108 protein-coding genes and 1 pseudogene (2 of these 109 only partly in view) are annotated in these 112,608 nt (G+C 70.2%); 47 read left to right on the forward strand and 62 right to left on the reverse strand.

Going from position 1 to position 112,608, the window contains the following annotated elements:
• The 4 genes in view from AB0H84_RS08095 to AB0H84_RS08110 are tightly spaced (at most 10 nt apart) and all read right to left on the reverse strand, a layout consistent with a single transcriptional unit that may run on beyond the window.
• On the reverse strand, positions 1-55 hold the beginning of the coding sequence (locus AB0H84_RS08095) for an ABC transporter permease (RefSeq protein ID WP_357599977.1). 707 nt of this gene lie to the left of the window's left edge; only the first 55 of its 762 coding nucleotides appear in the window; its start codon is at positions 53-55; its stop codon lies beyond the left edge, outside the window.
• Between the two features lie 10 nt (positions 56-65).
• Complete coding sequence (locus tag AB0H84_RS08100) at positions 66-830, reverse strand: ATP-binding cassette domain-containing protein (RefSeq protein ID WP_357599980.1); 765 nt, start codon at positions 828-830, stop codon at positions 66-68.
• Entirely contained in the window at positions 830-1,243 is a 414-nt protein-coding gene (locus AB0H84_RS08105) for a DUF1048 domain-containing protein (protein ID WP_357599983.1), read from the reverse strand. The genes AB0H84_RS08100 and AB0H84_RS08105 overlap by 1 nt, the downstream gene beginning before the upstream one ends.
• Before the next feature lie 2 nt (positions 1,244-1,245).
• On the reverse strand, positions 1,246-1,575 hold the full coding sequence (locus AB0H84_RS08110; RefSeq protein ID WP_357599986.1) for a PadR family transcriptional regulator: 330 nt from the start codon (positions 1,573-1,575) through the stop codon (positions 1,246-1,248).
• Positions 1,576-1,766: 191 nt separating this feature from the next.
• On the opposite strand from AB0H84_RS08110, the gene AB0H84_RS08115 reads away from it, so the two are divergent.
• Positions 1,767-2,219 (forward strand): sigma-70 family RNA polymerase sigma factor, encoded by a 453-nt coding sequence (locus tag AB0H84_RS08115; RefSeq protein WP_357600963.1) that lies wholly within the window; start codon positions 1,767-1,769, stop codon positions 2,217-2,219.
• A complete protein-coding gene (locus AB0H84_RS08120) occupies positions 2,216-3,163 on the forward strand; it encodes a hypothetical protein (RefSeq protein WP_357599989.1) in 948 nt (315 codons plus the stop codon). Before AB0H84_RS08115 ends, AB0H84_RS08120 begins: the two co-directional genes overlap by 4 nt.
• Before the next feature lie 20 nt (positions 3,164-3,183).
• Here the strand turns inward: AB0H84_RS08120 and AB0H84_RS08125 are convergent, their stop codons facing one another.
• The 3 genes from AB0H84_RS08125 to AB0H84_RS08135 all read right to left on the reverse strand — a co-directional run bounded on the left by AB0H84_RS08125 (position 3,184) and on the right by AB0H84_RS08135 (position 5,241).
• The gene (locus AB0H84_RS08125) at positions 3,184-4,206 is read right to left on the reverse strand and encodes a hypothetical protein (protein WP_357599992.1); all 1,023 of its coding nucleotides are present in this window, start codon (positions 4,204-4,206) and stop codon (positions 3,184-3,186) included.
• A 159-nt stretch (positions 4,207-4,365) separates the two neighbouring features.
• Complete coding sequence (locus AB0H84_RS08130; RefSeq protein ID WP_357599995.1) at positions 4,366-4,776, reverse strand: RidA family protein; 411 nt, start codon at positions 4,774-4,776, stop codon at positions 4,366-4,368.
• Positions 4,777-4,917: 141 nt separating this feature from the next.
• Positions 4,918-5,241 (reverse strand): hypothetical protein, encoded by a 324-nt coding sequence (locus AB0H84_RS08135; protein WP_357599998.1) that lies wholly within the window; start codon positions 5,239-5,241, stop codon positions 4,918-4,920.
• A 390-nt stretch (positions 5,242-5,631) separates the two neighbouring features.
• Here AB0H84_RS08135 and AB0H84_RS08140 point away from each other — a divergent pair, with 390 nt between their 5' ends.
• Positions 5,632-6,474: an alpha/beta hydrolase gene (locus AB0H84_RS08140; protein ID WP_357600966.1), complete on the forward strand. Its 843-nt coding sequence runs from the start codon at positions 5,632-5,634 to the stop codon at positions 6,472-6,474.
• Positions 6,475-6,503: 29 nt separating this feature from the next.
• Here AB0H84_RS08140 and AB0H84_RS08145 read toward each other — a convergent pair whose 3' ends face one another.
• Positions 6,504-6,962, reverse strand: a complete 459-nt coding sequence (locus AB0H84_RS08145; protein ID WP_357600001.1) for an ATP-binding protein — start codon at positions 6,960-6,962, stop codon at positions 6,504-6,506.
• A 238-nt stretch (positions 6,963-7,200) separates the two neighbouring features.
• Between AB0H84_RS08145 and AB0H84_RS08150 the strand changes: the two are divergent.
• Together AB0H84_RS08150 and AB0H84_RS08155 are read left to right on the forward strand one after the other, a co-directional pair.
• A pseudogene (locus AB0H84_RS08150) lies at positions 7,201-7,907 on the forward strand (Scr1 family TA system antitoxin-like transcriptional regulator).
• Positions 7,898-8,113 (forward strand): DUF397 domain-containing protein, encoded by a 216-nt coding sequence (locus tag AB0H84_RS08155; RefSeq protein WP_357600004.1) that lies wholly within the window; start codon positions 7,898-7,900, stop codon positions 8,111-8,113. Before AB0H84_RS08150 ends, AB0H84_RS08155 begins: the two are co-directional and overlap by 10 nt.
• Before the next feature lie 99 nt (positions 8,114-8,212).
• Here the strand turns inward: AB0H84_RS08155 and AB0H84_RS08160 are convergent, their stop codons facing one another.
• On the reverse strand, positions 8,213-8,704 hold the full coding sequence (locus AB0H84_RS08160) for a helix-turn-helix domain-containing protein (RefSeq protein WP_139578314.1): 492 nt from the start codon (positions 8,702-8,704) through the stop codon (positions 8,213-8,215).
• Between the two features lie 94 nt (positions 8,705-8,798).
• Between AB0H84_RS08160 and AB0H84_RS08165 the strand changes: the two genes are divergently transcribed.
• Complete coding sequence (locus AB0H84_RS08165) at positions 8,799-9,296, forward strand: hypothetical protein (RefSeq protein ID WP_357600006.1); 498 nt, start codon at positions 8,799-8,801, stop codon at positions 9,294-9,296.
• A gap of 389 nt (positions 9,297-9,685) precedes the next feature.
• Positions 9,686-10,087, forward strand: coding sequence for an NUDIX domain-containing protein (locus tag AB0H84_RS08170; protein WP_357600009.1), 402 nt, complete (start codon positions 9,686-9,688; stop codon positions 10,085-10,087).
• Positions 10,088-10,125: 38 nt separating this feature from the next.
• Here AB0H84_RS08170 and AB0H84_RS08175 read toward each other — a convergent pair whose 3' ends face one another.
• From AB0H84_RS08175 to AB0H84_RS08185, 3 genes are all read right to left on the reverse strand, one after another.
• A complete protein-coding gene (locus tag AB0H84_RS08175) occupies positions 10,126-10,950 on the reverse strand; it encodes an SAM-dependent methyltransferase (RefSeq protein ID WP_357600012.1) in 825 nt (274 codons plus the stop codon).
• Between the two features lie 89 nt (positions 10,951-11,039).
• Positions 11,040-11,441, reverse strand: coding sequence for an RNHCP domain-containing protein (locus tag AB0H84_RS08180; protein WP_357600015.1), 402 nt, complete (start codon positions 11,439-11,441; stop codon positions 11,040-11,042).
• Position 11,442: 1 nt separating this feature from the next.
• Positions 11,443-11,811, reverse strand: coding sequence for an RNHCP domain-containing protein (locus AB0H84_RS08185; RefSeq protein ID WP_357600018.1), 369 nt, complete (start codon positions 11,809-11,811; stop codon positions 11,443-11,445).
• Positions 11,812-12,111: 300 nt separating this feature from the next.
• On the opposite strand from AB0H84_RS08185, the gene AB0H84_RS08190 reads away from it, so the two are divergent.
• Positions 12,112-14,367: an acyl-CoA dehydrogenase gene (locus tag AB0H84_RS08190; protein ID WP_357600021.1), complete on the forward strand. Its 2,256-nt coding sequence runs from the start codon at positions 12,112-12,114 to the stop codon at positions 14,365-14,367.
• Here AB0H84_RS08190 and AB0H84_RS08195 read toward each other — a convergent pair whose 3' ends face one another.
• Positions 14,368-15,021, reverse strand: coding sequence for a class F sortase (locus AB0H84_RS08195; protein ID WP_357600023.1), 654 nt, complete (start codon positions 15,019-15,021; stop codon positions 14,368-14,370).
• On the reverse strand, positions 15,011-15,460 hold the full coding sequence (locus tag AB0H84_RS08200; RefSeq protein ID WP_357600025.1) for a hypothetical protein: 450 nt from the start codon (positions 15,458-15,460) through the stop codon (positions 15,011-15,013). The genes AB0H84_RS08195 and AB0H84_RS08200 overlap by 11 nt, the downstream gene beginning before the upstream one ends.
• 365 nt (positions 15,461-15,825) lie before the next feature.
• On the opposite strand from AB0H84_RS08200, the gene AB0H84_RS08205 reads away from it, so the two are divergent.
• Complete coding sequence (locus AB0H84_RS08205) at positions 15,826-16,635, forward strand: MBL fold metallo-hydrolase (protein WP_357600028.1); 810 nt, start codon at positions 15,826-15,828, stop codon at positions 16,633-16,635.
• Positions 16,636-16,649: 14 nt separating this feature from the next.
• On the opposite strand, the gene ligD is transcribed toward AB0H84_RS08205, so the two are convergent.
• Positions 16,650-17,651: a non-homologous end-joining DNA ligase gene (ligD, locus tag AB0H84_RS08210; RefSeq protein WP_357600031.1), complete on the reverse strand. Its 1,002-nt coding sequence runs from the start codon at positions 17,649-17,651 to the stop codon at positions 16,650-16,652.
• Positions 17,652-17,967: 316 nt separating this feature from the next.
• Between ligD and msrB the strand changes: the two genes are divergently transcribed.
• Positions 17,968-18,369, forward strand: a complete 402-nt coding sequence (gene msrB / locus AB0H84_RS08215; RefSeq protein WP_357600035.1) for a peptide-methionine (R)-S-oxide reductase MsrB — start codon at positions 17,968-17,970, stop codon at positions 18,367-18,369.
• 175 nt (positions 18,370-18,544) lie between these two features.
• Here the strand turns inward: msrB and AB0H84_RS08220 are convergent, their stop codons facing one another.
• The 3 genes from AB0H84_RS08220 to hemG all read right to left on the reverse strand — a co-directional run bounded on the left by AB0H84_RS08220 (position 18,545) and on the right by hemG (position 21,742).
• Positions 18,545-19,357 carry a hypothetical protein gene (locus AB0H84_RS08220; RefSeq protein ID WP_357600038.1) on the reverse strand — a complete coding sequence of 271 codons (813 nt, stop codon included), beginning with the start codon at positions 19,355-19,357 and terminating at the stop codon, positions 18,545-18,547.
• A gap of 274 nt (positions 19,358-19,631) precedes the next feature.
• Positions 19,632-20,333, reverse strand: coding sequence for a hydrogen peroxide-dependent heme synthase (gene hemQ, locus AB0H84_RS08225; protein WP_357600041.1), 702 nt, complete (start codon positions 20,331-20,333; stop codon positions 19,632-19,634).
• Between the two features lie 5 nt (positions 20,334-20,338).
• Positions 20,339-21,742: a protoporphyrinogen oxidase gene (gene hemG / locus AB0H84_RS08230; RefSeq protein ID WP_357600043.1), complete on the reverse strand. Its 1,404-nt coding sequence runs from the start codon at positions 21,740-21,742 to the stop codon at positions 20,339-20,341.
• A gap of 119 nt (positions 21,743-21,861) precedes the next feature.
• Here hemG and AB0H84_RS08235 point away from each other — a divergent pair, with 119 nt between their 5' ends.
• Positions 21,862-22,836, forward strand: a complete 975-nt coding sequence (locus tag AB0H84_RS08235) for a DUF4349 domain-containing protein (protein ID WP_357600046.1) — start codon at positions 21,862-21,864, stop codon at positions 22,834-22,836.
• 26 nt (positions 22,837-22,862) lie between these two features.
• Here AB0H84_RS08235 and hemE read toward each other — a convergent pair whose 3' ends face one another.
• A complete protein-coding gene (gene hemE / locus AB0H84_RS08240; RefSeq protein ID WP_357600048.1) occupies positions 22,863-23,915 on the reverse strand; it encodes a uroporphyrinogen decarboxylase in 1,053 nt (350 codons plus the stop codon).
• 565 nt (positions 23,916-24,480) lie between these two features.
• Between hemE and AB0H84_RS08245 the strand changes: the two genes are divergently transcribed.
• From AB0H84_RS08245 to AB0H84_RS08255, 3 genes are all read left to right on the forward strand, one after another.
• Positions 24,481-25,065, forward strand: a complete 585-nt coding sequence (locus AB0H84_RS08245) for a DUF3000 domain-containing protein (protein ID WP_357600051.1) — start codon at positions 24,481-24,483, stop codon at positions 25,063-25,065.
• Positions 25,066-25,123: 58 nt separating this feature from the next.
• A complete protein-coding gene (locus AB0H84_RS08250; protein WP_357600054.1) occupies positions 25,124-26,353 on the forward strand; it encodes a ribonuclease D in 1,230 nt (409 codons plus the stop codon).
• A 392-nt stretch (positions 26,354-26,745) separates the two neighbouring features.
• Positions 26,746-27,891: a Gfo/Idh/MocA family oxidoreductase gene (locus tag AB0H84_RS08255; protein ID WP_357600057.1), complete on the forward strand. Its 1,146-nt coding sequence runs from the start codon at positions 26,746-26,748 to the stop codon at positions 27,889-27,891.
• A 32-nt stretch (positions 27,892-27,923) separates the two neighbouring features.
• Here AB0H84_RS08255 and AB0H84_RS08260 read toward each other — a convergent pair whose 3' ends face one another.
• Complete coding sequence (locus AB0H84_RS08260) at positions 27,924-28,934, reverse strand: transposase (protein ID WP_357600060.1); 1,011 nt, start codon at positions 28,932-28,934, stop codon at positions 27,924-27,926.
• 398 nt (positions 28,935-29,332) lie between these two features.
• On the opposite strand from AB0H84_RS08260, the gene AB0H84_RS08265 reads away from it, so the two are divergent.
• Both AB0H84_RS08265 and AB0H84_RS08270 read left to right on the forward strand, forming a co-directional pair.
• A complete protein-coding gene (locus tag AB0H84_RS08265) occupies positions 29,333-30,430 on the forward strand; it encodes a dihydrodipicolinate synthase family protein (protein ID WP_357600968.1) in 1,098 nt (365 codons plus the stop codon).
• A gap of 64 nt (positions 30,431-30,494) precedes the next feature.
• On the forward strand, positions 30,495-31,361 hold the full coding sequence (locus AB0H84_RS08270; protein WP_357600063.1) for a sugar phosphate isomerase/epimerase: 867 nt from the start codon (positions 30,495-30,497) through the stop codon (positions 31,359-31,361).
• A 56-nt stretch (positions 31,362-31,417) separates the two neighbouring features.
• Here the strand turns inward: AB0H84_RS08270 and AB0H84_RS08275 are convergent, their stop codons facing one another.
• From AB0H84_RS08275 to AB0H84_RS08300, 6 genes are all read right to left on the reverse strand, one after another.
• Positions 31,418-34,000, reverse strand: coding sequence for a PEP/pyruvate-binding domain-containing protein (locus tag AB0H84_RS08275; protein ID WP_357600067.1), 2,583 nt, complete (start codon positions 33,998-34,000; stop codon positions 31,418-31,420).
• Positions 34,001-34,060: 60 nt separating this feature from the next.
• Positions 34,061-34,987, reverse strand: coding sequence for an alkaline phosphatase family protein (locus tag AB0H84_RS08280; protein WP_357600070.1), 927 nt, complete (start codon positions 34,985-34,987; stop codon positions 34,061-34,063).
• A 26-nt stretch (positions 34,988-35,013) separates the two neighbouring features.
• Positions 35,014-35,787, reverse strand: coding sequence for a TIM barrel protein (locus AB0H84_RS08285; RefSeq protein WP_357600072.1), 774 nt, complete (start codon positions 35,785-35,787; stop codon positions 35,014-35,016).
• The gene (locus AB0H84_RS08290; protein WP_357600075.1) at positions 35,784-36,776 is read right to left on the reverse strand and encodes a LacI family DNA-binding transcriptional regulator; all 993 of its coding nucleotides are present in this window, start codon (positions 36,774-36,776) and stop codon (positions 35,784-35,786) included. The genes AB0H84_RS08285 and AB0H84_RS08290 overlap by 4 nt, the downstream gene beginning before the upstream one ends.
• Positions 36,777-36,856: 80 nt before the next feature.
• Positions 36,857-37,981 (reverse strand): hypothetical protein, encoded by a 1,125-nt coding sequence (locus AB0H84_RS08295; RefSeq protein WP_357600078.1) that lies wholly within the window; start codon positions 37,979-37,981, stop codon positions 36,857-36,859.
• Between the two features lie 305 nt (positions 37,982-38,286).
• A complete protein-coding gene (locus tag AB0H84_RS08300) occupies positions 38,287-39,687 on the reverse strand; it encodes an LCP family protein (RefSeq protein WP_357600080.1) in 1,401 nt (466 codons plus the stop codon).
• A gap of 259 nt (positions 39,688-39,946) precedes the next feature.
• On the opposite strand from AB0H84_RS08300, the gene AB0H84_RS08305 reads away from it, so the two are divergent.
• The 4 genes from AB0H84_RS08305 (at position 39,947) to AB0H84_RS08320 (ending at position 44,461) form a co-directional block, all read left to right on the forward strand.
• Positions 39,947-40,675, forward strand: coding sequence for a hypothetical protein (locus tag AB0H84_RS08305; RefSeq protein WP_357600083.1), 729 nt, complete (start codon positions 39,947-39,949; stop codon positions 40,673-40,675).
• Between the two features lie 39 nt (positions 40,676-40,714).
• Positions 40,715-41,899: a thiolase family protein gene (locus tag AB0H84_RS08310; protein ID WP_357600086.1), complete on the forward strand. Its 1,185-nt coding sequence runs from the start codon at positions 40,715-40,717 to the stop codon at positions 41,897-41,899.
• The gene (locus AB0H84_RS08315) at positions 41,896-43,989 is read left to right on the forward strand and encodes a 3-hydroxyacyl-CoA dehydrogenase NAD-binding domain-containing protein (protein ID WP_357600089.1); all 2,094 of its coding nucleotides are present in this window, start codon (positions 41,896-41,898) and stop codon (positions 43,987-43,989) included. Before AB0H84_RS08310 ends, AB0H84_RS08315 begins: the two co-directional genes overlap by 4 nt.
• Positions 43,990-44,080: 91 nt before the next feature.
• Positions 44,081-44,461 carry an SSI family serine proteinase inhibitor gene (locus tag AB0H84_RS08320; protein ID WP_357600092.1) on the forward strand — a complete coding sequence of 127 codons (381 nt, stop codon included), beginning with the start codon at positions 44,081-44,083 and terminating at the stop codon, positions 44,459-44,461.
• Positions 44,462-44,495: 34 nt separating this feature from the next.
• On the opposite strand, the gene AB0H84_RS08325 is transcribed toward AB0H84_RS08320, so the two are convergent.
• Together AB0H84_RS08325 and dxs are read right to left on the reverse strand one after the other, a co-directional pair.
• Positions 44,496-45,968, reverse strand: a complete 1,473-nt coding sequence (locus AB0H84_RS08325; protein ID WP_357600094.1) for an amino acid permease — start codon at positions 45,966-45,968, stop codon at positions 44,496-44,498.
• Between the two features lie 506 nt (positions 45,969-46,474).
• Positions 46,475-48,355: a 1-deoxy-D-xylulose-5-phosphate synthase gene (gene dxs / locus AB0H84_RS08330; RefSeq protein ID WP_357600970.1), complete on the reverse strand. Its 1,881-nt coding sequence runs from the start codon at positions 48,353-48,355 to the stop codon at positions 46,475-46,477.
• Between the two features lie 132 nt (positions 48,356-48,487).
• Here dxs and AB0H84_RS08335 point away from each other — a divergent pair, with 132 nt between their 5' ends.
• Genes AB0H84_RS08335 through AB0H84_RS08345 form a run of 3 tightly spaced genes read left to right on the forward strand, consistent with a single transcriptional unit; the run spans position 48,488 to position 51,011 of the window.
• The gene (locus tag AB0H84_RS08335; protein WP_357600097.1) at positions 48,488-49,375 is read left to right on the forward strand and encodes a neutral zinc metallopeptidase; all 888 of its coding nucleotides are present in this window, start codon (positions 48,488-48,490) and stop codon (positions 49,373-49,375) included.
• Positions 49,376-49,418: 43 nt separating this feature from the next.
• Positions 49,419-50,231: a neutral zinc metallopeptidase gene (locus tag AB0H84_RS08340; RefSeq protein WP_357600099.1), complete on the forward strand. Its 813-nt coding sequence runs from the start codon at positions 49,419-49,421 to the stop codon at positions 50,229-50,231.
• A gap of 36 nt (positions 50,232-50,267) precedes the next feature.
• The gene (locus tag AB0H84_RS08345; RefSeq protein ID WP_357600100.1) at positions 50,268-51,011 is read left to right on the forward strand and encodes a neutral zinc metallopeptidase; all 744 of its coding nucleotides are present in this window, start codon (positions 50,268-50,270) and stop codon (positions 51,009-51,011) included.
• A gap of 9 nt (positions 51,012-51,020) precedes the next feature.
• On the opposite strand, the gene AB0H84_RS08350 is transcribed toward AB0H84_RS08345, so the two are convergent.
• From AB0H84_RS08350 to AB0H84_RS08380, 7 genes are all read right to left on the reverse strand, one after another.
• Positions 51,021-52,226: an ROK family transcriptional regulator gene (locus AB0H84_RS08350; protein WP_357600102.1), complete on the reverse strand. Its 1,206-nt coding sequence runs from the start codon at positions 52,224-52,226 to the stop codon at positions 51,021-51,023.
• Positions 52,227-52,261: 35 nt separating this feature from the next.
• Positions 52,262-53,524 carry an ABC transporter permease gene (locus tag AB0H84_RS08355; protein WP_357600105.1) on the reverse strand — a complete coding sequence of 421 codons (1,263 nt, stop codon included), beginning with the start codon at positions 53,522-53,524 and terminating at the stop codon, positions 52,262-52,264.
• Positions 53,521-54,285, reverse strand: a complete 765-nt coding sequence (locus AB0H84_RS08360) for an ATP-binding cassette domain-containing protein (RefSeq protein ID WP_357600108.1) — start codon at positions 54,283-54,285, stop codon at positions 53,521-53,523. The genes AB0H84_RS08355 and AB0H84_RS08360 overlap by 4 nt, the downstream gene beginning before the upstream one ends.
• 48 nt (positions 54,286-54,333) lie before the next feature.
• Positions 54,334-55,449 carry a substrate-binding domain-containing protein gene (locus tag AB0H84_RS08365; protein ID WP_357600111.1) on the reverse strand — a complete coding sequence of 372 codons (1,116 nt, stop codon included), beginning with the start codon at positions 55,447-55,449 and terminating at the stop codon, positions 54,334-54,336.
• A 246-nt stretch (positions 55,450-55,695) separates the two neighbouring features.
• Positions 55,696-56,430 (reverse strand): sulfite exporter TauE/SafE family protein, encoded by a 735-nt coding sequence (locus tag AB0H84_RS08370; protein WP_357600114.1) that lies wholly within the window; start codon positions 56,428-56,430, stop codon positions 55,696-55,698.
• A gap of 44 nt (positions 56,431-56,474) precedes the next feature.
• Positions 56,475-57,824 carry an ABC transporter permease gene (locus AB0H84_RS08375; protein WP_357600117.1) on the reverse strand — a complete coding sequence of 450 codons (1,350 nt, stop codon included), beginning with the start codon at positions 57,822-57,824 and terminating at the stop codon, positions 56,475-56,477.
• Entirely contained in the window at positions 57,821-58,609 is a 789-nt protein-coding gene (locus AB0H84_RS08380; protein WP_357600119.1) for an ABC transporter ATP-binding protein, read from the reverse strand. Before AB0H84_RS08380 ends, AB0H84_RS08375 begins: the two co-directional genes overlap by 4 nt.
• A gap of 68 nt (positions 58,610-58,677) precedes the next feature.
• Here AB0H84_RS08380 and AB0H84_RS08385 point away from each other — a divergent pair, with 68 nt between their 5' ends.
• The gene (locus tag AB0H84_RS08385) at positions 58,678-59,247 is read left to right on the forward strand and encodes a TetR/AcrR family transcriptional regulator (protein ID WP_357600122.1); all 570 of its coding nucleotides are present in this window, start codon (positions 58,678-58,680) and stop codon (positions 59,245-59,247) included.
• Positions 59,248-59,346: 99 nt separating this feature from the next.
• On the opposite strand, the gene AB0H84_RS08390 is transcribed toward AB0H84_RS08385, so the two are convergent.
• Positions 59,347-59,991 carry a TetR/AcrR family transcriptional regulator C-terminal domain-containing protein gene (locus AB0H84_RS08390; protein ID WP_357600124.1) on the reverse strand — a complete coding sequence of 215 codons (645 nt, stop codon included), beginning with the start codon at positions 59,989-59,991 and terminating at the stop codon, positions 59,347-59,349.
• Positions 59,992-60,062: 71 nt separating this feature from the next.
• Here AB0H84_RS08390 and AB0H84_RS08395 point away from each other — a divergent pair, with 71 nt between their 5' ends.
• A complete protein-coding gene (locus AB0H84_RS08395; protein ID WP_357600127.1) occupies positions 60,063-60,980 on the forward strand; it encodes an ATP-binding cassette domain-containing protein in 918 nt (305 codons plus the stop codon).
• 13 nt (positions 60,981-60,993) lie between these two features.
• On the forward strand, positions 60,994-61,794 hold the full coding sequence (locus AB0H84_RS08400) for an ABC transporter permease (protein WP_357600130.1): 801 nt from the start codon (positions 60,994-60,996) through the stop codon (positions 61,792-61,794).
• A 158-nt stretch (positions 61,795-61,952) separates the two neighbouring features.
• Here the strand turns inward: AB0H84_RS08400 and acnA are convergent, their stop codons facing one another.
• Both acnA and AB0H84_RS08410 read right to left on the reverse strand, forming a co-directional pair.
• Positions 61,953-64,703, reverse strand: coding sequence for an aconitate hydratase AcnA (gene acnA, locus AB0H84_RS08405; RefSeq protein ID WP_357600133.1), 2,751 nt, complete (start codon positions 64,701-64,703; stop codon positions 61,953-61,955).
• A 192-nt stretch (positions 64,704-64,895) separates the two neighbouring features.
• Positions 64,896-65,624: a metal-dependent hydrolase gene (locus AB0H84_RS08410; protein ID WP_357600136.1), complete on the reverse strand. Its 729-nt coding sequence runs from the start codon at positions 65,622-65,624 to the stop codon at positions 64,896-64,898.
• Between the two features lie 341 nt (positions 65,625-65,965).
• Here AB0H84_RS08410 and AB0H84_RS08415 point away from each other — a divergent pair, with 341 nt between their 5' ends.
• From AB0H84_RS08415 to AB0H84_RS08430, 4 genes are all read left to right on the forward strand, one after another.
• Entirely contained in the window at positions 65,966-66,718 is a 753-nt protein-coding gene (locus AB0H84_RS08415; RefSeq protein WP_357600138.1) for a PadR family transcriptional regulator, read from the forward strand.
• 26 nt (positions 66,719-66,744) lie between these two features.
• Positions 66,745-67,272, forward strand: coding sequence for a DUF1707 domain-containing protein (locus AB0H84_RS08420; protein WP_357600141.1), 528 nt, complete (start codon positions 66,745-66,747; stop codon positions 67,270-67,272).
• A 99-nt stretch (positions 67,273-67,371) separates the two neighbouring features.
• The gene (locus AB0H84_RS08425) at positions 67,372-68,052 is read left to right on the forward strand and encodes a DUF6879 family protein (protein WP_357600144.1); all 681 of its coding nucleotides are present in this window, start codon (positions 67,372-67,374) and stop codon (positions 68,050-68,052) included.
• Positions 68,053-68,435: 383 nt separating this feature from the next.
• A complete protein-coding gene (locus AB0H84_RS08430; protein ID WP_357600146.1) occupies positions 68,436-69,377 on the forward strand; it encodes a CAP domain-containing protein in 942 nt (313 codons plus the stop codon).
• Here the strand turns inward: AB0H84_RS08430 and mug are convergent.
• From mug to AB0H84_RS08455, 5 genes are read right to left on the reverse strand one after another with little or no spacing between them, the layout of a single operon-like run.
• The gene (mug, locus tag AB0H84_RS08435) at positions 69,347-69,862 is read right to left on the reverse strand and encodes a G/U mismatch-specific DNA glycosylase (protein ID WP_357600150.1); all 516 of its coding nucleotides are present in this window, start codon (positions 69,860-69,862) and stop codon (positions 69,347-69,349) included. The genes AB0H84_RS08430 and mug overlap by 31 nt on opposite strands.
• Before the next feature lie 30 nt (positions 69,863-69,892).
• Positions 69,893-71,293, reverse strand: a complete 1,401-nt coding sequence (locus AB0H84_RS08440) for a sugar porter family MFS transporter (RefSeq protein WP_357600152.1) — start codon at positions 71,291-71,293, stop codon at positions 69,893-69,895.
• Positions 71,294-71,340: 47 nt separating this feature from the next.
• The gene (locus AB0H84_RS08445; RefSeq protein WP_357600155.1) at positions 71,341-73,800 is read right to left on the reverse strand and encodes a polynucleotide kinase-phosphatase; all 2,460 of its coding nucleotides are present in this window, start codon (positions 73,798-73,800) and stop codon (positions 71,341-71,343) included.
• Positions 73,784-75,325, reverse strand: coding sequence for a 3' terminal RNA ribose 2'-O-methyltransferase Hen1 (locus tag AB0H84_RS08450; protein ID WP_357600158.1), 1,542 nt, complete (start codon positions 75,323-75,325; stop codon positions 73,784-73,786). Before AB0H84_RS08450 ends, AB0H84_RS08445 begins: the two co-directional genes overlap by 17 nt.
• A 41-nt stretch (positions 75,326-75,366) precedes the next feature.
• Positions 75,367-76,284, reverse strand: a complete 918-nt coding sequence (locus AB0H84_RS08455; protein WP_357600161.1) for an LLM class F420-dependent oxidoreductase — start codon at positions 76,282-76,284, stop codon at positions 75,367-75,369.
• A gap of 145 nt (positions 76,285-76,429) precedes the next feature.
• Between AB0H84_RS08455 and AB0H84_RS08460 the strand changes: the two genes are divergently transcribed.
• From AB0H84_RS08460 to AB0H84_RS08475, 4 genes are read left to right on the forward strand one after another with little or no spacing between them, the layout of a single operon-like run.
• Positions 76,430-77,416 carry a hypothetical protein gene (locus AB0H84_RS08460; protein ID WP_357600164.1) on the forward strand — a complete coding sequence of 329 codons (987 nt, stop codon included), beginning with the start codon at positions 76,430-76,432 and terminating at the stop codon, positions 77,414-77,416.
• Between the two features lie 50 nt (positions 77,417-77,466).
• On the forward strand, positions 77,467-78,588 hold the full coding sequence (locus AB0H84_RS08465) for a histidine kinase (RefSeq protein ID WP_357600167.1): 1,122 nt from the start codon (positions 77,467-77,469) through the stop codon (positions 78,586-78,588).
• Positions 78,588-79,676 (forward strand): histidine kinase, encoded by a 1,089-nt coding sequence (locus tag AB0H84_RS08470; RefSeq protein ID WP_357600170.1) that lies wholly within the window; start codon positions 78,588-78,590, stop codon positions 79,674-79,676. Before AB0H84_RS08465 ends, AB0H84_RS08470 begins: the two co-directional genes overlap by 1 nt.
• Complete coding sequence (locus tag AB0H84_RS08475) at positions 79,673-80,272, forward strand: response regulator transcription factor (protein ID WP_357600173.1); 600 nt, start codon at positions 79,673-79,675, stop codon at positions 80,270-80,272. Before AB0H84_RS08470 ends, AB0H84_RS08475 begins: the two co-directional genes overlap by 4 nt.
• Before the next feature lie 75 nt (positions 80,273-80,347).
• Here the strand turns inward: AB0H84_RS08475 and AB0H84_RS08480 are convergent, their stop codons facing one another.
• On the reverse strand, positions 80,348-80,887 hold the full coding sequence (locus AB0H84_RS08480) for a cupin domain-containing protein (protein ID WP_357600176.1): 540 nt from the start codon (positions 80,885-80,887) through the stop codon (positions 80,348-80,350).
• A 105-nt stretch (positions 80,888-80,992) separates the two neighbouring features.
• Between AB0H84_RS08480 and AB0H84_RS08485 the strand changes: the two genes are divergently transcribed.
• A complete protein-coding gene (locus tag AB0H84_RS08485) occupies positions 80,993-81,553 on the forward strand; it encodes a TetR/AcrR family transcriptional regulator (protein WP_357600179.1) in 561 nt (186 codons plus the stop codon).
• Between the two features lie 60 nt (positions 81,554-81,613).
• Here AB0H84_RS08485 and AB0H84_RS08490 read toward each other — a convergent pair whose 3' ends face one another.
• Positions 81,614-82,864: a class I SAM-dependent RNA methyltransferase gene (locus tag AB0H84_RS08490; RefSeq protein WP_357600182.1), complete on the reverse strand. Its 1,251-nt coding sequence runs from the start codon at positions 82,862-82,864 to the stop codon at positions 81,614-81,616.
• A 9-nt stretch (positions 82,865-82,873) separates the two neighbouring features.
• Positions 82,874-84,916 (reverse strand): APC family permease, encoded by a 2,043-nt coding sequence (locus tag AB0H84_RS08495; RefSeq protein WP_357600185.1) that lies wholly within the window; start codon positions 84,914-84,916, stop codon positions 82,874-82,876.
• 102 nt (positions 84,917-85,018) lie between these two features.
• Here AB0H84_RS08495 and AB0H84_RS08500 point away from each other — a divergent pair, with 102 nt between their 5' ends.
• A complete protein-coding gene (locus AB0H84_RS08500) occupies positions 85,019-85,684 on the forward strand; it encodes a TrkA family potassium uptake protein (protein ID WP_357600188.1) in 666 nt (221 codons plus the stop codon).
• Complete coding sequence (locus tag AB0H84_RS08505) at positions 85,684-86,343, forward strand: TrkA family potassium uptake protein (protein WP_345002424.1); 660 nt, start codon at positions 85,684-85,686, stop codon at positions 86,341-86,343. Before AB0H84_RS08500 ends, AB0H84_RS08505 begins: the two co-directional genes overlap by 1 nt.
• A 325-nt stretch (positions 86,344-86,668) precedes the next feature.
• On the opposite strand, the gene AB0H84_RS08510 is transcribed toward AB0H84_RS08505, so the two are convergent.
• Positions 86,669-87,553 carry a fructosamine kinase family protein gene (locus AB0H84_RS08510; protein ID WP_357600191.1) on the reverse strand — a complete coding sequence of 295 codons (885 nt, stop codon included), beginning with the start codon at positions 87,551-87,553 and terminating at the stop codon, positions 86,669-86,671.
• Between the two features lie 304 nt (positions 87,554-87,857).
• On the opposite strand from AB0H84_RS08510, the gene AB0H84_RS08515 reads away from it, so the two are divergent.
• The 7 genes from AB0H84_RS08515 to AB0H84_RS08545 all read left to right on the forward strand — a co-directional run bounded on the left by AB0H84_RS08515 (position 87,858) and on the right by AB0H84_RS08545 (position 94,172).
• Positions 87,858-88,511, forward strand: coding sequence for a DUF433 domain-containing protein (locus AB0H84_RS08515; protein ID WP_357600193.1), 654 nt, complete (start codon positions 87,858-87,860; stop codon positions 88,509-88,511).
• Positions 88,492-89,142 (forward strand): hypothetical protein, encoded by a 651-nt coding sequence (locus AB0H84_RS08520; protein WP_357600196.1) that lies wholly within the window; start codon positions 88,492-88,494, stop codon positions 89,140-89,142. Before AB0H84_RS08515 ends, AB0H84_RS08520 begins: the two co-directional genes overlap by 20 nt.
• Positions 89,143-89,291: 149 nt before the next feature.
• Complete coding sequence (locus tag AB0H84_RS08525; RefSeq protein WP_357600199.1) at positions 89,292-89,996, forward strand: GNAT family N-acetyltransferase; 705 nt, start codon at positions 89,292-89,294, stop codon at positions 89,994-89,996.
• A gap of 683 nt (positions 89,997-90,679) precedes the next feature.
• Positions 90,680-90,883 carry a hypothetical protein gene (locus AB0H84_RS08530; protein WP_357600202.1) on the forward strand — a complete coding sequence of 68 codons (204 nt, stop codon included), beginning with the start codon at positions 90,680-90,682 and terminating at the stop codon, positions 90,881-90,883.
• 375 nt (positions 90,884-91,258) lie between these two features.
• Positions 91,259-91,807: a TlpA disulfide reductase family protein gene (locus AB0H84_RS08535; protein ID WP_357600205.1), complete on the forward strand. Its 549-nt coding sequence runs from the start codon at positions 91,259-91,261 to the stop codon at positions 91,805-91,807.
• Complete coding sequence (locus tag AB0H84_RS08540; protein WP_357600208.1) at positions 91,804-93,732, forward strand: ABC transporter ATP-binding protein; 1,929 nt, start codon at positions 91,804-91,806, stop codon at positions 93,730-93,732. The genes AB0H84_RS08535 and AB0H84_RS08540 overlap by 4 nt, the downstream gene beginning before the upstream one ends.
• Positions 93,729-94,172, forward strand: a complete 444-nt coding sequence (locus AB0H84_RS08545) for a S26 family signal peptidase (protein ID WP_357600210.1) — start codon at positions 93,729-93,731, stop codon at positions 94,170-94,172. The genes AB0H84_RS08540 and AB0H84_RS08545 overlap by 4 nt, the downstream gene beginning before the upstream one ends.
• A 7-nt stretch (positions 94,173-94,179) precedes the next feature.
• Here AB0H84_RS08545 and AB0H84_RS08550 read toward each other — a convergent pair whose 3' ends face one another.
• From AB0H84_RS08550 to valS, 8 genes are all read right to left on the reverse strand, one after another.
• The gene (locus AB0H84_RS08550) at positions 94,180-94,422 is read right to left on the reverse strand and encodes a hypothetical protein (RefSeq protein ID WP_357600213.1); all 243 of its coding nucleotides are present in this window, start codon (positions 94,420-94,422) and stop codon (positions 94,180-94,182) included.
• Between the two features lie 127 nt (positions 94,423-94,549).
• Positions 94,550-95,818 (reverse strand): ATP-binding protein, encoded by a 1,269-nt coding sequence (locus AB0H84_RS08555; RefSeq protein ID WP_357600216.1) that lies wholly within the window; start codon positions 95,816-95,818, stop codon positions 94,550-94,552.
• 413 nt (positions 95,819-96,231) lie between these two features.
• Positions 96,232-96,900, reverse strand: a complete 669-nt coding sequence (locus AB0H84_RS08560; RefSeq protein WP_357600219.1) for a DUF3159 domain-containing protein — start codon at positions 96,898-96,900, stop codon at positions 96,232-96,234.
• A gap of 3 nt (positions 96,901-96,903) precedes the next feature.
• Positions 96,904-97,290, reverse strand: coding sequence for an OB-fold nucleic acid binding domain-containing protein (locus AB0H84_RS08565; RefSeq protein ID WP_345002411.1), 387 nt, complete (start codon positions 97,288-97,290; stop codon positions 96,904-96,906).
• Positions 97,291-97,329: 39 nt separating this feature from the next.
• Positions 97,330-97,968 (reverse strand): DUF3710 domain-containing protein, encoded by a 639-nt coding sequence (locus tag AB0H84_RS08570; RefSeq protein ID WP_357600222.1) that lies wholly within the window; start codon positions 97,966-97,968, stop codon positions 97,330-97,332.
• A 46-nt stretch (positions 97,969-98,014) separates the two neighbouring features.
• Positions 98,015-98,455, reverse strand: a complete 441-nt coding sequence (gene dut / locus AB0H84_RS08575) for a dUTP diphosphatase (protein ID WP_345002409.1) — start codon at positions 98,453-98,455, stop codon at positions 98,015-98,017.
• 163 nt (positions 98,456-98,618) lie between these two features.
• The gene (locus AB0H84_RS08580; protein WP_357600225.1) at positions 98,619-99,830 is read right to left on the reverse strand and encodes an AI-2E family transporter; all 1,212 of its coding nucleotides are present in this window, start codon (positions 99,828-99,830) and stop codon (positions 98,619-98,621) included.
• 172 nt (positions 99,831-100,002) lie between these two features.
• Positions 100,003-102,510, reverse strand: coding sequence for a valine--tRNA ligase (valS, locus tag AB0H84_RS08585; protein ID WP_357600228.1), 2,508 nt, complete (start codon positions 102,508-102,510; stop codon positions 100,003-100,005).
• Positions 102,511-102,588: 78 nt separating this feature from the next.
• On the opposite strand from valS, the gene AB0H84_RS08590 reads away from it, so the two are divergent.
• Entirely contained in the window at positions 102,589-102,873 is a 285-nt protein-coding gene (locus tag AB0H84_RS08590) for a DUF4235 domain-containing protein (RefSeq protein ID WP_357600231.1), read from the forward strand.
• Here the strand turns inward: AB0H84_RS08590 and AB0H84_RS08595 are convergent.
• The 4 genes from AB0H84_RS08595 to paaN all read right to left on the reverse strand — a co-directional run bounded on the left by AB0H84_RS08595 (position 102,806) and on the right by paaN (position 108,641).
• Positions 102,806-104,239, reverse strand: coding sequence for a trehalose-6-phosphate synthase (locus AB0H84_RS08595; RefSeq protein WP_357600234.1), 1,434 nt, complete (start codon positions 104,237-104,239; stop codon positions 102,806-102,808). The genes AB0H84_RS08590 and AB0H84_RS08595 overlap by 68 nt on opposite strands.
• Positions 104,236-105,762: an FAD-dependent monooxygenase gene (locus AB0H84_RS08600; protein ID WP_357600236.1), complete on the reverse strand. Its 1,527-nt coding sequence runs from the start codon at positions 105,760-105,762 to the stop codon at positions 104,236-104,238. The genes AB0H84_RS08595 and AB0H84_RS08600 overlap by 4 nt, the downstream gene beginning before the upstream one ends.
• A complete protein-coding gene (locus AB0H84_RS08605; protein ID WP_357600239.1) occupies positions 105,759-106,706 on the reverse strand; it encodes an MBL fold metallo-hydrolase in 948 nt (315 codons plus the stop codon). Before AB0H84_RS08605 ends, AB0H84_RS08600 begins: the two co-directional genes overlap by 4 nt.
• Before the next feature lie 288 nt (positions 106,707-106,994).
• Positions 106,995-108,641, reverse strand: a complete 1,647-nt coding sequence (paaN, locus tag AB0H84_RS08610) for a phenylacetic acid degradation protein PaaN (protein WP_357600241.1) — start codon at positions 108,639-108,641, stop codon at positions 106,995-106,997.
• Between the two features lie 81 nt (positions 108,642-108,722).
• On the opposite strand from paaN, the gene paaK reads away from it, so the two are divergent.
• Together paaK and AB0H84_RS08620 are read left to right on the forward strand one after the other, a co-directional pair.
• Entirely contained in the window at positions 108,723-110,018 is a 1,296-nt protein-coding gene (gene paaK / locus AB0H84_RS08615; protein ID WP_357600244.1) for a phenylacetate--CoA ligase PaaK, read from the forward strand.
• Between the two features lie 3 nt (positions 110,019-110,021).
• The gene (locus AB0H84_RS08620; RefSeq protein WP_357600247.1) at positions 110,022-110,618 is read left to right on the forward strand and encodes a TetR/AcrR family transcriptional regulator; all 597 of its coding nucleotides are present in this window, start codon (positions 110,022-110,024) and stop codon (positions 110,616-110,618) included.
• Here the strand turns inward: AB0H84_RS08620 and AB0H84_RS08625 are convergent.
• The 3 genes from AB0H84_RS08625 to AB0H84_RS08635 form a co-directional block, all read right to left on the reverse strand.
• On the reverse strand, positions 110,607-111,419 hold the full coding sequence (locus AB0H84_RS08625; protein ID WP_357600250.1) for a hypothetical protein: 813 nt from the start codon (positions 111,417-111,419) through the stop codon (positions 110,607-110,609). The two genes, AB0H84_RS08620 and AB0H84_RS08625, sit on opposite strands and share 12 nt — an antisense overlap.
• Before the next feature lie 77 nt (positions 111,420-111,496).
• Positions 111,497-111,796, reverse strand: coding sequence for a DUF4193 domain-containing protein (locus tag AB0H84_RS08630; protein ID WP_020542847.1), 300 nt, complete (start codon positions 111,794-111,796; stop codon positions 111,497-111,499).
• 309 nt (positions 111,797-112,105) lie between these two features.
• Positions 112,106-112,608 carry the 3' end of a HAMP domain-containing sensor histidine kinase gene (locus tag AB0H84_RS08635; protein ID WP_357600253.1) on the reverse strand. Its footprint extends 790 nt past the window's final position, so only the last 503 of its 1,293 coding nucleotides appear in the window; its start codon lies beyond the right edge, outside the window; its stop codon occupies positions 112,106-112,108.

The following is a 112,608-nucleotide window of genomic DNA, read 5'->3' on the forward strand; positions in this document are numbered from 1 at the left end:
GGCGCAGCGATCGTCCCAACAGAACGGCGGTGTCACCGAAGAAGTGCTTGCTCATCGTGGGTTCCTTATGCCTTCGTGCCGACGAGGGCGAGGAAGACGTCCTCGAGGGTCGGCTGCTTCTCGACGTATTCGACCTTGGCGGGCGGGAGCAGCTGCTTGAGCTCGGCCAGGGTGCCGTTGACGATGATCCGGCCCTCGTGGAGGATCGCGATCCGGTCGGCTAGGTGTTCGGCCTCGTCCAGATACTGCGTGGTGAGCAGCACCGTCGTGCCCTTCGCGGCGAGTTCCTTGACGGCCTGCCACACCTCGATGCGCGCCTGGGGGTCGAGCCCGGTCGTCGGCTCGTCCAGGAAGATGACCGGCGGATCGCCGATCAGGCTCATCGCGATGTCGAGGCGGCGGCGCATGCCACCCGAGTACGTCGCCACCTTCCGCGCGCCCGCCTCGGTCAGCGAGAAACGCGCCAGCAGGTCGTCGGCGATCCTGCCGGGCTCCTTCAGGTGCCGTAACCGGGCGACCAGCACGAGGTTCTCCCGCCCGGTGAGGATCTCGTCCACGGCGGCGAACTGCCCGGTGAGGCTGATGGACTCGCGTACGTCCGCGGCCTGCGTGGCGACGTCGAAGCCGTTGACGCGGGCCCTGCCCGCATCCGCCTTGAGCAGCGTGGACAGGATCTTCACGGCCGTGGTCTTGCCCGCCCCGTTCGAGCCGAGCAGGGCGAAGATGCTGCCCCGCGCCACGTCGAAGTCCACACCGCGCAGCACCCGCAGTTCCTTGTACGACTTCTCCAGGCCGTGCACCTGGATCGCCTGGGATTGCTGTGTCGTCATCAGACCGTCCTGCCTTCTTTCCCGGTGTCTTCGCCGGCGGCGCGCTCGACGGCGCTGGTGAAGCGGTTGCGCTCGCGGGCTATCCACTGGCCCACGGGGTAGTTGCGGATGAACGCCTCGACGAACTCCACGGGGTCCTCCCCGAAGATCTCGCGGATCGAGGTTCCGTTCGCCGCGCTCTGCTCGAACAGATCGGCAAGGTCCTCGAACATCGCCATCATGCTGCCGCCGTCCGACGGCCCGAAGATCAGCAGGTACCGCTCCAGCGCCTCGGCCGCCGTGCGATAGTTCTCGGGAAGCTGCTTGATGCGTGCCTTGTGCTCCCGGTAGCGCCTCTTGTCCTCGAGCGACCCTGTGACGATCTCCAGGTAATGCCGCAAGCGCTTCTTCTGCTCGGCCGACTCTGTGGCCATGTCTAATTACCTCCGTCGCGGAGCTGTTCGAGGCGTTCTGTGAGGAAGCTCCAGGTCCTCCAGAACTCTGCGAGGTACTCCCGCCCCTGAGCGTTCAGGGAGTACACCTTGCGCGGCGGCCCCTTCTCGGACGGGACCTTCTCCACGTCGACGAAACCGCGCTGCTCGATCCTGACGAGCAGCGCGTAGATGGTGCCTTCGGCGATCTCGGAGAAGCCCTGGTCCCGCAGCCATGCCGTGATCTCGTAGCCGTACGCGGGGCGGCCCGACAAGATCGCCAGGACGATGCCCTCCAGCACGCCCTTGAGCATCTCCGTCGCCTGCTTGCCCATGGAACACCCTCTCCAGCTACTCAATAATGCTAGCTACCGGTAGATAGTAACACTGAATAGCTGAAGCGCAAGGCGGAATCGCGGCGACCCGTACAGCGCCACGGATCCGGATGTGACCATGGGGCGGGTGGCTTCGTCTGAGGTGGTGTGAAGACGACATCCCCTTCGCGGAGGACGACATCGGCAGCCGGATCGAGCAGCTCTATCGCGACCACTGGCCCCTGGTCTGCGGATATCTCATGCGCCGGACGCGTGATCCGCACCTCGCCGAAGATCTTGCTCAGGAGACGTTCGTCAAGGCCACCCGCGCGATGCTCGGCTGGCGCGGCGAGTCCCCGGCCGCGTGGCTGCTCGCCATCGCCCGCAATGTCCTCCTCGACCATGCCCGGCGCAGCCGGATCTCCCTCCCGCTGCCCTCTCCCGACGCTCTGGGCGTCCCCGAGCTCACCGAGGACGCCGTCGCGGTCCGCGACGTGCTGGACCGCATGCCGGAGCGGCAGCGACAGCTGCTCGCGCTGGTCTACTTCGACGGGTTCTCCCTCGGGGAGGTGGCCGCGATGACCGGCCGCTCCGTCCCGTCCGTCAAAACCGCCCTGTGGCGCGCCCGTGCGGCCTTCGCCGAAAGCTATGGAGGACACCGATGACCGAGCAGGAAGCCATCCCTCCGATCCCGGACTTCGATCCAGGCAGGACGAGACGGGCCGTACGGCGAGGTGTGCTGCGCACCGCCCTCACTGCCACCGTGATATCGCTCGTCACCGTGCTGCTGCTCGACCTGGGAGCCCAGTGGATCCAGCGGCGCGGCGACCGGGAGGACCGCATGGTAAACGTGCTCAACACGGCCCTTGAGGTCGCCAACCCCGGCTACCACATCTACCCCGGGAGATGCTGCGACACCACAGCGTTCTCGCTCTCCTTCACCGTGCGGCTCACCCCACTCCGGGCCGGAGATGGCACCTCGAACTACTTCTCCGGCGGCGCCGTCTTCACCGTCAGCCAGAACCAGTTCGGGCGGGTCGAATGGCCGCCTCCGGGCTTCATCAAGGAGACGCCGCTGTTCACGGCGCTCGACTCGGTCGGCACGGATGCCCCTCCGAGCAGGGCGGACACCAAAAGGATCCTGGACCGGCTGCCCGAGTCGATGTACGCCCTGGCGGTGGTCGATTTCGCCAAGCCGTTGGGGGAGAGCGAGTTCTCGGCATTCGTCCAGCGGCACGCCGCCGTTCCCCCGGAGACGGCGATCTACGACGGGCGGATCGGCGGGACCCCGATCAGCTGGCGTCTGGACACCCCGCTGTCCGACGCGCCACAGGGTGACGCTCCGGAGCTCGCCCCCGGCGAGCTGCCCCGGAACGGGCTGGCCGGGTTCCGCCGCTGGGTGGGAGACCTGCGCGACCATGACGCGGCCAATCTGGACAAGTTCGGACTCGGTCTGAAGCTGCTGCGCAAGTCGGCCGCCGACGGGCTGGCGTACGCCTATGTCACCCAGCACGCCCGCGTCCGCGACCTCCGCACCCTGATCGACGACCCACAGGTCCGCGCGATCAGGGTGGCCGACGTCGCCTACGATCTCACCGGTCTGAACTGATCCCGGAAGCGCTCCGCGGCTCAGTGGAAGTCGGTGATGCGGAGCACCGCCATCATGTCCTGCGCCCGGGAGCCGCCGGTCGAGAAGGAGGCTTCCGCGCCGACCCAGCCACGGAAGGCTCCCTTGTCGTCGATGATCTGCATGAGCGGCTTGACGTGGGAGTTGCCGGTGTAGCAGAACTCCTTGCGCTCCATCGCCAGGCAGGTGCACCAGTGCCACAGCGTGTCGCGGCGGTCGGAGTTGGAGATCTTCGTGAGGTAGTACTGGATGGAGCTGATGTTGGCGCGCGTTCCCCCGCCGTAATGGGGGCAGCCGCCCTCCTTCTGGCAGGCGCTGTTCGAGGACGGCTGCAGGTAGGTCAGACACGAGGTGGTGGTGGAGCAGGCGCGGAAGGCGGACAGGCCGAACGGCTGGTTGGCGGCGGTGGTGATCCTGCCGCCCGCCCAGCTGGTCAGGTCCTGCCTGAGCGCGCCGGGGAACGCCTTCACCGAGCTCATCGCGCGCCGGGTGCCGAGCGCGGCGTTGCTGCCGTAGCCGTACCCGTGGGTGGCCAGCGTGCTGGACTTGAGGTCCAGGCGGGCCAGCTTCCCGTCGGGGGCAGGCCGCACGTACCACTGCTCCGTCCACGTCTGGGCGATCTTCCACCGGATGGTCAGCACGTCCCCTGACACGGTGTACGTCCCGGTGCGGCTCTCGTCGGGCGCGCCGGTGAAGCCACCGGCGGTGAGCACGTTGCACATACGGGGGCGCGACTGGGCACCGCCGGCCTTGGTGGTGCAGCCGGAGTCGGGGACCATGCCGGTGCGCTGCCTGGCCACGGGGTGACGCTGCCACCACAGGTAGAGGGCGGCGGTCACCGTGCCGTTCGCGGCGAAGCGGTAGCTGCCCAGCCGTACCCAGTTCTCGTTGGAGGCGGCCTTGAGATGACCCTGCGACACGACGTAGGTGGCCTTGCCACCGGGCAGCGACGTGGCGGCGGCCGGGAGGGAGGGCACGAGGATGACGGCGAGAACGAAGGAGAGGACTGCCGCTGCGGCACGCATAGAGAGACCCCCGAAGACTTACGGGCTTGGCTGATCGTCCACGGGCCACCATATTCGGTCCGTACCGGAACCGTCACGGGAACGGCCACCTGGCCACCATCTTCAGTCCCGAGGCGCGGGGCCAGGAGGGTGCTCCGGCGCGGCGGCCGCTCCCGGCCCTCAGGAGTCGAGCACGGCGGCGACGGCTTCGATCTCGACGAGCTGGTCGCGGTATCCGAGCACGGTGACACCCATCAAGGTGCTCGGAACGTCATGCTCACCGAAGGAGTCCCGGACCACCTTCCAGGCGGTCCCCAGGTCCTCCTGCCGGGTGGACGCGACGAGAACCCTTGTGCTGATGACATCCTGCAGCGACGCGCCGGCGGCGGCGAGAGCTTCCCGCATGTTCTCGACGGCCTTCGCCGCTTGACCCGCATAGTCGCCGATCGCGGCCGTCGACCCGTCCTCGTTCAGCGGGCACGCGCCCGCGAGGAAGATGAGTCGCGACTCGGCGGGCGCCGTGGCCGCGTAGGCGTACTCGGCGACGTCGGAGAGGGTGGAGGAGCGGATCAACGTGATGGCGCGGGGCACGGTCGTTCAGGTCCTTCGGGGTCTTTCGCGGCAGGTACGAAGTGAACCATCCTGGCAGGGGCGGTCCCGTTCCCGCCTTCCCTTTTTCGCCTGCCATCGGTCGAGCGGCTGCTTCGGGCGGGGGCCGTGGCCGTACCGGCTCTACGCGCCCCGCCTGTCCAGCAGACGATCGAGCCTGATCGCCAAGTCGATCATGTCGCCCCGCAGGGCCTCGCACCGCTTGAGCATCTTGCTCCGGGCCGAGGCGAACTGCTCGTCCGTCTGCCGCCGGAGACCGGCCAATTCGTCCCGCAGGGCGGCGAAGTCCTGGTTCAGCCCGATGTGGAGGTCCGCGACGTCGGCCCGCACCTCGGCGATGGCGACTTCCAGCGTGGTGGCGCCTTCCCCGACCGTGCTCTCCTCTACCGGGAAGTGACCGTAGAGCACGTTGGGATGGGCGGTGGCCGTGTCATCGGAGCCCATCATTGCTTCGAGGACCGTCAGACGGTCTTTCAGATCGCGAATCGCCGCCTCTATATCCATCTCCCCCCGGCCTTTGCGCTAGTCGGAAGGGCCCATGCCCTGACGACCGGGCCCTACTGCCAGTGAGTACATGGTGGCAAACCGGCGCGAGATCATGGCGGTCGGCGAGTGGGATGAGGTGTGGTTTCCCTCCTCCCGGAGGGAGAAAAATCGCAGGCAGGATGAGTTCCCGCGATGGACGGGCCGTCGATGGAGAAGACCGTTCAGGCTAGAACACACAAATCGCCCGTCGATGGCAACCGTCCCGTCGCCGCCGACGGCGGGGACAGCGGATGCCACCCGGACCCCCGCACAGCGCGAACTGTCAGCCTCGGTCGTTAGGCTCGCGCCGTGATGAAGCAGTTCGACCTCGATCTCGGCGACGGCCGTGCACTGCACGTTTACGACACCGGCCAGAGGGACGCGCCCCAGGCGCTGACCATCTTCTGGCACCACGGCACGCCCAACATCGGGACGCCGCCTGAGCCCCTCTTCCCCGTCTCCGAGGGGCTGGGCATCCGATGGGTGTCCTACGACCGGCCCGGCTACGGCGGCTCCACCCCCGCGCCGGGGAGGGACCTGGCGTCGGCGGCCGGCTACGCGTCCCGGGTCGCCGACGAGCTGGGCATCGATCGGTTCGCGGTCATGGGCCACTCCGGCGGCGGTTCACATGCCCTGGCCTGCGGCGCTCTGCTCCAGGAGCGTGTGCTGGCCGTCGTCAGCGTGTCCGGCCTGGCCCCGTACGGCGCCGAGGGCCTTGACTGGTTCGCGGGCATGTACGCCGGCGGCCAGGCATCGCTGCGCGCCGCCGTCCAGGGCCGCGCGGCCAAGGAGCGGCACGAGGCGTCGGCCGAGTACGACCCGGAGATGTTCATCCCGGCCGATCACGCCGCGCTGGAAGGCGACTGGTCGTGGTTCGGCAGCGTCGTCGGCCCGGCGCAGGAGGGCGGCCAGGGCGGGCCGATCGACGACGACCTCGCGTATGTCAGCCCGTGGGGATGCGACCCCGCGCGGATCACGGCGCCGACGCTGCTCATGCACGGCGACCAGGACCGCGTCGTGCCCAGCTCGCACGGCACGTGGCTGGCCGGGCACTGCCCTTCGGCGCAGCTCGAGATACTTCCCGGCGACGGCCACATCTCGGTCCTCCACTCCGCGGCAAAGGCCCTGGACTGGCTCCATGCGAGCACTCGATAGCGGACCGACGGCCTGCGTTGGGATGCTTGTCACCGTGAGCCTCTCCGGGCCGGAGCATCGGGACAGGGCAGATCGGCCCACACCACGCGATGGCCCTCGTCGTTCACGTAGGTGCCGCACCTGCCCTCGGAAATCACCCTCACGATGTGCAGAGCGCGCCCCCTCCCGCTCGCGACGGGCGGCGGCTGGGGGTCGGCCTCACCGTTGAGAGCCTCAGGCGAGGTACGGGAGGAGCCCGGGTCCGTGACCTCGACGTGCAGGACGCCTCGACCGTGCAGGAGCCGCAACATCACCCAGTCACGGCCCTCGCCGGACTCCACGTGCTGGACCGCGTTCGTGATCATCTCGACCATGACCAGCAGCGCATCGGGCAGCAGTACGTCGTCTCCTCCCAGCCACCCGGTGACGATCCGCCGAGCTTGTCGCGGTGCCTTGTCATCTCGCGGCAGGCGTACCGATGAAATGAGCGACATATCCGCCGTCGGCATTGACGCCGGTTGGATTTGCATAGACACCACCGCCTTGCCGGAATTACCCGCGACGCCATCACACGTGATTCAGAATTTCGCGTGGCAGATGACCTGACTTTTTTCTCGAGCCATTGGCCAGCGTGGCAGGGAACAACTACGATTGGCCCATCCCTCGTGTACTTGTGTCACACAGAATTGACGACAATTCGGTGGGACGCATGTGTGATAGCTGTGGCATCCGGTCGGGAGGAAATCGATGCCTGCCCCCAAGCAGCTGGATCCGGAAATCAGCGCGGCGGCCCGTTTCGGGTACGCGTTGCGCACGGTCCGCGAGGCGGCCGGGCTGACGCAAGGCCAGCTCGGCAGCAAGACCGGTTATCACACCAACCAGATCGGTTCCATCGAACGCGCCGACCGCCAGCCCAACGAAGCCTTCGCCAAGCGGGTCGAGGAGGCGCTAGGGCTGGAGGCGGGCCGGCTGACCGACCTGCTGCCCGCAGGCAGGCGGGAGACCGTCTTCAAGAACTTCGCCCCGTGGCTCGACATCGAGGACCGGGCGAGGGAACTGTGGACGTGGGAGCCGACCATCGTCCCCGGGCTCCTGCAGACGGAGGCCTATGCACGCGCCATCATGGACGGCAAGCCACAAGTAACGCCCGACCAGGCATCACTCGCGATCAGCTGTCATTCCTCGTCGAGGTGGCCCACGGTCCGATCACGCTCCAGATCCTTCCACTCAGCGCCCGTGTCACGGCCGGATTGCTGGGAGGCTTCCTGATCGCGCACACGACCGGTGGACCGGCCGCCGCCTTTGTAGACAGCCCGGTTTCCGGAAAGGTCTGGGATGGAGCGGCCGAAGTCGAAGCGCTCTGCCTTCGGTATCAGACGTGCCGCGCCGAGGCGCTTCCGCAGAGTCTTTCCATCAGGAAGATCCAGGAAAGGTTGGAGCAGGAATGGAATTGAAGTTGAACGAGGAACTCAAGAATGCCGCCTGGCGGAAGTCCTCGTTCTCAGGTGACAACGGTAACTGCCTGGAGGTGGCGCAACTGCCTGGGGGCCGGGTGGCAATCAGGGACACCGAGCGCCCCGACATGCACCCCTTCGTGGTGAGTGGATCGGTGTGGGCGGCGTTCACGAGCGGGGCCAAGGCGGGCGAGTTCGACTTCTAGTGCCGCAGCATCCAACGTTTGCCCCATGGCCCAGGCGTCGGCCCCCCTGCTTGGATCATGCTTCTCGCGATATGAGCTGCTCAGTACGATCCTGGGATCTCAGGAGCTTTCCACGAAGCGCGCGCCCGGCCCGGGCGTGCGGCAGACGTCTTCCGGGGCGAGGTGGCTGTGCCCCGCAGCGCACTCGAGGACGACCTTGACCGGCTCGTCGCAGGAGCTCGCATCATCGACGGGCCGGTGCCGGACGATGACCGACGGGCCCTGCGGGTCGGCGAGGTACGTGTCGCCCCATTCCAGGAGCGCCACGAGCGTGGGCCGCAACGCCCTGCCCTGCTCGGTGAGCTCGTAGGCGAAGCGCTGCCGATCCCCAGGCTCCTGATAGGGCACGCGGCGCATCACTCCTGCGGTCACCAAGGTCTCGAGCCGAGTCGCCAGGAGATTTCTGGCGATCCCGAGGCGGGAGTGGAACTCTCCGAACCGGCGCGCGCCGTCCAGCGCTTCACGAACGATCAGCAGCGACCAGCGCTCCCCCACCACCGAGAGGGCGCGCGCCACCGAGCAGTTCACTGGGTCGATTCGCCGCGTCTCCATGGGACGAGTGTACCCATCTGGGTTTACAACCTGTACTTAGCCCTCGTAGACTCCGGCCTGAGTTGAAGAATTAAACTCATAAAGGAGATCGACCATGCCCATGCTCGACGTGTACATTCCCGACGGCGCGCTCCAGCCGGACGCCGAGGCGGCCCTGCTGAACCGCATCACCGAGATCCTCGTCCGCAACGAGGGATTCGACCCCGCCGACCCGGTGAGCCGTTCCGTCTCCTGGCTCTGGCTGCACCGACCGGCCGGCATCTACGTCGGCGGAGAACCCGCGGACGCACCTCGCTACAAGGTCGTCCCGTCCGTCCCCGAGGGCCAGCTCGACGAGCAGAAGCGTGCGAGCGTCATCGCCGAGGTCACCGAGGCAATCCTCGACGCGGAGAACGGCGCCTGGCCGCGTGACGCCAGCCGGGTCTGGGTATTCCCCACCGAGATCCCCGAGGGTCACTGGGGCGGCTGGGGCCAGATCAGGCCGCTCGCAACGATCCTCGCCCGACTCACCGGCGACGACACCAAACGGGCCCGTACGCTCGCGCGTGAGCGGATCGCTGCCACCCGAGCCGAACACGCCCGCCTGCCCTGATGAGCGGCGAACGAAGTGGGGATCGATGCGGTTGAGCCAGGAGCCGTTGGTCGGCGGGTAGGCGAGTTCGACGTTGTTCGCCGCGGCCCAGTCGCCGACGCGGCTGTCCTTCTTCGTGGTCAGGTCGGAGAGAAGTTGTCGAGTACGAACGCGACAGGTGTCTGCCCCCGTGCGGAGCCGAGCGAAAAGGGTCTCAGCCTCGCCCTGCGGCCCTTCGCCGTCACTGGGCCGTGCGCCCGCGTCACGAGTCGCCGAACACCATGCGATGCCCTGTTGGCGATATCCATGTACTCGCGCACCCGGTGGATCAGCCCGTCCCGCAGCTCGGAGACGAAGCAGTAGTCACCGCGCGGTGTACTGTACGGGTCTCATACGGACAGGAGAACGCGGTGGCCGTCGGCATTGACAAGATCGCATGGATCCATCTCGAGGATGGCAAGATCCTCAGCACCCGGTCGTACGGCAAGGACGTCTACTACCTCCCCGGCGGCAAACGCGATCCCGGCGAGAGCGACCTCGACACTCTCGTCCGAGAGATCGACGAGGAGTTGTCCGTCGCCATCGTCCCCTCGACCGCCGCCCACCTGGGGACCTACCAGGCTCAGGCGCACGGTCACGCCGTGGGTGTCATGGTCCAGATGGCCTGCTACACCGCCGACCACCACGGGACACCGACGCCCAGCAACGAGATCGAAGAGATCGTCTGGCTGACGTACGCCGACCGCGACCGGGTCTCGCCCGTGGACCAGCTCATCTTCGACCATCTGCACCAGACCGGCCGCCTCCGCTGATCCGACGGTCCCCATGGATGAGCCCCCGTATACGGCATTTACCCACGGTATGGAACGCGGCCGATGCCGCAGAGGAGGTCGGCTCCGCCGGGGCCGGCGAGCGAGGGATCAAGGGTGTTCTCAGCGCGCCAGTCGCTCGTCGACACCAACCCGGGCTCCAGCATCTCCAGGCCCTCGAAGAAGCCGGCGATCTGCTCGCGCGTGCGCGGCGTCACGTTGCCCGCCCTGGTCTTGCTGTAGACCTCCCGGCCCTCGCCCACCGCGTCATTGTCGAGCTCGCCCGTGGTCACGTGAGAGATGATCAGATGGCTGCCGGCGGGCAGGGCGTCGCGGATGGCGCCCACGATGGCATGGGCCTGCTCGTCATCCGGGACGAAATGCAGCACCGCCACCAGGAGCACGGCCACCGGCTGCTCGAAGTCGAGGTGTCGCGTGATCTCCGGGTGGCCGAGAATGGCCTTGGGATCGCGCATGTCGCCCTCCACCACGATGGTGTCGGCGGTCTCGGCCAGGAGGGCGCGGGCATGCACCAGCACGATCGGATCGTTGTCGACGTAGACCACGCGTGAGCCGGGAGACACCCGGTGCGCCACCTGGTGGACGTTCTCCTGAGTCGGCAGGCCGGTGCCGATGTCGAGGAACTGCCGGACCCCGCTCTCGGCGACCGCGCGGACGGCACGGCCCAAGAACGCCCGGTTGGCCTGCGCGACCTCCTTCGCGTTGGGTGACAGCTGGATGATCCGCGCGGCCGCCTCACGGTCGACCGCGAAATTGTCCTTGCCGCCCAGCAGATAGTCGTACATACGGGCCACGCTCGGCACGGTCGGGTCGACCCCGGTAGGTGCCCACTCTTGCTCGGTCATTCCTACTCCCCGCTCTGACAGTTTGTGAGCGATCTTAAAGGACCTCCATCGGCCGGGACCCGGCGCGGCGGGCCCCGGCGAGGAGTGGGCTAGAGGGTGAGCAGGGCGTTGGCTCGGAGGCGGGGATCGGACAGCGGGCGGACGGCGATGCGGAGCAGGGCCAGCGCGTTGTCGTCACCCGCGATGCGGTTGGCGCTGAGCCCGTCGCAGGACTGGCAGTGATGGATGATCAGCCACTCCCCGTCCTGCCGGACGGTGACGCTCAGCGCCGCCATCCGGCCCCGGCAGCCCGCCCGCCGGTCGCCCGGGATCCGATGGTCGACGTGCAGGCTCGTCAGGCAGTGCGGGCAGTGGTTGCGGTGAGCGGTGCCCGGCGCGATCATCGGCACGTCCAGCCTGCATCCGACGCAGCGGAACGTGTCCCCACGCTCCCCGTGGCCCATGCTCTTGCGCCGTTGGGGCCGTTCCCGGCCCGGCTTTCTCCTGGGCATGTCAGAGATCACCGAACGCCTCGAGCGGGAACGGCGGCTGTGCCAGCGGCCGTACGGCCATGCGCATGAGGATGAGCTGGTTGTCGTCGCCGCAGATGGGGTTGGACGTCAGCTCGCCGCACCGGGTGCAGCGATGGATGACCATCCAGTCACCCGTACGCAGGACCGCGATCGAGATCGGGATCATCCGCGCTCCGCACTCCGACGGGCCGCCTTCCACGCGGTCGAGGACGTGCTTCGAGTGCAGACAACTCGGGCAGTGGTTTCGGCGGGTGCCGTCCGGCGCGAGCGCGGTCACGGTCAGGCCGCAGCGCACGCACGGGAATGTTTCGGTGTTCATGACGGAACGGGGCTTGCTGTTGGTGGACAACCTGGGTACTCCTTGCCGGAATTTTCGAAAGAAGGCAGCAAGAGAGCGCCGAGCGAGCCTCGCGGCGTACGCGGGCATGCTGGTACGGCAGGCGGTCCGGCCTGATCAGATCTGAGGTCTCAGAGGCAGGATCCGCCCACGGCACGGCGAGGCGCGCAAGGCGCGGTGCCAGGCATTAACCCACCCCTCCCAGGGCATGGCTGCCCGAATGCTCCACCGTCAGGACACGAGGGAGCGTAACCGGGCGACGCCGCGGGCGGCCAATGGTTTTTGACCGAATCATCTTCTACGTTCGGACGTATGGGTATCGGGCTGACCGCGGAACACCGGGCGCTGGCCGCCTCCGTGCACGGGCTCGCCGGGCGTGCGCCCGACCACGCGGCCCTGGCCGGGCAGGGGATTCTGGGGCTGCATCTGCCTGAGGAGTGCGGCGGGCAGGGGTACGGGCTGCTGGAGCTGTGCGTCGCGCTCGAGGCGCTGGGCGAGCGGCGCGTCCCGGGGCCGTACCTGCCGACCGTCATCACCTCGGCCGTCCTCGCCTGGCCGGGGCGCCCGAGCGGTCCCGCCTCCCAGGGAAGCCCGAGCGGCCCGGCCTCCCAGGGAAGCCCGAGCGGCCTCGCCTGGCCGGAGGGCTCGGGCTGTCTCGCCGACGGCAGGGAAGGGCTGATCGCCGGGCTCGCCGACGGGTCCATGACCGCCGCCGTCGTACTGCTCGCGGATCCGCCCGGTGCTCCCGGCGGGAGCGGCGACCCGTCGGGCAGCGAACCGTTCGACGGCGACCCGTCGAGCAGCACCACGATAGGCGGCGGCCCCTGCAGCGCACTCGCCCTGGGGGCGCCGGAGGCAAACCTCTTTCTCGTGCCCATCGACGGCGGCCGGTGGGCGGTGCTCGATCGTGCCGACGTCGTCGCCGAGCCCGCCGACAGCGTGGATCTCGACCGGGTGCTCTGCTCCATCACCACGCGCGACGTCCCCGCCGGCCGGGTGCTGGGCGAGGTGCCGGTGCGGGAGATCGCCGCCGTGCTGCTCAGTGCCGACGCGTGCGGCGTGGCGGCGTGGGCCGTGGCGACGGCGGCCGAGCACGCCAAGGTACGCGAGCAGTTCGGGCGGCCGATCGGGCAGTTCCAGGGGGTCAAGCACCGGGTGGCCGCCGCCTTCGTGGCGCTGGAGCAGGCCCGCTCCGCCGTGTGGGACGCCGCCAGAGCGATGGACAGCGCCAGGGCGATCGACGCCGCCGGGGCCATGGACGGCGACACGTCGTACGACGAGGCCAGGCTGGCGGTGGCGGTGGCCGCGGTGCTGGGGCCCGATGCGGCGGTGCGCGGTGCGGCGGACGCGATCCAGGTGCTCGGCGCCATCGGGTACACCTACGAGCACGACGCGCACCGCTATTACCGCAGGGCTCTGTCCGACCGGATGCTGGCCGGCGAGCCGGGGCCGTGGGCCGAGGAGACGGCGAGGCTGGCGCTGGCCGGGACCCGGCGGTCGATGGAGCCGGACCTTCCCGAGGAGGCCGCCGCCGTCAGGGACGCCATCAGGGCGGAGGCCGGATCGCTGCGGGCCGAGGAGCCGGTGGCGAGGCTGAGGAGGTTCGCGGCGGAAGGGTGGATCATGCCGTACCTGCCCAGACCGTGGGGCAGGGCGGCGTCGCCGCTGGAGCAGGTGATCATTCACCAGGAGTTCCGCGACCTGAAGCGGCCGAACCTGGGCATCGCGGCCTGGGCGGTTCCCTCCATCGTCCGGTACGGCACCCGCGAGCAGCAGGAGCGCTTCCTGCCGAAGACGTTCGCCGGGGAGATCGTGTGGTGCCAGCTGTTCAGCGAGCCCGGCGCGGGCTCCGACCTGGCCGGGCTGGCGACGAAGGCCACGCGGGTGGAGGGCGGCTGGTCGCTGACAGGGCAGAAGATCTGGACATCTCTCGCGCAGTACGCCCATTGGGGCATCTGCCTCGCCCGGACTTCTCCCGAAAAATCGAAACATAACGGCATCAGCTACTTCCTGGTGGACATGGCGTCCGAGGGAGTCACCGTCAGGCCGCTCAAGGAGATCAACGGGGACGAGGTGTTCAACGAGGTCTTCCTCGACGACGTCTTCGTACCGGACGACCTGGTCGTCGGCGCGGTGGACGAGGGGTGGCGGGTGGCCCGTGACACGCTCTCCCACGAACGCGTCGCGCTCGGCGACTCCTGGGGGCCGGGCTCACAGCACACCGACATGGCCGAGCTCATCGCGGAGCTGCCGCCGCTCCGCCAGTCTCAGCGCGAGCAGGCGGGCCGCCTCTGGGCCGAGGGCCAGGCCATCTCCGCACTCGGCCTGCGCATCACGCTCTCGCAGCTGTCCGGGGCCGATCCCGCGACCGCCCCCAGCGTGCGCAAGCTGCTCGGCATGCGCCACGCCCAGGCGATCGCGGAGTTCTGCTGGTCGCTGGCGCCGAGGAGCCGCCGCTGGAACCGTGCGATCCTCGCCACCCGGGCGTTCACCATCGGCGGCGGCACCACGGAGGTGCAGCTCAACATCATCGCCGAACGCGCGCTCGGTCTCCCCCGTGACCCGTGATCAGCTCTTGGGATAGTACGGCGCCGCGAGGTGGGCGTACACGATCGTGTTGTCGACGTAGCTGTGCGCCTGCCGGTCGAACGTCCCGCCGCAGGTCACCAGCCGCAGCCCCGGATAGCTGAGCTTGGCGTAGACCTTCTTGACCGGGAAGCTCCGCTTCGGCGTGTGCTCGACCTTGTCGACGACGAACACCGCCACCGAGTGGTCGGCGCGCATCACCTGGACCTGGTCGCCGCGCTTGACGTTCTTGAGGTTGGCGAAGACGGCGGGACCGCTCCTGGTGTCCAGGTGACCGGTGATCACGGCGGCGCCGCGCTGGCCGGGTACGGGGCCGTAGCGGTACCAGCCCGCCTGGTTCGGCGGGTCGAAGGGCGGGTTCTCGATGGCGCCCTGCGCGTCCAGGCCCAGCTCCATCAGCGGGGCCGCCACGCCGATGGACGGGATGTAGACGGCCGTGGGCCTGGCCGCCCTCATCGGCGCGGCCACCCTGCCGGACGGCACGCCCGGGACGGACGGCACGGGGTTGGTGGCGGCGACCGGACCCGGCTCGGGCTCGTCGCTGAAGAAGCCGCTGATCCCGAGCCCGATCAGCAGCAACCCCGCCAGCGAGACGACGGCTGCCCCGGTCCGGAGCAGCCGCTGCTCAGACGACACCCTTGCGGCGCCGTACCGCGAACCCGGCCAGCCCCGCGCCCGCCGTCAGGGCCGCACCGCCCAGCGCGAACGGCCACACCGGATCGTCCGGCGCGAGGCCGCCGCCACCGGTCTCCGGGTGCCCCCTCGGCACCCGGTGCTCGTCCTCGCCCGCGGGCCGCCACGGCTCTTCCTCGGGCTCGTCCGGACCCGGCCAGGTCTCCTCCGGACCCGGCTCGACCGAGGGAGGCGGGCTCCAGGACTCCTGCGGCTCGGGCTCGTGCTGCTCGTCGCAGAGCAGCGGCAGCGGAAGGAGGCAGGTGGGCAGCTCGACCGGCAGATCGGGACCGGTGGTGGCGTACGCGGGGGGCGCCGCCAGGCTCACCCCTCCGACCACGAAGGCGGCCACAAAGGCGGGCACAAAGGCGGTCATCGCCGCCGCGAGACGTGCTCTTGCCATGAGAAGGCTCCAGACTCGTTTGTCGCCCCCGATGCACAAGAGAGCTTTGCGAATTATTAGATAACGAGTCAAGTAACGATACCGAAGTGAAATTGACCAGACACGGAGGGTTTAACCGCACCCCAACGTGGCAGGAAATAACGGCATAAAGGGGGACAAATGCCATGAGCAATCCACAGCAACCCGAGATTCGCAGATCAGGCAAATCACCCACCGAGTTCAAGTCCGCCCACCTCACGCCCCAGACGAAGCAGGGAGCCAAACGCTCCGCCCGCCCGCATGGCATGGACAAGGGCGGCAAGGGCGGCGGCCAGGGCGGCGGGGTGCCTCCGGGCCAGCGCCCTCCGTACCCGGGGTGAGCGAACGTGAAAGGGAGCCTGCAGTTCATCGGCAACGCGACGACGCTGATCCGCTACAACGGCCTCACGCTGCTGACCGATCCCAACTTCCTGCATCAGGGCCAGCGGGCGTACCTGGGGTACGGCCTGTCCACCCGCCGCCTCACCGATCCGGCCCTGGAGATCGAGGACCTGCCGCCGATCGACGCGGTGGTGCTGTCGCACCTGCACGGTGACCACTGGGACCGTGTCACCCGAAAAGGACTGGACCGGGACACCCCGGTCATCACGACCACCGCGGCCGCCCGCCGCCTGCGCCGTCGCGGCTTCCGCCGGACCGTGGGGCTGGAGGAGTGGCGTACGCACGAGCTACGCGGCCCGCACGGCTCCGTGCGGATCACCGCGCTGCCCGCCAAGCACGCGCCAGGCCCCGCCGAGGCACTGCTGCCGCCCGTGATCGGCACGATGCTGGAGTTCTTCAGCCCGGACGAACGCGTGGAGCTGCGCATCCACGTCAGCGGCGACACACTGCTGGACCGCCGCCTCGACGCGATCCCGCGCCGCTTCCCCGACATCGACCTGGCACTGGTGCACCTGGGCGGCACCCGGCTGCTCGGCCTCGTGCTCGTCACGATGGACGGCGAACAGGGCGCCTCGTGGGTGGACCTGATGAACCCGCACGCGGTCGTACCGGTGCATTATGACGACTACGCCGCCTTCAGCTCACCGCTGGACGACTTCCGCCACCACATCGAGCAGAACGGCCTGGCCGACCGGGTGGTCTACCTCAAGAGGGGCGAAACCCGCGAGCTCGCCCCCCACCACCTCGTGCGCTAGTCGACCGAGTACAGCTAGTCGGCGTTCCGCGCCCGGCTCGGCTGCACGCGCATCGGCTCGCCCGGCATCTTGGGATAGTTCGGCGGGTACGGCATGTCGCCGCGGTCGTCCTTGGCGTAGAGCTCCAGCAGCGGCTCGATCGAGTGGGCCACATCGTCGATGGCCGCGTGCACGTCGCCCACCTCGGCGAAGCGCGCCGGGACCGTACGGATGTCGAAGTCGCGCGGGTCGGCGTCCGCCAGCTCGTCCCAGGTCAGCGGGGTCGAGACGGGGGCGTGCGGCTGGGCCCTGACGGAGTAGGCGCTGGCCACCGTGCGGTCCCGGGCGTTCTGGTTGAAGTCGATGAACACCCGCTCGCCGCGCTCCTCCTTCCACCACGCGGTGGTCACCAGCGCCGGATCCCGCTCCTCGACGGCCCTGGCCAGGGCGATGCCGGCGTGGCGCACCTGGATGAAGTCCCAGCGCGGCTCGATGCGCACGGCGATGTGGACGCCACGATTGCCGGACGTCTTCACGAACCCGGTCATCCCGAACTCGCCCAGAACCTCCCTCGTGAGCAGGGCCGCCTTGCGTGCCGCGTCGAACTCCAGGCCCGGCTGCGGGTCCAGGTCCACGCGCAGCTCGTCGGGGTGCTCGACGTCCGAGGCACGCACCTGCCAGGGGTGGAAGTCGATGGTGCCGAGGTTCGCGGCGTAGGCGATGGCCGCCACCTCCGTGACCCGCAGGGACTGCGCCGTACGGCCGCTCGGGAAGGTCACCGTCACGGGCTGGAGCCAGTCGGGGTGCTTGGGCGGCATCCGCTTCTGATAGATCGCCTCCGTCTGCACGCCGTCGGGGTGGCGTTTGAGGTTGGTGGGCCGGTCCTTGAGCGCCCGCAGCGCGCCCTCGCCGACGCTCACGTAGTATTCGACCAGCTCCCGCTTGGTGGCGCCGATCCCAGGAAAGTACACCTTGTCGGGGTTGGTGACCTTGACGGTCCGCTCCCCCACCTCGAGCTCTATGTACGGCGATGGCATGCCATGACTCTATGACGTGGGGACGAGGTGGGCCCGTCCCGGAGCCTCCTCGGTGGCGGGACCGAGGGCTCGACGGGACGGACCGCTAGATCAACCGCCGCCGTTCCGGGCGCTGGCGCGCCACCCGGCCGGCCGTTGCGACCCCCGGCGGCTCCAGCACGGGCGTGGGCTGTGCCGCTCGCCGAGATCTGCGGATGATCTCACCCCTTGGCAGGAGGCGATGACACCCCCTTGCCTACAAAGACGCGAATTCACCCCAGAACGGATGCTTCACCCTTCGGAGATCTCTTTTTGCCAGATCTCGTACGCTGGACTCATGGAAAAGGTGGTCAAGAGCGAGGCCGAGTGGCGGGTGCAGCTCGCGCCCGAGGAGTTCCACGTCCTCAGGGAGGCCGGGACCGAGCGCCCCTTCACCGGCGAGTACGTCGACACCAAGACCGAGGGCGTCTATTCGTGCCGCGCCTGCGGGGCCGAGCTGTTCCGGTCGGACACGAAGTTCGAGTCGCACTGCGGGTGGCCGAGCTTCTTCGCGCCGGCCGACTCCGACGCGGTGGTGCTGATCGAGGACCGCAGCCACGGAATGGTGCGCACCGAGGTGCGGTGCGCACGGTGCGACTCCCATCTGGGTCACGTCTTCCACGGCGAGGGATACCCGACCCCGACCGACGACCGTTACTGCATCAACTCGATCTCCCTTAGGCTTGAACCCAAGGGGTGATCGGGTAACGACAGCGCGTACCGATCCCCTGCCTCGGGTAGGAGATTCCTGTGCGCTTTGTCCATCTTCGTCACCGCTGGGTGACGATTGAGGCTATCGGGCGCGTCGTGACGCAACGGTGCGACGTGTGCGCGAAGACGCGGGTACGGGTGCGATAACGGGGGTCTCGACAGAGTCAGTCGGGTTCGGGGTGGGTGACCCGGCAGCTGGTGTCGGAGGGGCCGAGGATGTTGGCGAGCACGGGGTTACCGTTCTCGCCGAACTCGGCCTGGACGAAGACGACCGGGCGGGCCACGCCGAGGGAGCGCAGGTACTCGAGGCCGCGCTTGCACAGCGTGAGCGCTTGGGAGGAATTGCCCGCCGACTCCGGCAAATCCGTATAAATGCGCAAATATCCGCCGATGGTGCGGATGTCCTTGAGGCGCTTCAGCGCCGCGTCGTCCGGCCCCCAGTGCGTACGGAAGTACTCCGCCGCCTGCTGGTCGGTGTGCCGCGACGGCCCGTCCGCTTTGTAATCGTCCACGTCAGCGGGGTCGGGCCCGCCCGCCGTCAGGTCCGCCGGGCCGGCACTCCCCTGCACCAGCCCCGGCTCCGCCGCGCCGGTGGCGGCCGCGCTCGCGGCGGCCTGGGGCGGCTGGGACTTCGGCAGCTCGCTCGCTCTGGCCTGCGCGCTCGCCCCCGAGCCTGACTCGGCCCTGCCGGAACGCCTCCCCGGCGCCGTCTCCGCCTGGCCCTGCGGCCCGGAGGCCACGCGCGACTGCTGGGCGGAGGCGGCGGTCAGCGGCTCGCTGAAGGTCCCCGTCGCGCCGAGCACCACGGCGACACCTCCGGCCAGCGCCACCGCTCCGACCGCCCACCGCAGCCTTCCGCCTCGCCGCCGCGCATGCCGCGAGCGCCCCTCAACTTGCGGCGACCGTCCCACCGCATACGGCGAGCGGCCCTCCACCTCCGGCGACCGTCCCACCACCTGCGGCGAGCGGCCCTCCACCTGCGGCGATCCTCCCACCGCATGCGGCGATCGCGCCGGTATCTGCGGCGGGCTCCCCGCCGCATGCCGGCCGGTGGGCTTCCGCCTGCTCCCCCGCCTGCCCGATCCGCCCATCACCCCGCCCTCCCCGCCGCCTGGAACGTGCCACCGCAGGCACGCCCGTACGCACGAAGGATTTCCCTGATTGTGACAAAGGGGATAGATCAAGTCCGTTGGATCGACAACTTGGGCCTGGCTCTTTTCCCCTGAGTCCCCAGGTGGAGGTGGCGTACGGCTAAGGCAGGGCCGCCACCAGCTCACGCACCGGCTTGCGCGCGCCCGTGTAGAACGGGATCTCGACCCGCGTGTGCCGGCGGGCCTGCGCGCCCCGCAGCGTGCGCATCAGGTCGACGATCCTGTGCAGCTCGTCGGCCTCGAACGCCAGCATCCACTCGTAGTCGTTGAGCGAGAAGCACGCCACCGTGTTGGCCCGCACGTCGGGATAGTCGCGCGCCATCCTGCCGTGCTCGGCCAGCATGGCCCGGCGCTCGGAGTCGTCCAGCAAATACCACTCGTAGGAGCGCACGAACGGATAGACGCTCACGTAAGCGCGCGGCTCCTCCTCGGCGAGGAAGGCGGGGATGTGCGACTTGTTGAACTCGGCCGGCCGGTGCAGCGCCATCGCCGACCAGACGGGCCTGCTGTGCCGGCCCAGCTCGGTGCGGCGGAACCGGGCATAGACGTCCTGCAGGTCCTCGGGCGTGGCCGCGTGCCACCAGAACATGTAGTCGGCGTCGGCCCGCAGCCCGGCCACGTCGTAGACCCCCCTGGTCACGACGCCCTTGCCGGCGGCCTGCTCCAGCAGCTCCTCGACCTCGCCCGCCAGGCCGTCGCGCTCGGCGGGACACGGCTCGGTGACCTGGAAGACCGACCACATCGTGTAACGGATCACCTGGTTGAGATCGCGGGCCTTGAGCCGCGGAGCAGCGTCTGTCATGACGCCTATTCTCCTCGCTGGGACAGGTGGTCCAGAATCCGGGCGGCGGCCGTGCGGGCCGTGCCGACGCAGGCGGGAATGCCGACGCCGTCGTAGGCGGCGCCGCAGACGGCCAGCCCCGGCTCCACGGCCACGGCGGCGTGCACCCTGGCTACCCGGTCGAGGTGGCCCACGTTGTACTGCGGCAGCGACCCGCCCCAGCGCGTGACCCGGGTGTCGATCGGCAGGCCGCTCACGCCCATCACGTCGGCCATCTCGGCCGTGGCCAGCGACACCAACTCGACGTCGTCCCGCTGGAGCAGGTGCTCCTCGCCGACCCGGCCGATCGAGCAGCGCACGATCACCATGTCCTTCACCAGGTGCGGCCACTTGACCGAGCTGAACGTGACCGCCTTGACCGGCCGCCCCTCCACGGGCGGCACCAGGTAGCCGCTGGAGGTGGGCGGCTGGGGGAAGGCGCCGACCGGGTAGGCGAGCGTGACGATGGCCATGCTGGCGTACTCGATCCTGGCCAGCTCGCTCGCCGCCTTGGGCACCTCCGCCCTGAGCAGCCTGCTTGCCGCGGCCCCCGGCGTGGCCACGATCACCGCGTCCGCCTGGACGGTCTCGGGCTTGGGGACGGGGCCGGTGACCAGCCGCCAGCCGTCGCCGTCCCGGTGCAGCTCGCGTACGGTGACGCCGGTCCTGATGTCCGCGCCCGACGCCTTGGCGACCGCCTCGGGCAGGCCGCCGAGGCCGCCCCTGAGCGAGGTGAAGACCGGGCCCGCGTCCTTCGGCGCCTCCTCGACGAGCTGCCTGGCCCCGGTCAGCAGCGAGCGCTCGGAACGGGCCACGGCCGCCACCCGCGGCATCGTGGCCTCCAGCGAGAGCCTGTCGGAACGGCCCGCGTAGACGCCGCCGAGCAGCGGCTCGACCAGCCGCTCGACGATCTCGTCCCCCATCCTGGCGCGAACGTAGGCGGCCACGGACACGTCGGTGCGTACGAGGGTCGCCGGCAGGATCTGGTCGAGCGGCACGCGCAGCAGGCCACCGGGCGAGACGATGCCCGATTTCGCCAGCTCGGTCAGGTCGGAGGGCACGCCCATGACCTGGCCCTTCGGCATCGGGCGCAGCTCGCCCCTGCTGTAGACGGCCGAGCTCGTGGTACCGGGGAAGACCAGGTCGTCGCCGAGCCCGACCGCCCTGGCCAGCTCCTTGCCCTCGGGCCGCCTGGCCAGCATGGCCTCCGCGCCCGCGTCCACGTTGACCCCGGCGACCTCGGAGGCGTACAGCTTGCCGCCGATGCGCGGCCCGCCCTCGAGCACGGTGACCTTGACCCGCTCGCCCGCGCCCTGGCGGAGATACCATGCGGCGGCGAGACCGGAGATCCCCCCACCGACGACGACCACGTGCGCCCGATTCCCTTCCACGCCTCCTGACGCTACCGCCTCACCGCCGTGCTCAGCTGCGCGGGGCGGCGTTGTCAGACAGTGACCGGACCGTGATTCCTCCTATCAAACCGGGGCTTTCCGCTGACCGTCTTATGGGCATGAGGAGAATCCGGTACGGAGTCGCACTCACGGCCGCCTGCTCGGCCCTGCTTCTCACAGGCTGCGGGGGCGGCGCCAGGACGATGTCCACCGAGGCGGCTTCGGGCGGCGCGCCGGTCGCCGACCAGGCCCAGAGCCTCGCCAAGCAGCCGAGACCGCAGCAGAGCAAGGCCGGCCTCGTCTCGGACGTCAAGCTGACCCAGCAGCAGGACCGCCAGATCATCTACACCGGCGACCTGGTGGTGCGGGCCAAGCAGGTCACCGCCGCCGCCCAGCAGGCCAAGCAGATGGTGACGTCGGTGGGCGGCTACCTGTCCAAGGAGGAGAGCAACTCGGCCAACGAGACGGAGGACACGGCCACGCTGGAGTTCAAGATCCCGCCGGCCAGGTACACCGAGGTGCTGGGCCGGCTCGGCAAGGAGCTGGGCAAGCAGCTCTCCATGAACCAGGGCACCCAGGACGTCACCATGCAGGTGGCCGACGTCGAGAGCCGGCTGAGGTCGGCGCAGCAGTCGCTGGAGTCGCTGCGTGCGCTGCTGAAGAAGTCCGGCACCATCAGCCAGGTGCTGCAGGTCGAGCGGGAGATCTCCGCGCGCGAGGCCGACCTGGAGTCGCTGCAGGCGCAGCAGAAGCAGCTGGCCACGCAGGTCGCCATGGCCACGCTGACGCTCCGGCTGGTCGGGCCGGTGGCCGTCGTCGAGGATCCCTCCGACGAGCCCGCGGGGTTCTTCGGCGGGCTCAAGGCGGGGTGGAGCGCGCTGGTGTCGTTCGCGAAGGTGGCGGTGACGGTGCTCGGCACGGTGCTGCCGTGGCTGGCCGTCTCGGTGCCCCTGATCGCGCTGGTGATCTTCCTGGCACGGCGTGGCCGCTCCAGGCGCCCCCGGACCCCCGTACCCCCGCAGGGGCCGGGGCACGGCGGCCCAGTACCTCCGCAGGGGCCGCAGCGCGGCGACCCGGGCCCGGAGGCGGCGTGACCGGGACGGCGGCGTGACCGGGACCGTCAGCCGGCCTCGTGCACGAGGTCGGTGAGGCGCTTGAGCTGGTCGGGATCGGTCGAGGGCAGCACGCCGTGCCCCAGGTTGAACACGTGCCCCTCGGCCGCCCGCCCCTGGCGCAGCACCTCGCGCGCCTTGCGCTCGACGACCTCCCACGGCGCCAGCAGCACGGCCGGGTCGAGGTTGCCCTGCAGCGCCTTGCCGGGGCCGACCCGGCGGGCCGCCTCGTCGAGCGGCACCCGCCAGTCGACGCCCACCACGTCGGCCCCTGCCTCGCCGAGCACGCCGAGCAGCTCGCCCGTGCCGACGCCGAAGTGGATGCGCGGCACGTCCGGCAGGCCCTCGAAGATGCGGCGGGTGTAGGGCAGGATGAACTCGCGGTAGTCGGCCGGCGCCACCGCCCCCACCCAGGAGTCGAAGAGCTGCACGGCCGAGGCCCCCGCGGCGATCTGGATGCGCAGGTGCTCCAGGACGATCGTGGAGAGCCGGTCCATGAGCGCGTGCCACAGCTGCGGCTCGCCGTACATCATGGCCTTGGTGTGCTCGTGGTTCTTGGACGGGCCGCCCTCGATCAGGTACGAGCCGAGCGTGAACGGGGCCCCGGCGAAGCCGATCAGCGGCGTGCCGCCCAGCTCGCCGGTCAGCGCCTGGATGGCCTCGGTGACGTACGGCACGTCGTCCGGCTCGATCGGCCGCAGCGCCTCGAGGCCCCTGGCGTCACGGATCGGGTCGGCCACCACCGGACCGACGCCCGGCTTGAGGTCGAGATCGACGCCGATGGCCTTGAGCGGCACCACGATGTCGCTGAAGAAGATCGCCGCGTCGACGCCGTACCGGCGGACCGGCTGCATGGTGAACTCGACGATCATGTCGGGCGTCGAGCAGGCCGTGAGCATCGGCACGCCCTCGCGAAGCCGCAGGTATTCGGGGAGCGCCCGACCGGCCTGGCGCATGTACCAGACGGGGGTGTGCGGGACGGGCTGGCGGCGGCAGGCACGCAGGAAAGCGGAGTCGGCGAGGTTCACCCCACAAGGGTGCCATGTAGGGGCGCCGGTCATGACACGGGAGTGACGTGTCAGAAAAACCTCGATTGGACACCCCAAAGCATGATCAGATAGCCAGATGAAGGTTTACCGGTCTGCTCGGCATCGGCGCCGCACTCGGGTCGAACACACCCCATGCCCGGCCAGAGAGCCGGTTTCGAGTGGGCCAAATGTTCACCAACCCACCGCGCGGCACCGATTCAGGGACCACTTTCGGGACACGCCGAGCGCGTTGCGGGGAATTGTCAGCAGCTCGTGCCAACGTCGGAGCCACGACCCGCAGAAAGGCCCCGGTTCGATGACTCGTGCGATGACCGCGTTGTGGAGTTCCCCAGAGCGCCGCAGTGAGCTCTGTCCTTCCTGTGCAGGCGAGCGGCCGTTCGAGCAGCCGCCGTGCCTCGACGGCCATGAGCCCGGCCAGTGCCCCGAGTGGGCCTGCGTCGACTGCGGTCACGCGATCATCTTCGGCACCGCCGAAACCCTCCGACCGAATCGCCAGCTGGTTACGGCAGCGGCTTGATCACGAAGGATGAGCACCCCCGTGGTCCCCTTCCGTCCGTCTTCGACCTACGCTTCCGCTATGACACTCGGTGACCAGCCTCCTCCTCCGGCGGTGTTCACGCGCGCCGCGACGAGCATGCGGCAGGCCGAGGTCAGGCCGGAGATCGAGCTCGAAGACCTCCCCGCGCCGCAGCGGCTGGCCCCCTACTCGGCCGCCATCGGCGCGTCCGTCTACCGCGACGACGACGAGCTCGCCGTCGGCCGGCTGATCCTGCTCTACGACCCTGACGGCCAGCGCGGGTGGGAGGGCCCGTTCCGGCTGGTGGCCTACGTCAGGGCCGACATGGAGCCGGAGATCACCTCCGATCCGCTGCTCGGACCGGTCGCCTGGAGCTGGCTGACCGAGGCCCTGGACGCCCACCAAGCCGACTACTCCGCCGCTGGCGGTACCGTGACAAGAGCCGTGTCCGAGGGGTTCGGCAACAAAGCCGAAGACCCGGTCACGACCGAGCTCGAGTTGCGGGCGTCCTGGTCACCCGCGCAGGAGGATCTCTCCGGCCACGTCGCCGCCTGGTGCGACCTCATGTGCCTGGCGGCGGGGATCCCGCCGCTCCCGCCCGACGTGGCCGCCCTTCCCCGCCGCCGCGATGAATCCGGAGAGTGACCGTACGAAGTGAGGGCACCAGTAAAGACAGCACCAGCGTCATGAGGTCGGTGAGCTCATGACAGAAGAACGTACCGTCGAACCGCTGCTCGAGCCGCGAGAGGGCATTCCGCCGGTCATCGCGGACGCCGCCGGGCTGGCTGAAATCGTTTCGCGATTCGCGGCGGGCACCGGTCCCGTCGCGGTCGACGCCGAGCGCGCCTCGGGCTACCGCTACGGCAACCGCGCCTACCTCGTGCAGCTGCGCCGGGCCGGGGCGGGCACCGCGTTGATCGACCCCATCGGCTGTCCCGACCTGTCCGAGCTCGACGCGGCCGTGGCCGACGCCGAGGTCGTCCTGCACGCCGCCTCCCAGGACCTGCCCTGCCTCCTGGAGGTGGGGTTCAGGCCCCGGGCGATGTTCGACACCGAGCTGGCAGGGCGGCTGCTCGGCTACGAACGGGTGGGCCTCGGCACGATGGTCGAGACCGTGCTCGGGCTGCGGCTGGAGAAGGGCCACTCGGCCGCCGACTGGTCCACCAGGCCCCTGCCGGAAGACTGGCTGCGCTACGCGGCACTCGACGTGGAGGTGCTGGTCGAGCTGCGGGACGCGCTCCATCAGGAGCTGGTGGAGAGCGGGAAGCTGGAGTGGGCGCGCGAGGAGTTCGCCGCCGTGCTCAACACGCCGCCGCCCGTCCCCCGCTCCGATCCCTGGCGCCGTACCTCGGGCATCCACAAGGTACGCAACGTGCGGGCGCTGGCGATCGTGCGGGAGCTGTGGACCATGCGCGACAGGATCGCCCGGGAGGCCGACCTGGCGCCCGGACGGGTGCTGCCCGACGCGGCCATCGTGACGGCCGCGCTGGAGGGGCCTCGCACCAAGAAGGCATTGACCGAAATATCGGCATTCACCGGGCGCAGCGCGCGCCGGCACATGAGCGACTGGCTCGCCGCGGTGACCCGTGCCCGCCAGCTGCCCGACAGCCAGCTCCCCGCGCCGAGCACCCCCGGCGAGGGGCCGCCGCCGCCCAACCGCTGGGCCGACCGCGACCCGGCCGCCGCCAAACGCCTGGCGGCCGCCCGCGCGGTGGTGGCGGGGCTGGCCGAGCAGCACCACATGCCCACGGAGAACCTGCTGCAGCCGGACGCCGTACGACGGCTCACGTGGGAGCCGCCCGCGGAGATCACCGAGGAGACCGTCACCGCCCGGCTGCGCGAACTCGGCGCCCGGGAGTGGCAGCTCTCCCTGACGGCCCACCCGATCACCAAGGCCCTGGCCCGTCTCGAAAACCGCGGCGGCGACCAGTAACTCGGGCCGGTGCCCGGCCCGGCGTCACACGCGTGGTGTCGCCGGGCCAGGCACAGCACGCGCAGCACCGGGCAGCGGGCGCATAGCGCCGGGCACAGCACGCACAGCACCGGGCGCAGCGCGCACAGCACCGGGCGCAGCGCGCATAGCGCCGGGCACAGCGCGCCACCGCACGCGCCTCCAGCCGACCATGACGTTGCGCGGAACACGGGGTAGGCGCCGGGCGCTGCCGCGCAACGTCCCGTGACGCGGCCTGCCCGAGGGGCCCAGCCATGGGTGGCTCGGATGCACCGTTTCCTGGGGTGGCGGGCGGGGCTACTTGACGTGGTCGGCGGGGCCGCCGTACCGTTCGGGAAAGCGCTTTCCCCCCATGTGTCCTGAAGGGATCCTCAATGAGCGTGCGCACCATCGGCGTCGTGATGAACGGCGTCACCGGACGGATGGGCTACCGCCAGCACCTGGTCCGTTCCGTCCTGGCCATCAACGAGCAGGGCGGCGTCACGCTCTCGGACGGCAGCAGGGTGAAGCTCAAGCCTGTGCTTGTCGGAAGAAATGCTGACAAATTGGCAGATATCGCGGCGAAGCATGGACTTTCGGATTTCACCACCGACCTGGACGCCGCCCTGGCCGACGACGACAACCTGATCTACTTCGACGCCCAGGTCACCAGCGCCCGCGTCAAGGCCGTGCTGAAGGCCATCGAGGCGGGCAAGCACATCTACGCCGAGAAGCCCACGGCCGAGTCGACGCAGGAGGCCATGGCGCTGGCCGAGGCGGCCGCGGCCAGGGGTGTGAAGAACGGCGTCGTGCAGGACAAGCTCTTCCTGCCCGGCCTGCTCAAGCTGAAGCGGCTGATCGACGGCGGTTTCTTCGGCCGGATCCTGTCGGTGCGCGGTGAGTTCGGCTACTGGGTGTTCGAGGGCGACTGGCAGGAGGCGCAGCGCCCGTCGTGGAACTACCGGGCCGAGGACGGCGGCGGCATCGTGCTCGACATGTTCCCGCACTGGCACTACGTGATGGAGAACCTGTTCGGCCGTGTCCAGTCCGTCTACGCCCGCGCCGTGACGCACATCCCCTCGCGGGTGGACGAGCAGGGCAAGACGTACCAGGCGACCGCGGACGACGCCGCGTACGGGATCTTCGAGCTCGAGGGCGGCATAGTCGCGCAGATCAACTCGTCCTGGACGGTTCGCGTGAACCGCGACGAGCTGGTCGAGTTCCAGGTGGACGGCACGCACGGCAGCGCGGTCGCCGGGCTGCGCAACTGCCGCGTGCAGCACCGCTCCGCCACGCCCAAGCCCGTCTGGAACCCCGACCTGCCCGCCACCGCCCGCTTCCGCGACGGGTGGCAGGAGGTGCCTGACAACGCCGAGTTCGACAACGGGTTCAAGGTGCAGTGGGAGGCGTTCGTCCGGCACGTGGTGGAGGACGCGCCCTTCCCGAACGACTTCGCCTCGGGCGCGCGCGGCGTGCAGCTCGCCGAGCTGGGGCTGCGCTCGAACGCCGAGGGCCGCAGGATCGAGGTGCCGCAGCTTTGACTGCTCCCCTCCTGAAGGCGGGGATTCCTGGCTCACGCTGCTCGGCTGTCCGGCGGACAGTCAAGGCTTACGCGATCGGCACCAGCCGGGTTCAGACCAGCCCGGACGAGCATCACGTGAGCGGAGTTCTTATCCCTGGGGGAGACGGCTCCGCACACGATGCAGGTGTAGGTACGTTCGGAAAGAGGTAGTGCGTGCTTGGTTCTTGCTCCGCACTGCGCACATTCCATGGTGGTGTGGGCGGGGTCCACGAGGCGCAGGATGCGTCCGTGCTTGCGCGCCATGTTGATCAGCTCGCGCTTGGTGGCGCTGATGGCCGCGTCGGCGGCCCTCCGCGCCATGGTGGTCTTGGCAAGGAACTTCGGCCGGAAGTCCTCCACCGCGATGGCATCATGGTCGGTTACCACACGCTTGGCCCACTTGCGGGCAACGTCCTGCCGCTGCCGAACCATTCGTTTGTAAGCCTTGGCGGCCTGCCGCCTGGCCTTGCGACACCCCTTCGACGTCGCCTGGCCCTCGGGGCGACGACGGCGGGCCATCATCCGCTGGTAGCGGGCCAGCTTGCCAGCGGATTTCTTCCCGAAGCCGGGGTGAGGGAGGTCGTGGGCGTCGCTGGTGGTGCTCGCTATCTCCTTCACTCCCCAATCCACACCAAGCACCGCACCCGTCGGGGGAAGTGGCCATACCTCGGCGGGGACGACGAACGAGGCGTACCAGTGCCCAAGACTGTCCCGGTAAATGCGCACGCTGGAGGGGTCGGCAGGGAGGTCCCGGGACCACACCACCGTCAGTACGATGCCGCCTGCAAGATGCAGTCGACCGCCCTTCAACCGGAAGCCGCGCCGGGTGTAGTTCAGCGTCGGGTCTGCCAGGTCCTTTTTCTTGAATCGGGGCATTCCAGCCCGCCGTTTGATGGGCAGGCGAGCCTTGATGTCCTTCAGTGCCTTGGCGCGGGAGCGAGCGAAGTCGCGGATGATCTGCTGCTGCGGGACCGACGCTCCCGTGCGGAGCCAATCATGCTCGCCGCGCCAGCCGGTCAGCATCTTGTCCAGCCTGGCCGCTCCGCACTCCTGCCTCTCCATGCGCGGCCCGGGAGGCGGCAACGCACTGATTCCACACCCAACGGCAGCGGTCCCACTCGCCCAGCAGCTTGGCGCACGCAGTGGACGACACACGAAGCCGGTAGGTGTACCGGGCGTGCTCGGCACCCTCACTTGCTTTCGTTACCGCCACCACGATCAGAACCTACAGGGAAGGTACGACAATTGAGCGTTCCCAGCCGGTGCGGCCATCGCGAACAGGCGTCTGAATGCCCAGCACGCGATTCGGCGTCCCCCGCCCGACTCCGCAAGAGTCTGGTTCCTGTCCGGAGTGAGAGCCGGAGCATCCTCGGAGGAATTCTGTGACGACGATCGACCTGCCGGGGTTCGGCGCCTACGAGCTGCGCGAGCCCGTGATGTGGCCGGTGCCGGAGAAGGCGCCCGCCGGCCGCATCGTGTACGCCGCCGCCCACGTGGTTGCCGATCCGCTCGGCGACAACACGCCCGGCTCCCCCGCCGCCGTGGACTGGGACGCCACCCTGCGCTTCCGCCGCCACCTGTGGTCGCACGGCCTGCGCGTGGCGGACGCGATGGACACCGCCCAGCGCAACATGGGCCTGGACTGGGCGGCGACCAAGGAGCTCATCCGGCGCAGCGCCGCCGAGGCCCGCCCGTACGGCGACCCGGCGACGCTAGTCGCGTGCGGCGCGGGCACCGACCACGCGCCCCAGGCCGCCGACCTGAACACGATCACCGCCGCGTACGCCGAGCAGATCGAGACCGTCCAGTCGGCCGGCGCCGGTGTGATCGTCATGGCCTCCCGCCAGCTCGCCAGGGTGGCGACCGGCCCGGCGGACTACCACCAGGTGTACGGCAAGCTGTTCGGCCTGGCCGACCGGCCCGTGATCCTGCACTGGCTGGGCGAGATGTTCGACCCGCAGCTGGCCGGCTACTGGGGTTCGCGGGACGTGGCGGCGGCGACGGAGTCGTTCCTGGAGCTGATCCACGCCCACGCCGCGCTGGTGGACGGCGTGAAGGTGTCGCTGCTGGACGAGGAGCACGAGGTACGGCTGCGTGCCGCGCTCCCCGAGGGCGTCAAGCTGTACACGGGCGACGACTTCAACTACCCGTCGCTGATCAAGTCGGGCTCGCACGCGCTGCTGGGCATCTTCGACGCCATCGCCCCGGCCGCGGCGGCGGCCCTGCACGCGCTCGACGCCGGCGACCTGGACCGCTATGACGAGATCTTCGCCCCGACCGTCCCGCTGTCGCGGAAGATCTTCGAGGCGCCGACGTACAACTACAAGACCGGCATCGTCTTCCTGGCCTGGCTGAACGGCCACCAGGACGCGTTCGCCATGGTGAACGGCGCCCAGTCGGCCCGCTCGCTGCTCCACCTGTCGGAGGTGTTCCGCCTCGCCGACCAGGCCGGGCTCCTGGCCGACCAGGATCTGGCCGTACGCAGGATGAAGGCGCTGCTGGCGGTGAACGGACTGTGAGCGAGCGAAGCGAGGGAACGTTGGACACAGCAAGCTGCGTCATAGGACCGACGAAGGCGGTCCTATGAAGCTTGCGCTGAACCAGTGGACGACCAGGCGCTGGTCCGTGGCCGAAGCCGTGGACGGGTGCGTGCGGCACGGCCTGGAGGCGGTCGGGCTGTGGCGGGAGAAGGTCGCCGAGCAGGGTCTCGCGGAGAGCGTGAAGCTGGTGCGCGAGGCGGGGCTGCGGGTGTCGTCGCTGTGCCGGGGCGGCTTCCTCACGGCCGGCGGGCTGCCGGGCGAGGAGGGGCGCCGGGCGTTCGCGCAGGCGCTCGAGGAGAACCGGCGGGCGATCGACGAGGCGGCCGAGCTGTCGGCGGCGTGCCTGGTGATGGTGGTCGGCGGCCTGCCCGGCGTCAAGCCGGGCGAGCCGCTGCCCGGGAGCGGTTTCTCGCGTGACGTGGCCGGGGCGCGGGAGCGGGTGGCGGAGGCGCTGGCGGAGCTGGCGCCCTACGCCGGGGAGCGCGGGGTCAAGCTGGCCCTGGAGCCGCTGCACCCGATCTACTGCCCCGACCGGGCGGTCCTGTCCACCCTGGGCCAGGCGCTCGACCTGAGCCTGGCCTACCCGGAGGAGCAGGTCGGCGTGGTGGTCGACACGTTCCACGTGTGGTGGGACCCGCGGGTGTTCGAGGACATCGCGCGGGCCGGCCGCAGGATCGCCTCCTACCAGGTGTGCGACTACCTGCACCCGCTGCCGCAGGACATCCTGCTCGGGCGGGGCATGATGGGCGACGGCGTGATCGACTTCGGGCCGATCACGCGGGCGGTCCGCGAGGCCGGCTACGCCGGTGACGTCGAGGTGGAGATCTTCAACGCCGACATCTGGGCCGCCGACCCTGACGAGGTGGTGGCCACGATGAAGGCCCGGTACGAGGACGTCGTGCTGCCCTGACCCCCTGAGAGCGGCGGCACACGTCACCCGTGCCGCCGCTCGCCGTCACACCGGCGTCACACCGGCGTCACGGTGCCCGCCGCCCCGTTCACCTCGATCTGCTGGCCCGTGGTGATGCTGTGGGTGGCGTCGGGGACGCCGACGACGGCCGGGATGCCGTACTCCCTGGCCACCACGGCGCCGTGCGACATGGCGCCGCCCATCTCCATCACCAGGCCGCCCGCCGTCAGGAAGAGCGGCGTCCAGCCGGGGTCGGTCGAGGGGCAGACCAGGATCTCGCCCGGCTCCAGGTGGGCGCCGATGGGGTCGAGCACCACCCGGGCCACGCCGGTGACGGTGCCCGCCGAGGCGGCCGTCCCCGTCAGCGCGCCACCAGCGGTGGAAGCAGCGGCCGCGGACGCGAGCGCCTCGGGCTCGGTGCCGTCGGAGAGCAGCACCCGGGGCACGTGCCTGCGGCGCGACTCCTGCTCGTACGACGCCCGCCGCTCCGCCACGGCCGCGCGCAGATCGCCTCCGCCGAGGGCGGCCCTGGCCTCCCGGAAGCTCAGGAAGAACACGTCGGACGCCGAGTCGAGGACCCCGAGCTCGACCAGGCGCTCCCCGACCACCAGCATGCTCCGCCGCACCCCGGCGAGGGTCTTGACCAGGTAGAACTTGGGCAGCTCGCGCAGCCCCGCGAACTCCCGCGTACGCCGCAGCCCGAAGCGCACCACCGGGGCCCGCCACCAGCCCTTGCGCCGGGCCGCGGACACCACCTGGGCGCCGGCCGAGCGCGCCTCCTCGGCGCCCTTGGCGAAGAGCGCGGAGGGCGCGAGGTCGGCGCCGCCGTCCATCCGCAGGTAGTTGGCCAGCACGCCGAGGATGTGCGCGGGCTCCTCCGACCAGCGCGGCACGCCCAGGTCGATCTCCGCGACCCCCCGGTGGCCGTACTTGTCCAGGAACGCGGCGATCTCCCGCTGGGCGACCGGCGGGAGCTCACCAGCCTGGTAGAGGCGGACCAGCTCGGCGACCGGCCGCTCCTTGAACGGCTCCGGCTCGACGCGGGTGGCCAGGTCCCACAGCTCCAGGTCCATCTCCGTGGTCGGGTTGTGGGGGACGCTGCGCAGGATGTCCTGCATGTCGTTGAGCGGCACGCCGGAGAGCTTGGCGGCCAGCGCGAAGAGGCCGTAGCCGGTGATCACGATCGGCATGATCGAGAGCATGACCGGGAAGAGGCCGGCGAGCAGGCGCTCGGCGTGGTCCAGGCGCTGCTCGGGGGTGGCGGACGCGGGCGGCACGAGGCGCCGGTCCAGCTCCGTGCCGAGGCGGGCGGTGTACTCGAGGGCCCTGCGAGGACTGGTCAGCGCGAGCAGGACCCGGGAGGGGGCGTGGATGCCGCGCGCGAACCTGCCTATGGCGCGCAGGACCGGCCGGGGCGAGGTGTACGCCGGCGAGAGCCGCGGGTCTCGCATGAGCTGCTCGAAGAGGGGGACGGCGCGGGCCTCGCCCAGCGTGAGAGCGCGCGGCAGCAGGGCGCGGCCGAAGCGGCTGCGGACGGCCGTGGTCAGGTCGAACCACACGCGCCCGCCCGACTCGGCAACGAACGCCGCGCCGTCGAGCCGGTCGGCGGGTCCGTAGCCGAACGCTCTCGCCCCTCCGGCGCTGAGCAGCCGGAACGCCGAGATCCCCATCGGCGTGATGGGCCCCATGACGCCCTGGACGACGTTGACCGAGAAGTACACCCGCAGGCCGGGCCTGCTCTGCTCGGGCAGCGGATACAGAGTGGTGATCGGCCTGGCCTGGGTGAGCCAGATCTTGCCGTGCTCGTCGACGGCCCACTCGGTGTCCTGGGGCGCCCCGTAGTGCTCCTCGACGCGGGCGCCCAGGTCGGCCAGCGCGCGCACCTGGTCGTCGGTCAGGCAGAGCTCCTCGTGAGCGGTCTCGACGCGTTCGGTGCCGCCACCGGGGAGCGAGCGGATGGTCAGGCGCTTGTCGCCGGCGTGGCGTTCGAGGATCTCGCCGCCGTGCACGACGAAGCGGTCGGGGTTCACGGCGCCGGAGACGACGGCCTCGCCGAGCCCGGGGTTGGCGTCGATGACGGCCTCGCGCCGCCGCCCGGTCACCGGGTTCGCGGTGAACATCACCCCCGCCACCTGGGAGTCCACCATGACCTGAATGACCACCGCGAGCCGCACCGTGGCGTGGTCGATGCCGTTGGACTCCCGGTAGGCGACCGCGCGGTCGGTCCAGAGCGAGGCCCAGCAGCGGCGTACGGCGTCCACCACCGCATCGGCGCCGACCACGTTGAGGAAGGTGTCCTGCTGCCCGGCGAAGCTGGCGAACGGCAGGTCCTCGGCCGTGGCCGACGAGCGGACCGCGACGGGCACGTCGTCGCCCAGCTCGGCGTAGGACTTCACGATCGCCTCGTGGACGGCCGCCGGCACCGGCGCCTCGAGCAGGTGCCGCCTGGCCCGCTCGGCGAGGTCGTCGCCGCTCGTCTCGAGGCCCTGCGCCACCTGCCGGTACGCCTCCGTGGTCAGCACCCGGCCCGGCGGGACGGGCAGGCCGGCCCTGGTCAGCTCGCCCAGGTTCGCGGCCTTGCCGCCCACCTCCGCCAGCATGCCCGCGTCGATCTCGGCGAAGTCGAGTGCCGTGTTCATCGGGTGCTCCTCTGCCCGTCAGCGTCCTGTCATCCAGTGTCACGCGTTCCGGGCAGAAATTCAACAGTTGATGAAAAGATCTGTTCCGTCCAGCTCCCACGCGGGATCGGCCGCTATGCCCAGCACGCCCAGCGCCGTCGGCCCCACGTCCACCAGCCGGGGCCCGGAGAGCGAGCGGCCGCCCAGGTCCTCCCCCAACCGGTTCGCGATCACGAACACCGTGCGCTCCTCGTCCGACGTCCCCCCGTGCCCGCCCTCGTCCACGTGCCCGTGGTCGGTCGTGACGAGCACCGTCCATCGCTCGCCCGGGTACGTGGACCGGCCGCGTACGGCATCGAGCAGGCGGCCGAGGTAGGCGTCCTGGGTCTGGAGCGCGGCGAAGTACTCCGGGCAATGGGGGCCGAGGTCGTGGGCCACCTCGTCGGTGTCGCCCAGGTACACGAAGACGGCGTCGGCGTCGGCGTCGGCCAGGTGGCGCTCGGCGGCCTCGGCGACCTGCAGGTCGGCCTCGGCCCAGAGGCCCATCCCGTACCCGTCGACCACGAACCGGTGGTCGATCGCCCGGCTGAAGGCGCCGTGCTCGTCGAGCGAGGTCCAGGAGAAGAACGCGGCGGTGGTCAGCTCCGGCCGGACATTCTTCGCACGAGTCAGGAAGTCAGGAAATTTCGTGAAATTGGGGTTGGTGAAGGCGTTGTCCACCACGCCGTGCTTGTCCGGCCAGACCCCGGTGGCGATCGACGACCAGCCGGGGCCCGAGTCGGTACGCGACGCGATGACCCGCCCGCCCGACTCCGGGCTCTTGGGCACGATCTCGCCGGGCGACTCCGTACGCGGCGTTCCCGCCTCACCGTAGGGGAGCTTGCTGGTGCCGTACGCGCCGGAGGACATCAGCCCGTCCAGCACGGGCGCGCCCAGGGCGCGCAGCCGGTCGAACCGCAGGCCGTCCATGCCGACGACGAGCACCTTGTTCCGCTTAGAAAGGGGCATCCCCCTATCTAAGCGGCGAAAGCCACCTAAAGGGCGAAACGCCGCACCCAGTCAGCCGCGCCGGGCAGGATCTCCTCGACCGGCGCGACCTGCGGATACCACGTGCGCTCCCACTCCAGGGAGACCCACCCGTCGTAACCCGCCGCGCGCAGCAGCTCGCCCGACTCCTCCAGCGGCACCGACCCCGTCCACATGGGCACCGGCGTGGTGTCCTCGGCCGAGACGGCGTCCTTGACCTGGACATAGGAGAGGTAGGGACCCAGCGCGGCCAGTGTGTCGGCCGGGGACTCGCCGTGGCGCCACGGGTGCAGCAGGTCCCAGATCGCGCCAGTGGTCTCGGGGCAGGCCGCCTCCGCCAGCAGCCCGGCCACCGCCGCGCCGGTGGCCATGCGGTCGTGCGTCTCGACGAGAACGCGGGCGCCGAGCGCGGCGGCCGTACCGGAGACGGCTTTGAGCCTGCGGGCGCCGACGGCCGGGTCGTCGCCGCGTGGGAACACCCGCACACCGGGCGCACCCAGGTCGGCGGCGAGCCGGAGGTCGGCGATCAGCGCCTCGACGACCGGTTCATCATCCCCCGGCTCACAAATGCCGACATATCCGGCGAGCGCCGAAATTTCGAGACCTGCCCGCTCCACCCGCTCCCGCACCGAGCGCCGCCCGGCGGCGTCGAGCCCGCCGTGCACCCCGGTGTCCGGGTGCAGGCGCAGCTCGAGGCCCTGGCAGCCGCCTCCGGTGGCGATCTCGATCGCTCTGTCGAGCCCCTCGCCGGGCATCCCCAGCGTGCTGACCGCCAGCCTCACGCCAGCCTCCGTACGCTCTCCCGCAGCACGACCTCGCCGGCCACCTGCTCGACCACGATCGCGTCCTCCTCGCCCAGGGCCAGCTCCAGCGCCCGCGCCCCCATGTCCTTCAACGGCAGCCGCACGGTCGTCAGCGCGGGCACGTGATCGCGCAACGTGACGATGTCGTCGAACCCGGCCACCGAGACGTCCTCGGGCACCCTGACCCCGCGCTCCCTGTAGGCCGCCAGCGCCCCGACCGCCATCACGTCGTTGACCGCGAACACGCAGGTCGCGTCCCTGACCTGCTGGGCCGCGGCATGGCCGCCGTCGCGGTCGAACGGCCCGTTGATCACCTGTGGCGCGGGCAGCCCGAGCTCCTCCAGCGCCTCGGTGAACCCGGCGCACCGGTCGGCCGCCGTGACGAGGTGCGGCGGCCCGGCCAGCACCGCGAACCGCGTGTGCCCGAGCCCGGCCAGCGCGCGGGCGAGCTCGGCCGCGCCCTGCCTGTTGGCGGGCGCGACGGTGTCGACGCCGAGGAGGTCCTGGCCCACGCAGGCGGCACGGCCGCCGCCCGCCTGGTATCGGGCCAGCTCGTCGCGGAGCCGCCCCGTGACGGCCGGGTCGGCGACGCGCGAGCCGACCAGCAGCACCGCCCGCACGCGCTGGGCGTGCAGCGTGGCGACATAGGCGATCTCCTGCTCGGGGTCGCGATGCGTGGTGCCCACCATGACCAGCAGGCCCTCGGTGGTGGCCGCCCGCATCGCCCCGTCGGCCAGGGCCGCGAAGTAGGGGTCGGTCAGGTCGTGCACGACGATGCCGATGACGTTGCCCGCACCTCGGGCCAGCGTCTGAGCGGCGATGTTGGCGCGGTAGCCCAGCTCGTCGGCGGCTTGCTCGACGCGCGCCCGCAGGGCCGCGCCCACCTGGCGGGTGCTGCCGTTGAGCACCCGCGAGGCGGTCGCGAGCGAGACGCCCGCCTGCCTGGCGACGTCTTCAAGCGTGACCACTAGACCTCCCCGGAAAGCGGTTTCCAAGTCTGCCAGACCAGTACCTGGATCCGCATCCCCCGGTGAGCACCCTACGGTGCTCAGGCCCAGGGGAACAGGATGTCGAGGATGCCTTTGCTCTCCTTCGTGGGCGTGGGCGCGGGCGCCTGGGTCTGGGGCGCCTGGGTGGCGGGAGGAGCCTCGGTGTTCCTGGACTCCGGCGCCTTGGTCTCCGGCGCCTTGGTCCCCGTCGTGTTGTCACTGCCCGGGTCGGCGAGGGTGTCGTCGCCGTCGTCCGACGTCTGGTTCTGCGGGGCGCGGGTGGGCCGGGTGCTCGCCCGCTGCGTGGGCTGTCCGGTGCGCGTGTTCGTCGGACGGGCCGAGGGCTCGCGCGTGTGCCGCGCCCGCTGCGTCGGCGGGGTGGACGGCTGCGCGGACTCGGTGTCGGTCGGCTCAGCGCTCTCCGAATCGGTGGGCTCGGCGGTCTCCTCCTCCGCCTCCGTGTCCTCGGGGGCCGCGGTCTCCGACGGAGAGGTCACCTCGCCCGCGCTGGCGCACTGGCCGGCCTTGCAGGGGTCGTCGGAGGAGTTGCCGGTGAGCAGGAAGCCCGCGCCCACCCCGACCAGCACGACCGCGGCGGCCGCCACCAGCAGCTTCCTGGTACGGCGGCGCACCTCGCCCTCACCGTCGCCGGAACGGCCACGGCCCTCGCCGTCACCGGAGCGGCCGCGCGGCCGCCCCTCGTCCGAGTCGTCGGTCCAGCCCGAGCCGAGGAAGCCGCGCTTGGGCTTGTCGTCGTCGCGGTCGAGGCCGTCGTCGAGGCCGGACTCGTAGCTCCGGTCGAGCGGAAGGTAGGGGTTCTCGTCCTCGACGCCGTGCGAGCCGCTCGGGTCGCTCGGAAGGTCGCGGGTGCCGCCCGCCTGGGGCTCTCCGAGCAGGTCGTGGTTGCCGCTCGCATGCGGCTCGCCGAGCACGTGGTGCGCGCCACTGGGGCCGCCGAGGTCGTGGGCGCCCAGCACGTCGTGCGCGCCGCTGGGGCCGCCGAGCACGTCGTGCGAGCCCCCGGAGCCGCCGAGCACGTCGTGGGGACCGTCGTCGAGCACGTCGCGGCCCTCGATGAGCTGCGGCTCGCTCTTGTCGAGCGGAAGGATGTAGGTCTCGTTGCCGACGACCTGGATGGCGGGCTGCTCGTCGGTGTCCTCGGTGCTCCACCGTGGGGAAAGCACATCACCCGTCATCTCCGGGTTTAACGACCTCCCCTGCCCTTCCTCGTAAGGCCTGTCGTTCTCGTCGCGCGCCACGATGGAACCTCTCTAGTACGAATGCGGACCGCGCCCTTTCCTAGCAGACCAAACCTCAACTTGTCCGGAAATTTCACATGTTTCCCTAAAACCACTCTGCGTAACATTCGTCACATTCCGCAACAGCAGTGCTGCGGCCTGCAGCTGAAGAGGCGCGAAAGCCCGGCTGAGCGCTACGGACAGGCGCAGAACGGACCGGGAACGTCACCGCCCGGCCCGAGGACTGGGCGTCATAGACACGGGTTGGTGGTGGAGTCGACGACTTTGTCCTTGAGCGAGTCAGGGATCGCCGAGACCACGCGCACCCCGGGCCAGTCCTTGCCGATGACGAGCTGGACGATCGGCCCGTCGGGCGCCTGGACGCCCGCCCGGCCCTTGTACGGCTGCGTGTTGACCGGCCGGACCTTGCCCGCCACCGGCGTCCTCTTCTCCTTCGACAGCCGCGCCGCCACCGCGTCGGCGTAGGCGGGCCCGTCGGTGGTGTCCTTCTTGGCGTACCGGATGGCGGTGGTGGCGGTCACGGCGGCGTTGCCGACCTCCGTGATCACGAACCCCTGCGCCGCCAGCTGGTCGGCCACCTGGACCGCCTTGCCCGGCTCGCCCGTGCCGTTGAGCACCTGGACGCGCACCTGCTTGTTCTCGATCTTGGGGCCCGCTGACCTGCCGGGCGTGGGGGCCGCGGTGACCTCGACGTCGTTCCGTACGCTCTCGAAGAACTCGCGCGCCGCCGGTTCGCTGAACTGGACCCGGTTCTTGTCCGGCGGATAGGGCTCGGTGGGCACGGTGATGCCCTTGAGCTCCTTGGCCGTCAGGCCCTTGACGCTGTTGGCGATGTCCACCATCCGCTCCAGCGTCAGCCCGCTGTCCACGGTGACGGCCGCGGCGGCCGCCTCCAGGAACGCGTTCAGCTTCACCGGGTTGGTGAGCAGACCGCCGCTGGTGACCGCTTCGAGCACCTTGGTGAGGAAGACCTGCTGCCGCTGGATCCTGCTCAGGTCGCTGCCGTCGCCCAGCGCGTAGCGGGTGCGCACGTAGCCCAGCGCCTGCTCGCCGTTGACCACGTGCTTGCCCGGGCCGAGCACCAGCTTGGACTTGGGATCGTTGACGGCCTTGGGCAGGCAGATCTCGATGCCGCCGATGGCGTCGATGATGCCCTTGAAGCCGGTGAAGTCGACCTTCACGAAGTGGTTGATCTTGATGTTGGTGAGCGACTCGAGGGTTCTGATCGTGCAGTTGATGCCGCCGTCGTTGAAGGCGGAGTTGATCTGGCGCAGGCCCCCGGGAAGCACGGCGCCGCTGCGGCTGCGGCACTCGGGGATCATCACCATGGAGTCACGGGGGAAGCTGATCATGGTGGCCTTGTCCCGGTTGGGGGAGATGTGCAGCAGCATGATCGTGTCGGTGCGCTCGCCGATCTCCTTGAGGTGCGGGCCGTACTTCTTGTTGTCGCCCTCCCGGGAGTCGGAGCCGACGAGCAGGACGTTGAGCGCGCCGGTGTCCGGCGGGCGGTTCGTTCCGGGATCGATGCCCTCGCGCTTGATCCCGCCGTCGATGTGCCGGTAGTACGCGTACCCCCCGAGCGAGACGGCCACCAGCACGAACGTCAGCCCGATGCCGACCCACCCCAGCACGGAGAGCCGCCGGCGCCGGCCCTGCCCGCGGCCCCGCCGCCGAGATGGAGCATCCCCCGCCCTTTTCGCGCTCTCCCTCACACGCCCCCCTCCGGTGACGCGCAGTGTACTGAGAAAACGTGCGGCCCAAGGGAATGTCGCGCCATCTCACCGGCCGGGGCAATCCCCTGCGCTGCCACTCTTCCGTGCCGGCGAGGGCTCCATCCAAAGCTGGCGAATCCCAGGCGTCGCTACGCGGAGTGAGGACATCATGACATCCATGCTGTTGACCGAGACGGCGCCCCCTCCCGGCGCTCAGAGACTGGCCGGACTGCGGGCCACGGCCAGGGCCGCCCGCCGACGGACCTTCGTCGCCCTCTCCGCCGCCATCGCGCTGCTGACCACCGCCCAGTTGCTGGCCGACCGGGCGCAGACCAAGGAGCAGACGCTGCCGCTGGCCGTGCTCTCGCTGGCGATCTTCATGACCGCGCTCCCCGTCCTCGTGGCCACCCAGTACGTGTGGGGAGCCCACGCCCGCCTCGTCCGCCGGAGCGAGCTCGAGCTCTACGCCGTCGCCCCTTCGGAACGGGCGCGGCCGCTCAGCAGGCTCGCCGTGGCCTGCGGCTGGGCGGTCACGTTGCTGCTCGGCTGGACGGAGCCGCACTTCTTCCGCGAGGCCGCCCTGCACGCCTTCGCCGACTCCCTGCGCTGGGCCGCCGAGGCGCTGGCGGTGGTGAGCATCGCGGCGGGGGTGTTGTTCGTCATCTGGTGGGCACGTGACGCAGTGGGGATGCTGGCGCGTGCCGCGCGGTCGGGCGGATCACCTGGCGATCCGTGGGACCCCGGCCACGGCGCGCGCCCGCGAGAGGGCGCGGCGCTCTGGACGGGCGCGGCCGTGGCGGTCGCGGCCCTGGTCGGAGCCCGCGCCCATCTCTGGGAGCCGGGCACGGCCGTCATTTACGCATTGCTGACCGCCGCCCTCGTCTGCGGAGTAGTTACTGGCGAGTAGCATAGGCACGGAACCCACTCTCCAACGAGGAGCGAATCCGTGCCTTCCTCTCGTGACGTCGTGTTCGTCGACGGCGTGCGCACGCCTTTCGGCAAGTCGGGGCCGAAGGGGCTGTACGCGGAGACCCGCGCCGACGACCTGGTCGTCCGCGTCATCCGCGAGCTCATCAGGCGCAACCCCCACCTGCCACCCGAGCGCGTGGACGAGGTCGCCATCGCCGCGACCACGCAGATCGGCGACCAGGGCCTGACCATCGGCCGGGCCGCGGCGGTGCTGGCCGGGCTGCCCAAGAGCGTGCCCGGCTACGCCATCGACCGCATGTGCGCGGGCGCGATGACCGCGGTCACCACGGTCGCGGGCGGCATCGCGTTCGGCGCGTACGACGTGGCCATCGCGGGCGGCGTCGAGCACATGGGCCGCCACCCGATGGGCGAGGGCGTCGACCCGAACCCGCGGTTCCTGTCGGAGAAGCTGGTCGATCCGAGCGCGCTGGTCATGGGCATGACGGCGGAGAACCTGCACGACCGCTACCCGGCCATCACCAAGGAGCGCGCGGACGCGTACGCGGTGCTGTCGCAGGAGCGGGCGGCCAAGGCGTACGCCGACGGCAAGATCCAGCCCGACCTGGTGCCGGCCGCGATCAGGACGGCCGAGAAGGGCTGGGGCCTGGCGGCCGAGGACGAGGCGCCGCGACCGGGCACCACGCTGGAGGGGCTGAGCGCGCTCAAGACGCCGTTCCGGCCGCACGGCAACGTCACGGCGGGCAACTCCTCCGGCATCAACGACGGCGCCACCGGGTGCGTCGTCGCGGCCAAGGAGGTGGCCGACGAGCTGGGGCTGGGCGCGAAGATGCGGCTCGTCTCCTACGCGTTCGCCGGCGTGGACCCCGAGGTCATGGGCGTGGGGCCGATCCCGTCCACGGAGCGGGCGCTCCGGCTGGCCGGCCTGGACATCTCCGAGATCGGGCTGTTCGAGATCAACGAGGCGTTCGCCGTACAGGTGCTGGCCTTCCTCGACCACTTCGGCATCGCCGACGACGACCCCCGCGTGAACCAGTACGGCGGCGCGATCGCCTACGGCCACCCGCTGGCCTCGTCGGGCGTGCGGCTGATGACGCAGCTCGCGCGGCAGTTCGGCGAGCGTCCCGACGTGCGGTACGGCATCACCACCATGTGCGTCGGCATGGGCATGGGCGGCACTGTGATCTGGGAGAACCTGGCATGAGTGAGATCGAGACCTGGCGGGCGCTGCTGAGCGAGCGCAGCGGCGACGAGGTCGTCACCAAGGCGCTGGTGCGCGACGTGCAGCTGCCCTACGGCGCGGGCACGATGGCGCTGATCACGCTGGACAACGGCTTCGACCACACCAAGCCCAACACGTTCGGCCCGCGCGGCCTGTTCGCGCTCAACGGCGCGCTGTCGGAGATCGCCGAGCGCACCGACCTGGCCGCGGTGGGCGTGACGGGCAAGCCGTTCATCTTCGCCGTCGGCGCCGACCTCAAGGGGGCGGCCTCCCTGACCACGCGCGAGGAGGCCCTGGCCATCGGCGCGCTGGGCCATTACGTCTTCCGCAGGCTGGGCGAGCTGCCGATCCCGTCGTTCGCATTCGTCAACGGCGCGGCGATGGGCGGCGGGCTCGAGGTGGCGCTGCACTGCACGTACCGGACGATCTCCTCCGGCGTGCCCGCGGTGGCGCTGCCGGAGTGCTTCCTCGGCCTGGTGCCCGGCTGGGGCGGCACGCAGCTGCTCCCCCGCCTGATCGGCCCCGCCGCCGCGATCAAGCTGATCATCGAGAACCCGCTCTCCCAGAACCGCATGATCAAGGGCAAGGAGGCGTACGAGCTGGGCGTCGCGGACGCGATGTTCGAGCCCGCCGACTTCCTTGAGGAGTCGCTGCGCTGGGCCGCCCGCGTGGTCAACGGCGAGGTGGCCGTGGAGCGGCCCGCCCACGACGACGAAGACTGGGACAAGACGGTCGGCGACGCGCGCTTCCTGGTGGACATGAAGCTGCGCGGCGCCTCCCCCGCCCCCTACCGCGCGCTCGACCTGATCGGCCAGGCCCGCACGGCCTCCCGGGACGAGGGCTTCGCCGCCGAGGACCAGGCGCTGGCCGACCTGCTGACGGGCGACGAGCTGCGGGCCGGGCTCTACTCGTTCGACCTGGTGCAGCGCCGCGCCAAGCGGCCCGCGGGCGCGCCCGACCCGTCGCTGGCCCGCAAGGTCACCAAGGTCGGCGTGGTCGGCGCGGGGCTGATGGCCTCGCAGATGGCGCTGCTGTTCGCGCGCCGCCTGGAGGTGCCGGTCGTGCTGACCGACCTCGACCAGGCCAGGCTCGACAAGGGCGTCGGGTACGTGCACGCCGAGGTCGACAAGCTCCTCGGCAAGGGCCGCGTCTCCAGTGACCAGGCCAACCGGCTCAAGGCCCTGGTGACCGGCTCGCTGACCAAGGACGCCTTCGCCGACGCCGACTTCGTGATCGAGGCCGTGTTCGAGGACCTGGCGGTCAAGAAGCAGGTGTTCGCCGAGGTGGAGGCCGTGGTCTCGGCGGAGTGCGTGCTGGCCACGAACACCTCCTCGCTCTCCCTGACCGCGATGGGCGCCGAGCTGGAGCATCCCGAGCGGCTGGTCGGGTTCCACTTCTTCAACCCGGTGGCCGTCATGCCGCTGCTGGAGATCATCTGCGGCGCCGCGACGGACGACGCCACGCTGGCCACGGCGTTCGCGGTGGGCAGGACGCTGAAGAAGTCGTCGGTGCTCGTCAAGGACGCGCCCGCGTTCGTGGTCAACCGGCTGCTGACCTGCTTCATGGGCGAGGTCGTGTCGGCCGTGGACGAGGGCACGCCGCTGGAGGTGGCCGAGCACGCGCTGGACGGGCTCGGGCTGCCGATGACGCCGTTCGCGCTGCTGCAGCTGGTCGGCCCGGCCGTCGGGCTGCACGTGGCCGAGACGCTGCACGAGGCGTTCCCCGACCGGTTCGGGGTCTCGGAGAACATGGCCAAGCTGGTCGCCGCGGGCAAGCCGGGGGTCTACCGCCCCGACTTCACGCTCGACCCGGAGGCGGTGGCGATCTTCTCCGGCGGCACGTCTCCGTCCACCGCCGAGCAGGTACGCGACCGCGTGCTGGCGGCGCTGGCCAGGGAGATCCGCATCATGCTGGACGAGGGCGTGGTCGCCGCCCCGCAGGACATCGACCTGTGCATGATCCTCGGGGCGGGCTGGCCCTTCCATCTGGGCGGGATCACCCCGTACCTGGACAGGACGGGCATCGCCCGGCCGCGCTTCCTCGCTCCGGGTATCGCCTCGGTGCCTGTCTGATCCTTTTTGGAGGCCCGCCCGGCGGGCCTCCTTAACCCTCACCCGGCTCCGTCGTAGCGTTGCGTAACGTTCCTACGAACGGAGAGTAATCATGATCCGAACACTAGGCGCACTCGCGCTCTGCGGCCTCGTCCTGCTGGGCACCTCGTCGCCCGCCATGGCCGCGCGCCCGAAGGACCAGCTCAAGCTCGTCGTCGCGGTGAAGGGCGGGGAGACGAAGACGGCCCGGCTGCACTGCGAGCCCGCCGGCGGCACTCACCCGGACGCCCAGGCGGCCTGTGAGCTGCTGGAGCAGGTCAACGGGGATCCCGGGCAGCTCAACGTGTCGCCGGACGCCGTCTGCACCCGCGAGGCCCAGCCGCACGCCGTCGCGGCCAAGGGCCGCTGGGACGGCAAGCCGGTGCGCTGGGGCAAGGTCTTCGGCAACGCCTGCCTGGTGAAGGCCGCGACAGGGGCGCTCTTCGACCTCTGACCCGACGCCGGGGGGCGGGAGTCGCGCCCGCCCCTCAGTCGTCGCTCCTGACCGAGGGAGCGGCGGTCCGGCTGTGGCGGTAGCCGTACACGAAGTAGACGACGACGCCGATGACCATCCAGACCAGGAACCTCAGCCACGTCTCCACCGGCAGGTTGAGCATGAGGTAGAGGCAGGCCAGCACCGACAGGATCGGCAGCGCCGGCACCAGCGGCGCGCGGAACCCCCGCGGCAGGTCCGGCCGCGTGCGCCTGAGCACGACCACGCCGATCGAGACCACCACGAACGCGAAGAGCGTGCCGATGTTGACCAGCTCGGCCAGCTCGCCGAACGACACGAACCCGGCCAGCGCCATCGCCACCACCCCGACGATGACCGTCAGCCGGGCCGGCGTGCCGAAGCGGGGATGGACCTTGGACAGCGAGCGCGGCAGCAGCCCGTCGCGGCACATCGCGAACAGCACCCGGGTCTGCCCGAGCAGCAGCACGAGCACCACGGTCGTCAGGCCGGCGAGGGCTCCGATGCTGATGATCGTGGCCAGCCAGGCGAAGCCGACCGAGGTGAACGCGTCGGACAGCGGCGCCGAGACGCTCAGCTGGTCGTAGCGCTGCATGCCGACGACGACGAGCGAGACGGCGACGTAGAGCGCCGTGCAGATGGCCAGGGAGCCCAGGATGCCGCGCGGCACGTCGCGCTGCGGATGGATGGTCTCCTCGGCGGCCGTGGCCACGATGTCGAAGCCGATGAACGCGAAGAACACGATCGCGGCGGCCGAGAAGATGCCGAGCACGCCGAACGCGACGGGCGTGACGCCGAAGAGCACCTGGACCAGCGGCGCCTTCAGCCCTCCCACCTGCGGGGTGGGGACCGGCTCGGGGATGAACGGCGTGTAGTTGGCGGCCTTGACGAAGAAGAGCCCGGCCACGATCACGAGGAGCACCACCGCGATCTTGGTGGCCACGAGGATGAGGTTGACCCGCGAGGACACCTTGATCCCGACGACCAGGACCGTGGTGAGGATGAGGACGATGGCGATGGCGGGCACGTTCACCACGGGGTTGTCGCCCGCGATCGCGCTCGGCAGGTGGACGCCGATGGAGGAGAGCATCGAGGCGAAGTAGCCCGACCAGCCGACCGCCACCACCGCCGCGGCCAGCGCCAGCTCCAGCGTCAGGTCCCAGCCGATCACCCAGGCCGGGAACTCGCCCAGGGTCGCAAAGGCGAAGGTGTAGGCCGAGCCGGCGACCGGGATCGTGGAGGCGAACTCGGCATAACACAGGGCGGCGAGCCCGCAGACGATGCCCGCCACGACGAACGAGACAGCCACCGCCGGGCCCGCCATCGTCTTGGCGACCTGTCCCGTGAGCACGAAGATCCCGGTGCCGACGATCACCCCGATGCCGAAGACGGTCAGATCGGTGGCGGTCAGGCGCTTACGCAGCTGGTGCTCGGGGGCTTCGGTGTCGCGGATGGACTGCTCGACACTCTTCGTGCGAAAGATCTCCACGACTAGTGATCCTTCCCCCACCCTTCGCGATCATGCCTGATCGCGCGCGTGCAACGGCTTCCCGCACGTCACGCCCTGCTGCACGGCGTCCGCCTGTGCCACGGCTTGCCGCACGGCGTCCGGCTGCGGCACGGCTTGCCGCACGGCGTCCGGCTGCGGCACGGCCTACCGCACGGCATCCGGCTGCAGCACGGCCTGCCAGAGCGGCGCGCAGGCAAGGCATCACAGGCGCCGACGCAGGCGGTGTCTGAGCGCCGGGCGTGGGCACCGGGCGGCGGCACAGCACGCGGGCGGCGTAACGGCAGCCAGGGCGACGGGTGCGATGGGCAGCCGCCGACGCGACCGCGTCACCTCGATGCGCGCCCACGTGGGCGCAGGGGGACTTGGGCGCAGGGACATGGGCGCAGGGGGACGCGGGCGCGAAGCAACGTGAGCGCGGGAGGACCCTTGAGTGGGTGCCGCCGGTAGGGGGCCGCGGCGCCTGATCTCCAGGCGCCGCAGGGTGGTCAGTGGCGGGCGGGCTCCTCGTGGGAGGTGCGCTTGGCGACGGCCTCCGTGATCTGGCGGGCGAGGTCCTGCCCCGTCAGCCCGATCCGGCTGAGGATCACGGCCCGCTTGGCGTGGTCGAGGAACTCCTGCGGAATGCCGAACGTACGCACGGGCACGTCCACGTCGGCGTCGCGCAGCAGGCGGGCCACGGCGTCGCCCACGGCGCCCACGCGGCCGTTGTCCTCGACGACGGCCACCAGCTTGTGGGCGCTCGCCGCCAGCACGAGCGCCTCGTCGAGCGGCTTGACCCAGCGGGGATCGACCACGGTGGCCGAGATGCCCTGGGCGTCGAGCAGGACCGCGGCGTCCATACAGGCCTGCGCCATCGGGCCCACGCCGACCAGGAGCACGTCGGGCTCGCCCGCGGGGGCGCGCAGCAGGTCCATCTCGCCCAGCTTGCCCACCGCCTCGACCGGTTCGGCGACAGGGCCCTTGGGGAAGCGCAGCACGGTCGGGCCCTCGGTGACCTCCACGGCCTCGCGCAGCAGCTCGGTCAGCCGGTCGCCGTCGCGCGGCACGGCGATGCGCAGCCCGGGGACGACCTGGAGGATCGACAGGTCCCACATGCCGTTGTGGCTGGCGCCGTCGTCGCCCGTGACGCCCGCGCGGTCGAGCACCACGGTGACCGGCAGCCGGTGCAGGGCGACGTCCATGAGGAGCTGGTCGAAGGCGCGGTTGAGGAACGTGGCGTAGACGGCCACGACGGGGTGCATCCCGCCGAGGGCCAGCCCGGCGGCGCTGGTGAGCGCGTGCTGCTCGGCGATGCCGACGTCGTAGATGCGCTCGGGGAAGGCCTCGGCGAACGCGTTGAGGCCCGTCGGGTGGAGCATGGCCGCGGTGATCGCGACGAGGTCCTCGCGCTCCTTGCCGAGCCGGACGAGCTCCTCGCTGAACACGTTGGTCCAGATGCGGCCCTTGGGCTTCTCCGCGCCGGTGGCCCGGTCGAAGGCGCCGGGCGAGTGGAACTGGTCCTCGTCGTGGTTCTCGGCGGGCGTGTAGCCGCGGCCCTTCTGGGTGAGCGCGTGGACGATGACGGGGCCGCGGAAGTCGCGGGCCTTGCGCAGCGCCGCCTCCATGGCCTGCTCGTCGTGGCCGTCGATGGGGCCGACGTACTTGAGGCCGAGGTCCTCGAACATGACCTGCGGCGCCAGGACGTCCTTGACGCCCTTCTTGAAGCCGTGGAGCGCGTCGTAGAGGACGGGAACGTTCCCCAGCTTCTCCTTGACGTATTCGAGCATGTCCTCGTAGCGGCGGTTGACCCGCAGCGAGGACAGGTGGGAGGCCAGGCCGCCGATCGTGGGCGAGTAGGAGCGGCCGTTGTCGTTGACCACGATGACGACCGGCAGGTCCTTGGCGGCGGCGATGTTGTTGAGCGCCTCCCAGGCCATGCCGCCGGTCAGCGCGCCGTCGCCGATCACGGCGACGACCGTGCGGTCGCGCTCGCCACGCAGCTTGAACGCCTTGGCCAGGCCGTCGGCATAGGAGAGCGCGGTCGAGGCGTGGGAGTTCTCGACGAAGTCGTGCTCGGACTCGGCCTGGCTGGGATAGCCGGACAGGCCGCCCTCCTGCTTGAGCGCCTCGAAGCCCGCGGCCCGCCCGGTCAGCAGTTTGTGCACGTACGCCTGGTGGCCGGTGTCCCAGACGACGGGGTCGTTCGGCGAGTCGAAGACCCGGTGCACCGCGATGGTCAGCTCGACCACCCCGAGGTTGGGGCCGAGGTGGCCGCCGAACCTGGCGCACGAGTCGACGAGCAGATCACGGATCTCCCCTGCGAGCTGTGGCAACTCCTCGACAGCGAGCCGTTTGACGTCGTGCGGTCCCTTAATCGAGCCCAGCAACCCGCTCACGGATCCGACTCCCCTCTGCTCTTGTGCGCCGACGGTCCGAGTCTAGTTCGCGGACGCCTCACTGACTCCATCGAGTCAAATCCACCCACATATGTCCGATCTTGACCTAGTCTTTCGGGACATATGAACTCCGTCCCCAAAAGCAAACTCGCGGCACTCGCGGTCGCCATGCTGGCACTTGCCCTGGCAGCGGCCGGTCTGGTGCTCGTGCTGGCCGACGTGGCCACCACCTCGACGGAGCCACAGAACGAGGCCCAGCAGCTCGCCTCTCCCCCCGCCAAGGTCTCCAGCCAGGCGAAGCAGGGCCCTTCGATCGGCAGGGCGCTGGCGACGGCGAACCCGCTCTACCGGACCGGCCGGCTGACCGACGTGAACTGCGCGCCCGGCGACCTGCCGGCCGGGAGCATGACCGCGTACCGGCGCTTCCTGACCCGCGTGACCGGCTGCCTCAACCGGGCATGGGGCGCCCAGTTCCGCAAGGCCGGGCTGCCCTTCGCCAAGCCGCGGCTGCGCATCATCACCACCAAGGTCAAGACGCCCTGCGGCGCGTGGAACGCCGGCGCCGACGGCGTCTACTGCTCCACCGACCGCACCATGTACTTGATGATCAGCAAGGACCAGCTGAAGAACCCGTTCCCGCTGGGCATCACCCGCCTGATCGCCCACGAGTACGGACACCACGTCCAGCAGACCTCCGGCATCTGGAATTACTACTGGGCGGCCAGGACCGTGGCGGGAAAGGCGCAACGGCTGCAGCTCTCCCGCAATTCGGAGTTGCAGGCCGAATGCCTCTCCTCGGTCTTCATGAGCACGATGAAGGGCACGGAGCTGGTCACGGACGCCGACTGGGCGTACACCGTGGACTGGTTCAGGAAGAACGGCGCCAAGGGCTGGCCGCAGAACGACCACGGAAGGGGCCCGACGCAGGCCGCGTGGATGACGCGCGGTTTCAACCGGGGAACCCCGGGCGCGTGCAACACCTGGGCCGCCTCCACCAGAAATACACTTTAATATTCCTTTACCTGGAACTCCCTCTTTAATAGGGTGCCTTCTCATGCGTATCCCCCGATTGGCGCTCATGGCAGGCGCCGTGGCGAGCCTGCTCTTCGCCGGCACGGCCCACGCGGCCACCGCCCCCGCGCCCGCCTTCAAGCCGGTCCTGACGAAGAACCCGCTGTACAAGGCGGGCAAGCTCGCCACCCAGACGTGTGACGAGCCGCAGGTCAACAATGGGACCGTCGAGGAGGCGGAGGTCTACTTCTCCTCCGTGATGGACTGCCTCAAGCAGGCGTGGGCGCCCGTGGTGAAGAAGGCGGGCTTCCGCTTCAGCACCCCCAAGCTCACGGTGATCACCAAGGCGGGCACGAAGACGGCGTGCGGCAAGTTCCCCGAAGGCGCGCAGGCGATCTACTGCCCGAAGAACAAGTCCATCACGTTCTGGCTGACCCCGGAGATCGTCGAGGAGCCGCGGAACCTGGCGCTGATGGCGGTGCTGGCCCACGAGTACGGACACCACATCCAGCAGCTCACCGGCATACTCAACGCCACCGACAGCCTCTACCGCACGACCGAGGCGCGCGCACTCGACGCGAGCCGCCGCTCCGAGCTGCAGGCGGAGTGCCTGGGCGGGGCGTTCGTCGGCCGTGTCTGGGGCTCGCTCGGCCGCAGCAACGCCGAATGGGACGCCCTGCTCGACTCCACCCACAACTGGCTCAACCTGGGCTCCATCGGCGTGAAGGTGCGCAGCGACGCCGACGAGACTCATGGCAAGGACTCCAACGTCGCCTACTGGGCCAAGCGCGGCTTCAAGGCCCAGTCGGGGAGCGCCTGCAACACCTGGACCGCCCCGAAGGCCAAGGTCCTCTAGCGCAAACCAGCACTAAGTGATCTAAGATCCGCGATCGTGCGCATTTCCCTCTTAGCGGGCATGGTCGCGGGTCTGGTTCTCTTCTCCGGGCCGGCCCGGGCAGCGTCGAGCATCGCGCAGGCCGGCCTGTCGGGGATGACGGGCGCTCACGTGGCCGCCCAGGAGTGCGCGATCCCGCAGATCCGCGGGGGGAGCGTCGCCTCGCTCAAGTCCTTCCACCGCGCGATGGCCGGCTGCGCCGACCGCTTCTGGGCCGCCCAGTTCGCGGCCGCCGGCCTGACGTACACCTCGCCCGAGGTCACGATCACGACGGGAAGCGACTCCGTCTGCGGGAAGATCACCAGCAACGGGGCACAGTACTGCCCGGGCCAGCGCACGATCGTCATCCGCATCATGAAGAGCGACCTGCGCGACCCGTTCCGCATGAACATCGCGCACTCGGTCGCCCACGAGTGGGGGCACCACGTGCAGCAGCTCATCGGCGTGCTGGACGCGCAGAACGCGCTGTACTGGCCCGCTTCGGACAGCTCGCGGGCGCTGCTGAGCCACCGGCTGGAGATGCAGGCCGAATGCTTCGCCGGCGTCTTCTACAGCTCCACCCTCGAGTCGATCAACCCGGGGATCGACTGGGACGACTGGATCGACGCCGTACGCAGGGCGGACGAGAGCGAGATCCACGGCAAGCCGCGCAACCTCGCCTTCTGGCAGGACCGCGGCTACCGCGGCGGCGCCACCGGCTTCTGCAACACGTGGACGGCCATCACGTCCAAGGTCACCTGACCTTCCCGGTCAGGCGGTGGCGCGAGCCAGGACCTCAAGAGGGTCGGCGAGGACGTGGGCGAAGGCCAGCTCGGCCGCGCCCGCCAGCGTGGCGGAGTCCCCGAGCGAGGACGTGCGCAGCCGCAGCCTCTCCCGCTGCGGGGCCATCGCGTGCAGGGCGAGCTGGGTACGCACCTGCGCCGCCGACCCGAGGTAGATCTCCCGCAGCATCCCCCCGAAGATCACCATTTCCGGGTTGAAGATGTTCACCAGGTTCGCCACGCCCAGCCCCAGCCAGTCGCCGACCTGGCTGAGCGCGGCCTGCGCCTCGATGTCGCCCCGGTCGGCGGCCTCCACCACGGCGCGCACCGCGTCCCGCCCGTGCTGCCCGGGACCGACGCGGCCCGCCGCCTCCAGCAGGGCCCGCTCCCCCACCTCCGCCTCGAGGCATCCGTGCGAGCCGCAGCCGCAGGCGCGGCCGCCGGGGTTGACGACCATGTGGCCGACCTCGCCGCCGTAGCCGTCGTGGCCGCCCAGCAGGTGGCCGCCCGCGATGATGCCGCCGCCGATGCCCACGTCACCATGCAGGTAGATGAGGTCCCTGACAGCGGCCCCGACGCCGCGGCTGTGCTCGGCGAGCGCGGCCAGGTTGGCGTCGTTGCCCACGCTGACCGGCAGCCCCAGGCCGAGCCTGCGGCCCAGCTCCTCGCCGAACGGCACCTCCTCGGCCAGCAGGTTCGGCCCGAACCGCACCACGCCGTCGGCCTTGCGCACGCCGCCGGAGACGGCCGCCGCCGCCCCGACGCAGACGGTGTCGTCCCTGGTCTTGCGCCGCATCTGCCTGGCGAAGCCGGCCAGCGTCCCGGCCAGCTCCTCCAGCTGGAACGGGCCGCGCTCGCGTGCCGTCTCGCGGCGGTCGAGTATCACCCCGCCGAGGCCCACCCGGGCGACCGCGAGCCGGTCGGGGCCGACGTCGAAGGCGAACACGTAGACCCGCGCCGACTCGGGCCGCACCACGAGCGAGGGCCGTCCCGCGCGGCCCGTCTCGCGGGGCAGCTCCTCGCGCACCAGCCCCGCCGCGGTGAGGTCGGAGGTGAGTGCCATGATCGTGCTGCGGTTGAGCCCCATCTTCGCGGTCAGCTCGGCACGCGAGATCGGCCCTCCCAGGTGGACATGGCGGAGCAGCGCGCCGAGATTGTGGCGCCTGATGTCCTCTTGGGAAGGGCCGGCACGCATCTGGGGTTCCTTCAAGGGGGGCTGAGAGTCGCTGATCACCTTAGACCAGCGGCCGCCGCCCGCCTGCGCGCGAGGGCGTCGACCCCCGCGGCGAGCAGCAGCACAGAGCCCGTGACCAGGTACTTCACACTGGCTCCATACCCCATCAGACCCATGCCGTTCTCGATGACCGCCACCACGGCGCCGCCGAGCACGGCGTCCAGCACGCGGCCCTTGCCGCCGAACAGGCTCGTGCCGCCGATGACCGCCGCGCCGACCGCGTACAGCAGGACGGAGCTGCCGCCCGTGTTCGGGTCGACCGAGCTGGCCCTGGACGCGGCCACGATCCCGCCGATCGCGGCCATCGAGGAGCAGATCACGAACGCGCTGATCCTGATCCTGTCGATCGGGATGCCCGCCCGCCGCGCCGCCTCGGCGTTCCCGCCGACCGCGTACAGGTGGCGTCCGAACGAGGTACGGCGCAGCACCAGCGTCCACATGACCAGCAGCACCACGATCACGGGCACCACGATCGGCACGCCGGTGAGCGAGACCAGTGCCGCGTTGCGGCTGCGCTCCAGGTTGAGCACGTAGACCGCGAGCCCGGCCAGCACCGCCAGCGCGCCCACGCGGGCGGCGATCAGCGACAGCGGGTCGGCGATCAGCCCGCGCTTGGTGCGCTTCCTGGCCCGGAGGAGCTGAACGGCGGCGAAGACCGCCACGCAGACCGCGTACAGCGCCCAGCCGAGCGAGGGCGGCAGGTTCTTGTTCGCGATGGCCAGGATCACGCTGTCCCTGACCGAGATGTTCGTGCCCTCTTTGACCAGGACCAGGACCAGGCCCTGGAAGGCGAGGAACCCGGCCAGCGTGACCACGAACGACGGGATGCCGACCTTGGCGACCAGCGTGCCGAGCACGGTGCCGATGACCACGCCGGTGAGGATGGCGGCCAGGGCGCACACGTACCAGGGCAGGCCCATGCTCGTGAGCGTGACGGCGAGCACAGCCGCGCACACGCCGCTGGCGAACCCGGCGGACAGGTCGATCTCGCCCAGCAGCAGCACGAACACCAGGCCCATCGCGATCAGCGTGGTCGCGGCGCCCTGGGTGAAGAGGTTGGCGAAGTTGATCGAGGTGACGAAGGCGGGCCGCGCGACGGCGAAGACCGTGCAGAGCACGATCAGGCCCAGTACGGCCGGCAGCGCCCCCATGTCCCCGCCGCGTACGCGTTCGACGTAGGCGAGGAAGCTGTTGCCGATCGACGGGGACTGCGTCGCGGTGACGATGGCCTCGCCGGGGAGTTCCTTGACCTTGCTCATGGGGTGACCCCGTTCTTGAGGCCGAGATCCCCGCTGCGGCCTGAAGTGATCAGTTCGACGACCTGGGCGTGCGTCACGTCGGCGGTCCTGACCTGGGCGGCCGTCCTGCCGAGGTAGAGCGCCGCGATCCGGTCGGAGACGGCGAAGACGTCGTTCATGTTGTGCGAGATGAGCACCACGGCCAGGCCCGTGTCGGCCAGCCGGCGCACCAGCTCGAGGACCTGCGCCGTCTGGGCCACGCCCAGGGCCGCGGTCGGCTCGTCGAGGATGACGACCTTGCTGTTCCACAGCACGGCCTTGGCGATGGCCACGGTCTGCCGCTGTCCGCCGGACAGGCTGGAGACCTGCTGCCTGATGGATTTCACCGTCCGTACGGACAGGCTGCTGAGGGTCCGCTCGGCCAGTTCCTCCATGCTGTCCTCGTCGAGCAGGATCCCGTTCTTGCGCTCCCTGCCGAGGAACATGTTCTGGACGATGTCGAGGTTGTCGCACAGGGCCAGGTCCTGGTAGACGATCTCGATCCCGAGCTCGCCCGCGTCGCGCGGGCTGTGGACCTGCACCTGGCGGCCGTCGAAGAGGATCTCTCCCTCGTCGATCGGATAGATGCCGCCGACGCACTTGACCAGGGTCGACTTGCCCGCGCCGTTGTCGCCGACCAGGGCCGTCACCTCGCCGGCGTACGCCGCGAGCTCGACCTTGTGCAGCACCTTCACCGGGCCGAAGCTCTTGTCGATCCCGCGCACTTCAAGGAGGGGGGTCATGGGGCTCCCTAAGAGGGGCGCGGCCGGACCGGCCGCGCCCCCTCGCTCTTATTGAATGCCGGCCTCGGTGCACTTCTTGGCGAAGTCACCCGTGCACAGTTCCTCCTTGGTCACGTAGCCGTCGGCCACCACGTCCTTGACGTTGTCGAGGTAGATGGCCTGCGGCTCCATCAGCTCGGAGGGCACGTCCTGACCGCTCTCGGGGTCCTTGACGCTGCTGCTCGCCGCGGGCTTCTCACCCTTGGCCAGCGCCACCGCGAGCTTGGCCGCGGCGTCGGCCTCCTTCTTGACGGCCTTGTAGACCGTCATGCACTGGTCGCCGGCGAGGATGTTCTGCAGCCCCTGGACGGTGGCGTCCTGGCCGGTGACGGGCACCTTGCCGTTGAGGTTGTTCTTCTTCAGCACGGTGATGGCGGCGTTGCCCAGGCCGTCGTTGGCGGCCAGGACACCGGCGATCTTCGGCTGCTGGGTCAGCATCTGCTCGAAGATGGTGCCGGCCTGGGCGTTGTCCCAGTCGGGCACGGGCTGGTCGGGGCCCTTGACGTACTCGCCGGAGTCGAACTTCGGCTTGAGCACCCCGTCATAGCCGCTCTTGAACAGGGTGGCGTTGTTGTCGGTGGGAGAGCCGTTCAGGTAGGCCACGATGGGCTTGCTGGCCTTCTTGTCGGTCAGGCACTTGACCAGGCCCTCGCCCTGCAGCTGGCCGACCTTGGTGTTGTCGAAGCTGACGTAGTACGCGGCGCCGCCGCCGAGCGTCAGCCGGTCGTAGTCGATCGTGGCCACGCCCTGGGACTTGGCCTTGTCGATGACGGCCTTGCCGCTGCCGCTGTCCAGGTTCACGATCATCAGGACGGTGGCACCGTTGGTGACCATCTGGTCGGCGATGGTCTGGAACGCCGTCTTGTCGTTCTGGGCGTTCTGGATGTCGTAGGCGACGCCGGCGGCCTTGAACGCCTCTTCGAGGTACTTGCGGTCTGCCGTCTCCCACCGGGCCGAGGACTTGCTGTCCGGCAGGATGACACCGATCTTCCCGGCCTTCGCCGCCGGGGCCGAGGCCGAGGTCGACGTGGTCGACGTGGTCTGACCGCTGTCGCCCCCGCAGGCGGTGAGACCGAGGGCGAGCGCGGCTGCCGTGGCGGTCAGGCTGAGGATCCCCTTGCGCATGGTGCAGGGTCCTTTCTTCCGGAGGGGCCCGGATGAATGTTGTTTGCGGCAACGTATTCCGGGATGGCCTGCTTTGGAAGACCCTGTCGGTCGGGAGTTTGTTGTTTCGGGTAACAATCCAGAAACGCCGCCTGAATCTTGCTGACTGCGGCTCCGCGAAGGTGTGAGCGACGGATGCTGAGCCGGTCGCCGCGGCCCACCGCCTCTCCCCGCCCGCGACCCGCCGGCGACGAGGCCCACGCCACCTCAGCCGAGCTGGGCGACCAAGGTCTGCGCCAGCAGTGCCACGGCGGACGCGGCGGCCACCGCGAGGACGGCCGCCCGTACCTTGCCGCCGTCGAGATACCGGCGCAGCGGCCCCGACACCAGGAACCCGAGCACCATGGGCACGACCAGCACCGCCCCTGTCAGCAGCGCCCGGGCCGGGAGCTCGTCCACGACCGCGAGGATGACCAGCGACTGGGCGGCGCTCAAGAAGAAGAACATCGCCAGCGTCGCCCTGATCTGCGGCCCCTTGGCGTGCTGGTAGACGAGCGCCATGGGTGGCCCGCCGATGCCGGTGGCCGTCCCGGTGATCCCCGAGATGAAGCCGGCGGAGGCGATCGTCACGCCGTTGCGCGGCACGCTCAGCGCCCTGGCCGTCAGCGCCACCGCGATGAGGACCATGACGGCGACGAAGACGCCCCTGGCGGATATAGAGACATAGACGACGATGACCGCGCCGATGACGCTTCCGGGCAGTCGTCCCAGCACCGCGAAGCCGAGGCCGCGCCAGTCCACCGTCCGCCACTCGACGGCCAGCGTGAACAGCGGCAGGGTCACATTGACGACCTGGATGGCGCCCGGCATGAGATCGGGGGCCAGCATGGTGAGCACGGGGACGGCCACGAGCCCCAGCCCGAAACCCACGCCACCTTGGACAATCGCGCCGACGAAAACCGCCAGACCACCAACAATCAGCACTAATGCCGCATCAGTCACGGGGAGATTCAACCACCCCTGCTCTCAGCCGCCGCGTCGCGGCCTCACACCGTGCGGATGACGCGCCTCCCGACAAGAGACGCGACGCCGAGGGTGACGCCGATCCCGATCACGATCGTGATCGCGTAGGGCAGGGGTGCCGCCGCCTGCAGCGGGTTGCCTGTTTTGACGATGGCGAAGGGCAGGACGGCGACGAACGCGCCCACGCTGCCCGCGACGATGCTGACGGCGGCGGCCGCGCCGATCTCGCGTACGAGCATGCCTTCTGTCTGGGCACTCGTCGAGCCGATGAGGGACATGACCGCGAACTCCGAGCGGCGCCGGGTGATGGAGGCGACGAGGTTGTTGGTGAGCGCGATGGCCATGAACGCGGCGATCAGGGCGACGACGAAGTAGTTGATCGAGGCGAGGACCTGGGCCGTGCTGCCCGCCGTGCTGTCCGCCATGCTGCCCGCCGAGCTCACGCTGTTCTCTATGCCTTGCATGCTGAGCGTGCCCGCGGCGACGCCGACGAAGAGCGTGAGGAAGGTCACGGTCGGTCGTACCCGTTCCGGGGCCGCGGAGAGGTTGATCGCGGCCAGGTGCGCGGGGGCGGTGATGCGCGCCCGGCGGAAGGCCCTGAGCGCGCTGTTCGCCGTGGCGACGAGCTCGGGGGCGAGGACGCACAGGCCGACGGCGACGAGGACGCAGCCGGGCCCGGTCATCGCGGTGGTGAGCACGTCGGCCGGGTCCATGGCGAGCACCCCTGCCGATGAGGCCAGGCCGGCGACGATCAGGACCGTGGCGGCGATGCGGCGGCGCCGTCCCGGATGCCGTCCCGTACGGCGACGCGGCGGCGGGGCCGCGTCGGCCACAGGACTGCGGTGCGCGAGGGAGCGGCTGCCCGTCCACGCGGCCAGTACGCTCGCCGCCAGCACGATGAGCACGCCGGCGACCGGGAGGAGCACGCCAGGCGCGAAGACCGAGGCCGCGTCGGTAAGCCCGGCGGAGTGGATGCCCCGCGTGACGACCCAGCCGACGAGGTAGCCGCCGGCCAGGCCCGGGAGCGCCGTGACGGCCGAGATGACCGCCGTCTCGGCGGCCAGCATCGACTGGACCTGACGCGGGCTCGCGCCGATGAGGCGGATGCCGGCCAGCTCCCCGGCCCGGCCGCGGAGGGCGACGCTGATCGTCGAGACCATGGCGAACAGGACGATCGCGACCGCCCAGCCGCCCATGATGAGCGGGAACTGCACCAGGAACGCGCGGTCGGCGGCGGCCGTACTGTCGGCCAGCCCGGTGCCGAGCAGGCTCATCATGCCCGTGACCAGCATCGTGCCGACGAGCGCCACCAGGCCGGTCGCGATCGCGGCGGCGCGGTGATGCGCGAGAGAGCGCAGGGCGAGCCGGGTCACCGGTTCACCGCCGCATCGTTGGCGGCCTGCTCCGCCGACTCGACCAGGACGGCCATTCTGCCGGCGACCTGCTGCGCGGTCGGGCGCGGGAGGTGATCGACGATCCGGCCGTCGGCGAGGAAGAGGACGGCGTCCGAATAGGAGGCGGCGACCGGGTCGTGCGTGACCATGATGATCGTCTGACCATGGTCGGCGAGTTCGCGCATCAACCGCAGGACTTCCCTGGCGCTGCGGATGTCGAGGGCGCCCGTGGGCTCGTCGGCGAAGACGACGTCGGGGTCGGTGATCAATGCCCGCGCGACCGCGACGCGCTGCTTCTGGCCGCCTGACAGCTGATCAGGGCGGTGGCCGCCGCGGTTGCCGAGCCCCACGCGTGCGAGCAGTTCGGCGGTGCGCGCCGCGTCGGTCTCCCGCGCGTCGAGGCGCAGGGGAAGTTCGACGTTCTCGATGGCCGACAGCGCCGGCAGGAGGTTGAACGACTGGAAGACGAATCCGACGCGGCGCCGGCGTAGCTGCGCGAGCTGGGTCTGATCGAGCGAGCGCAGGTCGCGCCCGTCCAGCTCGATGGAGCCTGCCGTGGGCCGCTGCAGCCCGGCGGCGCAGTGCATGAGGGTGGTCTTGCCGGAGCCCGACGGTCCCATGATCGCGATGAAGGAGGACCGCGCGACATCGAGGTCGACGCCGCGCAGGGCGTGGACCGGCCCGGCCTCTCCTGGGTACTCACAGCGCAGGCCGCGGATGCGGAGCACGGGTGGCGCGAGCGTGGCAGTGCCGTACGGAGCCATGAAGCCTCCTTAAAAGACCATTTTAAATGATCGTTTCAAACGAACGTTTATATGATACCGTAGGGCATGTGAGTGCCAAGGACAAGCTGCTGCTGGCGGCGCGCGACTGCCTGCTGACCAAGGGGTACGCGCACACCACCGTGCGAGACCTGGTCGCGGCGTCGGGAGCGAACCAGGCGTCGATCAACTACCACTTCGGATCCAAGGAGCAGCTGCTCACCCGGGCGCTGCGCGATCTCAACACGGAGTGGGGTGAGCTGCTGTTCGCGGTGCTCGAGGAGCCCGACGGAACGCGCTCCGGGCCTGGCGATCAGGAGGCCCTGTGGGGCCGGATCATCGAGTCGATCCAGGCCAACCGGTCGCTGTGGTTCGTCAACTTCGAATCTGTCGCGTCCGCGCGGCGGGACGAGGAGATCCGGGGGATGATCGCCGGCGGCCAGGAGCTCGCGAGGACGTCGCTGGCGCGGGCGTTCGCCCGCCTCGAGCCGGACAGTGATCCGGACGAGGTCCAGGCGGCCGGCTCACACTATCTCGCCCTGCTCGTCGGGCTTGCCGCGCAGTGGCTCACCGACCCCGAGCGCGCGCCGACAGCGCAGCAGTTCGCCGCCGCGAACCGCAGCCCCGGCCATCGCCGCTGACGCCGTCCCGTCCGGTGGGGCGCCGCCGTCACACATCCCCTCACGGGCGACCTCGACCCCGTCGAGGCGCACCACCGGCGTCCACTGGCTCAGGCGCGGCTACCGGCTCCGCTCCCCCTCCGCCTGAGCCCTGAGGCGGAGCTCCATCCCGTCCAGGATCAGCTGCAGGCCGCCCTCGAACGCCTGGTCGCTCTGCGGATCGCCGACCTCCGCCAGGCCGGCCATCAGCCGCGGATAGGCCACCTGGAACTCTTCCATGTCCGGCGGGGCCTGCCCCGCGTCCGGGCGCATCCTGTCGGCCTGCTCCTCCAGCACGAACCCGGCCACGTACCCGCTGAGCGTGGAGAGCCCGCGCATCGCGTCGCCGGCGGCGAATCCCGCCGACTCGAGCCCCGCGATCACCTGCTCCACCGCCGCGAAGAGCTCGGCCGACGGCCGCGTGCCCGCCACCAGCTTGGCCCCGTCGCGGCACGAGTTGAGCATCGCACGGTCAAGACGCGCGTAGTCGGCGATCCACTCCCGCCACTTGGCGGGCTCCGCCAGCGGCAGGCGGCCCTGGCGCGCGGCCATCATCGAGGCCGCCATCGCGTCCAGGAGCAGCTGCTTGCTCTTGAAGTGCCAGTAGAGCGCCGGGGCCTGCACGCCCAGCTCGCCCGCCAGCCGCCGCAGCGTCAGCCCGTCGAGCCCGACCTCGTCCAGCAGGCGCAGCGCGGTCGCGACGATGGTGCCTTTTTCGAGTGCCACGTTTGACAGCTTAACAACGTTCAATGCATCCTTAACGCTGTTAGATTTAACATCGTTAAGGAGGTGCTCAGATGATCTACGCAGAGGGGCTGCGCAAGCGGTACGCGGCCAACGAAGCGCTCAAGGGCATCGACCTCGAGGTCCCCGCGGGCACGGTCTGCGGGTTACTCGGGCCGAACGGGGCGGGCAAGACCACCGCCGTCCGCATCCTCACCACGCTCCTGCGGGCCGACGCCGGACGGGCCGAGGTCGACGGGCTCGACGTGGTCCGCGACGCCGCCCGGCTGCGCTTCCGCATCGGCCTGGCCGGCCAGCACGCGGCGGTGGACGAGCTGCTGACAGGGCGGCGCAACCTCCAGCTGTTCGGGCGGCTCTACCACCTGTCCAGGGCCGAGGCGCGGCGCAGGGCCGACGAGCTGCTGGAGCGGTTCGGGCTGGCGGAGGCGGCGCGCCGGCCGGTCAAGGAGTACTCCGGGGGCATGCGGCGCCGGCTCGACCTGGCCGCGAGCCTGATCGTGTCGCCGCCGGTGCTCTTCATGGACGAGCCGACCACCGGGCTCGACCCGCGCAGCCGGCTGCAGCTGTGGGAGCTGCTGCGCGACCTGGTCAAGGAGGGCACCACGCTCCTGCTGACCACGCAGTACCTGGACGAGGCCGACCAGCTGGCGGACCAGATCGTGGTGCTGCGGGAGGGCGTCGTGGCCGCCGCGGGCTCGCCCGAAGAGCTCAAGCGGACGGTCGGGGGCGACCGGGTACAGGTCGTCTTCCGGGACGCGGCGGACGTGGCCGCGGGGGTGCGGCTGCTCCGGAGCGCCACGACACCGGCGATCGAGAGCGCCGAAGGGCGGCAGGTGACCGTGCCCGCGGCCGACGGCGCGCAGTCGCTCGTCCGCATCGCCGGCGCGCTGGACGCGGCCGGCATCCCCGTGGAGGACCTGGCGCTGCGCCGGCCCACCCTCGACGAGGTCTTCCTCCGCCTGACGGCCTGAAAGGAGCCCATCGATGTACGAGACCTTGCGCTGGACCGTGGCCGACGCCCTCACCATCGCGGGCCGCACCTACGCGCGGCTGAAGGCCCAGCCGGGCGAGATCGCCGGCTTCCTGGTGTTCCCCGTGATCATGACCGTGCTGTTCGGCTACGTCTTCGGCAGCGCGATCGTCCTGCCGGGCGGGGGCGACTATCGCAACTACCTCATGCCAGGCATCTTCATGCAGGTCATGGCCATGACCGCGACCTCGGCCGCGACCACCGTGGGCGAGGACATGGCGCGCGGGATCATCGACAGGTTCCGTGCCCAGCCCATCGCCCGCAGCGCCGTGCTCGTCGGGCGGAGCGTGGCCGACCTGTCGATGCACCTGCTGTCGCTGGCCGCCATGGTGCTGGCCGGAGTCCTGATCGCCGGATGGCGGGCGCACGGGAGCCTCGGGGACACCGTGGCGGCGTTCGGGCTGCTGGCGCTGTTCGGGTTCGCGATGATCTGGGTGGGCACGTACATCGGCCTGTGGATCCAGAGCGGCGCGCAGGCGGACGCGGCCACGTTCGGCTGGCTGTTCCCCATGACGTTCCTGGCCAACACGTTCGTCCCCACCGAGGGGCTGCCGGCCTGGCTCAAGCCCGTCGCGGACTGGAACCCCATGAGCGCCGTCGTGGCCGCCGTCCGCGGCCTGTTCGGCAACCCCACCTCGGTCTCCCCGGCCTGGCCGCTCCAGCACCCGGTGACCGCGAGCCTGATCTGGTCGGTGGCGATCCTAGCGGTCTTCCTGCCGCTGGCCGTGCACCGCTACCGGACGATGTCACGATGACGAAGAGCCGCCCGGCGGGGGGTGTCCCGCCGGGCGGCTCTCCTGTGTCGGGTGGTTCCCCCGATACGGGCGCGTGAGGATCGCGCCCCACCCCGGCTCAAGCAAGCCAAGGGCTCCCGCCCTCCGCGCGGCTCATGACCGCGCGAAGGCCCGGGAAGTCACTTCGCGAGCAACGAGCGAAGAACGTACTGCATGATCCCGCCGTGCCGGTAGTAGTCGGCCTCGCCCGGCGTGTCGATGCGTACGACCGCGTCGAACTCCACGCCGGCTCCGTGCGCGGATGAAGCCGTCGCCTTCACGTGCACGGTGCGCGGGATGCCGCCCGAGTTGAGCTCCTCGACGCCCGTGATGTCGAACGTCTCCTCGCCCGTCAGCCCGAGCGTCTCGGCCGAGGCCCCCTCCGGGTACTGCAGCGGCAGCACGCCCATGCCGATCAGGTTGGAGCGGTGGATGCGCTCGTACGACTCGGCGATGACCGCGCGCACGCCCAGCAGCGCCGTGCCCTTGGCCGCCCAGTCGCGCGAGGAGCCGGAGCCGTACTCCTTGCCCGCCAGCACCACCAGCGGCGTCCCGGCCGCGGCGTAGTTGACCGAGGCGTCGTAGATGAACGACACCGGCCCGTCGGGCTGGGTGAAGTCGCGGGTGTAGCCGCCCTCGGTGCCCGGCGCGATCTGGTTGCGCAGGCGGATGTTGGCGAACGTGCCCCGGATCATCACCTCGTGGTTGCCGCGCCGCGAGCCGTAGGAGTTGAAGTCCTTCACCTCGACGCCGTTGGCCTGCAGGTACTGCGCGGCCGGCGTGCCGACCTTGATGGAGCCGGCCGGCGAGATGTGGTCGGTGGTGACCGAGTCGCCCACCTTGACCAGCACGCGGGCGCCGGTGATGTCGGTGACGGCCTCGGGCTTGGACGGCATGCCGTCGAAGTACGGGGCCTTGCGCACGTACGTCGAGTCCGGGTCCCACTCGAAGGTGTCGCCCGTCGGGATCGGCAGCGAGCGCCAGTGGTCGTCGCCCTTGAACACGTCGGCGTAGTCGCGCTCGAACATGTCGCGGCCGATGGAGGAGTTGACCACCGCCGAGATCTCCTCCGGCGACGGCCAGATGTCCCTCAGGTAGACCGGCTGACCGTCACTGCCGAGGCCGAGCGGCTCGGTGTCGAGGTCGATGTCCATGGTCCCGGCCAGCGCGTACGCCACCACGAGCGGCGGCGAGGCCAGGTAGTTCATCTTGACGTCGGGGTTGATGCGGCCCTCGAAGTTGCGGTTGCCGGACAGCACGGCCGTGACCGCGAGGTCGTTGGCCTGGACGGCCTCGGAGATCTCCGCCGGCAGCGGGCCCGAGTTGCCGATGCAGGTGGTGCAGCCGTAGCCGACGAGGTTGAACCCGATCTTGTCGAGGTACGGCTGCAGCCCCGAGCGCTCGAAGTAGCCGGTGACCACCTGCGAGCCGGGAGCCAGCGAGGTCTTGACCCACGGCTTGCGGGTCAGGCCCTTGTCGACGGCGTTGCGGGCCAGCAGCGCCGCGCCGAGCATGACGTACGGGTTGGAGGTGTTGGTGCACGAGGTGATCGCGGCGATCGAGACGATGCCGTGGTCGATTTCGAACGAGGTGCCGTCGGCCAGCGTGACGGGCACCGGCTTGTGCGGCCGCTCGCCGTCCGCGCGGAAGTTGGAGGCGGGCGCGTCGGAGGCCGGGAAGGTCTGCTCGCCCTCCTCGTCGACGTCGTCGCTCACGTAGTTCTGGACGTCGTGGCGCCAGGTGGCCTTGGCGGCCGACAGCGCGATGCGGTCCTGCGGGCGCTTGGGGCCGGCGATCGACGGGACGACGGTGCCGAGGTCGAGCTCGATGTACTCGGAGAAGACCGGCTCGGGCGCGGACGGGTCGAGCCAGAGGCCCTGGGTCTTGGCGTACGACTCGACGAGGGCGATCTGCTCCTCGGAGCGCCCGGTCAGCCGCAGGTAGTCGATGGTCTGGCCGTCGATCGGGAAGATCGCGCAGGTGGAGCCGAACTCGGGGCTCATGTTGCCGATCGTGGCCCGGTCGGCCAGCGGCACGGACGCGACGCCCTCGCCGTAGAACTCCACGAACTTGCCGACCACCCCGTGCTTGCGCAGGATCTCGGTGATCGTCAGCACGAGGTCGGTGGCGGTGGCCCCGGCGGGCAGCTTGCCGCTGAGCTTGAAGCCGACCACTCGCGGGATGAGCATGGAGATCGGCTGGCCGAGCATCGCGGCCTCGGCCTCGATGCCGCCGACGCCCCAGCCCAGGACGCCGATGCCGTTCTCCATGGTGGTGTGGGAGTCGGTGCCGACGCAGGTGTCGGGGTAGGCCTTGCCGTCGCGGGTCATGACGACCCTGGCCAGGTGCTCGATGTTGACCTGGTGGACGATGCCGGTGCCGGGCGGGACGACCTTGAACTCGTCGAAGGCCGTCTGGCCCCAGCGCAGGAACTGGTAGCGCTCGCGGTTGCGCTCGTACTCGCGCTCGACGTTGCGCTGGAAGGCGTCCGGGTGGCCGAAGTAGTCGACGATCACCGAGTGGTCGATGACCATCTCGGCCGGCGCGAGCGGGTTGATGCGGGCCGGGTCGCCGCCCAGGTCGCGCACGGCCTCGCGCATGGTGGCGAGGTCGACGACGCAGGGCACACCGGTGAAGTCCTGCATGATCACCCGGGCGGGCGTGAACTGGATCTCCACGCTCGGTGCCGCGGTCGGGTCCCAGCCGCCCAGCGCACGGATGTGGTCGGCGGTGATGTTCGCGCCGTCCTCGGTGCGGAGGAGGTTTTCCAGCAGGATCTTCAGGCTGTACGGGAGGCGTGCGGCGCCCTCGACGGCATCCAGCCGGAAAATCTCATATGACGCGTCACCGACGCGTAGCGTGTCACGGCTGCCGAAGCTGTTCGCGGACACGGTGATTCGCCTCCTCCATCAGAAAGGGTACGTCCTCTCGGGTCGCTCACCACTCCGCTCGCTGCGTCGGGTTCGCTCCCCCAAATCCTGCCGCACTCATCGGACGGGAAACACGTTAGGTGACCCTAAGTCCGCGAGCGCCGCGGCGGATGTCTCGACGTCAAGATATCTCTAGGATATCTCGACATCAAGTTAAGCGGGTGCCAACCGCCAGAACAGCAGCCCGATGATGGCCACGGACAGGATCGGAGCGAGGATCTTCTGCTCGAACTTCTTCCCCGTCTTGATCCCGATCTTCCACGGCAGCACGAACTTGGCCCCCAGCGGCCACAGCACCGGACATCCCCGCTCGGTCATGCAGTCACCCACCACATGGATGAGACAGCCGATCGCCACCGCCAGCCCCAGCCAGGCGTACCCGACCTGGAGGGAGAGGAAGACGGCGTAGAGCCCGGCGGTCAGCCCGATGTTGATCAGCGCGGAGCCCATCTTGTTGCCGGGGATGCCGACGCCGATCGCCCGCAGGGCCAGCCCGATGAGCAGCACGACCACGATGTCGCGCCCGATGGGATAGGTGTTGGCCAGCCAGTGCGTGCCGAACCCGAGCGCCGCCGCGAACGCCAGTGAATGGGTCGCCCCGCGATGCCCGCCGCTGATCCAGCACACGGCCTTGCTGAGCACCCACGTGACCGGCCCGAACGTCTGCGCGATGGTCGCGCTCGGATGGTCGAGATCGGGCAGCATCGCGGCACCCGCGCAGATGATCGCCCCGGCGATCAGCTCGGCCGGGCTGATCGCGGTCGCCATGATCCCGGTCTCGATGAACCGCGAGGACTCGTTCAGCAGTGGAAGTGCGGCGAGAGGCGGCGCCAGCCCCAGCCAGGCGATGGCCCCGGTCATCGCATGCGTGTGCCCCATCATGATCCGGACTGTACGGCAAAGAAGACCTTTACGCGGTGAGGCCCGCCTGGCGGGCCCTTCGCGAACACCTCGGCCCGCCCGGAACGCGGGACTTTGCCAAGACATGGGGGACACGGTCGCCCCGTAAATGCAGACGAGGTCGTTTCCGCGGCGACAGCACCCCCCAGCCCTGCCGACGCGGAACGACCTCGTCTGCTCTGAACAACGAGGCTCTCCCCGATCCTGTTCCCGGATTCCGCAACTTTTTCGTGATGTAGCTCACTCCACTCCCTCGCTTGCGAACGACACACTACCGATATATCTTTGACGCATCGAGAACAGATCGCGATATAGGAGGAAAAATGACTTCCGCACAGGCAGCAGGCGGGCAGTGGCCCGGCGCACACGAATACCGGCAGGCGGCACGCGAGGCCAAGCAGGCGGCCCGCGAGGCGTTCAGGGCCATGTCCGAGGCCTTCGGTGAGGGCCGCCACCACCATCACGAGCACCGCCAGCGCGGCAGGCGCGGCCCCGGCCCGTTCCCGTTCGACTGGGGACGCGGCCCGTGGGGCGGCCCCGGCGGGCCGCCTTGGGGCGGCCCCGGCGGGCCGCCTTGGGGCGGCCCCGGCGGCCACCGCGGCTGGGGCAGGGGCCGCAAGGCCAAGCGGGGCGACGTGCGCGCCGCGATCCTGGCCCTGCTCGCCGAGGAGCCGCGGAACGGCTACCAGATCATCCAGGAGATCGCCGAGCGCAGCGAGGGCGGCTGGAAGCCCAGCCCCGGCGCCGTCTACCCGGCGTTGCAGCAGCTCACCGACGAGGGCCTGGTGATCTCCGAGGAGAGCGAGGGCCGCAAGACCTTCCGGCTCACCGAGGAGGGCCGCAACTACATCGAGGCGCACGCGGACGAGATCCGGGCCCCGTGGGACGAGATGCGGCCGGACATCGACGACAACACCGCCGACCTCTGGCACATCGCCCGGCAGTCCGCCTTCGCCATGATGCAGATTCTCCAGACCGGGAACGACGCACAAATCCGCGAAGCGCGTAAGACTCTTGTTGAGACCCGGCGCAAGCTCTACCAGATCCTGGCCGACGGCGAACCGGGCGAGGAGTGAGCCACTCTCTCCGGGAGGACGCGGGCATGGAACCGAACGAGATCCGCATCGGCGATGCGGAGCGTGAGCAGACGATGGAGGCCCTGCGCGAGCACTTCGCGCAGGGCCGCCTGACCCACGAGGAGCTCGACGAGCGACTCGACCAGGCGCTGGCCTCGAAGACGGCCCGCGACCTCGCGAAGGTGACCGCCGACCTGCCCGGTTCGCCTCAGCCGGCGCCGGGCTACCGCGAGCCCGTCCCCCACTACGACATGGACGGCTGGCGGGAGGCGATGACCGCGCACCGGCGGCAGATGCGGTCCATGCGGGATGCCCAGCGGGACATGCGGCACTCCATCCACGAGCAGCATCGCGAGATGCGGCGGCAGTGGCGCCACCACGGCCACCCGTGGCGGCACCACCGGGGGCCGCACCCGTTCCTGGGCGTGCTCTTCGTGTTCATGGTGCTGGGGCTCATCTTCGGCGGCTTCGGGATCTTCAAGGTGCTGTTCGCGGTGTGGATCGGGTCCATGGTGTTCGGCGCGATCCACCGGCGCTTCCACTCCCGCCGCTGAGGGCCGCCCAGATCGTTCGGGCCGGATCGTTTTGGGCCTTGACCGGGTCGGGGGGCCATCTCATGATCGGGGCGGATCTTCAGAGTCGAAGGGACGCCTATGACCGAGCAGGGCACTCCGGCCCGCCGCCACAATCCGTTCGCCGCCGTCGCCCACGCCGACGGCCTCGTCCTGGATGTGCCGGAGTACCAAGCCGGTTTCGACCGCGACCACGCGGCCTGCGCCGAGCCGATGTGGAAGCTGGAGCGGGCGCAGCACTTCTACGAGCCTGACGTGGCGAGCTGGCGGGCCATGATGGACGGCGACTGGGAGCGCTCGCTGGCCCTGGCCGACCGCATGGCGGCGCCCGTGGCCGACTACTTCCGCCACCGCGTCCCGGTCCGGCGGGTGCGGGTGGTGGAGTTCCCGATCAGCGCGTATCTGCAGTGGGAGATGCACGTGCTGGCCCTGCGCGCCAGGGCCGGCTCGCCATGCCGGGTGGTGCGCGCCGCGCAGGTGGCTGACCTCGACCCGCTGCCGGAGCTGGTGATCTTCTCTCCGTCCTTGATGTACGAAGTGCTGTACGACCGGTACGGCGGGGGCATGGGCGGCCGGCGGATCACCGATCGCGCGGTGGTCGAGCCGTGCCTGCGGGCGGTCCAGGGGCTGTTCGACGAGGGCGAGCACGTCCTCGACTTCCACGAGCGGGAGATCGTGCCGCTGCCGCCGCCGCTGGTCACCGACGAGATGCGGGCCGCGGTGCCCGCTTACGCGCACCGCACCGAGGAGTTCAGGGTCTGACGGGCCCTCCTCGGCAGGTCTCCGGCTGCGCGCAGGCCACGAAATGGCCGGGCTCGGCCTCCAGCAGTTCCCCGGTGGCACCCCGCCGCCGGCCACGGCTTGGCCGCCCTTATCACCGTGCAGACCCTGATGGAGACGCCTGCCATCCGAACCGGACGCCTGTGCCGTGCGTATCTTCAGGCGACCGTGACGAAGATCGCGGCTCGCGATTTCCGACGGCGTAGGGATATCCGGGCCCGCGCGGCGGCGGCACAGACGCCTCAGCGATCACATTGGTTTACCGGCGTCATGTGGCAAATATCCCAATTTGATGACAAATGGGTTTCGTTCCCGACAGAATGCCTAGCCATCCAGCGTCTATCCCGACTGGGAGGCAACCCCCTATGCGTAGACCCCTTGGGGTATTCGGCGGGCTCCTGACCCTGGCGGCGCTCTCCGCGACCGGCTGTGCGGCCGGAACCGCGACGCAGGGCGCGGCAGAGGCTCCGGCCCCGCCGGCAACCCAGGGCACGGCGGCGGCGCAGGGCTCGGCGACGCCCGGCTCATCGGCGGCACGCGGCTCGACCGTGGCGTCTGACGCCGCGTGCCGCGTGCGCGTCGCCAAGCCGCGGCTCGGCGCCAAAGGCAGGATCACCTCGTTCGCCACCCGTCGCGGCTGCGCCGATCCGGCGCTGATGCGCATCCGCATCATGCGCGCCGTCCCCGGCACCGACCCCGTCGTCAAGAGCGGGGCCACCAAGAACGGCCGCGTCACCCTGGCGCTCCCCTGCAAATCGGGCACTTTTTACGCGTTCGCCACCGACTACCGCGGCCGTACCGCCAAGTCGAAGGCCGCCAAGCTGGCCTGCGCCCCCGCGAGCACGCCCAGCCCCACCGCCACCCCCACCCCCAGCAGCCCCTCGACGCCCACCACGGCCCCGTCACGGAGCACGGTCGGCACGGCCCAGGAGAACGAGGTCCTCAGGCTGACCAACGCCGAGCGGGCGAAGGGCGGCTGCGGGCCGCTCAGGTTCGACCCGCTGCTCCGCGCGGCCGCGTTCGGTCACTCCGCCGACATGGCGAAGCAGGACTACTTCGACCACACCTCCAAGGACGGCCGCGACTTCATGGACCGGATCAGGGGGGCGGGCTTCTCCGGCGGGACGGGCTTCGCGGAGAACATCGCCTTCGGCCAGCCCACCCCGGCCTCCGTGGTCGAGGGCTGGATGAACAGCCCGGGCCACCGGGCGAACATCATGAACTGCGACTACAACCTCATCGGCGTCGGCGCGGCCAGGAACCCCCAGGGCCGGATCTACTGGACCCAGGACTTCGTCGCCAAGTAGCCGCGGAGCCGGGCCATCTCATCGGCGATGGTGGCCAGGGTCCAATGGGCGTTCAGCCCGCTGGGGTTGGGCAGCACCCAGACCCTGGCCCCGCCGACGACCTCGTCCTGAGGGCCGATGCGGGCCTTGGGGCGGGCGAATGCCGTCCGGTAGGCCGAGATCCCGAGGACGGCCAGCACCTTGGGCGCCGCGCCGGCCACCTTCGCCGCCAGCGTCCGGCCGCCCTCGATCAGCTCCTGCCTGGTCAGCTCCGACGCCTTGGCGCTGGGGCGGGCGACGATGTTCGTGATGCCCAGCCCGTACGAGGGCAGCAGGTGCTGCTCGGCAGGCGCCAGGAGGCGCGGCGTGAAGCCGGACAGGTGCAGCGCGGGCCAGAAGCGGTTGCCCGGCCGGGCGAAGTGGTGGCCGGTGGCCTCGGACATGAGGCCGGGGTTGATGCCGCAGAAGAGCACGTCGAGCGAGGGACCCAGGACGTCGTCTATCACGTGCCGGAGGTTAGCCCATGTCGCCGGAGATCAGCCCATGTCTTCTAGTTTGCGGCCCTTGGTCTCCCGCACCCACTTGATGACGAAGAGGAACGACAGCAGCGCGAAGCACGCGTACATGGCATAGGTGGCCGCCAGGTTCCACTGCGCCAGCGCGGGGAACGACACCGTGATCGCCCAGTTCGCGATCCACTGCGCCCCCGCCGCGACGCCCAGGGCGGCGGCGCGGATGCGGTTGGGGAACATCTCCCCCAGGAGCACCCAGACCACCACACCCCAGGACAGCGCGAAGAAGAGCACGAACACGTTGGCCGCCACGAGCGCGATCGGCCCCTGCGGGTCCGGCAGCGTGACCGACTTCCCCACGACCCGGGCGGCGCTGAACGCCCACCCCGCGGTGGCCAGCGCGACCGTCATCCCGGCCGAGCCGATCAGCAGCAGCGGCCTGCGCCCGATCCGGTCCACCAGCGAGATCGCGATGAACGTGCCCACGATGTTGATGATCGAGCTGGAGAAGCTGATCAGCAGCGACTCGGCCTGGTTGATGCCGACCGACTGCCAGAGCACGGACGAGTAGTAGAAGATCACGTTGATGCCGACGAACTGCTGGAACACCGAGAGGGTGATCCCGATCCAGACGATCGGCAGCAGCCCGGAGCCGGGCCCGCGCAGGTCCTTCAGCGTCGGCACGCGCTGGGTGCGCAGCACGTGCTGGATCTCGGCGATGCGGGCATCGAGGTCGACGTCCTCGCCCTCGACCTCGGCCAGCACCTCCCGCGCCCGCCTGGTGCGCCCCGACATGATCAGGTAGCGCGGCGACTCGGGGATGGTCAGCGCGAACACCAGGTAGAGCAGGGCGGGCACGAGACAGGCGCCCAGCATCCACTGCCAGGCCTGCAGCGGCCCCAGAGGGTTGTTCACGTTGCCGCCGGCCAGCTCGACGATCAAGTAGTTGACGAGCTGGGAGACCGCGATGCCGAGCACGATGGCCAGCTGCTGGAACGACCCCAGCCGGCCCCGATAGGCCGGCGGCGCCACTTCGGCGATGTACGCGGGGCTGATCACCGACGCCATGCCGATCGCGAAGCCCGCGACCACGCGCCAGAACGCCAGGTCCCACAGGGCGAACGGCAGCATCTGCCCGATCGAGCTGATCGCGAAGAGCACCGCCGCGACCTGCATCGTCCTCGTACGCCCCAGCCGGTCGGCCATCCCGCCGCCCGCCCACGCCCCCACGGCGGAGCCGAGCAGCGCGATGGCGACCACGAACCCCGTCCGGACCGGCCCCACGTGGAAGTGCTTCTGTATCCCGACGACCGCGCCGTTGATGACCGCGCTGTCGTAGCCGAACAGGAACCCTCCGATGGCGGCGGCCGCCGTGATGAACACGACGTGGCCCAGGTGCTCGTGATGGGCGTATTTGGTAGACATGCAGGTCCTCCCCCGGGGTGTCGGGGACATACCCGCAGGCCACGGCCTTAAAGCCGCGGGTCGACCGGCTCCGACTCCAGCGCCAGCACGGCGAAGACCGGCTCGTGCACCCGCCAGCCCGCCTCTCCGTCGGCCAGCCGCGACAGCGCCTCCAGCCCCAGCGCGTACTCGCGCAGCGCCATGGAGCGCTTCTTGCCCAGGAAGCGCCTGCGCAGCACGTCGAGCGAGTCGGTGTAGTCGGGGCCGTAGATGATGCGCAGGTATTCGCGCCCGCGCACCTTCACCCCCGGCTGCACCCGGCCGCCCACGTACGAGGCGGGCTTGACCACCATGCCCTCGCCGCCCGCCGCCGTCAGCGACTCCCACCACGCGGTCGCCTCAGCCCGGGACTCCGGCGAGTCGAGCGTGACGAAGACGTGCCGGGTACGGGTGATCAGCGGCGAGTCGAGCAGCGCCAGCGTGGACAGGTGCCAGGCGTGCGGCTCCAGCGCCGTGGCCCGCCCCTCGCAGGCCAGGATCTGGAACGGCGCCAGCCGGATGCCCTCCAGGCCGTCGACCGGCCAGCAGTACCGTGCGTAGGCGTCGCGGAACAGGGCAGCGTTGTGGGAGCGGCGGCGGGTGCGGGTCAGCAGTCCGCCCACATCCAGCCCGCGCCCGGCCGCCGCCTCCAGGGCGGAGACCGCCTCGGGCAGCGCGGCGCGGGCGGCCGCCCCGACGGAGGCGTACTGCGACCTGATGAGCTCGCCGGCCTTGGCCGACCAGGGCAGCAGCTCGCAGTCGAGCACCACCCAGTCCGAGCCGAGCTCGGCCCAGAGCGGCTCGCACGCCTCGCGCAGCCGCGTGACCAGCGGCGCCATGTCGTGGAAGAACGGCCGTCCGGTGCGCGTGTAGACGGCGCCCGCGCTGCCGTCCGTCACGCCGAACCTGGCCGCCGCCACCTCCGGCGTCCTGGCCAGCACGGCGACGGCCCGGGAGCCCATGTGCTTCTCCTCGCACACGACCTCGCGCACCCCGGCGGCGGCGAACTCCTCGAACGCCTCGTGCGGGTGCTCCAGGTAGCCGTCCAGCTTGGACGTCTCCGGCGGCGCCATGGTGGGCGGCAGGTAGACCAGCCAGCGCGGGTCCACCGCGAACCGGCTCATGACCTCCAGAGCGGCGGCCGCGTTCTCCTCCAGGACCTTGACGCGGGCGCCGAACCGGGTCTCGACGTGCCGGGTGCCGGTCACGTCGTTGATGTCCAGCATGCCGGGATCGCGGGCGGGGCCTCCGAGGGGCTTGAGCGGCTCGTACCAGACCTTCTCCGCGGGGACCTGGACGATCTCGCGCTCGGGGTAGCGCAGCGCGGTCAGGTGGCCGCCGAAGACGCAGCCGGTGTCGAGGCAGATCGTGTTGTTGACCCATTCGGGGCGGAGCGTGGGGGTGTGGCCGTAGACGACCATGGCCCTGCCGCGGTACTCCTCGGCCCACGGGTAGCGGACCGGCAGGCCGTACTCGTCGGTCTCGCCGGTGGTGTCGCCGTACAGGGCGAAGGAGCGTACCCGGCCGGAGGCGCGGCCGTGGTAGGCCTCCTTGAGCCCCGCGTGCGCGACGACCAGGCGGCCGCCGTCGAGCCGGTAGTGGCTGAGCAGGCCGTCCATGAACGTCCTGGCCCGCTCGACGAACTCGGGCGGCTGCTCGGCGAGCTGGTCGAGCGACTCCTGCAGGCCGTGCGCGACCTTGACCTTGCGGCCGTTGAGCGCGCGCACCAGCTTCTGCTCGTGGTTGCCGGCCACGCAGATCGCGGTGCCCGCCTCGACCATCTCCATCACCAGGCGGAGCACGCCGGGGGTGTCGGGCCCGCGGTCCACCAGGTCGCCGACGAACACGGCGGTGCGGCCCTCCGGGTGGGTCAGGCCATCCCAGCCGAGCCTGCGCAGCAGCGTCTCCAGCTCGGAGCGGCAGCCGTGGATGTCGCCGATGATGTCGAAGGGGCCGGTCAGCTCGGTCCTGTCGGACCACGCCTTCTCGTACGTGATCGCCGCGCTGTCGATCTCGTCCAGGCCGCGCAGCACGTGCACCCGCCTGAAGCCATCGTTCGAGATCCTGCTCAGCGAGCGCCGCAGGTCCTTGCGCTGGCGGATCACCACGCCGGGGCCGAAGTCGCGGTCGGGGCGGGCGGCGTTGCGCTCGATGGCCACCTCCTCCGGCACGTCGAGCACGATCGCGTCGCACAGCACGTCGTGCCGCCTGGCCAGCTCGACCAGGCTCTTGCGGGCGGCGTACTGGACGTTGGTGGCGTCGACCACGGTGAACAGGCCCCTGGCCAGCCGCACGCCGACGATGTGGTGCAGCAGGTCGAAGGCCGCGGGGGTGGCCGACTGGTCGTTCTCGTCGTCGGCGACCAGGCCGCGGCAGAAGTCGGAGGAGATGACCTGGGTGGGCTTGAAGTGCTTTCGGGCGAACGTCGACTTGCCGCTGCCCGAGACGCCGATCAGCACCACCAGGGAGAGCTCAGGAACGCTGATCACGGGTGAACACTCCCATCTGGGTGGGCGGGCCGACCTCGGGGTCGTCCTCGCCGACCGGCTCGAACGCGACGCGGTAGCCGTACTGGCCGGCCACGCGGGCGGCCCAGGCGGCGAACTCGGCCCGGGTCCACTCGAAGCGGTGGTCGGGGTGGCGCAGCCCGGTCAGGAACTCGTAGCGGACGTTGTGCTCGATGTTGGGGGTGGTGACGAGCACGTGGTGGGGCCTGGCGTGGCCGAACACGACGTTCTCCAGCGCGGCCAGCCGGGGCGGGTCGACGTGCTCGATCACCTCCATGAGCACCGCGGCGTCGTAGCCGGACAGGCGCTTGTCGGTGTACGTGAGCGCGCCCTGGAACAGGGTGAGCCTGGCGCGCTTGCTGTCGGGCATGCGGTCGAGGCGCAGCTTGCGGGCGGCGATCGTGAGGGCCATCGACGACACGTCCATGCCGCCCACCCGGGCGAACCTGGGCCTGGCCAGCAGGGCGCCGACCAGCTCGCCCTGGCCGCAGCCGAGGTCGATCACGCTGACCGCGCCGAGCTCCTCCAGCTTGGCGAGCACGGCCTCGCGGCGCGTGACGTTCAGCGGCGTCCTCTTGGGAGCCTCCTCCACGGGGGCGTCGCCCTGGACCTCGGCCTCCGCTTCCGCCGGGGGGGCGTCGCCCTGGACCTCAGCCTCCGCGGCGGCGTCGCCCTGGGCCTCGGCCTCCGCGGCGGCCGCCTCGTCGGCGGCGCTCTCCCCGGCGGGCGCGTCCTCCTCGACCGCGGGCTCCAGCTGCTCCTCGGTCTCGTCGCCCAGCTCAGCCAGCCGCGCCAGCGCGGTGCGGGCCAGCGCCCAGCGCCGCCCCAGGTAGCGCCGGCTGATCAGGCCGCGCTCGGGGTGACCGTGCAGCCAGCCCTCACCGGCCCTGATGAGCTTGTCGACCTCGTCGGGCGCGATCCAGTAGTGCTTGCCGTCGTCGAGGACGGGCAGCAGCACGTACAGGTGGTTGAGCGCGTCGGCGAGGCGCGCCGTGCCGCGCAGGGTGAGCCGGACATAGCGCGACGGGCCCCACTCGGGGAAGCCCTCGTCGAGCGGCAGCGCCTGCGCGTCCACCTCCCACCCGAGCGGCTTGAACAGCCGCGCCGCCAGCTCCGGGCCGCCCCGGCAGGGCAGCGCGGGCAGCCGCAGCTCCAGCGGGAGCGGCGTGCCGGGCAGCTCCGGCCTGGCCTTGCACCGGCCGGCCCGCGCGGTGCGGAACACGTCGGCCAGCGCCACGGCCAGCAGCGAGGAGGCCGCGTACGGGCGGTCGTTGACGTACTGCGACAGGCTGAAGTCGGGCGAGCTCTTGCCGCGCGACCTGACCAGCGCGATCGGGTCGACCTCGAGCAGGAGCGCCGCCGTGCAGCGCTCGTCGCCCGCCTCGGGGTAGAACACCGTGGCCGTGCCGAACGACTGGCCGAACTCCTGCACCCGCTCGGGATGCTTGTGCAGGAGTAAGCCCAGGTCCGTGGCGGGCCTCGCGGTGGTCGTGATCGTCAGCAACACGCCCCAAGTCTGCCGTACCCCCGCGAAGCGCCGCCATTCGATTACCCGACGTGCGGGAGCACCTCGGCGGCGATCAGCTCCAGGTGCTCCAGGTCCGACAGATCCAGGATCTGCAGGTAGATCCGGTCGGCGCCCAGCTCGGCGAACTTCCCGATCTTCTCCAGCACCTCGGCCGGGGTGCCGGCCAGGCCGTTCTCCCGCAGCGTGTCGGGGTTCTCGCCGACGGCGGCCGCGCGCCGCTCGACCTCCGCCCGGTCCCGGCCCACGATGGTGGTCTGCGCCACCGAGTAGGCCAGGCTGCGCCCGGTGGTCTCGCAGGCCTCGCGCACCCGGCCGAACCCCTGGGCCGTGTCGGCCAGCGTGTGGAACGGCAGGTTGTACTCGTCCGCGTACGTCGCCGCCAGCCGCGGGGTGCGCTTGGCGCCGAGCCCGCCGATGATGATCGGCGGCCTGGGCTGCTGCACCGGCTTGGGCAGAGCGGGCGAGTCAGCCACCCGGTAGTAGCTGCCCTCGAAGGAGTAGCCCTTCTCCGCGGTCCACAGGCCCGTGATGATCTCGAGCTGCTCCTCGAACCGCCCGAACCGCTCGTTCTGCGGCGGGAACGGGATGCCGTACGCCGCGTGCTCAGCGTCGAACCAGCCGGTGCCGAAGCCCAGCTCGACCCGGCCGCCGCTCATCTGGTCGATCTGCGCGACGCTGATGGCCAGCGGTCCGGGCATCCGGAACGTGGCCGGCGTCACCAGGGTGCCGAGGCGGATCCTCGAGGTCTCCCTGGCCAGGCCGGCAAGGGTGATCCACGCATCGGTGGAGCCGGGGCCCGGGTCACCGGGGCCGATGCGCATGTAGTGGTCGGAACGGAAGAAAGCGTCGAAACCCAGCCGTTCGGTGGCCTGGGCGACGGTGAGCAGGTCGTCATATGTCGCGCCCTGCTGTGGCTCGGTGAAGATCCGCAGCTTCATGACGCCATTATGCGTACACAACGGACGCGTGCCGGAAAAGCCCCGCCCGGAGCCCCGCGTGCTTGCTAGCGTTCGCGACAGCGCCGGTACGTAGCCGACTGACCACACGGGGTTGCCTATGCCACGGCACAAGAGGGAGCCAGGCATGCTCCCGCGCCCGCTCTCCATCCTCGGCGCGCTCACGCTCGCCGGGGTCACCGGCATGGCATGGCGCATGCTCCCGGCGGGCGCCAGCCCCGCACCGAAGCCGCCGCCGGTGGTGAGGCACTCCCCTGCCGTCTCGCCACCGGTGGCAGACGAGCCGCCCGCCGGCTTCGTCGAATTCGTCGACACCGCCCTCGAACCGGGCTTCGACCTGCCCAAGGAGTCCCGGCGCACCGGCGTGCGCCACTACGCGCTCGGCCACCTAGTGGCGGGCGACGACGGCTGCGCGCCCAAGTGGCACGGCCCGTCCGACTCCGATCCGCTCGACCCCGGCAGGAACCCCGTGGCCAACCGGATCGGCCGGCTCAGGGCCCTGGGCGGCGACGCCGCGCCCGTGTTCGGCGGCCCGGAGGGGCGGGAGCTGGCCGACACCTGCACCAGGCCCGGCGGGCTGGCGACCGCCTACCGCAGGGTGGTCGGGGCGTTCGACGCGGCCACCGTCGACTTCGAGGTCCGCGACAGCGACGACAGGGCCGCCGTGCTGCGCCGGGCGCGGGCCATCTACGCCATGCAGCGCGAGCGGCCGCTCCAGGTCAGCTTCACCCTGCCGTTGGGACAGGACGGGCTGGAGGCGGGCGACGTGGCGATGCTGCGCGCCACCCGCCAGGCGGGCGCCGAGATCGGCACCGTCAACCTGCTGGCCGAGATCGAGCCGCGCGGCTCCGCCGACGGCCGCCTGCAGCGGATGGCGGCGTCCGTACTGGCCGCGAGGGACCAGATCGCGCAGGCCCAGGGCCTGGCCGACCCCGAGGATGCGTGGGGGCGCATCGCGCTGACCCCCGTGCTGTCGGACTCGGGCGACCTGAACGAGACCGACGCCCGCACGCTGACCGCGTACGCCGCCCGCCACGGGCTTGCCTGGCTGTCGCTGCGCGGAGTCGCTCCGGAACCGGACGTGTCCCGGATTCTTCGGCGCCCCCCTCCCTGAAGATAGGATTTCCGGGACCGACGAGGTCCCGGCAGCAGGGGGGAGACGTGATGGCGGCGCGTCCGGAGACGGCGCGGAAGCTCCTGCTCTACTGGATGGACGCCGTGATCGTCCTGTTAGTCGTGCTGATGGTGACCATCACCCTGCTGCACGCCACGGCCGGCCTGATCTCCCCCCTCAATGCGACCATCACGATCGTCTGCCTGCTCGGGTTCTTCGGGCTCTTCCCCTTCCTGCTCAGGGACGCCTATGACGCCAGGCCCGACCGTCCCACGCCCAAGCTGCTGATCGCGGCGCTGTTCGCGGCGGTCGCGGTCGCGTTGCTGCCGCACCAGTCGCCGCAGGACACGCCCAGCTGGCTCGAGGTAGGGGTGCTGTGGCTGTCGGCCGCGGCGCTGTACGTCCCGCTGGCCGTGACCGTCTGCCTGGGCGTGGGCGTGGTGGGCCTGGTCAGCGGCTACACCGCGGCGATCAGCGACCGGGCCTGGCCGGATGTGCTGATCCCCGAGACGATCAGCGCCATCGTGCTCACCTCCGCCATGCTGCTCTGGCGCTGGCTCTGGTGGACGATCAGGGACGCCCACGACAGCAAGGAGGCCAAGGCCCGGCTGGCGGTGTCGGAAGAGCGGCTGCGCTTCGCCCGCGACCTGCACGACCTGCTCGGGCACAGCCTGGCGGTCATCACGCTCAAGAGCGAGCTGGCCGCCAAGCTGGCGACCAAGGACGCCGGGCGGGCGGCCGACGAGATGGGCCAGGTGCGCCGGCTGGCCGGCGACTCGCTGGCCGAGGTGCAGCAGGCGGTGCACGGCTACCGGACGCTCGACCTGGACGAGGAGCTGGCCGGCGCGCGGGCGGCGCTCGAGGCGGCGGGCGCCCGCTGCCTGATCGACGCCAGGGCGGACGGCCTGTCGCCGTCCGCCAGGACGCTGCTGGCGTGGGCGGTCCGCGAAGGGGCCACCAACGTGCTGAAGCACAGCACCGCCACCCGCTGCGCGATCACCATCGACGGCGGTGTGCTCGAGATGCTCAACGACGGTGTGCCCGAGCAGCCGCCCGTCCCCGGCAACGGCCTGCGCGGCCTGTCGGAGCGGCTGGCCACGGCGGGCGGCTCGTTCTCCGCGGAGCCCACCCCGAGCGGGGAGTTCCTGCTGCGTGCGGCGGTGCCGACGTGATGCGGCGCGCGACGAAGCTCGACAAGGTCCGCTGGCTGATCGTCTACTCCACCGACGGCGTCATGCTGGTCGCCCTCATCGGCTACTACGACCTGTACGTCCGCTGGCAGGCGGGGGTGTCCCTGCCGGTCCTCGTGACCGGCGCCGTCCTGCTGCTGGCCTTCAACGTGCTGGCGACCCGGCCGCACCGGATCGCCATGCGGGGCGGCTCCCGTCCGACGGCGATCCTGGTGGTGACCGGGATCATCGCCCTGCTCCTCGCCGTCATCGGGCTCATGTGGGCCATCCCGGCGTGGCTGGCGGCGCTGGCGCCGTTCGTGCGCAGGCGCACCATCGTCGTCATGTCGGTGCTGACCGTCGCGGCCTACAACCTCTGCATGGGGCTGCTGGGCGCGGACGTGCTCGGGCTGCTCCTGGTGCAGACGCTGCTGACCGTCATCAGCGTGGGCGGCGTGCTGGCCAACCTGTGGCTGTGGCGGGTGGCCAAGGAGGCCCACGAAGGGCAGGAGGCGCGCTCCAGGCTGGCGGTGTCGGAGGAGCGGCTGCGCTTCGCCCACGACCTCAACTCGCTGCTCGGGCAGAGCCTCGTCGACATCGCGGCCCGCACCGAGAAGGCCGCACACGTGCTGCCCGCCGACGCCCGCGCGGCCGCCGACGAGATGTTCGCGGTCCGCGACCTGGCCAGGCAGTCGCTGCGCGAGGTCCGCTCGGTCGTGCAGAGCTACCGGGCCGTCGACCTGGACGAGATGCTGGCCAGCGTGCGCGCGGTGCTGGAGGCGGCGGACGTACGGTGTACCGTGCACGCCGAGACCGGCTCCCTGCCGCCGGAGGCCCGCACGCTGCTGGCCACGGTCGTGCGCGAGGGCGCGACGAACGTGCTCAAGCACAGCAAGGCCGAACGCTGCACGATCACGATCGAGGACGGAGTGCTGGAGATGTCCAACGACGGGCTGAGCGGACCGGCGGGCGAGCACACGCCCAACGGCCTGGCGGGCCTGGCCCAGCGCGTGCGCGCGGCGGGCGGCACCCTGGAGGCCGCGCCGACGCCCGAGGGCCGCTACCTGCTGCGGGCGGCGGTGCCGGCATGACGACCAGGGTCTTGCTGGCGGACGACGAGCACCTGATCAGAGGCGCCATCGCGGCCCTGCTCGACCTCGAGGACGGCATCGAGGTCGTCGCCCAGGTGGGCAGGGGCGACGAGGTCGCGGCCGCCGTGACCGAGCACCGGCCCGACGTGGCCGTGCTCGACATCGAGATGCCCGGCATGGACGGCCTCAGCGCGGCCGAGCGGATCAGCTCCCAGTGCAAGATCATCATCCTGACCAGCCTGGGCCGCCCCGGCTATCTGCGCAGGGCCATGGCGGCGGGCGTGAGCGGCTTCCTCGGCAAGGACGCCTCGGCCGAGGAGCTGGCCATGGCAATCCGCAAGGTCCAGGCCGGGGGCCGCTATCTCGACGCCGAACTGGCCGCGGCGGCGATGGCCGCCGGCGACAGCCCGCTCACCGAGCGGGAGCGCGACGCGCTCCGGCTGGCCGGTGACGGGGCCACGATCTCGCGGATCGCGGCCGAGCTGCATCTGACCGAGGGCACCGTACGCAACTACCTGTCGAGCGCGATGGCCAAGCTCAACGCCCAGAACCGCCTGGAGGCCATCCGGACCGCCCAGCGCATGGGCTGGCTCTGAGCGCCGCACGCCTTCGACGTGCCGTGGCGCCGGTTCTGTCCCAGCGTGATGCACACGTCCTTGCGTCCATCCGGACTATGTGAGCCGGGTGCGCTCTGCGCCGATCGCGACGCCGACGATCGTGCAGGACTCGGTGCCGTGGTTGCGCCAGGCGTGCCGGGTGCCGTTCTGGATGACCACGTCGCCTGCCCGCAACACCGTCTGCTCGCCGTCGTCGAGCTCCAGCGTGACCTCGCCTGAGACGACCATGACGTAGTCGATGCTGTCGGTGGTGTGCATCCCCGGAGCGTCGGGCTCCATTGCGGCCATCGCGCCCGGCATCTGCCGCTCCAGCTCCTCCAAGGCCGCGGCCATATCGAGATCCGGAGGCAGGACCAGCTCGCCCGGAGGGATCGTGTTGATCATGAAGCGTGATCCGTCGCGGGGCGGGTACCACGCCTCAGCGCGCCGCGGCGAGCCATCGTCCGGGAACGTGGGCCGCTCGTCCCGCCCCCACAGCCGGTAGGCCGCAAAGCCGGGCATCAGCTCGGAAGTGATGGGCTCGACATCCCCGTCGTCGACCACGCGGGCCTTGCCCCCGGCGTCGTGCCCGGTGACCACTCGGCGAATCTTCATGCGCTCCGCCCTGAATATTATCGCGTATGAATACGGTGGCGTATCAATACGCCACCGTATCCTTTGTCTGCGAACCCGGCAATACCTCCGCGTATCCTGTTGCCCGTGGTGAACGAGTCGACCCGGCTGTCCGCCCAGGACTGGGCGCAGGCCGCGCTCAAGGCGATCGCGGACGGCGGGCTGGCCGCGGTCGCGGTCGAACCGCTGGCGCGGACGCTCGGCGTGACCAAGGGCAGTTTCTACGCGCACTACCGGAACCGCGACGAGCTGATCGCGGCGGCGCTCGCGGACTGGGTGCGAAGTCACGGCGAGGGAGGCCTCGCCGAATTCGCCGCGATCGCCGACCCAGCACGGCGGTTGCGCGAGCTGCTCACCGCTGTCGTGCAGGCCGTCCAGCCGCTGGCGCCATCGGTGCATCTGAGCCTGCTCGGCGACCGCAACGACCCCCGGGTCAGGGATGCGGTTCACCGGGTGAATCAGGCCCGGCTGGAACTCCTGGCTCGTACCTACCGCGAGCTCGGCCTGCCGCCCGACCGGGCGGCGTCTCGGGCACGGGTCGCCTACGCGGCCATCCTCGGGCTGTTGCACCTGGCGCAGACCGATCCGGACGCCCCGCACTCCGCCGCACTCGCCGACGAGGCGACCGCCGTCTTCCTGCCGTCATGACGGTGCACGCCGGCTGAGGCCGGTCCGTGGGTCATCGGAACGTGTTCACAGGCACTGAGGTCACGCTCGGGACAGCAGCGCCACGCACTCCACGTGGTGGGTCATCGGGAAGGCGTCGAAGGCCCGCAGATCAGACAGCTGGTAACCGCGCTCCGCCAGCCAGGCGAGATCGCGCGCCAGCGTGGCCGGGTCGCACGACACGTACACGATGCGCAGCGCCTCCAGCGACGCGATCCGCTCCACCACCTCGCGCCCCAGCCCGGACCTGGGCGGGTCCACCACCACGAGGTCGGCGCGCTCGATCTGGAAGCGGTCCAGCGCCTCCTCGACGCGCCCCCGCTCCACCCGGGCCTGCGGCAGGTCGCGGAGGTTGGCCCGGGCATCGCGTACGGCCGCCGCGTCGGACTCCAGGCCGAACACCGCGCCGGACGGCCCCACGGCCTCGGCCAACCCGGCCGCGAAGAGCCCCACTCCGCAGTAGAGGTCGAGCGCCCACTCCCCCGGCTCCGGCGCCGCGTACGCCAGCACCGCGTCCACCAGAGTCTCGGCGGCGCCCGGATGCACCTGCCAGAAGCCGCTCCCCGCCACCCGGAATTCCCGGTCGCCCACCTGCTCGCGCAGCACCCCGGAGCCGCGCCGCGGCACCGTACGGCCCTTGCCCTCGTCGAGCAGGACCGAGGCGGGCGCGTCGAGATCGGGCACGGTCACGCTCCGCCGGGGTTTGGGCGCGATCACCACGGCCCGGTCGCCGGCGGAGGACGCGATGACCTCGACGCCGGCCGCTCCCGGCCAGGTGCGCTGCTCGGCTCCGACCGCCTCCACCTCGGGATGCGCGATCAGGCAGGCGTCCACGACCTCGATCTCGTGTGACCGGTGCCGGCGGAAGCCCAGCTCGCCGCTGGGCTGGGCGGCGAACTGCACCCGCGTGCGCCAGCCGAGCCCGTCCTTGGCGCCCGGCACCTCCTCCACCACGACCTCGCGCGAGATGCCCGCGAGCCGCCGCAGCTGCTCTGCCACGACCTGCGCCTTGAGCCGCCGCTGCGCCTCCAGCGTGGCGTGCTGCCAGTCGCAGCCACCGCACCGGCCAGGACCTGCGTACGGGCAGGGCGGCACCACCCGGTCGGGCGAGGCCTCCAGGATCTCGACCGCGTCGGCGCGCAGGAACCGGGCGGTCTCCTCGGTGACGCGGGCGATGACGCGCTCGCCGGGCAAGGCATGCCGGACGAACACCACCCGCCCTTCGTGGCGTGCCACGCACCAGCCGCCGTGCGCGACCGGACCTACTGTCAGCTCGAGAGATGCCTGTTCCACAAGGACACCCTATGCCCGGAGCCGCTCCTCATCTTTGACGGTCTGGTGCCAGGGCCGGCGCACGGCCCCGGGGGCGAACGGCTCGGGCCGGCCCTTGAGCCGGTCGGAGGAGTGCAGCTGCCAGGGCACGCTCGTCACCATGACCCCCGGCTTGAACAGCAGCCGCGCCTTCAGCCTGAGCGCGCTCTGGTTGTGCAGCAGGTGCTCCCACCAGCGGCCGACCACGTACTCGGGGATGAACACGGTCACCACGTCGCGCGGCGAGCCCCGCCGCAGGGTCTTGACGTAGTCGAGGATGGGCTGGGTGATCTCCCGGTACGGCGAGTCGAGCATCTTGAGCGGCACCGGGATGCCCCGCCGCTCCCACTCCTCCTGCAGCTTGCGTGCCTCCTCACCCTCGACGCCCACCGTGACGGCCTCCAGCTTGGACGGCCTGGTGGCGCGGGCGTACGCGAGCGCGCGCAGGGTCGGCTTGTGGATCTTCGAGACGAGCACGATCGCGTGGTTGCGCGCGGGCAGCATGGCCGGCTCGTAGTCCTCGGTGACCTCCAGCTCGGCGGCCACGTTGTCGTAGTGGCGCCTGATGCCCTTCATCATGAGGAAGAGAACCGGCATCGCCAGGCAGACGATCCACGCCCCGACCAGGAACTTCGTCAGCAGCACGACCACCAGCACGAGCCCCGTCATGATGCCGCCGAAGAAGTTGATCACTCGGGAGCGGTGCATCTGGTGGCGCACCTTGGGGTCGGTCTCGGTCTTCAGGTGGCGGGTCCAGTGGATGACCATGCCGGTCTGGCTGAGCGTGAACGAGACGAAGACGCCGACGATGTAGAGGTTCAGCAGCCGGCTGACATCCGCCTGGAAGCCCCACAGCAGCAGGCACGCGCCCGCCGCCAGGATGATGATGCCGTTGGAGAAGGCCAGCCGGTCGCCGCGGGTGTGCAGCTGGCGCGGCAGGTAGCGGTCCTGCGCCAGGATCGAGCCGAGCACCGGGAAGCCGTTGAACGCGGTGTTGGCCGCCAGGAAGAGGATCAGCGCCGTCACCGCCGAGATCACCACGAACGGCAGCGAACCGCCGCCGAACACCGCGTCGGCCACCTGGGAGATGATCGGCTGCTGGTAGTAGCCGGGGCCGACGGGCGTGCCGTCGGGCCTGAGCAGGTCCTCCGCGACTACGGACGGCTCGGCCACCTTCACCCCGGAGGCCAGGCCGAGCGCGATGATGCCGCCGAACATGGTGATCGCGACCAGGCCCATCATCAGCAGCGTGGTGGCGGCGTTCTTGCTCTTGGGCTTCCTGAACGCGGGCACGCCGTTGCTGATGGCCTCGACCCCCGTCAGCGCTGCGCAGCCGGAGGAGAACGCGCGCAGGATCAGGAACGCGGCGGCGAAGGAGGCCAGGTTGGTCTGCTCGGGCTCGATGGTGAAGTGGGCGCTCGGCGCTTGGAGCTCGTCCCCCAGCACCAGCAGCCGGAACCCGCCCCAGGCGATCAGGCCCAGCACGGCGATCATGAATGCGTACGTCGGGATGGCGAAGGCGACGCCGGACTCACGAATGCCACGCAGGTTGACGACGGTGAGCAGGATCACGATGACGATGGCGATGGCGGGCTTGTGCTCGCCCACGAACGGGATGGTGGCGCCGACGTAGTCGACGCCGTTGGCGACGGACACCGCGACGGTCAGCACGTAGTCGACCATGAGCGCGCTGGCGACGGTGAGCCCGGCGTTCTTGCCGAGGTTGGTGGTGGCCACCTCGTAGTCGCCGCCGCCGCTGGGATAGGCGTGCACGTTCTGCCGGTACGACGCCACGACGGTGAGCATCACGACCACGACGGCGATCGCGACCCACGGGCTGTATGTATAGAAGGAGACACCGGCCAGTGACAGGATGACCAGGATCTCCTGAGGCGCATACGCCACAGAAGAGAGCGCGTCGCTCGCGAAAACCGGGAGTGCTATCCGTTTAGGGAGGAGTTGCTCGTGGAGCTGCCCGCTTCGTAGGGCACGTCCCACGAGCAAGCGTTTGACAAGATCCGTTACCTTCGCCACGTAACCTGATGCTAGCCCCATGCCGAGCTCCTAAACGAGGCGCTCCCCCCTCGGGCCATACTGGTGTCCAGCAACCGGCCGACCGCGAACATGCGGGGGGAAATGCATATAGTGATCATGGGGTGTGGCCGGGTCGGCTCGACTCTCGCCCACATCCTCGAAGACAGCGGCCATTCCGTCGCCATCATCGACCGCGACCCGCAGGCGTTCCGGCGGCTGCGCGCCGGATTCCGGGGACGGCGGGTGACCGGCATCGGCTTCGATCGCGACGTGCTCACCGAGGCCGGCATCGAGTCCGCCGCCGCGTACGTCGCGGTCTCCAGCGGCGACAACTCCAACATCATCTCCGCGCGCGTGGCCCGCGAGACGTTCGGCGTGGACAACGTGGTCGCCCGCATCTACGACCCCCGCCGGGCCGAGGTCTACCAGCGGCTGGGCATCCCCACGGTGGCGACCGTCCGCTGGACGGCCGACCAGATCATGCGCCGCATCCTCCCCGAGGGCGCCGAGCCCCTCTGGCGCGATCCCACGGGCACCGTCATCCTGGCCGAGGTCACCGCCCACTCCGACTGGATCGGCACCCGCGTCGTCGACCTCGAATCACGCGTACGGACGCGCGTCGCCTTCATCAACCGCATGGGCGAGGCCCTGACCATCACGGACGACTCCGTGGTGCAGGAGGGCGACGTGCTGCACGTGATCGCCGCGGAGAACGACATGGACCGCATCAACAAGGTGCTCGCCGCGGCACCGGAAGAGGAGGAGTGATGCGCGTCGCCATCGCCGGAGCAGGCGCCGTCGGCCGCTCCATCGCCGCCGAGCTCCTGGAGAACGGCCACGAGGTCCTGCTCATCGACATCGACCCCCGAGCCATCAAGATCGACAGCGTGCCGCGCGCCGAGTGGCTGCTCGCCGACGCCTGCGAGATCGCCTCCCTGGACGAGGCCGGCCTCAACAACTGCCACGTCGTGGTCGCCTCCTCCGGCGACGACAAGGTCAACCTGGTCGTCTCCCTGCTGGCCAAGACGGAGTACGGCGTGCCGCGCGTGGTGGCCCGCATCAACCACCCCAACAACGAGTGGCTCTTCAACGAGTCGTGGGGCGTCGACGTGGCCGTCTCCACCCCACGCCTGCTGAGCGCGCTGGTGGAGGAGGCGGTCAGCGTCGGCGACCTCGTCCGCCTGATGACCTTCCGCCAGGGCCAGGCCAACCTGGTGGAGCTCACGCTGGCGGAGGACGCGCCGGTCGTGGGCCAGCGAGCGGGCTCCGTACCGTGGCCGGTGGACGCGGCGCTGGTGGCGATCCTCAGGGAGGGCCGGGTCCTGGTGCCGACGGCGGACGACCCGCTGGAGGCGGGGGACGAACTGCTGTTCGTGGCCAACCAGGAGGTGGAGCAGGAGCTCGCCCACCTCCTCTCCCAGCACTAGTAGCCGATCGGGTCCCTGGGGTCGAAAAGCAAGGTCCTCGCATTTGGGCGCTACGCGCCAGGCGAGCACTCGGGCCCTTCCTCCCAGGGGCTCCGCCCCTTCGACCCCCCGGACAACCCCGCTCGCTCCGCTCGCCATCCCCACCCGTTGCCTGGTTACCGGGTGGGCCTGCTGGAGCCCACCCGAGACCCGCTCGCTGCGCGCGCTGGAAACCTTCGCGTCGAAGGCGCACGAGCCTCCTTCAGGTAGCAGCCGCGAGCATCAACTATGTGACAGCCATGGCTCCTCCACAGCCGTCCGAAGGCAGTGATCCTCTGACTTGAGCTCAGGACCGCTTCCGGAACGGGGCGAGCGTGGCGCGCACGAGGTCGGCGGCGCCCCAGTCGGGGTCGAACTGGGCGATCACGGCCAGGTGCTGGCGGAGCTGGAGGATCGGCATGCGTTCGCGCCAGTCGCGGTCGAGCCCGGTCAGCTCGGCGTACAGCTTGAAGAACACATGCGCCTCGGGCGGCGGCGCAGTCGTCCACAGGTGGGCCAGGTCGACCTCGGCCCACGTGTACGACACCGCCGGGTCGATCAGCACGGGCCGCCCGTCGGGAGTGGCCATGACGTTCAGCGCCCACAGGTCGCCGTGCGTCAGGCACGCGGGCCTTACCGGCAGCAACTCCGGCAGCCGGTCGCACAGCCGCTCCAGCGCCGCCCGGTCCGCGGCGTCGAGCGCCTCCTGGACGCGACGCTCGCCGAGCCAGCGCAGCAGACGGTGCTGGGCGAAGAACTCGAACCCGTCGTCATCCCAGGTGTTGACCTGCCGGCGACGACCCAGCCAGTTGTCCCGGTGCCACCCGAATCGGGAGTATTGCGTCGTGGTGTGCAGGTGGGCGAGCGCATGCGCGAACTGTTCCCAGAAAGCCTCAGTGCCCGGCCGGGGCTGCACCACGGACAGCACGAGCAGGTCGCGCTCCGCGAGGATGACCTCGGGCGTGGCAACGCCGCCCGTCTCGCGCAGCACGGTGAGCCCTTCGGCCTCCGCGGCGAAGACGTCGTCCGACAGCGGCTCGCCGAACGCCTTGACGAACACCGACGTGCCGTCACCGCGGCGCGCGAGCCCCGCGGTCGCGGCGAGGCCTCCAGCGACCGGCTCGACCGCGACGACGTCGGTCAGGCCGGCCGTGTGCAGGCGTTCGAGCAGAAAGGGCATCTCATCTGTCACGGGTGTGATCCTCTCTGCTGGTCACGCATCATGGCAATCAGGGCCGAGCCCGCGGCGGCTCACTCCTTGGACTCTCGCTGGACCGCGCATCCTCAACGCCGCCCTGTTGACCGCCTATCCGCGCGGCCTTGTGAGGAGCGTCGGCTGGTGCGGCGTCCGCGACCGAGATCGGTCGGATCCCGGTTTCAGGAGCCATGAGCAATCACAGAGTGACGGACTGCGGCCAATGCCTGTGCAGTGAGGAGATCTTTGCGATGATGACTCCGAGGCGGATTCACGATCGAGGAGAGGAGGAGGGGAGCCGATGTCCTACAGTCCAAAACTCGCTGCGGCGCTGTCGGGCGCCACGCTTCGCCAACTCGCGCACTGGCGTAAGGCCAGCGCCAGCCGTGGGGCTGTGCTCATCCCCGAGATCTCCGAGATCCGCCCCATCCTCTACTCCTTCCGCGACCTGGTGGCGCTGCGGACCTGCGTGAAGCTGCGCAATGACACCTCGCTGCAGAAGATCCGGCGAGCCCTGGACACGCTTCGTGACGATCTACAGGAGCGTGCGCATCTGTCGGCTTACCGCCTGGCGGCCGATGGCTCCACGATCTATCTCGTCGAGCCGGGGCAGGCAACCGATCTCGTGCATCGTAAGGCCCATGTGGTCATCCATGAGATGGTCGACGTCCTACGCCCGTTCTACCGAGATGGCCGGCACATTCCCGATCTACTTCGGCCGCGTGATCACGTCACCGTCGATCCTGCCATCAGGGGCGGAATACCGGTGATCGAAGGCACCCGCGTGCCCTATGACGAGGTCGCAGCGTTGTTGCGTGATGGGGTACCAGCCGAGCAGATCTCCAAGTACTACCCGAGCGTGACGGCCCCGGCAGCGTTGGATGCGAAGGACTTCGCTGATTACGTCGACAGCTATGACCCCCCGAGGGAGCCGCGTGAGGCTGCTGCTGGATGAGAACGTCCCCAAGCCGCTCCATCAGGTTCTCACCACATTCATCCTGAACCACGGAATCGTGCACCTGCTCGACCTCGATGGCTGGTCTGGAACCCGCGACGAGTCGCTCTACCCTCGGGCTGCGGCTGACGGGTTTGATGCGATCCTGACCAACGACGGGCGGCAGATGCAGCGTCCACGAGAGGTCGCGGCCATCGCCACCTCCGGAATACATCGGATCGAATACTCGCACAAGCACCCAGGATTGGTCGGGATCGGCATCGCGATCGCGACCGTCGCGGCCGGTCTGCCTGGCGCATTGGCCTTGCTGGAAGAGTCGATGCCAGCGGCTGATCAGCTTGCGTGGTATCGATCCGACTGCGGCCAGTCGCCTGCATCTCATAGATCCGGCCAAGACGCCGCCGAAGTTCTGGCCCTCGCTGCTGTGATCATGCACACGACCGCGCGCCGATGTCACGTGGACGAGGCGTACGATCGAGCAGGAAAAGGGGCTGCGCCAAAGGCGGCAAACACCCGCGACGGCGACCTGGGCAAAGACCGGGAGCAGGCCGGCCGCCGACGCCGTCCGCTGTCCTTCGTACTTACCCCCAGCCAAGCCGGAGACCGCCCGCAGTATGGCGCGCCCTGCTGACCGCATCAGAATCCGCCCTGCCCATCGGGCGCCCCACGCACCCACCCGGGTGCGGTGGCTGCGATGGTGTTCGCAGGATGGCCGGCTGGATGTGATCGGTTCTCCAAGCGGGCCCCGTCGACCCCGCACGACACGAGAGGCGCAACACCATGGTGAACCGCGAGGCCACCGCACTCGACGACCCGGTGGGCGAATCACTGCGCGGTCACCACGCACACCTCGCCCGCCGGCTCGGCCGGGCCGCCACCTACCAGCCGGAGGTCGCGACCTTCTCCGCGATAACCGCCGAGCCGGGTCCGGATGACTGGGCCGACCTCGCTCGCCTGCTCGGTCGGGGGGAACTCGCCGACATGTTCAGCTGTGCGGCGACACCGCCGTCGGACTGGGAGCCGGCCTTCACCCTTGAAGGCCGGCAGATGATCTGGTCCGGCAGCAGCCGACCCGATCAGCCACCCGCCGAGGCCATCGCCGGTGTGGTGGAACTGGATGCAGAGAGCGTGCCCGAGATGCTCGACCTCGTCGCGCGGACCCAACCGGGGCCGTTCTGGCCGCGTACCCACCAACTCGGCACCTATCTCGGCGTCCGCGACGAGGGCACGTTGGTGGCGATGGCGGGTGAACGACTCCGGCCACCGGGATGGGCCGAGATCAGTGCCGTCTGCACCGCCCCCGAGGCGCGCGGGCGAGGACACGCCGCCAACCTGGTCAGCGCGCTGGTCACGCGTATCGTGGCTCGCGACGAACGTCCCTTTCTGCATGTGGCCGAGGCGAACACCGGTGCGATCGCCCTCTACGAGCGGCTCGGCTTCGAGACCCGCAAGCACGTGACCTTCCGAGGGTTCCGCACGCCGTGACGGGCTCCGCCCATCCAGGCAATGATCTACAGCCGCCGCCGGCCGACAGTCGTGCGGCGGGAATCGCCGTGAACGTTTTACGGGACCCGGGCGCGCGGCAGCAGCCGGGGCGGCGATCGCGTCCATCGGTTCTTCCAGCGCCACCGGCCTGCCCGCCCGAATTTCACTGTGCGCAGCACAGAATTCAGCTCGAACAAGTGTGGCGCGAGCCGTAGAGATAGAAAATCTTCCAGCTGGAACGACCTCAGCGTCGAAATCAGCCAATATGCATACTGCGACAATGTCGGTCTTCTCCGAAGAATGCCGGAAAAGGCTCTGCGGGTCAAACGTTTGCATCCTGGAGCAATAACGCACTTCACGGGCCTGGCCGCCTGGGCGGCAGAGACCTTCCGGCCTCTTCTCGTGCCGGACGACCAGGCAGATCGCCTCTGGAGGCAGGGATCGGCCTGGGCGCCGCCACAGCCGTCAGCGAACGTGGCGACGGCATCGAGCTCGGGCGGACATGGCGTCGGCACAGAAATGCAAACCGCATCCGGCGTCGCGAGGCCGCGCGAATTAATTCCGCACACCTCTTGATCGGATGGCCGTGGCGTCCGATACTTCGTCTGATCCCGACACGGAGGGCAGATATCACGGGAAATGGCAACGCACGAAAATGTCGGACCATGAGGAAGGAAAGACCATTGGTATCGATCATCGAAAAGCTGAGCGACCAGGTGCTCGCCTGGTTCGTGCCCAAGGCGGAGGCCGCCGCGGGCAGCTGCTCGTGCAACTGCGACTACAGCTACTACTACTCCTGCAGATCGTGCACCCGCTGTTACCGGTGCGCCGACTGCACGAGCGGCGGCAACTGCCTGCAGTGCGCCTACAAGGCCGCATGCTGCTGAGACGATCGCGGACTACGCGGTGATCGGCTGCGCGTGCCTGGTGGGTCCGGTGTTCTCGGTGTCGGCCTCCGGCGCAGCACAGAGCCGTACTCGTGCTGCTTTCGTGAAATTCGCCGGCGTCCTGCGAACACTGCTCACCGCGCTCGCACGTACGCGCGCCCTCGCCGTCAGAACGGACTGACGGTCGTCTCCGCCAAGGCGGCGACGACCGTGCCGTGGCCGTGCCGACGACCAGCGCTCCTTGCCGGTGCTTCGCCACGTCGTCGGCACCGCTGTCGCCCCCTCATCCCGTACGTGCTGACCGCATCCACCATCCGGCCGAGTTGTTCGCGCCCCCGGCCCTCGAGGGCCGCGGGGCACAGAGAGGAACCCACCATGCCCCTGCTTCTCGCCGCAGTGATCCTGGTCGGAGCGCTGTGCCTGCTCGACCTGGTGCTGACGTTCGGAGTCATCCGCAGGCTCCGAGAGCACACCGCGCACCTGGAGAAACTCCTCAAAGGCGCGCCTCCCGACGATCCGGCGCAGATGCTCGGTGAACGGGTCGGCGAGTTCGCCGCGACGACCACCGACGGTGAGCCGGTCTCCCGCGACCTGCTCAGCGGCGAGACCGTGGTGGCCTTCTTCAGCCCGACGTGCGCCCCCTGCCGGGAGAAGGCGCCGGGCTTCGCGGCGCAGGTCCACTCGCGCGGCCTCGACCGGCAGCAGGTCATGGCCGTCGTCGCCGGTGAGGACGGCGACGACGGGACGGAGATGGCCCGGATGCTGGCCCCCGCCGCGCGTGTCGTCATGGACCGCGGTGAGCAGCCGGTCGCCGATGCGTTCAAGGTGTCCGCCTTTCCGTCGTTCTGCCTGGTCGACGCCGAAGGCGTGGTACGCGCCGTCGGTTCCGACCTGGAACGGCTCCTGGTCGCGGCCGAGGCGTGAACACCGACCGGGACACCGACCGGAACACCGCCCCGAACGCCGACCGGGACACCGACCGGGACACCGCCCCCGCGGCCGCCCGGTCCGGGCCGGGAGCGCCGGTGACCGCCGGGCCGAGAGCGCTGGTGGCCGCCGGAGCGAGAGCGTTGCGGCTCGCCTGGCGCTCGGCGCCGGGCCAGCTCGCCGGCGTGAGCGCGGCCACACTGGCCGGCGGGGCGGTCCCGATCGCCACGGCCTGGCTCACCAAGGTCGTCCTCGACCGGATGGTCTCGCCGGGACCGGCCGGCGCCGTGGTGGGTCTGGCCGTCGGGCTCGCCTGCGCCGGCGTGGTCGGCGCGGTCGTGCCGCAGCTGGGCCAGTACCTGCAGGGCGAGGCCGACCGGCGCATCGGCCTGCGGGCCCAGGACGAGCTGTTCAGCGCGGTGGAGCGCTACACCGGGCTGCGCAGGTTCGAGGAGCCGGCGTTCCTCGACCGGCTGCGCATCGCGCAGCACAGCGCCCGCTCACCCGGCCAGATCATCGGTGCGCTGCTCGGCCTGGGCCGTGACGGCCTCACGCTGGCCGGGTTCGTCGCCTCGCTGGCGCTGATCAGCCCGGCGTTCACCGCGATCGTCCTGGCCTCCGCGCTCCCCGCCCTGGCCGTCGAGCTGCGCATCTCCCGGCAACGGGCGGACCTGCTGTTACGCATCGAGCCCGCCGAACGCTGGCAGTTCTTCTACAGCGACCTGCTCACCACGGCTGACGCCGCCAAGGAGGTGCGGCTGTTCGGCCTCGGCCCCTTCCTGCGCGGCCGGATGAATGCCCAGCTCGGCGCGGCCAACAGCGCCCACCGGGCCATGGAGCGCAAGGAACTCGCAGCGCAGGGCGCTCTGGCCCTGCTCGCGGCGCTCATCTCCGGCGGCGGGCTGATCTGGCTGCTGACCGCGGCCGGCCAGGGCCGCTTCACGGTCGGCGACGTGTCCGTCTTCGTCGCCGCGGTCGCGGGCGTGCAGGGTTCGCTCGGCGGCCTGGTCCACGCCACCGCGGCCGCGCACCGGCTGCTGCTGCTGTTCTGGCACTACGCCGCGATCATCGACAGCGGTCCTGACCTGCCGGAGCCCGCCGCTCCTCGTGCCCTGCCACCACTGCGCCGCGGCATCGAGCTGCGCGATGTCTGGTTCCGCTACAGCGACGAGCACCCCTGGGTGCTGCGCGGCGTCAACCTGCACATCCCCTGCGGCCACTCGACGGCGCTGGTCGGGCGGAACGGGGCCGGCAAGAGCACGCTGGTCAAACTGCTGTGCCGGTTCTACGACCCCACGCGGGGCGCGATCCTGTGGGACGGGGTGGACATCCGGGACGTCCCTGTCGCCGAGCTGCGTGCCCGGATCGGCGCCGCCTTCCAGGATTTCGTCGCCTACGACTTCAGCGCCGCCGACAACGTGGCCGTCGGTGACCTGTCGGCTCTCGGCGACCCGGCCAGGATCGAGGGGGCGGCTCGCGAGGCCGGCATCCATCACGTGCTCGCGGGCCTGCCGTACGGTTACGACACGCTGCTCACTCGCGTCTTCTCCGGCACCTTCCCCGACGACGACCCCCGGTCCGGAGTCATGCTCTCCGGCGGTCAGTGGCAGCGCCTCGCGCTGGCCCGCGCCTTCCTCCGCGACGGCCGGGACCTGATGATCCTCGACGAGCCGAGCGCCGGACTGGACGCCGAGGCCGAGCACGACATCCACACCCGGCTGCGGAAGCTGCGCGGGGGCCGTACGAACGTGCTGATCACGCACCGGCTCGGCGCCGTACGTGACGCCGGCCTCATCGCCGTCCTCGCCGACGGCGAGATCGTCGAGCGAGGGGACCACGACGAGCTGATGCGGGCCGACGGTTCGTACGCGCGCATGTTCGCCCTTCAGTCCGCCGGCTACACGACCGCGGAGCCGGCATGATGGCGGCGGGCTGCGTCCTCGTGCTCCTGACCGCCGCCGTCCTGGTGCGGCTGCGCCGCCGCTACGTCGTGATCACCGTCCGCGGCGCGAGCATGTGGCCCACGTACCGCGACGGCGACCGAGTCCTGATCAGACGGGTCCCCGTGGGCGCGGTGCGCCCCGGCCAGGCGGTGGTCTTCGCCTCCGCCCCGCCCGGTACGGCGCCCGCCGACGCATCGGAGCCGTGGCTGCTCAAACGGGCCATCGCGGTCCCCGGCGACCCGGTCCCGCGGGCGCGCTGCCCGGCGCTGCGCTCCGTTCCCGGCCAGTGCGTGCCCGCCGGGCATCTGGTCGTCCTCGGGGACAACCCCGACCGGTCCTTCGACTCACGCCAGGCCGGATACGTGACACCGGGAAGGCTGCTGGGCGTGGTGACGCGCCGGCTTCGGCCTCATACGTAACAGGTGATCAGTCCGTCCGCTGGGAGTCGTGCGGGTCGTTCGTGTCCGCGCACGGCGCGGCGGCCTTCTGAGGCACGTAGAAGACCGCCTCCGGCATGAGGAACACCTCGAAGCCCCGCGCCGCCTCCCCGTCCCCGCCGCACAGAGCGGGATCCGGCCCGATCCAGTCGTCGTCGGCGACGGCGGGGCGGGCTGACAGGAGCAGGGCGGCGGCGGTCGCGGTCACGGCCATGATGGCGCTTCTGTACATGGTGGGCCCCCATACGGCGTGAATTGTCGTTCGCCGGCCTTCGTACCCGCACCAGTGGATCACCTGGGCAAGGGACCGCCCCGTAGGTCTTTACCCAGGACCAGCGCGCCACGCCCGCGCGCAGGATTCATGAACCGGAGGTGCTGCCGAGTTTCCACAAGGACGCCATAGGCAATGCCTTCAGCTTGTCACCGAAAGGCAGTGTCTGCTCCCCGGTATAGAGGACGAAGCCCGCGCGGAACCTCGCTCCCAGCCGGTCCGCCAAGTGGCGCAAGCCTCGGAAGTCATCACCGCGGATGGTCTCTGCGGCTTTGATCTCGATGCCGACCACTTCACCGGACGCATGCTCAAGGACCATGTCCACTTCGACCTGGTCCCGATCCCGGTAGTGGAACAGTTGGACGGGTTCGTTGGCCCAGGTGAGTTGGCGGGCTACTTCGCCGATCGCGAAGTTTTCGAGCAGCGGCCCGACAGGGGCCGTGACGTCCCTGGCGCGGTCAGGTGACATGCCGATGAGCCTGCCGCCGAGCCCACTGTCTGTGATGATCAGTTTGGGCGTGGAGATGGCGCGGCGGGTCAGATTCGAGGACCATGCCGGTACACGCTTGATGAGGAAGACCAGTTCCAGAAGGTCCAGATAGCGAGAGAGCGTCATCCTGGGGAGTCCTACATCGCCGGCCATCGCTTGCACCACGGCCAGCCCTCCCATGCGAGCCGCGATGACGCTCAGCAGCCTCCGCATCTCCGCTGGGCGCTCGATATCCGAGATCTGACGCACATCTCGTGTGATCAGATCGGTGATGTAGGAGTCGAAGAATCTGTTGCGCCTGCGTCCCGGGTCCCGCCGGATCGCCTCGGGGTAGCCGCCACGCAGTGCCCTGTCCACGTAGTCACGCTTGCGGAGCGTGCAGGGCGGCATGCTGACATCCGCGCCCTGCGCGAAGACGTGGTCAACGAATCCGTCCGGAGCAGACTCGATCTCTCCTTGAGACAGTGGCCACAACTCGATGGTTTCTGTCCGACCGGGTAGCGCATCAGGAAGATCGCGTAGTCCTAGCAGGCGGGCGGAGCCGGTGAGGAGATAACGGCCGGGACGCGGATCCTGGTCAACCACGTGTTTGATCGGTAGCAGCAGTTGTGGCGCGCGTTGGATCTCGTCGATCATCAGAAGCCCGTCATGCTGGACGAATGCAACGGGATCCTCCTCCGCTGCAGCCAGGATCGCGGGATCGTCGAGGTAGAGCTTACGGGCGTTGCCTGCCTGGGCGACGATCAATCCGGCCAGTGTGCTCTTTCCTACTTGCCGGGCACCGTTCACGACCACGACTCGCGTGTCCGCCAGGGCTTCGAGTGTCATCACTTCGGCGCGTCTCGGAAACAGGACCGGATCGGTCATGTCTCGTACGCTACCGCAGATGAATCCATAGGCGTGGGCGTTCTGCCGAGACCCTCGTGGGCGTTCTGCCGAAACCCTCGTGGGCGTTCTGCCGAATGGGTTCTGGGCGTTCTGCCGCGCCTGTTATCGACGCGCTACGCAGCCAGGGTCGTCCAGCGTGATGCCCGGCGGCTCCGGTTCTCGGCGCCGGCGTCCAGGCGTTCGCACTCCTTGACCCGCGGGTTGTAGACGTCCTCGATGCGCACCGGCCCGTCCGCGAACGGGGGCGATGGCGGCGAGCGTGGGGACGGTGTCGGAGACGTCGCGCATGTTCACGGTGAGGCCGAGCCCAGCCCTGGGATGGTGACGCTGTGGCCGGTGAACGCGGCGGCGCTCACCGGCAGCAGCCTACGGCCATGATCGAAGCATCGAGGTCAGGCGGCGGCCACCGGCTTGATCGGGGTGCGGCCGCGGCCCAGGATCCAGAGCATGGCGGCGAGGGCGGCCACCTGCAGGGGCCAGCCCATGACGATCTTCGCGAAACCGAGGGCGGCGACCGCTTCGTCGCCGCCCCCGAACAAGTACACCGGTGCCTGCACGGCCACCCGGACCGCGCAGGGCAACATGAGCATCCACGTCAGCTTGGTGCAGAGCCGCACGATGCCCGGGTCCTTGTGCCAGGCGGTGGGGTCGCCCGTGACCGAGCCGATCAGGAAGCCCACCACCGGCCAGCGGGCCACGATCGACAGCAGCATCGCCACCATGTAACCGGCGTTCCACAGGATGCCGGGCAGGAAGTAGTCCTTCGCGTCACCGGTGCGGCTGGCGAAGAAGGCGCCGATCGCGATGCCGATCAGGCTGTTGATCACGAACTGTGGCGTGGATCGCTGCACGATCCTGACCAGCAGCAGCACCACCGACAGCGAGACGCTGACGATGAGCGACGTCTTCAGGTCCTCGGTGAGGATCCAGCAGAGCGTGAACGCGATCGTCGGGATCGCCGCCTCGATGATGCCGCGCACACCGCCGAACGCCTTGGCGAGCTGGGCTCGCACCGCCGCTTCAACGGTGTCGTGGGCGACCTCTTCCGCCTCAGCACTCACGTGTCAACTCCCTGGGCGCAGCTCGTAACGCGGATTGAACATCACCTTGCGCCCGTCCTGGACGCTGACCAGGCCCTCGGCCTTGACCGTGCGACCGGGCTCGATGCCTGCGATCTTGCGACGGCCGAGCCAGACGAGGTCGATCACGTCGGACCCGTCGTACAGCTCGGCCTCGAGAGCGGGAGCGCCGCCCCTCGGGCGCAGTGTGACTGTACGTAGCGTACCGGCTACGCAGAAGCGCCGGCGCCCGCCGCACGAGACGATGGGGGTCGCGCCCACCTCGTCGGCGTCTTCCCGTAGTTCCTGGGCCTCAATCTCGGACTGGGGTGAGGCCAGCCGACTGAAGAAGCCGCGCAATCCCCCGCGTTTCGGAGGCTCTGCCGTACTCATGATGAATCAGCCTATGTGATGTCGGCGCGATGTCAGCCCTTAGCGAATCTCGCTTATTTCAGGCCCTCGCTTGAACGGGTTGAGCCCGGGCCGCTCGTCCGCTTTCTCGCTCGTCTGTTCGTTGGGGCGGCGCAGCGGAATGGGCTCCTCGCGGGCCATCGGCTCGTCGCCGCGTACCACCACGATGTCCTTCAAGAAGTCTATGTACGCCGCCGCGGCCGCCTCGTCGAGCGCCGCCGGGCCGGAGATCACCGCGAGCAGGAACCAGCGGGGACCGTCGACGCCGATGTAACGAGCGGGACGGGTGGTGCTCTCGACCCTCATCTCGCCGGCCAGCTCCCTGCCGAACGGGCCCTCCTGCTCCTCCAGGTGCCTGGCCTGCGCGAGGATCTTGGTCTTGACCTCGTCCCACAGGCCCGAGCTCCGTGGCGCGGCCAGGGCCTGGAGCTGCAGCGAGCTCTCCTCGTGGAGGACCACGACGCCGACGTGCTGGTCTCCGACGGAGGCCAGGCGTACGTCGAAGTCGGGGTTGTGCGGCAGCCGCAGGCCACCGAGGTCGATCCTGTCACTCTCCGGGTGGGGCTCGTCGGCGTCCCACGGGCCGGACTCTCGCACAGGGGCGGCAGGCTCCTGCTCGGCCACCTGTTCCGGCTGCTCACGACGGCGACGTCGGAACACGTTCCTCACTCTCCTTGCGCGCGGGGCCGCCAGCGCGGCCCATTGATCATCGTCCTGTCGATCCGAACCCGTTGGCGCCGCGCACCGAACCCGGCAGCCGCTCGACCTCGTAGAAGGCCGCGCGCTCCACCCGCTGGACCACGAGCTGCGCCACGCGGTCGCCCCGCTGGAGGCGGAACGGCTCCTTGGCGTCGGTGTTGATGAGCGTCACCTTGATCTCGCCGCGGTATCCGGCATCCACGGTGCCGGGCGCGTTGACCAGCGTGACACCGTGCCTGGCCGCCAGCCCCGAGCGCGGGTGCACGAACGCGGCGTAGCCGTCGGGCAGGGCGATCGCGACCCCCGTGCCGACGACGGCCCGCTCGCCGGGCAGCAGCTCGACGTCCTCGGCCGCGTAGAGGTCGGCGCCCGCGTCTCCCGGATGGGCGTAGGAGGGCATCGGCAGCTCCGCGTCGAGCCGGTGGATCAGGACCTCGACGTCGCTCAACGGGTCACCTCGTCATCCTGGTGTTCGTCAGGGGCACCGATGCGCCCCTCAGCCTCAAGGTACGCCTTTCCGCCCGTGATGCCGTTGCACCAGGCACCCAGGTGGAGTGTCGTGCCCATAGGCACGGGGGCGGTGAGGGAGGAACAAGTCACGGGTGACGAGGTTACTCCGTGTCCACCCCGCGACCGTCCTCGCGGCGGGCAGGGGTGTTCTCGTCCCTCTCGTCACCCGGCTTATCGGCCTCCCCCTCGCGAGGCGCACCGCCGTCATCGGGGCCTTCCGCCTCGGGAGGGGCGTGTTCATGGGGTGGCGGCGGCAGGGCGGGGGGTTTGTGCCGGAGCTCGGGCAGCGCACGGTAGATCACCGCGGCCACCGGCACCGCCACCGCGGCCCCGGCGATGCCCGCGAGGATGCCGCCGATGGCCAGCACGAGGATGATGGCCAGCGGGTGGAAGTTCAGTGCCCGCCCCACGATCAGGGGCTGGAGCACGTGGTTCTCCAGCTGCTGCTCGACGATGAGGATGCCCAGGAAGATCAGCGCGTAGACGATGCCCTTGGCGCCCAGCGTGACGAGGGTGGCGATCGTACCGGCGAAGAAGATGCCGACGATGGGGATGAAACTGGCGAAGAAGATCAGCACGGCCAGCGGCGCCCACAGCGGCACGCCCATGCCCGCCAGCACGATGCCCATGATCAGCCCGTGCACGGCGGCCACCGCGACCGTGCCCTGCACGTAGTGGGAGAGCGTCGTCCAGGCGGCCCGCCCGGCGCGGTCCACGCGCGGCGCCACCTCGCCGAACCCTCTCAGGATCCACGCCCAGATCCGGTCGCCGTCCTTGAGCAGGAAGAACGTCACGAACAGCAGCAGCACGATGGAGGCGAGCACCTCGAAGGCGACCGCCCCGGCCGTCAGCACGGTGCCGGTGATGGCGGTGCGCTGCTGGTTGACCATGTTGGCGATCTCGTCGACATAGCCGGTGATCTGCGCCTCTTTGAGGTGGATCGGGCCCGTGATCAGCCAGTCCTGGACCGATCTCGCGGTCGCCTGCACCTGCTGGACCAGGTTGGGGAACTCGTCGCTGGCCCGCGCCCCCACCAGCCATCCCGTGCCGACGAGGATGGCCAGGGCCACCAGCATGGTGATCCAGGTGGCGTAGATGGGCCGCATGCCCGCCTGGCGGAGGCTGTTGGTCAGCGGGAACAGCAGCGCGGTCAGCAGCAGCGCGATCGCCACGGGCAGCGCCACGAACGTGAGCCGGGCGATGATCTGGGCGAAGAAGTAGACGACCACGCCGACGAGGATCAGGCACACGCACCACGCGGCCATCTTGGCGAGCGCGGGCGGCACGAGCTTGGTTGGGCGGTCGGGCAACACGTGTTCAAGACTGGCACGTCCGCGCCCAGGATGCGCGCCGATAAAGCCAGGAGCAGACCTTACCTACACGAGGGTGTGACCACTGGCGGGCAGTTCGCGGACCCGCGGAGCGGATGCACGGACGCCGGGCGCCCCGGCGGAGGGGGCGGCCCGGCGTCCTGCCATCCGGACGTCAGCCCAGGTGGACCTCGGTTTTCAGCTCGTCACCATACTCCAGGACGAACTCCTCCACGTTGCCCGCGGCACAGATGTCGTCCTGAGCCTGGCGGACAAGCCCGACATCCGGCGCGGAGACGGTGAGCCTGGAGACCTCGGCCCGCATGGACAGCTTGGCCTCCGACTTGGCCTTGCGTACCTGGCCGAGCACCTCCGAGGCCACGACCAGCACGGCCGGGTCGCCGGCCCCGGGCGGAAGGTCGGGCCACGGGGCCTGGTGCACCGAGCCCTCGCGCCACCACGACCACACCTCTTCGGTGACGAAGGGCAGGAACGGCGCGAACAGCCGCAGCAGCACGTCGAGCGCCTGCCGCAGCGCCGCGTGGGCCGAGGCGGCGGCCGGACCGGACTCGTAGGCGCGGGCCTTGACCAGCTCCAGGTAGTCGTCGCAGAACGCCCAGAAGAAGCGCTCCACGGCCTCCAGCACCCTGGTGTGGTCGTAGGACTCGAACGCCTCCGTGGCCTCGCGCACGACCCCGGACAGGGCCGCGAGCATGGACAGGTCGAGCGCCTCGGTGACCTCTCCGTCGCTGCCGGCCAGCCCGAGCACGAACTTGGACGCGTTCAAGATCTTGATGGCCAGCCGCCGCCCGATCTTGAGCTGACCGGCGTCGAACGCTGTGTCCACGCCGTAGCGGCCGTTGGCCGCCCAGTAGCGCACCGCGTCGGAGCCGTGCTGCTCCAGCAGGGCAAGCGGGGTGACGACGTTGCCCTTGGACTTGGACATCTTCTTGCGGTCGGGGTCGAGGATCCACCCGGAGATCGCGACGTCGCTCCACGGCAGCCCGCCGAACTCGTAGTGCGACCTGACCACGGTCGAGAAGAGCCAGGTGCGGATGATCTCGTGGGCCTGCGGCCGCAGGTCGGCCGGGAAGACCCGCTCGAACAGGTCGTCGTCGGTCCCCCAGCGGCCCGCGATCTGCGGCGTCAGCGAGGAGGTGGCCCAGGTGTCCATCACGTCGGGGTCGGCCATGAACCCGCCGGGCACGCCGCGCTGGTCCTCGGTGTAGCCGGGCGGCACGTCGGAGGACGGGTCGACCGGCAGCATGTCCTCCGGCGGCACGATCGGCGCGTCGTGGACGGGCTGGCCCGACTCGTCGATCGGATACCACACCGGGAACGGCACGCCGAAGAAGCGCTGGCGCGAGATCAGCCAGTCGCTGGTGAGCCCCTCGACCCAGTTGTCGTAGCGCACCCGCATGTGCGGCGGGTGCCACCGGAGCTCGCTCCCGCGCCCCAGCAGCCGCGCGCGCAGCTCCTCGTCGCGCCCGCCGTTGCGGATGTACCACTGGCGGGTGGTGACGATCTCGAGCGGCTTGTCGCCCTTCTCGTAGAACTTCACCGTGCGGGAGACCGGCCTCGGGTCGCCCTCGAGGTCGCCGGACTCGCGCAGCAGCTCCACGATCCGCTCGCGCGCGCTGTGCACGGTCTTGCCGGCGAGCTCCTTGTACGGATCCGCCTCCACGCCCTCGGGCGGCTCCGGCAGCAGCCGGCCGTCCCAGCCGATGACCGGCCGGGTCGGCAGGTGCAGCTCCCGCCACCAGGTGACGTCGGTGATGTCGCCGAACGTGCAGATCATCGCGATGCCGGTGCCCTTGTCGGGCTCGGCCAGCCGGTGCGCCAGCACCGGCACCTCGACGCCGAACAGCGGCGTCAGCACCGAGGTGCCGAAGAGCGGCTGGTAGCGCTCGTCGTCAGGGTGGGCCACCAGCGCCACGCACGCCGGGATGAGCTCGGGCCTGGTCGTCTCGATCCAGACCGGCCCCTTCTCGCCGTAGAAGGAGATCTTGTGGAACGCTCCGGGCCACTCGCGGTCCTCCAGCTCCGCCTGGGCGACGGCGGTGCGGAAGGTCACGTCCCACAGCGTCGGCGCCTCGGCGAGGTAGGCCTCGCCGCGCAGCAGGTTGCGCAGGAACGCCCGCTGAGAGACCGCCCGCGCCTCGTCGCTGATCGTGGTGTAGAGCAGCGACCAGTCGACCGACAGGCCGACCCGCCGCCAGACCTCCTCGAACGCCTGCTCGTCCAGGGCGGTCAGCTTGTGGCACAGCTCCACGAAATTGCGCCGCGAAATGGAGATCTCGCGTTTGCCGGGCTTGTCTGGTGGAACGAAGTCCGGATCGTAAGGCAGCGACGGATCACAGCGCACGCCGTAGACGTTCTGCACCCGGCGCTCGGTGGGCAGGCCGTTGTCGTCCCAGCCGATCGGGTAGAAGACCGCCTTGCCGGTCATGCGCCGGTAGCGGGCCATGATGTCGGTGTGGGTGAAGGAGAAGACATGACCGACGTGCAGCGAACCGGAGACGGTAGGCGGCGGCGTGTCGATGGCGTAGACCTGCTCGCGCGACTGGGTGCGGTCGAAGCGGTAGGTGCCCTGCTCCTCCCAGCGGGCTACCCATACCTGCTCCAAGCCGTCGAGAGTCGGTTTTTCCGGCATGGTGGCATGGCGTAGTCGCTGTTGAGTCATGCCTCCTTATGGTACGGCTTCGCAGGCATGACAACCGGTGCAGACTAGTGTTCGTTACAAAGGGGAAGGGAGATCGGCATGGCGGAGGACAAGCCCGACATCACCTGGCGCGTGATCGGCGGTCTGACGGGGCTGGCGACCGCCTGGGCGGCGAGGAAGCTCCTCGGGTTCGTCTGGGTGAAGGCGACCGGCAAGGAGCCGCCTCTCGACACAGACTCGCCCGAGGTCAGCATGGGTGAGGCCATCGGCTACGCCGTGCTCATGGGCGTCGGCATGTCCGTGGCGCAGATCGTGGTCAACCGGACCGCCAAGAAGCGCTACGACGCGTGGAAGTCTGTGAAGCAGGTGACTCCAGGGCACTGAGAAACTCGCTGGCCCAGCGGTCCACGTCGTAGGTGGCCACCCGGCGGCGCATCGTGCGCATCCGCCGGGCCAGTTCGTGCGGCGTGGCCCGCATCGCGGCCAGCATCTGCCGCTTGACGTCCTCCACGTCGTACGGGTTGACCAGGTAGGCCTGGCGCAGTTCGTCGGCGGCCCCGGCGAACTCGCTGAGCACCAGCGCGCCGTGCAGGTCGTGGTGGCAGGAGACGTACTCCTTGGCCACCAGGTTCATGCCGTCGCGCAGCGGGGTCACGACCATGACGTCGGCCGCGAGGTAGAGCGCGGCCAGCTCGGTGTGGTCGTAGGACTGGTGGAAATACTGGACCGGCTGGTAGCCGAGCTGCGCGTGCTCGCCGTTGATCCGCCCGACCTGCAGCTCGATGTCGTCACGCAGCCGCTTGTACTCCTCCACCCGCTCCCTGCTGGGCGTGGCGATCTGCACGAACACGGCCTCGTTCGTCTTCAGCTGCCCGTCGTTGAGCAGCTCGCCGAACGCCTCCAGCCGCTGCCCGATCCCCTTGGTGTAGTCGAGCCTGTCGACGCCGAGCAGCACGTGCTCGGGGTCGCCCAGCTCGACTCTGATCTCCTTGGCCCGCGCCATGATCTGCGGGTCGCGTACCAGCGCGTCGAGCTGCCCGAAGTCCACGGAGATGGGGAAGGCCTGCGTGGTCACGACCCGGTCGTCGAGGAAGATCTCGTTCCCCTTGTACGGCAGCCCGAGCAGCCTCCGGCACAGCCGGCGGAAGTTGGAGGCCCCGCCGGGCAGCTGGAAGCCCACCAGGTCGGCCCCGAGCAGCCCTTCGACGAGCTCCTTGCGCCACGGCAGCCGCCAGAACAGCTCGGTCGGCGGGAACGGGATGTGCAGGAAGAACCCGATCCGCAGGTCGGGCCTGAGCTTGCGGAGCATGGCCGGGACGAGCTGGAGCTGGTAGTCCTGCACCCAGACGACCGCCCCCTCGTCGGCGACCTCGGCGGCGGCGTTCGCGAAGCGCTCGTTGACGGCGCGGTAGGCGTCCCACATCGGCCGGTGGTAGACGGGCGGCGCCACCACGTCGTGGTAGAGCGGCCACAGGGTGGCGTTGGAGAAGCCCTCGTAATAAAGCTCCACCTCGTCGGCCGAGAGCGGGATCGGGATGAGGTTCATGCCGTCCTGTTCCAGCGGCTCCAGCTTCTCGTCGGCGGCTCCGTGCCAACCGAGCCAGGCCCCGTGGCGGCGCTGCATCACCGGTGCGATCGCGGTGACGAGCCCTCCTGGGCTCCTGCGCCACGAGGCCGTTCCGTCAGGCTCGATCGTCCGGTCCACCGGCAAGCGGTTCGCGACGATCAGAAACGAACTACGGCCAGTCACGCAGTCTCCTCCTCTTCACCGAGCGCGCGGCGGACCGCGTCCGCCACCGACTCCGGACCCGCATGGGGGATGATCGCAGCGATGTGAGAATCGGGCCGGATGAGCCATGCCTCATCCGGTCCGGCGCCGAGCCTCTCAGCGAGCCCGTCGAACTCGGCGAGCCCGCGCACGGCGAGCGGCGCCGTAGTGACCTTGCCCAGGACCTGCACAAACAAACGCGAATCGCACATTTCACCCAGTAGAAGCAGGAAACCGTCACGGCACAGCTCCCGCAGCCTCCCGCCGGGAAGCCGCATGTCGGGCAGGATCACACCGGGCGCGGGCGCGCACAGCGCCCCCTTCGGCGGTCTGCCCCCGAACGGCCGCGTCGGCTCGGGCGTCGTCAGCGGCGAATCCACGTACCAGTACGGCTCCGCGAACCGCCCCGAGTCCACCTCCGCCACCAGCCCGCCCTCAAGCGCGGCCCGCCTGCGCATGCGCTCCTCCACGGTCCTCGGCGCGAGGAAGCGCATGGTCGCGGAGGTGATCTCGAGGTTCTCCAGCGCGGCCGCGTGCCGCTCGGCGTGGTACGACTCCAGCAGCCCCGGCCCGGCCCAGCCGTTGAGCGCGAAGGCCAGCTTCCAGGCGGCGTTCTCGGCGTCGGGCACGCCCGAGTTGAGCCCACGGGCCCCGAACGGGGCCACCAGATGGGCGCAGTCACCGGCCAGCAGGACGCGGCCGACGCGCATGCGGGAGGCGAGGCGGGAGTGGAAGCGGTACGTGCTGTGCCAGAGCAGCTCGTACGGCCGGTCGCCGATGATCTGCCGGACTTTGCGCGAAATATCGACCTTTGTTGGGATGAAGTCCGGCGCGATCTGCCAGTCGATCCTGAACGTGCCTCCCGGGCAGGGATGGATCAGCACCTGGCGGCCCGGGTTCCAGACGGGGTCGAAGTAGAAGCGGCGCTCGTTCTCCCAGCCGGGCAGGTCCGCCTTGATGTCACAGATCAGGAACTGGTCGTCGAACGTCTCCCCGTCGAACGTGACGCCGAGCGCCTGGCGTACCCGCTGGGCCCTGGCACCGGCGCAGACCAGCACGTAGGGCGCGCGCAGCAGCCGCTGACCGCACTGCACCCGCACGCCCGAGTCGTCCTGGGTGAGCCCGGTGACCTCGTGGTTCCAGAGCACCTCGATGAGCGGCTGCGCCGCGACGGCCTCGTCCAGGATCTGCTCGGTGCGGGTCTGCGAGATGTTCACGCAGGCCGGCAGCGGCCCCTCCCGCTCGAACCGCCAGGAGAACAGCTCGCGGTCGCGGTAGTACGTGCGGGCGGTGGTCCAGGCCAGACCCTCGTCCGCGATCTTGCCCGCCCCGGCGGCGGCCCAGATGTCGAGCACGTCGCGCTGCTGGCAGATGGACTTCGACCCGGTGGAGTCGCGCTCCGCCCGCGCGTCGAGCACGAGCACCTGGATGCCCCAGCGGGCCAGCAGCAGCGCGGCGCTCTGCCCGACGGGTCCCGCTCCGACGACGATGACCTGCGCGTTCATGACTGGAGCTGGTCCCAGACCGCGCGGTCGCGCTCGGCGGTCCAGATGCGCGGCCGCTCGACGCCGTGCAGCTCGTCCCAGAGCCTGGAGACGTTGAACGGCAGGCAGTGCTCGAAGATCGGCCAGGAGCCGTACCTCGGCTCCAGCGCCGCGTGCGTCCGCTCGAACGCCTCCTTGAGCGTCCCTGCCGCGCCCACCTCGCGCAGCATCACCGTGAGGAAGTCGCGCGTCTGGGCGATGGCCGCGTCCACGCCCTCCTTGCCGCGCGCCACCGCCCCCCTGCCGCCGACCAGCGTCTCCGCCCCGAACGACGCCACCTTGTCGAGGGTCGCCGCGGACCAGTCGCGGTGGAAGGCGTCGCCGGTGTAGAGGGCGGCCTGCGACTCGACGAGATCGCCGGCGAACATGACGCGCTGCCTGGGCAGCCAGGCCACCAGGTCGCCCTCGGTGTGCCCCCGGCCGCAGTAGGCCAGCACCAGGTCGCCCCTGCCGCCGCCCAGGTCGATGGTGAACGTGTCGCTGAACGTCGCCGTCGGCCACGTCAGCCCCGGGATCGACTCCGGCTCCTGGAACAGGCGGGGCATCCTGGCGTACTCGCTGGCCCAGTCCTGCTCGCCGCGCTCGGCGATCAGCTCGCGGGTCTTGTCGTGCGTCACGATCACGTCCGCGCCGAACGCCGACGCGCCCAGCACCCTGACCGCGTGGTAGTGCGACAGCACCAGGTACCTGACCGGCTTGGCGGTGTGCTCGCGCAGCCTGGCCAGCCACCGGCGGGCGGCCACAGGCGTCGCCAGGGCCTCGAAGCACACGAGGAAGTCCTCGCCCTCGACGGCGCCCACGTTGGGGTCGCCCTCGGCGGTGAGGGCGTACACGCCCTCGGCGAGCACCTCCAGCGACTGCTCCTTCTCGGCGAGATCCGCCGACGAAGCGAACGGCTTGGCCATCACCCCTCCTCCGGGAGACCGGTCACCCCTCCTCCGCGCGGTGCCGCTCCTTCGGCCGGCCCCGCGCGACCCACTGCCCCACACGGCCCCACGCACTCCAGGCGACACCGTGATCGAGGCCACTCCACCGCGTGCCTTCGGCGTCGCCGCACCCGCGCCGACCCGCGCCTTGGGCGTCGCCGCACCCGCGCCGGCCCGCGTACACCGCCACCGCATCCCGTGCGCCGGCGACGGCCACCGGGCGCTGAAGCGGGCGCTGAAGCGGGCGCGGGTGAGGCGCGGGCCCGGTCATGCCGGGCGGCGCGACTGGACCATGTGGAAGCGGCCCGCCACGTAGCCGGGATCAGTGAGCGAGGCGGTGGCGGCCGGGTTGGCGCCGGTGCCGTGGTAGTCGCTGAAGGCGGCCGACTGGTTGACGAAGACCCCGCCCGTCAGGTTGCACGACAGGTTGACGCCCGCGTCGACGGCGGCCCGTTCGGCCTGGTCGAGCACGTCGGAGGAGGTCGAGTAGGCGGCGGCGGTGAGCGCGCCCCTGGCCTTGACGGTGCGGCGCAGCACGTCGAGGCTCTCCTGCGTCGATTCCGTCGGGATGACGAACGAGATCGGCCCGAAGTGCTCGCGTCCGTAGACCTCGGCCTGGTCCGGGGAGACCTTCACGATCACGGGCGTCCGCACCACCGCGTCCGGGAACGACGGATGCTTCAGCGCGCGCGACTCCAGCACCACCTCGCCGAGAGACGGCGCGCCCTCCACCCGGGCCAGCACGTCCGGGTTGACGATGGCCCCGGTCAGCTCGACGGCCCGGGCGTCGTCCCCGAGCAGCTTGCCGACGGCGCCCGCCAGCCCGGCGCAGACGTCGTCGAAGCTCTTGTGCCCCTCGTCGGTCTCGATGCCGCCCGCGGGCACCAGGATGTTCTGCGGCGCCGTGCACATCTGGCCGCTGTAGAGCGAGAGCGAGAACGCCAGGTTGCCCAGCATGCCGCGCCACGAGTCGGTGGAGTCGACGACGATCGTGTTGACCCCCGCCTTCTCGGTGTGCACGAGCGCCTGGCGGGCGTTCTCCTCCAGCCAGTCGCCGAACTCGGTCGAGCCGGTGAAGTCGACGACGCGGATGTCGGGATGCGTGGCGAGCGTCTTGGCCAGCCCCCGGCCCTCCTCCACTGCCAGCGTGACCAGCGCGGGGTCGAAGCCCGCCTCGGCCAGCACCTCGCGGGCGATCTGCACGGTGATCGCGAGCGGCAGCACCGCGCGCGGGTGCGGCTTGACGATCACCGGGTTGCCGGTGACGAGCGAGGCGAACAGCCCCGGGTACGCGTTCCAGGTGGGGAACGTGTTGCAGCCGATCACCAGCGCGACGCCCCTGGGGACGGCCGTGAAGCGCTTGTCCATGACGAGCGGGTCGCCCTTGGCCGGCTTCTCCCAGCGGGCCGCCGCGGCCGAGGAGGTCATGGCGGCGTAGCCGTACGCGACGGCCTCGAGCGCGCGGTCCTGCGCGTGCGGCCCGCCCGCCTGGAAGGCCATCACGAACGCCTGCCCGGTCGTGTGCTGCACCGCGTTGGCCAGCTCGAAGCTGCGCCGGTTGATCCGGTGGACGATCTCCACGCAGGCCAGCGCGCGGGCCTCCGGCCCGGCGTCCCGCCAGGCCGGCAGCGCCGCCTTAGCCGCCGCGATCAGGTCGTCCACGAGCGGCTCCGGGTAGGTGACGCCGAGGTCGATCCCGTACGGCGAGCGCTCCGCCCCGATCCAGGAGCCGGTGCCCGGCTGGTCGAGGGGGAACGGCTTGCCGAGGCAGGACTCGAACGCCTCCTTGCCCCGCTCGGCCGTCCCCTCGCCATAAACGCGGGGACTCGGCGACTCGGGGAAAGCGCTCCAGTATCCCCGCTCGGCGATGGCGGACAGCGCCTTCTCCAGAGTCTCGCGGTGCTGCTCGAACATGGTGTTCACCCTCTTGACAGGGATAAGTCTGGACGGTGAAGTGTTTACCGAACATTCGGTCAGTTGACAAGGGAGACTTGCGTGAGACTCGGCGAATCCCCCGCGCCGGACGAGCTTGATCCCGTTGAGCGGATCTCCCGCGACGAGCTGATATCGCTCCAGCTCGACCGAGTCCAACGGACACTTAGTCACGCTTACCAAAATGTCCCGATTTATCGGCAAAAATTCGATACTGCGGGCGTTCATCCGAGCGACTGCAAAGAGCTCGGCGATCTGGCGGCATTTCCGTTCACCACGAAACAGGATCTCCGCGACTGCTATCCGTTCGGCATGTTCGCCGTTCCGCGCGAGCAGGTGCTCAGGATCCACGCCTCCAGCGGCACCACGGGCAGGCAGACCGTCGTGGGCTACACCCGGCACGACGTCGACGTCTGGGCGGACGTCATGGCCCGCTCGATCCGCGCCGCCGGCGGCCGCCCCGGCGACATCGTCCACGTGGCCTACGGGTACGGCCTGTTCACCGGCGGTCTGGGCGCGCATTACGGGGCCGAGCGGCTGGGCTGCACGGTAGTGCCGGTCTCGGGCGGCATGACGCCCCGCCAGGTCCAGCTCATCACGGACCTACGGCCCGACATCGTCATGATCACGCCGTCGTATATGCTGGCCCTGCTGGACGAGTTCGAGCGGCAGGGGCTGGACCCCCGCGCGTCGTCCCCGCGGATCGGGATCTTCGGCGCCGAGCCGTGGACCGAGCGGATGCGTGAGGAGCTCGAGGAGCGCTTCGACCTGCACGCCGTGGACATCTACGGCCTGTCCGAGGTGATCGGCCCCGGCGTGGCGAGCGAGTGCGTCGAGAGCAAGGACGGCCTGCACGTCTGGGAGGACCACTTCTACCCGGAGACGGTCGATCCCTTCACCGGCGAGCCGGCGGAGGCGGGCGAGCTGGTCTTCACCAGCCTCACCAAGGAGGCCATGCCGGTCATCCGCTACCGTACGGGCGACCTGACCAGGCTGCTGCCCGGCACCGCCCGGCCCGCGTTCCGGCGCATGGAGAAGGTGACGGGCCGTACGGACGACATGATCATCCTGCGCGGCGTGAACGTGTTCCCGACCCAGATCGAGGAGCTCGTGCTGCGCACCGAGGGCCTGTCACCGCACTTCCAGCTCCACCTGACGCGCCCGCAGCGGCTGGATGTGATGACGGTGCGGGTCGAGGCCCGGCCGGGCTTCGCGGGTGGTCCGGAGGCCGGCGAGAGCCTGCGCAAGGCCGTCAAGGAGACCGTCGGCGTGAGCGTGGAGGTCGAGGTCGTGGAGCCGGAGACGCTGGAGCGCTCGGTAGGCAAGCTCAAACGAGTCATCGACAAGCGGGATAATTAGCGCATGGCCCCTCCGACCCCCACCCGTCAGCGCAAACGCGGACACGATCCGGAGTCCGTGCTGGCCATCGCCGTCGGCGTCTTCAACGAGCGCGGCTACGACGGGACGAGCATGGAGGATCTCGCGAGGGCGCTCGGCGTCACCAAGTCGGCCATCTACTACCACGTGCCGGGCAAGGAGCAGCTGCTGGCGCGGGCGCTCGACCGGGCGCTCGACGGGCTGTTCGCGGTGGTGGCCGACGAGCGGGCCGCCTCTGGTCCCGCGATCGACCGGCTGGAGTGGACCGTACGGCAGAGCGTGCGGATCCTCGTCGACCGGCTCCCGTACGTGACGCTGCTGCTGCGGGTGCGCGGCAACAGCGGCACCGAGCAGGCGGCGCTGGAGCGGCGGCGGGAGTTCGACAAGTTCATCAGCCTCCTGGTCAAGGAGGCGGCGGCGGAGGGGAGCATCCGGCCGGACGTGGACCCGGCCCTGGTCACCCGGCTGCTGTTCGGGACGGTGAACTCGATCACCGAGTGGTATCAACCGGCGCGCGGCGCCTCGGCGGACGACCTGGCCGACGCGCTGCTCAAGATGACCTTCAGCGGCCTACGCGTCTAACTCGGGGCGTCGCCTGTCAGGTGCGGGAGGCACGGCCGGCTGCTTGATGCGCAGGTCATTGCGTACGGCGTCGCCAAGCTTCTTGGTGGCCATCCGGTTGAGCGCGCCGCCCGCGATCGCCCCCGTGAGGAAGGGGCCGAGCGTGGTCAGGTGGCGGCCGAGCGTCCGGAGGAGGCGGTTGCGCAGGGCCGTCTTGGTGGCCGCGCCGAGCGCGAGGGAGACGGACGTGGGCGCGAGGGGGTCGATGCCACGTTGCTTGGCCCAGGCGGCCGTGAAGGCGACCGCGCGCTGGGCGCCGGAGCCCTGGACGCGGACACCGTAGACCTCGTGCAGCTCGGCCAGGAGCTTGACCTCGATGGCGGCGACCACGATCGTCTCGGCGACGAGCTGCGCGGGGGCTGAGAGCAGAAGGGGCGGTGCGGCGAACTCCGCCGCGGCGAGCGCTCCGCCGATGGCCCCGACGGCCATCGTGGCCTTCTGGGCGGTGCGTACAAGATCGTCGGCGAGTTGCTCGCCGGTCAGGCCGTGGTGGTGCTCGGAAAGGGTGTGCAGGTCCCTGATGGGGATGCGGGGCGCGATGTTGAGGAAGACGTCGGCCAGCCAGCGTCCCCGGTCCGAGCCGTTGGCTCGCGCCTTCTTGGCCCCGTTGCCCAGGGCCTGGGCTAGTCGGCCGAGCAGCCTGCGCCGCTCGGCCGGCTCCAGCTCGCCGGGTGCCGTGAGCTTGCCTACGAGTTCGCCGACCTCGTTGTCGGGGCCGGCGACCTCATTCTCCGTGTGCTTGTCCTTCTCAGGCTGGGCCACGCGATGCCTCCGTCCTCATGGTCGCGACCGCTCAGGGCCGGTACGTGTCCTTACCCCGAGCATTTCGCTCCAGTCGATCAGGCGGCGCACTCCCGGCAGACCTGCTGGCCGTTCTTCTCGGAGGCCAGCTGGCTCCGGTGGTGCACCAGGAAGCAGCGCGAGCAGGTGAACTCGTCGGCCTGGCGGGGAATGACCCGCAGGGAGAGCTCTTCGTTCGACAAGTCAGCACCGGGCAGCTCGAGCGACTCGGCCAGGTCGGTCTCGTCGATGTCGATGCTGCCCGACGACTTGTCCGTGCGACGCGCCTGCAGCTCCTGGAGGCTGTCCTCACCCAGGTCGTCGTCCGTCTTGCGCGGGCTGTCGTAGTCGGTAGCCATTGTGCTTACTCCATCCCCCTCAGCTATATGTCTTCGCGCTCATCGCGCGTCTTCTAACGTCCAGGAAGCCCATCTTGTGCCCGTTCCGTCGGGGAGATTTCCCATCGGTACCCCGCGGGAACAGACAACGAACCTCCCAACACGTCAGTGCCTGCTGCCGTCGGCAATGGTTAGCCAAATATGGCGAAACCCACAGCCTTGGCGCCATGCACCACCGTGTTCGACGGCACATCCAACCACATGTGTGGCCAGAACGAGACGCCCCCCGTACATCAACACGCGGATGAACGCACCGGAGCAACACGAGCCTCAGCGTCTTGGTAGCCGAATGGTCACGACCAGCCCTCCACCATCGCGCGGCACGGCAGTCACATCCCCACCGTGCGCCTGCACCACCGCACGAACGATGGACAGCCCGAGCCCTGCCCCCTTGGCTGATTCCACGCGGTCCGCATGGAGCCTCCTGAACGGCTCGAACAGGCTGTTCACCTCGTACGCCGGGACATGCTGCCCCGTGTTGGCCACCTGAACAACCAAGGCACCGTCCACCATTCCCGTCCGGATCCAGACTTTTCCGTTTTCGGGAATGTTGTACTTGACCGCGTTCTCCAGCAGGTTGCTGACGGACCGCTCCAGCAGCACGGGATCGCCTATGGTAGGCGCGCTGACCAGATCGGTCGTCACCGTGACCCCGTGTTCCTGGGCGAATGGCTGCACCTGTTCCACGGCCGTCTGGGCGACCTCCTGAACGTCGAGCGGCTTGCGCACGGCGAGCTCGCGCTCGCTTCTCGCCAGCAACAGCAGCCCCTCGA

Origin of the sequence: Nonomuraea sp. NPDC050786, from assembly GCF_040654115.1 — a bacterium.
Classification (GTDB): domain Bacteria; phylum Actinomycetota; class Actinomycetes; order Streptosporangiales; family Streptosporangiaceae; genus Nonomuraea.

Excerpts from the sequence above, each read along its gene's own strand:
- AB0H84_RS08565 (WP_345002411.1), bottom strand. The coding sequence starts at position 97,290 with ATGAGTACGGCAGAGCCTCCGAAACGCGGGGGATTGCGCGGCTTCTTC.
- AB0H84_RS08525 (WP_357600199.1), top strand. The coding sequence starts at position 89,292 with ATGGTGAACCGCGAGGCCACCGCACTCGACGACCCGGTGGGCGAATCA.
- AB0H84_RS08255 (WP_357600057.1), top strand. The coding sequence starts at position 26,746 with ATGAGCGTGCGCACCATCGGCGTCGTGATGAACGGCGTCACCGGACGG.
- AB0H84_RS08590 (WP_357600231.1), top strand. The coding sequence starts at position 102,589 with ATGGCGGAGGACAAGCCCGACATCACCTGGCGCGTGATCGGCGGTCTG.
- AB0H84_RS08340 (WP_357600099.1), top strand. The coding sequence starts at position 49,419 with ATGCGTATCCCCCGATTGGCGCTCATGGCAGGCGCCGTGGCGAGCCTG.
- AB0H84_RS08100 (WP_357599980.1), bottom strand. The coding sequence starts at position 830 with ATGACGACACAGCAATCCCAGGCGATCCAGGTGCACGGCCTGGAGAAG.
- AB0H84_RS08145 (WP_357600001.1), bottom strand. The coding sequence starts at position 6,962 with ATGCCGACGGCGGATATGTCGCTCATTTCATCGGTACGCCTGCCGCGA.
- AB0H84_RS08380 (WP_357600119.1), bottom strand. The coding sequence starts at position 58,609 with ATGGCTCCGTACGGCACTGCCACGCTCGCGCCACCCGTGCTCCGCATC.
- AB0H84_RS08355 (WP_357600105.1), bottom strand. The coding sequence starts at position 53,524 with ATGAGCAAGGTCAAGGAACTCCCCGGCGAGGCCATCGTCACCGCGACG.
- AB0H84_RS08465 (WP_357600167.1), top strand. The coding sequence starts at position 77,467 with ATGGCGGCGCGTCCGGAGACGGCGCGGAAGCTCCTGCTCTACTGGATG.
- AB0H84_RS08305 (WP_357600083.1), top strand. The coding sequence starts at position 39,947 with ATGCTGTTGACCGAGACGGCGCCCCCTCCCGGCGCTCAGAGACTGGCC.
- ligD (WP_357600031.1), bottom strand. The coding sequence starts at position 17,651 with ATGCCATCGCCGTACATAGAGCTCGAGGTGGGGGAGCGGACCGTCAAG.
- AB0H84_RS08555 (WP_357600216.1), bottom strand. The coding sequence starts at position 95,818 with ATGACCGATCCGGTCCTGTTTCCGAGACGCGCCGAAGTGATGACACTC.
- AB0H84_RS08315 (WP_357600089.1), top strand. The coding sequence starts at position 41,896 with ATGAGTGAGATCGAGACCTGGCGGGCGCTGCTGAGCGAGCGCAGCGGC.
- AB0H84_RS08270 (WP_357600063.1), top strand. The coding sequence starts at position 30,495 with ATGAAGCTTGCGCTGAACCAGTGGACGACCAGGCGCTGGTCCGTGGCC.
- AB0H84_RS08630 (WP_020542847.1), bottom strand. The coding sequence starts at position 111,796 with ATGGCTACCGACTACGACAGCCCGCGCAAGACGGACGACGACCTGGGT.
- AB0H84_RS08120 (WP_357599989.1), top strand. The coding sequence starts at position 2,216 with ATGACCGAGCAGGAAGCCATCCCTCCGATCCCGGACTTCGATCCAGGC.
- AB0H84_RS08175 (WP_357600012.1), bottom strand. The coding sequence starts at position 10,950 with ATGACCGAGCAAGAGTGGGCACCTACCGGGGTCGACCCGACCGTGCCG.
- AB0H84_RS08475 (WP_357600173.1), top strand. The coding sequence starts at position 79,673 with ATGACGACCAGGGTCTTGCTGGCGGACGACGAGCACCTGATCAGAGGC.
- AB0H84_RS08470 (WP_357600170.1), top strand. The coding sequence starts at position 78,588 with ATGCGGCGCGCGACGAAGCTCGACAAGGTCCGCTGGCTGATCGTCTAC.
- valS (WP_357600228.1), bottom strand. The coding sequence starts at position 102,510 with ATGACTCAACAGCGACTACGCCATGCCACCATGCCGGAAAAACCGACT.
- AB0H84_RS08500 (WP_357600188.1), top strand. The coding sequence starts at position 85,019 with ATGCATATAGTGATCATGGGGTGTGGCCGGGTCGGCTCGACTCTCGCC.
- AB0H84_RS08140 (WP_357600966.1), top strand. The coding sequence starts at position 5,632 with ATGAAGCAGTTCGACCTCGATCTCGGCGACGGCCGTGCACTGCACGTT.
- AB0H84_RS08335 (WP_357600097.1), top strand. The coding sequence starts at position 48,488 with ATGAACTCCGTCCCCAAAAGCAAACTCGCGGCACTCGCGGTCGCCATG.
- AB0H84_RS08110 (WP_357599986.1), bottom strand. The coding sequence starts at position 1,575 with ATGGGCAAGCAGGCGACGGAGATGCTCAAGGGCGTGCTGGAGGGCATC.
- AB0H84_RS08400 (WP_357600130.1), top strand. The coding sequence starts at position 60,994 with ATGTACGAGACCTTGCGCTGGACCGTGGCCGACGCCCTCACCATCGCG.
- AB0H84_RS08125 (WP_357599992.1), bottom strand. The coding sequence starts at position 4,206 with ATGCGTGCCGCAGCGGCAGTCCTCTCCTTCGTTCTCGCCGTCATCCTC.
- AB0H84_RS08505 (WP_345002424.1), top strand. The coding sequence starts at position 85,684 with ATGCGCGTCGCCATCGCCGGAGCAGGCGCCGTCGGCCGCTCCATCGCC.
- AB0H84_RS08425 (WP_357600144.1), top strand. The coding sequence starts at position 67,372 with ATGACCGAGCAGGGCACTCCGGCCCGCCGCCACAATCCGTTCGCCGCC.
- AB0H84_RS08245 (WP_357600051.1), top strand. The coding sequence starts at position 24,481 with ATGACACTCGGTGACCAGCCTCCTCCTCCGGCGGTGTTCACGCGCGCC.
- AB0H84_RS08605 (WP_357600239.1), bottom strand. The coding sequence starts at position 106,706 with ATGGCCAAGCCGTTCGCTTCGTCGGCGGATCTCGCCGAGAAGGAGCAG.
- AB0H84_RS08430 (WP_357600146.1), top strand. The coding sequence starts at position 68,436 with ATGCGTAGACCCCTTGGGGTATTCGGCGGGCTCCTGACCCTGGCGGCG.
- AB0H84_RS08365 (WP_357600111.1), bottom strand. The coding sequence starts at position 55,449 with ATGCGCAAGGGGATCCTCAGCCTGACCGCCACGGCAGCCGCGCTCGCC.
- AB0H84_RS08420 (WP_357600141.1), top strand. The coding sequence starts at position 66,745 with ATGGAACCGAACGAGATCCGCATCGGCGATGCGGAGCGTGAGCAGACG.
- paaN (WP_357600241.1), bottom strand. The coding sequence starts at position 108,641 with ATGTTCGAGCAGCACCGCGAGACTCTGGAGAAGGCGCTGTCCGCCATC.
- msrB (WP_357600035.1), top strand. The coding sequence starts at position 17,968 with ATGGAAAAGGTGGTCAAGAGCGAGGCCGAGTGGCGGGTGCAGCTCGCG.
- AB0H84_RS08320 (WP_357600092.1), top strand. The coding sequence starts at position 44,081 with ATGATCCGAACACTAGGCGCACTCGCGCTCTGCGGCCTCGTCCTGCTG.
- AB0H84_RS08550 (WP_357600213.1), bottom strand. The coding sequence starts at position 94,422 with ATGTACAGAAGCGCCATCATGGCCGTGACCGCGACCGCCGCCGCCCTG.
- AB0H84_RS08190 (WP_357600021.1), top strand. The coding sequence starts at position 12,112 with ATGGGTATCGGGCTGACCGCGGAACACCGGGCGCTGGCCGCCTCCGTG.
- AB0H84_RS08480 (WP_357600176.1), bottom strand. The coding sequence starts at position 80,887 with ATGAAGATTCGCCGAGTGGTCACCGGGCACGACGCCGGGGGCAAGGCC.
- AB0H84_RS08410 (WP_357600136.1), bottom strand. The coding sequence starts at position 65,624 with ATGATGGGGCACACGCATGCGATGACCGGGGCCATCGCCTGGCTGGGG.
- AB0H84_RS08415 (WP_357600138.1), top strand. The coding sequence starts at position 65,966 with ATGACTTCCGCACAGGCAGCAGGCGGGCAGTGGCCCGGCGCACACGAA.
- AB0H84_RS08350 (WP_357600102.1), bottom strand. The coding sequence starts at position 52,226 with ATGCGTGCCGGCCCTTCCCAAGAGGACATCAGGCGCCACAATCTCGGC.
- AB0H84_RS08535 (WP_357600205.1), top strand. The coding sequence starts at position 91,259 with ATGCCCCTGCTTCTCGCCGCAGTGATCCTGGTCGGAGCGCTGTGCCTG.
- AB0H84_RS08275 (WP_357600067.1), bottom strand. The coding sequence starts at position 34,000 with ATGAACACGGCACTCGACTTCGCCGAGATCGACGCGGGCATGCTGGCG.
- AB0H84_RS08250 (WP_357600054.1), top strand. The coding sequence starts at position 25,124 with ATGACAGAAGAACGTACCGTCGAACCGCTGCTCGAGCCGCGAGAGGGC.
- AB0H84_RS08440 (WP_357600152.1), bottom strand. The coding sequence starts at position 71,293 with ATGTCTACCAAATACGCCCATCACGAGCACCTGGGCCACGTCGTGTTC.
- hemQ (WP_357600041.1), bottom strand. The coding sequence starts at position 20,333 with ATGACAGACGCTGCTCCGCGGCTCAAGGCCCGCGATCTCAACCAGGTG.
- AB0H84_RS08260 (WP_357600060.1), bottom strand. The coding sequence starts at position 28,934 with ATGCTGACCGGCTGGCGCGGCGAGCATGATTGGCTCCGCACGGGAGCG.
- AB0H84_RS08280 (WP_357600070.1), bottom strand. The coding sequence starts at position 34,987 with ATGCCCCTTTCTAAGCGGAACAAGGTGCTCGTCGTCGGCATGGACGGC.
- AB0H84_RS08105 (WP_357599983.1), bottom strand. The coding sequence starts at position 1,243 with ATGGCCACAGAGTCGGCCGAGCAGAAGAAGCGCTTGCGGCATTACCTG.
- AB0H84_RS08200 (WP_357600025.1), bottom strand. The coding sequence starts at position 15,460 with ATGGCAAGAGCACGTCTCGCGGCGGCGATGACCGCCTTTGTGCCCGCC.
- AB0H84_RS08620 (WP_357600247.1), top strand. The coding sequence starts at position 110,022 with ATGGCCCCTCCGACCCCCACCCGTCAGCGCAAACGCGGACACGATCCG.
- AB0H84_RS08135 (WP_357599998.1), bottom strand. The coding sequence starts at position 5,241 with ATGATGGGCTCCGATGACACGGCCACCGCCCATCCCAACGTGCTCTAC.
- AB0H84_RS08180 (WP_357600015.1), bottom strand. The coding sequence starts at position 11,441 with ATGCCCAGGAGAAAGCCGGGCCGGGAACGGCCCCAACGGCGCAAGAGC.
- AB0H84_RS08515 (WP_357600193.1), top strand. The coding sequence starts at position 87,858 with ATGTCCTACAGTCCAAAACTCGCTGCGGCGCTGTCGGGCGCCACGCTT.
- AB0H84_RS08235 (WP_357600046.1), top strand. The coding sequence starts at position 21,862 with ATGAGGAGAATCCGGTACGGAGTCGCACTCACGGCCGCCTGCTCGGCC.
- AB0H84_RS08460 (WP_357600164.1), top strand. The coding sequence starts at position 76,430 with ATGCTCCCGCGCCCGCTCTCCATCCTCGGCGCGCTCACGCTCGCCGGG.
- AB0H84_RS08160 (WP_139578314.1), bottom strand. The coding sequence starts at position 8,704 with ATGGAGACGCGGCGAATCGACCCAGTGAACTGCTCGGTGGCGCGCGCC.
- AB0H84_RS08455 (WP_357600161.1), bottom strand. The coding sequence starts at position 76,284 with ATGAAGCTGCGGATCTTCACCGAGCCACAGCAGGGCGCGACATATGAC.
- AB0H84_RS08600 (WP_357600236.1), bottom strand. The coding sequence starts at position 105,762 with ATGAACGCGCAGGTCATCGTCGTCGGAGCGGGACCCGTCGGGCAGAGC.
- AB0H84_RS08155 (WP_357600004.1), top strand. The coding sequence starts at position 7,898 with ATGGAATTGAAGTTGAACGAGGAACTCAAGAATGCCGCCTGGCGGAAG.
- AB0H84_RS08360 (WP_357600108.1), bottom strand. The coding sequence starts at position 54,285 with ATGACCCCCCTCCTTGAAGTGCGCGGGATCGACAAGAGCTTCGGCCCG.
- AB0H84_RS08395 (WP_357600127.1), top strand. The coding sequence starts at position 60,063 with ATGATCTACGCAGAGGGGCTGCGCAAGCGGTACGCGGCCAACGAAGCG.
- AB0H84_RS08545 (WP_357600210.1), top strand. The coding sequence starts at position 93,729 with ATGATGGCGGCGGGCTGCGTCCTCGTGCTCCTGACCGCCGCCGTCCTG.
- AB0H84_RS08165 (WP_357600006.1), top strand. The coding sequence starts at position 8,799 with ATGCCCATGCTCGACGTGTACATTCCCGACGGCGCGCTCCAGCCGGAC.
- hemE (WP_357600048.1), bottom strand. The coding sequence starts at position 23,915 with ATGACCGGCGCCCCTACATGGCACCCTTGTGGGGTGAACCTCGCCGAC.